The organism is Leeuwenhoekiella blandensis MED217, assembly GCF_000152985.1.
Classification (GTDB): Bacteria; Bacteroidota; Bacteroidia; order Flavobacteriales; family Flavobacteriaceae; genus Leeuwenhoekiella; species Leeuwenhoekiella blandensis.
In genome coordinates, this window is record NZ_CH672395.1 from 57,672 (window position 1) to 173,014 (window position 115,343).

Genomic DNA, 115,343 nt, shown 5'->3' on the forward strand with positions numbered 1-115,343 from the left:
CACAAGTCAATCAAATTTACTTCCGCGTTTTTCTGAGTTTTTAAGATAGTTAGAAAATTTACCCAACTGATCAATCAATTCTTGGGTTTCTTGATTGAGTTCATCAAATGTTTCCTCGCCTAAATACCCTCTGTCTAAACATCTTAACAATTGCGATTTTGTTTCGCAACAAGATCCTTTAGCAAAGCCCAAAAAATTAATAAACTCTTTATTTCCACCTCTGCCGAAGCCTTCAGCAATGTTATCCATTACAGAACCTGATGAAGCATTTATTTGATTTATAAGTTCAAAGTCTTGTTTCAAATTAGAAGTCTGAATTAGTTTCCAAACATTATTAGCAAGAACTCTAGCTTTCTTAAAAATTTCTAGTTCTTCAAATGAGTTGTAATGTGCCATCTTGCGGGTGAATAATAGTAATAACAATAAAAATAATAATTATTGCTTGTTCACCACCGTAGAAGAAGCTTGATCCACACTCATAACTACAAGGTCTGCAATGTTCACATGGTAAGGGCGAGTGACTACAAAATGAATAATATCTGCGATATCTTCAGCTTGTAAAGGTTTAAACCCTTGATACACTTTATCTGCTTTTTCTGAGTCGCCTTTAAAACGAACTTCGCTGAATTCGGTCTCAACCATTCCCGGATTAACCGCTCCCACACGTATGTTATAGCCATTCAAATCTATACGCATGCCTTGATTAATTGCATCCACGGCGTGTTTACTTGCGCAATACACATTACCTTTGGGGTACACCTCCTTACCGGCGGTTGAACCTATGTTGATAATGTGCCCACTATTTTGTGCGATCATTTTTGGGATGATCCTATCACTTACATAGAGCAAGCCTTTGACGTTGATGTCCAACATCGCATCCCAATCGTCTGTGCTTCCATCCTGAATAGGATCAAGACCGTGTGCGTTGCCCGCATTGTTGATAAGAATATCTATGTGCTGAAAAGCTTCAGGCAAGTCATTAATCGCATTTTCTACGTCTTTTTTATTTCGAACATCAAAAGTCAAAGTGTGCACTTCAACGAGTTGTTGTAATTCGTTTTTAAGCGCATCTAGGCGTTCTTGACGTCTTCCGCAGAGGATAAGATTAATGCCGTTTTTAGCAAAGTGTTTAGCAGTGGCTGCACCTATACCGCTTGTGGCACCGGTAATTAAAGCTGTTGGTCTAGACATAATTAAGTGTATTTGTTAAGTATTCTTAAGTCCTCCTAATAAAATTATAGCGGTTTATTAAAAGAAGATAAAAACACGTTAATTGTCGTTAATGATTTTTTGCAACGTAAGAATTTACTTCATTTTTGAGCAAATTAATGACTGAATTTAATTAGAATATTATGAAAAATATGTTGAAATATGGGCTGTTAGTAGCCGGAATACTAGGATTATCTTCTTGTAGTGATGATGATAGCAATGCAAGTGCCGAAGCCGGGACTTCTAATATGACCGTGCGCATGGTGGATGCACCAGGAGATTACGATAATGTTTTTATAGATGTAGAAGGAGTTGTTGTAAAGTATAACGACGATTTTAATGAAGAAGCTTATGACGATGATTACGTTTTTGTAGATGGTGAATTTGAGCTTGACACCGATGATGAGGTTTATGACCTGTTAGAACTTACAGGTGGTGCTTATGCAATTCTTGCAGATGAAGATATTCCTGCTGGTGCGATTAGTCAAGTGCGTTTAGTGCTTGGTGATGACAACACCGTAGTTGTAGATGGAGAAACCTACCCATTGCAAACGCCAAGTGCACAACAGTCTGGTTTAAAGGTTCAGTTTAATCAAACTTTAGAAGCCGGAGTGTTTTATACGGTAGTGCTTGACTTTAATGTTGAAGAATCTATTGTAGAGCAAGGTAATGGCGGTTATTTATTAAAACCTGTGATTAGAGCGAGTGCAATTGAAGCAACCGGTGTGATCGCTGGTTCATTATTGCCACTTAATGTGCCGGCAACCATTACTGCCGAAGGTGAAGGCGTTGTTGTGTCTACCAATGTGAGCAGCGATGGAGACTTTGCTCTTAACGGTTTGCCAGAAGGTGTTTATGATGTAACGATCGAGGCCGAACTTGTTGCAGATGTGATTACAACAGTAGTTGTAGAAGATGTAGCAGTTGTAAATGGTGAGAGTACAGCGCTAGGTGCTATTACCGTTGAATAAAACATAAAGAACACGTATCTTTGAAAAGCAATCTGAAAAGATTGCTTTTTTTTTGCAACATTTCTCACGAGATGTCGTCTTTAGAATTACCCCTAAAAGCTTTCCGCAAGCCGTGCTTACAGGGGATTTTAACCATTGCTTAACAAAATGGTTAGCAATAAAGTATAACCTTGTAGACCTCAGAGTCATATAAAACGTACATAAAACTAGAGTATGGAAGATAACGCATCTGTTGATATAGGAGCGATTAACGAAAAGATCGAAAAAGAGAGTGCTTTTGTAAAAGTACTTACGATGGAAATGAATAAAGTCATCGTAGGACAAAAGCATATGGTAGAACGTTTGCTCATAGGCCTTTTGGGGCGTGGGCATATTTTGCTGGAGGGAGTTCCCGGTCTGGCAAAAACATTAGCGATCAACACGCTTTCTCAAGCGGTTCACGGTAGCTTTAGCCGTATTCAGTTTACGCCAGATTTACTTCCGGCAGATGTTGTGGGTACCTTGATTTACAATATGAAACTGAATGATTTCAGCATAAAGAAAGGACCTATTTTTGCCAATTTCGTCCTCGCGGATGAGATTAACCGTGCCCCGGCTAAAGTACAGAGTGCATTGCTGGAAGCGATGCAGGAGAAGCAGGTGACCATTGGTGATGAGACCTTTAAGCTTGACAGACCGTTCTTGGTTATGGCAACTCAAAACCCGGTAGAGCAAGAAGGGACCTATCCACTTCCTGAAGCGCAAGTTGACCGTTTTATGCTTAAAACCGTTATCGATTATCCTAAGCAAGCCGAAGAACAGCTCATCATACGCGCCAATCTAAAAGGCTCTTTTGAAAAAGTAAATCCGGTTGTTTCTATCGAACAGATCTTGCGTGCGCAGGAAGCCGTAAAAGAGGTGTATATGGATGAGAAGATCGAGAAGTACATTCTTGATATCATCTTTGCGACGCGTTATCCGGAAAATTATAAGTTGGCAGATTTAAAACCTTTGATCAGTTTTGGGTCTTCGCCACGGGGTAGTATCAACCTGGCAACGGCTTCAAAATGTTATGCGTTTATCAAAGGTCGCGGTTATGTGATTCCAGAAGATGTGCGTGCAGTAGTACACGACGTATTGCGTCACCGTATAGGAATTACTTATGAAGCAGAAGCAGAAAACGTAACTACCGAAGAAATTATAAACAAGATCGTAAACGAGATCGAAGTACCATAAACTTAAAAGACAGAAATCAGTTCGCAGTTCTTGCTTGAAAAATAGCAACTACTGCCTGCTGATTTTCTTTTTGATTACATATTCATGGACACTAAAGAACTTCTAAAAAAAGTACGCAAAATTGAGATCAAGACCAGAAGACTGTCTGATCATATTTTTGGCGGGGAATATCACTCTACGTTCAAAGGGCGTGGTATGACCTTTAGTGAAGTACGTCAATACCAGTTTGGTGATGATGTGCGCAATATAGATTGGAATGTCACCGCACGCTACAATGAGCCTTTTGTAAAGGTTTTTGAAGAAGAGCGCGAGCTTACGATGATGCTGGTGGCCGATGTGAGTGGTTCAGAATTCTTTGGAACAGACCAGCAGTTGAAGTCTGAAGTGGTTACAGAAATTGCCGCAACCCTGGCATTTTCGGCATTGCAGAATAATGATAAAATCGGACTCATTTTATTTTCAGATGGTATCGAATTATACATTCCGCCTAAAAAAGGAAAATCACACGTACTGCGTATCATTCGCGAACTTTTAGAATTCAAACCGAAAAGTAAAAAGACCGATGTGGCACAGGCTTTGAAATTCCTTTCTGGAGTGATGAAGAAAAAAGCCATTGTCTTTGTCCTTTCAGATTTTATTGCAGACGACTATCAGGACACGATGAAGATCGCGGCCAAGCGTCACGATATTACAGGTATACGTATTTACGATCAGCGTGAGGAAGAAATCCCGAGTTTGGGAATTGTGCAAATGGAAGATGAAGAAACCGGCGAATTATTGCTGGTCAATACTACATCAAAAAAGGTGCGTAACAATTATGCGAAATATTACCGCGATCGCGTGGCGTATTATAAGGATAGTTTTACAAGAAGCGGTGCCGGCGTGATCGATGTGCGTACCGATGAAAGCTATGTCAAAAAATTACTAGGTTATTTTAAACGAAGAGGATAACACAACAATGAACAGTAACCTTAATAATCATATTCCTAAATCAAGTTTTTATAGCATAAGAGCGTTTGCTTTTGCAATGATTATTGCTTTTTTAAGCGCATTTAATGTGCAAGCGCAGCAGGTAAAAGGAGCAGTTGACACCACGTCAATTCGTATTGGCGAGCAAATCACTTATGAGTTTCAGGTAGAAGCAGATTCTACAGATCTTGTGATGTTTCCTGAAGGGCAAACCTTTCAGCCTTTAGAAATGATCGAAGCCTATCAGGTTGACACTTCGTACGCCGGTGCAAAGATGAACTTGATCAAACGCTATGGGCTAACTCAGTTTGATAGCGGATCGTATACGATTCCACGTCAGGTTGTGTCAATAAACCAACAACCCTTTTATACAGATTCGGTTGCGATCGAGGTGAACAATGTAGTGGTCGACACGACCAAACAAGGCCTTTACGATATTAAAGACATTGTTGCTGTAGAACGCGCAACCAGTAAATTCTGGGAATATTTACTGTACTTTTTATTGCTTGCTGCGATAATAGGTGGATTCTTATTTTTTATTATTCGACGCAGTCGTAAAAAAGCAGCAGCAGAGCAAAAGCTTCCGCCGTTTGAGCAGGCATTATTTTCATTAAAACAACTTGACGAAGAGTATAAAGAACCGGCGCGAGGTATTGATGAGCGCGATATGACCAAGGCGTACTATTCAAAACTTACAGACATTGTAAGAAGATATCTTGATGAAGAGGTTTATGACCGTTCGATGGAAAGTACTTCTTCAGAATTGATCGAGCGTTTAATGCTCGAAAAGCAGGAAGGCAAAATTGACTTGAGCAAAGAAACCATTCTTAAGTTAGACCAAATCCTAAAGCGTGCCGATCTTACCAAGTTTGCTCGTACGTCTCCGGGAACCGGCCAGGCTGAAGCAGATCGTCTGGTTGCTGAAGAGATCGTAAAAGAAACCAAAGAAGCGATCCCGCCGCCTACAGAAGAAGAATTGATGCGAGATGCGGCTTATCGTGAAGCCTTGGCAAAGCGTCGCAAGCGCAAGCTTATTTTAACTTCGGTACTTGGAGTTTTTGGAATTTTAGTGATCGCTACAGGAATTTTAATCGCTACCAAAGGTTTTGATTTTGTAAAAGATAATTTCATCGGGCATCCTTCAAAAGATTTGCTTGAAAGTGATTGGGTACGCAGTGAGTATGGTTATCCTCCGGTGATCATCAGTACGCCGCGTATTTTAGAGCGTGACGAGATCGCTTTGCCAGATTCGCTCAAGCAACAGATGGATATGAGCACCTTTACCTACGGAAGCTTGATTGACGACTTTTATGTGGTGGTAAATAATACCCGCTTTGGCGGAAAAAATGAAGCTAATTTAGAAGCTTCGGCGCAAGGATTCATCAGTACGATTGAAGCCAACGGTGCAAAAAACCTGATCGTTAAAACCGAAAAATACACCACGCCCGAAGGAACTGAAGGTTTACGCGTTTACGGAACAGGTGATTTCCCAGAAACCTTGAATAAAGACGAATTCAGTAAAGGAGCATATGAGATGCTTTTATTTACGGCTCCGGGTGTCTTGCAGCAAATTTTAGTAGCCCATCGTGAAGATGATACCTATGCAAAAGAGATGAGCGCGCGCATTATAAATTCAGTAGAACTTCAAAAATCTGTACCTACCGATGTTAAGTAATTTTGAATTTCAAAGTCCTGAATTTTTCTGGTTGTTCCTCCTGCTTCCGGTAGTTGCAGTGTGGTATTTCTTTAAACGAAATAAGCTCACGGCTCAGGTTAAACTTTCGAGTTTAAAGGGATTTAAAGCAGGCAGCGGTTTGCTGGCAAAATTCCGTCCCGTTTTATTCGTTTTACGTCTGTTGGCATTAGCCTGTTTGATCACAGCTTTGGCGCGGCCGCGCAACGTTGATGTTTCTACTCGAACAAACACCACACGCGGAATTGACATTGTGATCGCCATTGATGTTTCGGCGAGTATGTTGGCGCGTGACCTAAAACCTAATCGTCTTGAGGCGCTTAAAGAGGTGGCTTCACAGTTTATTGCAGATCGCCCTAGCGACCGAATTGGTCTCGTAGAATATGCGGGAGAGAGTTACACGAGAACGCCTATTACCAGCGATAAAAGTATTGTGTTGAGTTCGCTTAATGATATTCAATATAATAGCATTATCGAGGGTGGTACTGCGATAGGAATGGGATTGGCGACTTCGGTAAACCGCTTAAAAGACAGTAGGGCAAAAAGCAAGGTGATCATTTTGATGACTGATGGTGTGAATAACGCCGGATTTATAGAGCCGAGTACCGCGAGTGAATTGGCTCAGGAATTTGGGATCAAAGTCTACACCATAGGTCTGGGAACTAACGGTACAGCGCTTTCTCCTGTTGCTTTACGCCCTGACGGAAGTTTTCAATATGGAAGCATTCCTGTTGAAATTGATGAAGCCTTGCTGCAAGAGATCGCAGATAAAACCGGCGGACTTTATTTTAGAGCGACCGATAATGAATCTTTAGAGGAGATTTATGCCGAAATCAACAAGCTTGAAAAAACAGATGTTGAAGAGTTTAAGTATACCAATTATGAGGAGAAATTCAGACCGCTGGTTATTCTGGCAGGTTTGCTTTTGTTGTTTGAATTGCTGTTGAGGTATACGGTGTTTAGAAGTTTTGTTTAAAATATAGATTGAATACTAAATAGTTAATTTGTGTATTTACTAGAAGAAAAAATATGGTTTTGGGCGTTGCTGGCAATTCCGGTAGTGGTACTGCTTTACTTTGCAGTCACCCTTTGGAAACGCAGTGCGCAAAAACGCTTTGTGACCAACCGTGAATTGTTGGGAAAATTAACGCCGCAGCGTTCGGTTTTTAAACCGGTGTTGAAGCTTATCGTTTTATGTCTCTCTTTGGCCTGTATGGCCGTGGCTTTGGTAAATCCAAAGATCGGTACCAAATTAGAGACGGTAAAGCGGGAAGGTGTTGACGTAGTCTTTGCGGTTGATGTTTCCAAAAGTATGGATGCTGAAGATATCGCTCCCAGCCGAATTGATAAAGCAAAACAACTCGTTACACAGATCATCAACAATTTAGGCAGTGACCGTGTGGGGATTATTGCTTATGCAGGAAGTGCTTATCCACAATTGCCCATCACTACAGATTACAGCAGTGCCAAGATGTTCCTCAACGCGATGAATACCGATATGCTATCGAGCCAGGGAACAGCCATAAGAGATGCGATTGAGCTGGCAAAAACCTACTATAATGATGAGGAGCAGACCAATAGAGTTTTAGTGATTATTTCTGATGGAGAAGATCACGCTGGTGAAGTAGCTTCTATTGCAGAATCGGCTACAGAGCAAGGCATTCGCATTTTTACCATTGGTGTAGGTTCAGAAGCGGGAGATCGTATTCCTATTAAAAGAAATGGTGTTGTTCAGTCGTATAAAAAAGATCAGAATGGAGAGACGGTGATCACTAAGCTAGATCCGGCAACGCTTCAGGAGATCGCAGCTGAGGCTGATGGTGAATACATCAATGGGAACAGTACGCAAGAAGTCGTTGACAAAATGGCTTCCGCTTTAAATCAAATGGATAAAAAAGAATTTGAAGCCAAGCAATTTGCCGATTTTAAAGACCAGTTTCAGTGGTTTGTTGCTGCGGCACTATTCTTGCTAATTATAGATGTGTTCTTGCTGGAGCGTAAAACGGCCTGGGTGAGAAAACTGAATCTATTCAATGAAAATAAGTCTAAATCTTAATCTTTTTGAAGATGAAGAATTTTATAAATAACCTTTTAAGCTTGACCTTTATTTTGGTTACCGGTGTGGTGTTTGCGCAAAGCGAAAAACCCGATCCGGCTATTTTGGAGGCACAGGATTTTGTAGCAGAAGCTAACGATGAGTTTGCCTCAAATGAGTTTGCAGCGGCAGAATCTGCCTATCGAAAAGCGGTAGCCAAAGATCCTGCAAATGCGGCAGCCAAATACAATATGGGTAATAATTACTACCGAAACAAAAAATATGGTGAGGGAATGAATCGCTATATTCAGGCAGCTGAGGTAGCCCAAACAAAGGCTGAAAAACATAAGGCGTTTCACAATCTTGGGAATGCATTTTATCAACAAAAGGATTACAAAAAAGCAGTTGAAGCGTATAAAAATGCATTGCGCAACGATCCTACCGATGAAGAAACACGTTATAATCTAGCGCTTGCTAAAAAGGAAGAAGAGAAAAACGGCGGTGGCGGCGGTGATGATGAGAATGAAGATGAAAATCAAGACCAAAACGAAGATCAAAAAGATCAGGATGGTGAAGGTGATGATAAAGAAAGCGATGACGGCAAGCCTAAAGATCAAGACGATCAGGGAGATGAAAAGAAAGATCAGGGCGATGAAAATAAGGACGATAAAGGCAAGCCCGAAGACAAAGATGGTGATCAAAAAGATCAAGGTAAAGATGGCGATAAGGAGAAAGAACAACAACAGCCAAAACCCGGTCAAGGTCAGTTGTCTCCTCAGCAAGTAAAGAGTTTGCTGGAAGCGATGAAAAACGAAGAGAATAAAGTTCAGGATAAGATCAATGCTCAAAAAGTTAAAGGAGCAAAGGTGAAAACCGATAAGGACTGGTAATTTTAGAGACCAGTATCACGTAAAAAAAGCAGAAGTTACAATGAAGATGAAGCTAAAATTTTTGCTGATTGTTTTGTTTGCCGGGTTTAGCGCTTGGTCTCAGGTAGAATTTGATGCCGTTGTAAGCAAAGAAAAACTTGGCGTTAATGAGCGTTTACGTGTTGATTTTGAAATGAATCAAGACGGCGATAACTTTAGACCGCCCAGTTTTCAAGGGTTTACGGTAGTAGGTGGTCCTAACCAATCCATCAGTAAACAGTGGATTAACGGTAAAGCGAGTTTCTCTAAAACCTTCTCCTACTTTCTGCAGCCTAATGCTACAGGTACCTTAAAAATAGGCCAGGCCGAAATTGAGATCGACGGGACGGTGTATAAAACGATTCCTATAGAGATCACCGTGACCGGCGCGGTCGAAAAACCCAAAGATCCTAATGATCCTGTCGCCGCAGCAGAAGATAATGTGCATCTGGTTGCTGAGGTTTCTAAAAATGATCCTTATTTAAACGAGGCGTTTACGGTTGTTTATAAGCTGTATGTAAGTCGGGAAACTGCAGTAAATGGCTGGAACGAACTCGACGCACCTAAGTTTGCAGATTTCTGGAGTCAGAGTATAGATGAGAAACAATTTAAAGTGTATGATGGTTCGTATGACGGTAAACCCTATCGCTATGTGATCTTGAGAAGAACGCTGCTTTATCCTCAAAAAACAGGAGAGCTTACCATCGAGCCATTGGCGTTGAATATCAATGTGGAAGCGCCAACCAATCGCAGAGATATTTTTGGAATGCGCATCACAAGACCGGCAAAAATTACGGTTACCGCGCCCACCCGAAAAGTCAATGTAAAAGCCTTACCGGAAGACGGGAAGCCCGAGAATTTTAGCGGAGCGGTAGGAAACTTTGATTTTGATGTTGTAGCCAGTAAAACGAAACTCGACGCACAAGAGGCACTAGATCTTACATTAACTGCAAAAGGAAATGGGAATCTAAAACTCTTCACGCTACCAAAGCCTAAATTGCCAAGTGCACTTGAAGTATATGAGCCCGAAAACGAGCAGGACGTTCGTGTTTCACTTAATGGGATGGCAGGTTCTAACAGCGCACGTTATACGATAGTTCCGCAGCAAAAGGGAAGCTATCCTATTCCGCCTATTCGCTTTTCTTATTTTGATCCTGCGACAGAGCAGTATAAAACGCTTAGCAGCGACGAGATCGTGATTGATGTAGAAAATGGTCCTGCAACTCTAGCGACTTCAGATAAGGCTGATAAAATCCCTGTGGAAGAAACCAAGCAATTTGCCTACATCAAATCTGATGCGAAACTGAAGCCGATGAATCAAGATCGATTTTTTGGTTCTACCGCATTCTGGAGTTTGTTGGTTACACCGGTGGTGTTGATTCCGTTAGCGATTTTATTCGGTCGTAAACGCAGAGCTTATCAAAATGATGTGAAAGGAAATCGCTTACGCAAGGCCGATAAGTTGGCTCGAAAATACTTAGGCGATGCCAAAAAGAGTTTGGGCGATCAAACCGCTTTCTATTTAGCCTTAGAAAAGTGTTTGCATAATTATTTAAAAGCACGGTTGAATATTCAAACAAGTGAAATGAGTAAAGAGCGCATCAGCCAGTTGCTTCAGGATCGTGGTGTAACCGTAGAAACTACTGCGGCATTCCTGAAGCTCTTAGAAAGCTGCGAATTTGCGCGCTACACACCATCCAGCAGTGATGCTATGCAACACGATTATGAGCAGGCTTCTCGTGTAATTTCAGAAATAGATAAACAGTTATGAAAACAATGATAAGATCAAGCTATCGTTTTGTAATTCTTGTGCTGTTTATGGCTTCGCTGAGCTTAAATGCACAAACGCCACAGCAGCTTTTTGAAACCGGAAACTCGCAGTATGCGCAGAATAATTTTGAGGAAGCTATCAAGAATTACGAGAAAGTTCTCGATTCTGGTTACGAGTCGGCGGCTGTTTATTATAATTTGGCTAATGCCAATTATAAACTCAATCGTATTGCACCAAGCGTTTATAATTATGAAAAAGCGCTAGCACTCAAGCCTAATGATAAAGAGATCAAGAATAATCTGGAGTTTGCACAAAACATGACCATTGACGCCATAACGCCGTTGCCAGAAAATACTTTTAAAAGATGGTGGAATCAATTGCTTCATATTTTCTCTCTAGACGGTTGGGCGATCGTTACTGTGGTGTGCATGCTGCTTTTTGCCTTGAGTTTTATCATTTATTACTTCGGGAAAACTACGGCTTTAAAACGTGGCTTTTTTACTACGTCTTTTGTGGCTTTGGGGTTAGGATTGTTGAGTCTTGCTCTGGCGTTTCAGGCGCAGTCTAATGAAAAAAACAAACAGTTTGCTATTGTTTTTTCAGCAGAAGCTGAAATTAAAAGCGAGCCTAATTTAGCCAGCGAGGAGGCTTTCGTTTTACATGAAGGAACCAAAGTTCGCGTGCTGGAAACCGAAGGCGATTGGCAAATGATTCGGCTGGCAGATGGTAAAGAAGGTTGGATTCCTGCAACCGATATCAAAATCTTATAAAAGAGCGTAAAACGCTTGTTTTATTTGGGTTATGTTGATTCTGAAACACATCTGCCCAAGATATTCCTGTATCCAAATTGGATTTTTTAGTTTAAGAGAGCTACATAATTTCTATTTTTAGAATCTCTTTAAGAGATAAAGACCGATGTAAGGCTTAGTTTATATAATTTTAAGCGGGCTATGGTCTGACTTTTAACTGAAAACAATTACTATGGATATTAAAAAGATTTTTCAAAACAACAAAGAATGGGTTCAGGAGCGCTTAGGTACCGAACCTGATTATTTCAAAAAGCTTTCTGAGGGGCAATCTCCAGAGATCCTGTACATAGGCTGTAGTGACAGCCGTGTATCTTCTGAAGAGCTTATGGGAGTAGGACCCGGTGACGTTTTTGTACACCGTAATATTGCCAATATGGTACCGAATACTGACCTTAATTCTATGTCTGTAATCAACTATGCGGTAGAACACCTAAAGGTTAAACACGTAGTGGTTTGTGGTCATTATTACTGTGGAGGCGTGAAGGCGGCTATGCAGTCTTCAGATCTTGGTTTATTGAATCCCTGGTTAAGAAACATTAGAGATGTTTATAGAATTCATAAAGAGGAATTAAGCCTTATTCAAGACGAGGAAGAGCGTTACAAAAAGTTTGTTGAGCTCAATGTTCAAGAGCAGTGTGTGAACGTGATCAAGACGGCAGATGTGCAAAAGGCGATACGTAACCGCAATCTTACAGTGCACGGCTGGGTATTTGACATCCATTCTGGAAAGCTAATAGATCTAAAAATAGATTTTGATGCGATCCTAGAACATATAATGGAGATCTATAGATTAGACGATTAAAATTTATAAAGCGTAAACACTTAGTGTTTACGCTTTCTTTTTATTGAAAGGGTTAACCTAAAAACTAGAGCTATGTTTAAACATTTAAAAAGTGATTTACCCGCAAGTATAGTTGTGTTTTTTGTCGCATTACCTTTATGCTTAGGTATTGCTTTAGCTAGTGGCGCACCCTTATTTTCAGGACTTATCGCCGGTATCGTAGGTGGTATTGTCGTGGGTTCTTTAAGTGGATCGCACATTGGAGTTAGCGGTCCTGCTGCAGGATTATCTGCAATCGTTCTCGTTGCCATAACAACTTTGGGCGGGTATCAAAATTTATTGTTAGCAACAGTATTGGGCGGAGCTATTCAGCTTGTATTTGGATTGCTAAAAGCAGGAATTATAGGTTATTATTTTCCTTCTTCTGTAATAAAAGGAATGCTTACCGGGATAGGTATTATTATCATACTGAAACAGATTCCGCATTTTTTTGGTTACGATGCTGATCCGGAAGGCGATTGGGCTTTTTTTCAAGTTGATGGGGAGACCACCTTTTCTGAAATAGGTCGTGTCTTTAACGGGATAAGCCCCGGGGCCACGCTTATAGCCTGTACCGGTATGGCGGTTCTCATACTTTGGGATGCGGTTTTAAGCAAGAAAGGTCGTTTTTTTAAATTGGTACAAGGACCATTGGTTGCTGTGGTTTTGGGAATTGTATATTACCTCGCAACTCAGGATTCTGAAACGTGGGGCATATCAAAAGCGCATTTGGTTAAAGTTCCGGTTCCTGATGATTTTAGTTCGTTTATCGGTCAGTTTACCTTTCCTAATTTTAAGGTTATTGGAGAACCTCAGGTTTGGATCACTGCGTTTACAATTGCACTGGTAGCAAGCTTAGAAACCCTGCTTTGTGTTGAGGCAACAGATAAATTAGATCCTAAAAAACGTACTACGCCTACTAATCGCGAACTTTTTGCTCAGGGCGCGGGAAATATCGTTTCGGGAATGATAGGAGGTCTTCCGGTTACTCAGGTTATTGTGCGCAGTTCTGCAAATATGCAATCAGGTGGGCAAACCAAAATGGCTGCGATTATACACGGTTTTTTATTGTTAATCTCGATCATTCTTATTCCAAATATTTTAAACTTGATTCCCTTATCGGTATTGGCTGCAGTGCTTTTGCTTGTGGGGTATAAACTCGCAAAACCTGCTACCTTTAAGCGTATGTGGGTTTTAGGCTGGAAACAATTCATTCCCTTTATCATTACCGTTTTGGGTATAGTGTTTACCGATTTGTTGATTGGTATAAGCCTCGGGCTGGGCGTAGGCATTGTGGTGATCTTGATAAAAAGCTATCAGAATTCTCATTTTTTGCATTTGAGAAAAGAAGAGGAGACCGGAGTAGATGTGGTTAAAATGACCCTGGCTGAAGAAGTGACTTTTATAAATAAAGGAGCGATTATGAAAGAACTGAATAGGCTAGAGCCCAACACTTTTCTAGAAATAGATGTGCGAAAAACACAGTATCTAGATCAAGATATTATAGAGATCTTAGATGATTTTAGCTTTAGGGCCAAAGACAAAAATATCAATGTGGTTATCATTTCAGAGCGAGGTACTGTTGAGAACCCCGAGAGTTATGAAGAGTTTTTTAAGAGAGAAAAGCATTACAAGCCCGTGTCTTAGGCTAGGCCGACTCATAGTTAAGCTCCTCTTCATCCAGAGCATCCTCAAATTCTTCAACCTCTCTTAAAATGCTAGGTAAAAACGCCGGTCCCAGCGGTTGAATAGTGTTGTAGAGTACCGAGTTTTCTCTGGTTTCCTCATCAATAAGGCTGTTGGTCATTGCCGAGAAAAACATCATCAGCACGCTTAAGATAAAAGCAGATTTTAATAAACCGAATACCCCTCCCAGAATTCTATTTACGATACCCAACATGGCAAGAGAAGCAACCTTGGTAAGCAGTCTTCCCGCAAGCGTAATGACCACAACGATAATAATAAATGTCACAGCAAAAGCCGTCAGGTTTATCGCGTGCTCACTCCAGTCTACTTTTTCATTAAGAAAATCTACCGCATAGTACGAAAAGTGAATAGCGCCATAAACACCTAAAATCAAAGCGATTAATGATGCGATTTCAATAAGAAGTCCGTTTTTTAAACCTTTAAAAAGGCCTAATACGAGCACGATTCCTAAGATGATATCCAAGTAGTTCATAGGCTAAAGATACTGTATCGTGCTAAATAATCTTTTTGAGCTTGGCTATATGTTAGTATTTTGATTGTTTCTTCTTGATTATCTTTGCCGCATGGCAAGAGACGAACAACTTAAAGAACGCTGGGAGCAAGTAGTAAATAAACTATCTGCACGCTTTGCAGACGGAGAACCTTTAGACCTAGACGCGATCATCTATTTGATAGGTGTGCAAGAGCTGGGCAAACCGGGAAAGCGTTTTAAAAAAGATGATAAAATAAACCTGATGCATATTGCGATTTGCAGGTTGCTAGAGCCTTTTGGGTATTACCGTTTTGATTATCAAGATGAGGATGGCTGGCCGCATTATGAGATGATAGAGCAATTACCATCACTCAAAGCCGGAGAGCAATCATTGCTGATGAAAGAAGCTATTGTGCAGTATTTTCTTGAGAAAGAGCTTGTGCACTAAGTATTTGCTACATTCTTGTTATTTCCATATATGCTTATAAGCTTACTTCAAGAATACTTCCCTAATGATACGGGTCCAATTTACAAGGAAACCATTGCAGGTAGGTTTCCGGTAGAGCCATTCAATACGTATAGCAATCTCATTTTTTTATTTATAGTGATCTACTTTGGGATCAAGATTTATAGAAAGCCTAAAAACCAGTGGTTTTTGATGATTGCTTTACCTTTTATTTTTATCGGTTATGTAGGAGGCACGTTATACCACGGGTTGCGTAGTGACGAACTTTGGCTTTTATTAGATTGGGTGCCCATACGCGGTTTAAGCTTTGCGGCCATCTTGTATTTTATTTTTAAATGGAAAAAAACCTGGGGAAGGCGCATCATTTTTGTAGCCTGTATAGGGCTTGCTTTTGTGGGGTTGCGTTATCTGCCCATCCCGAGGCAGCTAGAGCATAGTATAGGTTATGTTATCAGCGCGCTTACCATTTTGATCCCAATTCTAGGCTACTTGATCAAAACCAAATGGCGTCACGCCAGACCGGCAATCATCGCATTTGTTGTTTTTGGATTTGCGGTGCTTTTTAGAGTTTTAGACAAGCGTTTGGACTTTGATTTTTTCTGGATGGGAACCCACTGGTTATGGCATCTTTTTGGCGGTACAGCGGTATTTTTTATCCTGCAATATATTTATAGAGACAATAAAGCCCAAGCCAGCGATATTTCATAAATTTGTGCCTCTAATTTTTCTGTTGTTTGAGTCATAACAGTAGAAATTTAGAAGGAATTTTGATCAGGCCGGTAGGCTGCATACAAAACCCAAAAGGGGAATCAAAGAGCATTATGTTAGATAAAATTAAAGAGCTTATTGGCGAAGCTGAAGCGTTTACTGGTAACTCGCTAGAAGAGGTAGAGGCTTTTAGAATTAAGTTTTTAGGAAAAAAAGGACTTTTTAATCAGTATTTCTCTGAGTTTAAGAATATTCCTAATGAGCAAAAGAAAGCTTTTGGTCAAACGATGAATCAGTTAAAAACGACGGTTCAAGATAAAGTAGATACGCTTAAAGCAAGTCTGGAGACTACAGAAGAAGAAGGTGTTTATGGAGACCTTACACGACCTGGAGATGCGATTCAGTTAGGATCGCGTCATCCTATTTCTGTAGTCAAAAATCAAATTATAGAGATCTTCTCGAGAATAGGTTTTGATGTTTCTGAAGGGCCTGAAATTGAAGATGACTGGCATAATTTTACGGCATTAAATTTACCTGAATATCATCCGGCACGAGACATGCAGGATACTTTTTTTATTCAAACCAATCCAGACGTTTTACTGCGTACGCATACTTCTTCGGTGCAGGTGCGCTATATGGAAGCAAATAAACCGCCAATTAGAACCATTTCTCCTGGACGTGTTTTTCGTAACGAGGCAATTTCAGCACGTTCTCATTGCTTTTTTCATCAGGTTGAAGGTTTGTATATAGATAAAGATGTTTCGTTTGCAGATCTTAAGCAAACGCTTCAGCACTTTACTACAGAAATGTTTGGGAAAAGTAAAATACGTCTTCGCCCTTCTTACTTTCCGTTTACAGAACCAAGTGCAGAGGTTGATGTATACTGGGGTCTTGAGACTGAAACCGATTATAGAATGACTAAAGGTACCGGGTGGTTAGAAATCATGGGCTGCGGAATGGTAGATCCTAATGTGCTTGAAAACTGCGGTATCGACTCTAAAGAATATAGCGGTTTTGCCTTTGGTATGGGGATCGATCGTATTGCACTATTGCTGCATCAAATCTCAGACATTCGCTTATTGAGCGAGAATGATTTGCGCTTCCTTAATCAGTTTAAGAGCGCTTTATAAAATATATAGCTATGAAAAAATATACCGTAATCAGTATTCTGGTTTTTATCGCAATAGTGGTTGCGGTATTAACATTTGCCATAGGCTTGATCAAAATAATGATCGGCACCGTTTTTCTGGTAATTATGGCAATCGCATTGCTTGCATTGTGGATTATGTGGAAGGTTAACGACGACGATTAGTCATGAAAAAAGACATTAACATACCAGAAGTCAAAGGTGTTTATGTGGCTGCGGTCAAAGAGTTTAACGAGACGCATCGCACTAACGATTGGAACGCGTATCTGGTCAACGATACCAACGAGCCCTTAGAAATGGTATTGATCGTTTCTAAAGGATATAACAGCAAGCAATCAACCAGCCAAATGCGGCATAAGCTGCAAAATCTTCCCGCAAAAGCGTATGCTAAGATCGAGTTTGTAGAAGATAGCGTGCTGAAGCTTACCAACGAATTTGCAGTCACGTATTTCTTAGACGGAAAAATGTATGATAAGAAATTCATTTTCCCGGCAAATAGCATCAAAGACGCCAATGCAGGTCCTGTACCGTCAATGCTAAAAGAAGGTGTTTTAGCTGAATAATTAATCGAGCTTTTCTGTAAGTTTTTTAAAGGTCATCTTAGGGTCTTTGCCTTTGTAGAGCACCTGATAAACCGCATTGATAATCGGAGTTTTGGCGCCTAATTCTTGATTGATTTTAAAAGCGCTTTCTGCAGCATAATATCCTTCAGCCACCATACTCATTTCCATTTGAGCACTTTTTACGGTGTACCCCTTACCTATCATATTGCCAAACATTCTATTTCGGCTAAAAACTGAATAGCCTGTCACCAATAAATCTCCCAAATATGCCGAGTCGTTGATGTTGCGCTTCATCTTGTGTACTTTCTTGATGAACTTTTTCATCTCTCTAATCGCATTGCTCATCAACACACTTTGAAAGTTATCTCCATAACCCAAACCGTGTGCGATTCCCGCAGCAATCGCGTAAATATTCTTAAGCATCGCGGCATATTCGGTACCAATGGTGTCATCGCTAATCGTGGTTTTGATGTACCAACTTTTAAGATGATCTGCAACGATCTGTGCGTGTTGCTCATCTGCACAAGCGATGGTAAGGTATGAAAGACGTTCTAGCGCAACTTCTTCAGCATGGCAAGGTCCTGTAATCACGCCAATATTTTCAAAAGGGATATCATACACATCGTGAAAGTGCGCACCTACGATTTGGCCGGTTTCGGGCACAATGCCTTTTATTGCGGAAAAAATAATTTTGTCCTTAAGGCTTGTGGTGACTTTTTCTAGCTCTTTGCCTACAAATGCAGAGGGAACAGCAAAAATGAGATAATCGGCATAATCAATGATCTCATTGATGTCATTGCTTAATTTTAAATGGGTGGTGTCAAATTCTACCGCACTTAAATAATTGGGGTTGTGCTTTTCTTTTTTAAGATGTTCTAAAGCATAGACACTGCGCATATACCAGCCTACTTCCTCTAAGTTTTCAGTAAGCATTTTTACGATTGCCGTTGCCCAGCTTCCGCCGCCGATAACACCAAATTTTAAAGACATATTCTTTTATTTTTTCTGCAGATGCAGAATTAATTGGCTACGAGGCCAAAGGATTTAATACTCCGTCCCGATAGCTATCGGGATACCTTATAATTGAAAAATCACTTTCAACCAATGCCTCATGGGGTTACGCTGAGGTAGTTTACTTTCAATTTAGGGTTGCTCTGCAAAGCCTTGTAAAATCTATGTTTTTAGACTTTTTTAGAGGATTCAAAGATACTCATTTTAGAGGGTATGTAAAATCCTGACTTTTACTTTAATACTTTTTTGGCACGCCGTTTGAATATGTTAAAACACAATTCATAAGCAACGACGTCAACGCTAAGAATTTTGATGGCACTGCCCAAGGGATAATGTCCCTGAGGCTTGCCCAAAGACAGGTTATTCTGAATTTTTCAGAAGTTATTCATCTTTAAAACCGAACGATTATGAGAACGATAAAATTACTTAGCAGTTTTTTACTAATGCTTACCGTATTTACCTCGTGCTATACCGATGTGTATATCGAAGATGAGGTTACCACTCCTGTAGTACCGCTATCGGCCGTACTTGAAGATTACGAACTTTGGTACGTAGATATCGATCAAACCCACGGAAATGGTTCGATCCCGTTTATGGAAAAAGCCTTTACCCTTTCCTTTCTAAATGGAACGATCATGGCAAACAACAACCTTGCAGGAATAGGTGATCAAGGTAATGGTTTTGGGATAGAAGTGGGTTATTATGATATTTTTGATTATGACCTTGATATTGGTCACGATATCGATGGGTTTTACTCCTTTGAAGTATCGGTGTTGTCTAATAACAGTATCGAACTTTATCACAGGTATTCTAACACCTCATTTGTATTAAAAGGATATCAGCGAAGCACTTTTGATTACGACCGTTTGTTCTATGATAACATTCATTATTTTCTACAAGAGTATGTGGCTTGGGAGAAAATTTATACCAGTTCAACCGGATGGTCCAATGAGTTTGACGCAGAGAATTATTTACAATTCTTACCGGCTACTTCTGGAGGAAATTTTCAAAGTTCGCAGGACGGTATAGGAAGTTCTACAAGCAATCTTTATTGGGATTATACAGGTATTTATGAAGTTCAGAACGTGAGCAATAACGCATGTTTAAAAACGCTTACGCTAGACTATGACTACTTTGCCGATGAGTTTTTTGAGCTTTCAATTATAGATGATGCGACCATAGCCTTATATCATCCTGCTTCAGGAAGTGAATACCGTTTTAGAGGTCGTGGGTATATTCAATACAAGACCCCTTCAGAAGGTAAAAGTCGATTAAAACAAAGTGAGATCGAGCAAAATATAAAAACGATTAAAGCGTTAGCTAAATAAGCAATAGAAGATTTTTTGGTTGGTTAGTTGAGATCGCCCCGTTGATTCATTCGCGGGGCGATCTTTTTTGAGTAAATGCCTCAAGGTGTCAAATCCTTTAATGGCGCTAAAACATTCACATAGTTTTAAAGATAGGAAGCCAAAGGGTTAAACGGGTATTTTGTAACTTGAATGCTCAAAAACTAAGACTAACTTAAGAACAAAAACATGGGATTATTTTCATTCATTAAAAATGCCGGAGCAAAAATAGGCATAGGTAAAAGTACCGCAGAAGAGGCTGCCGAGAAAAAGGCTGAAGCCGCTGCTGCCGTTGCTGCTGCAAATAAGAAAGCTGAGACTTCACTTAAAGAAACTGTAGTAGATTTAGGACTTGAGGTTGAAGGACTCGATATAAAAATTGAAGGAGAAACCGCTACCGTGACCGGGAAAGCAAAAGATCAAACTACTAGAGAGAAAGTTAGACTTGTCGTGGGTAATGTTGAAGGAATTGCGCAAGTAGATGATCAAATGGAAGTAGAGCACAAAGAGCCTGAGGCGCAGTTTCATACCGTCGTTTCCGGAGATACACTGAGTAAGATTGCTAAAAAATTCTACGGAAACGCTATGAAATACCCCGTGATTTTTGAAGCAAACAAACCAATGCTAAAAGATCCTGATAAGATTTATCCGGGTCAAGTGCTTAGAATTCCCAATGTAGACTAAGCAAAACTTCTGATAAAAAAAGCTTCAGTGACTACTGAAGCTTTTTTTATTGGCGCCGCCAAAGAAATATGATTCTAGGCTTTCGGTGTACGATTTACCTGTAAAAATTCATTTGATCAATATATACCCAAACTGAATGCGGTAATAAAGGACGGCAATTTTTGCCTTCCTTAATCGCTTTGCGAATGGCTGTAGATGAAATTTCTACAACAGGTGCGTCAATTACGTGAACGTGCTCGTGATTGAGCAGTTCTGGCTTGGCTTGTTTTTCACCAATACGTGGATATACATAGATCTCGTGACGCTCTAAAATAACCTCGTAGTTTTTCCACTTGTGTAACGTGCGCAGATTATCTTCACCCATAATAAGACAAAACTCGTGCTGCGGATATTTTTCCTGTAGATGCGCAAGCGTATTTGAGGTATAGTTGGGTTGAGGCAAATTGAATTCAATAGTACTTGCTTCTACCTTAGGGTAAGTTTCTACCGCTTCTAATACCAGTTGATACCTGTGATTATTATCTAAAAGCGTTTTTTTCTTCTTAAACGGGTTGTGCGGCGTAATGACCATCCAGATTTTGTCAAGATCACTGTATTCTGCAAAGTGATTTGCTATGATGAGGTGACCGATGTGCACCGGATTAAACGTGCCAAAATAAAGCCCGATTTTCATACTACGCGTTGATGTGCTTCGTTACAAGTTCGTAGGCTTCAGCCAAAGCGGTATCAAGATCATTGTTTTCTATGATGTAATCAAATTGCGGTGCCGTAGCGAGTTCAATACTAGCTTTTGCAACGCGCATATTGATGCGATCTTCACTTTCGGTCTTGCGCTTTTTTAGTCTGATCTTTAACTCTTCGATACTTGGAGGTTTTACAAAAACCGCTAAGGTGCGCTCGGGATACAGCTTTTTGATGTCTAAACCGCCCACAACATCAATATCAAAAATAACGTGCTTTCCTTCTTTCCAGATGCGTTCTACTTCACTTTTCAAGGTTCCGTAGAAGTTATCGCGATATACTTCTTCCCATTCTAAAAACTCATCTTCTTTAATGCGGCGTTTAAATTCTTTGAGCGACAGAAAGTAGTAGTCTACTCCATCTTTTTCAGTAGGTCTGGGTTCTCGCGAAGCCGCCGAAATACTAAACTCAAGATTGAGTTCTTTTTTCTCCAAAAGCCATCTCACAATAGTGGTTTTACCACTTCCGCTAGGTGCAGAAAAAACAATGAGTTTGCCGGTATCAGCCATTTTAAAGTACGTTTAAAAGTTGTTCTTTGATCTTCTCTAATTCGTCTTTCATACGTACCACAACTTGCTGCATGGGCGCGTAATTTGATTTTGAACCTATGGTGTTGATCTCCCGTCCCATTTCCTGACTAATGAAAGCCAATTTCTTACCGTTAGAGTCAGCCGAGTCCAAGGATTTTTGAAAATATTTTAAGTGATTACTTAAGCGCACTTTTTCTTCGGTGATATCATACTTCTCCAGGTAATAAGTAAGCTCTTGTTCAAAGCGATTTTCATCAACTTCAGTCTTTAGGTCACTTACCGCTTTGGTTAAACGCTGGCGTACACCGGTCATGCGCTCAGGATCTAATTTGATGACTTCTTCAAGGTTTGCGGCAATATTTTTTATACGTAATTCAAAATCTTTTTTGAGCGCTTTTCCTTCATCTTCTCTGTACGTGTCTATTGCATTGAGCGCTTCTTCTACACCTGCAAGAATAGATTGATACTCTTCTTCATCAATCTCATCGCGTTCGGTTTTAAGTGCGTCAGGAAGTCGTGTGGCAATTTTTAATAATTCGATATCAGCTGCATCTGGAGTGACTTCGCGCAACTGCTTCATGTATTGTTTCACCACGTCTGCATTGATCGAGCTGCTGGTTTCTTCACCATTGAGCTCCACATAAAGGCTAAAATCTATTTTACCACGCTCGAGTTTTTGCGCTACAAGATTACGCAGTTCAAGTTCCTTTTCTCTGTAGAAAGACGGAATTCTCGCATTGAGGTCCTGATTCTTACTGTTGAGAGACTTTATCTCGATCGTTATTTTTTTTGTAGGCAACTGGGTAACCGATTTCCCAAAGCCCGTCATAGATTTAATCATGCAATAAATTTAAAGGGGCAAAGATAGCAAATCATAGCGTGTATAAAGGCATTGTCGTTTTAAAGCTGAAAAGCAGATATCCTCGGCAAATGAAAAATATCTTAAAAAAATATTAAATTCTGTTAATTAATAATATATTACAAGCATAATAATCTAAAACACACATTATTTATGAAAAAAGTATCCCTAATTTTAGGTTTTGCACTATTGGCGGTCGTCTCCTGTGCTGAAAATTCTGAAGAATTAAACGATTCGCAAGTTTCGGAGAATCAGGAAGTTGCTGTAGATATGAGTGATTTTTATCTCTATACTGAAGATTTGACCAATGGTAAGGCCAGTGCCGGTAAAAATGCTAAAGTTTGTTACTCGATGGCCAACTTAAACAGGCAATTGTCTGAAGATGACAAGTTGTATGATAAGATGTACTCGATTGAAAAGAATGTAAGAAAATTCATAAACTCAAAGAAGCCTGATGGTGCCGGTAACGGAAATGGCAACGGCGGCGGAGGTGGAGATACCGGCGGAGGTACAGACCCTGTTGATGATGGTTTAGGAAGCATCAATATCCCGGTAGTAGTTCACGTAATTTATAGTAATTCACAAGAGAATATTAGTGATGCACAAATCGCTTCTCAAATTGCAGTGCTTAATGATGATTTTAATGCTACCAATAGCGATCTGAGCCAGGTGCCTTCAGAATTTGCAGGAGTAGTTGCAGACTCAGACATCAATTTTACCTTGAGCCAAACCATTCGTGTTGCTTCTACACGTACCTCTTGGGGAACACGTGACGAAATGAAGTTCTCTTCTAATGGGGGTTCTGATGTTGTAAGCCCAAGCACACACTTGAATATTTGGGTGTGTAATATTGGCGGTGGAATTTTAGGATATGCACAATTTCCTGGAGGTTCTTCAGCTACAGATGGCGTAGTTGTTGGCCCGCAATATTTTGGTAGCACAGGGTATTTGGCAGCTCCTTTTGACGAAGGAAGAACTACAACACACGAAGTTGGTCACTACTTAAATTTACGCCACATCTGGGGTGATGGTCGTTGTAAGCAAGATGATTTTGTTGCAGATACTCCATCTTCAGACGAGCCAAACTACGGTTGCCCATCATATCCAACAGTAAATTGCAGAAGCACAGATATGACCATGAACTATATGGATTATGTGAACGATGCTTGTATGTATATGTTTTCTGAAGGACAGAAGAGCCGTATGCGTGCACTTTTTGCATCTGGCGGACCAAGATCAAGTTTCTTGAACTAAATCGCACAAAAGCTAAAGGAATGATAAAGGCGCTCTCTCTCTAGGGCGCCTTTTTTGTATTTTAAGTATCTAAAAAAACACGTATGAATTATCTGTTAGGAATGCTTATGCTGGTTTTTGCAGCCAAAGGTTGTGAAGAACAATTGGCGTATACGAGTATAGACTATGAAGCCTCTTCTCGCGGAATTTATTATCACATTCATGTTGAAGGAGATCAACTGATGGTTGAAAATACACGCGATGGAAGTGATAAAATCACTAAAACCTTGACATCAGCTCAGGTTAATGAACTCAACAGGCTGGCTCAAGCTTACGTTGCTACAACTAGTGGAGATACAGAAAACACATCTGATGCTGCAGCTTACGATGCTGCAGTACCGGTTACTTTTGTACTAATGAGTGACAGCTATAGCAGAAGCGCCAAGTTTGATCGTGGTAGTCCGCCGGCACAATTGGCACCACTGGTCGGTAGGCTTTTATTGCTTGCAGAAACTGAATAAAATAAAACCCTCGTAAATGCTTACGAGGGTTTTTTAGTTTAAATGGTATTTAGGATTACAGCTTGCGCACCCAAATATTTCTAAAGCTCACAGGGTTGCCGTGATCTTGAAGCTTGATCGGGCCTTCACCGTGTGCAGGATTTTTTGGTTTACCTATATATTCGGTAGTACCTTTAATTTCTGTGTGATCTTGTACAAGAACACCGTTGTGTAAAACGGTTACTGTAGCGGCTTTGGTTTTGTTTCCGTCGGCGTCAAATTCCGGCTGATGGTAAATGATATCATAAGTTTGCCACTCTTCAGTTGGCTTAGTTGCATTAGCAAGCGGAATGCTTTGCTTATAAATTGCAGTTGCCTGACCGTTTGAGTAGGTGCGATTCTCATAACTGTTAAGTACTTGAATTTCGTATAAACCTTGCAGAAAGATTCCGCTATTTCCACGGCCTTGTCCTTCACCTTCTACAACTTGAGGCGCTTGCCATTCTACGTGCAATTGCATATCGCCAAAACTTTCTTTAGTCTGAATATCTCCTGTGCCGCCCACAACGGTCATAGAACCGTCTTTATTGATCTGCCAAGGCGCATTTACTACATCTTCTTTAGTGCTTTCCCAAGCATCTAGATTTTCTCCATTAAAAAGTACGACTGCGTCAGACGGCACATTGTTTTCATCAAAAGAAACCACTTCAGGTTCTGGTTCCCAGACCTCTGTGGCTTCTGGGTCTGTGATAGGAGCTTCTTCTTCTACGGTAGTTGTATCTTGAGCAGGAGCACTGATTTCTTCACTTTTTTTCTCTGAAGTATCACAAGAAAAGAGCAAGCCGGCTGCGATAAGCGGAACTATTATTTTTTTATTCATGGTTAGAGTTTTTTAATTTTTATGTTTTTGAAAGAAACTTGATGTCCGTGATCTTGCAATGCGATAAGACCGGTATCTGTCTTCGCAAAAGCTTCCCAGCTGGCAAACTTTGAGTTAGATACTAAATCTTCCCACGCTTCTCCTTTAACAGGAAAGGTCACCACTTCTTCACCATTCAATACGATAATGCCTTGATTGGTATTATAATCGATAGTGATCTCATAGCTGTTCCATTCTCCTGCGGGATTAACAACCCCTTCTGGTGCACCAATCATATCATACAAAGCACCCGATCTGTGACTAGGTCCGGCATTTGTATCCGGATGACGCTCATCATCCAGAATCTGAATTTCGGGACCTGTTGCATAAGGCTCGTGGTATTTAGGATCTTCTTCTACCGCCCACATTATCCCACTGTTGCCACCTTCAGAAATCATCCAATCCATTTTTAAAACAAAGCTGGTGTATGCTTCGTTTGTAACCAGATTTTCAGATCCATTTCTGTTTTCAGCAGGGGTAAAGACGAGTACGTCGTCTACGATTTCCCATTGGGTTGGATCACCGCCGTTGTAAGCGTGCCATTTGTCAATATTGGTTCCGTCAAAAAGCACTTCCCATTCATTATCTTCTGGCTGGGTTGTTTCGGTGGTAGCTACAGCTACCTCTTCGGTATTTGCTTCTTCAGCTTTCTCTTTACAAGAAGTGAAAAGGGCCATTGCAAAGGCTACCGATACTATTAATTGTTTCATTGTTTGTGGTTTACAGTCCTAAAATTCGTTTCAATTTAGCTTCGTCGGTTTGTGCTCCTGCAAAATCATCAAATGCTTTTTCTGTGGCTTCAATGATATGGCTGGCGATAAAAGGCGCGCCTTCACGAGCTCCTTGCTCCGGAGACTTGATGCAGCATTCCCATTCCATCACGGCCCAAACATCACAATTGTATTCGGTGAGTTTGGTGAAAATGGTTTTAAAATCGATCTGCCCATCTCCCAGTGAGCGATAGCGGCCTGCACGATCTCTCCAATCACCATAACCGCCAAAAGCACCTTTTTTACCGGTTGCATTAAATTCTGAATCTTTAACGTGGAACATCTTGATGTGCTCGTGATAAAAATCGATATACTGAAGATAGTCCAATTGCTGAAGCACAAAATGACTTGGATCGTAAAGAATATTTACGCGTTTATGATTACCTGTAGCTTCTAGAAAACGTTCAAAAGTCACTCCATCGTGAATATCTTCTCCCGGGTGCACTTCATAACACACATCTACTCCTTGCTCATCAAAAGCGTTTAGAATAGGAAGCCAGCGGTTTGCCAATTCTTTAAAACCCATTTCTACCAATCCCGGTGGGCGTTGTGGCCACGGGTGAAAAGTGTGCCAAAGCAAGGCACCGCTAAACGTACCGTGCACGTCTATTCCTAAATTTCTACTTGCCTTAGCAGCGCTCATCAATTGATCAACCGCCCACGCCTGACGTTTTTTAGGATTGTTCTTATACCCATCCGGTGCAAAATTGTCAAACATCTCATCATAAGCAGGATGCACGGCAACTAGTTGCCCTTGAAGATGCGTACACAGTTCGGTGATCTCGAGGCCGTAACTTTGCACTTTTCCTTTTAATTCATCGCAATAGGTCTTGCTTTCTGCAGCTTTTTTCAAATCGATCAAGCGGCTTTCCCAAGTGGGTATTTGAATGCCCTTGTAGCCTAGATCGCTTGCCCATTTACATAACCCATCAAGCGAATTGAAAGGTTCTTTATCATCCATAAATTGCGCAAGAAAGACAGCGGGGCCTTTAATGGTTTTCATAGTAGTAGATTTATATTGTAAAAATCAAGCGCCTCCTAAGAGACGCTTTTTTTAAGATTATTCTTTTAGACTTACCCAAGCCGAATTGTTGTCGTTTGACGCCACTGCGGCATAGATAAATTGCATTCCTCTTAACCCGTCATCAATAGTTGGGAAATCGGGTCGCTCGCTAAATGCTGCCCCGTCTTTAACCGACTGTACTTCTTTTGCGAAGCTTCGGTAAATGGTCGCAAAACCTTCTAGATAACCCTCAGGATGCCCCGAAGGAACACGGGTGTATTTTGTAGAATCTTCATACGTGCCGTTTCCGCCAGGTGTATAGATCTGTTTTGGTTTATCAAGCCAGTATGCCGTAAGTTCGTTAGGGTTTTCCTGTCCCCATGCGATGCTTCCTTTGGTTCCATAAACGCGAATAGCCAGGTTGTTTTCTTCTCCTGTTGCGATTTGCGAAATGCTCAAGGTTCCTTTTGCATTGTCTTCAAGACGCAAAAGAATATTACCATCATCATCCAGCACGCGACCGGCACCAAAACTGGTAAGATCTGCCGCGAGTTCTACGATTTTCTTTCCGGTGATGTATTCGGTTAAATTTTCTGCGTGGGTACCAATGTCGCCAAGCGCACCGCCTATACCTGATTTACTAGGGTCTACACGCCAAGAAGCCCCTTTATGTTCGGTTTCTTCCACCGCGGTCGACATCCAGCCTTGTAGGTACTGCACCACCACCTTTCTAATATCGCCAAGCTCTCCGTTTTGAATCATCAAACGCGCTTGCTTTACCATAGGATAACCGGTGTAGTTGTGCGTAAGTGCAAATACTTTACCGCTTTCTTTTACTACTTTCTGAAGATCAAAAGCTTCTTCAAGGCTTAGGGTAACCGGTTTATCGCAAATCACGTGAAAGCCATATTCTAAGGCCATTTTTGCCGGTGGAAAGTGCATATGATTTGGCGTTACGATCGAAACAAAATCCATACGCTCATCCTCAGGAAGTTCGGCTTCCTTTTTAATCATATCTTCAAAGCTTTTATAAGCGCGCTCAGGAGCAACGCCTAAAGCTTCGGCAGACTTTAAACTGCGTTCAGGGTTGCTGCTAAAAGCACCACAAACCAAGTCAATCATTCCGTCTATGCGTGACGCACGTCTGTGTACATCACCTATAAAAGAGCCTTGGCCGCCACCGACCATTCCCATTTTTAATTTTTTCATTTTATAAATGTTTTTCTTCAACTTTTTCGTTCTTAAAGAATATAGCAAAAAGAACCATAACTGCTACCGCAAATAGGACCGGAAACGTCCAGATTCCGTTCCAGTCGTGAACACCTTCACTAATGAGGTTACTGTCAGTCACTTTACCTGCTACAAAAAACCCTATAAGCATTCCCACGCCGTAGGTGGCTAATGTAATTAAGCCTTGCGCTGAACTTTTAAATTTTTCGCCTGCTTTACTATCGGTATATATTTGTCCCGAAACGAAGAAGAAATCATAACAAACACCGTGAAGGGCAATCCCTATAAAGAGCATAAAAACGAGTTCGTCTGCATTACCGTATGCAAATAATAAATAGCGTACAGCCCAGGCAGCCATACCTAATAGTAGCGTGTATTTTACGCCGAATTTTTTAAAGAAAAGCGGAAGCAAAAGCATAAATAATACTTCTGAAACCTGACCGATAGCTGCTTTTGCAGTGGAGCCTTCCATACCGATTTCAGTCAAAAACGGACTCAAATTCTGGTAGTAAAATGCTAGAGGAATACAGATCATGATCGAAGACGCGAAGAAAACGAGAAAGTTTCGGTCTTTTAAAAGTGATAAGGCATCTAAGCCTAATATATCGCGTAAACCTACTTTCTCACCTTTGGCAACCACAGGAGGTGTTTTAGGTAAGGTAAAACTAAAAATACCCAATACTGCTGAAGCTATTGCGGTCATTAAAAAAGTGTTTTTTAGAGCACCTGCAGCTAAGGCTTCGGTAGTGTCCCAGAAGAAAACATAGCTAATAACCAATCCGGCGATAATCCACCCTATCGTACCAAATACGCGAATGAATGAAAACTCTTTTGCAGGGTCTTTAAGTTGTCTAAATGATACCGAATTAACTAGAGCCAGTGTTGGCATAAAGGCGATCATATAACCCAATACATAAGGATAAAATTCTGTAAAATCTTCAGAATAAGCCATTTGATACATCAAGAAAGCTCCTATAAGATGTAAGACAGCGAGAATACGCTCTGCATTAAAATAGCGGTCTGCAATTAAACCGATTATGAATGGAGCGATGATCGCTCCCCAAGATTGAGTTGAGAATGCAGCTCCTATTTCACCGGCAGTAGCATTAAGGTTTTGTCCCATAAAGGTCCCTAATGTAACAAACCAGCCTCCCCAGATAAAAAATTCTAGGAACATCATTACAGATAGTTGTACGCGAATAAGTGATTTCATAAAAAAGATTAATTAAGTTTTTGAGCTGTGCTTAGCAATAATTCTTTGGTTAATAGGATTCCTTCTTCTGGAGTGTGATTTTCGCCTTCATATTCTACGCCTATAAAACCGGTGTAGCCTGCATCTTTCACGGTTTGAAGAATTCTTTGAAAATCCATTGAGGTTTCTTGACCGGCATCATTAAAATCATAGGTTTTTGCACTTACAGCAAGCGCTTTAGGCATCATTTCTTCTATACCTTTATACTTGTCATATTCTTTAACACAAGGAGCGCCCCACATTTGACCGTTTTCACGTTCAAGGCAGAAGTTTCCAAAATCAGGGAGTGTACCGCAATTTTCCATATCGATAGCATTGATGACTTCCATCACCAGTGCTGCGTCAGAAGAATAACCTCCGTGATTTTCAACTACGACTTCAATGTCTTGAGTAGCGCCATATTCGGCTAACTTTTTTAAACCATCGATCGCGCTGGTTTTCCATACGTCACGATCAGCAGCGCCAATAAGATTTACACGAATGGCATGACAGCCTAGATATTTTGCAGCATCAACCCATTTTTTATGGTCTTCTACGGCTTGATTGCGTTCCGATTCGCTTTCGGCAGCTAAGTTTCCTTCTCCGTCTACCATTATAAGTACATTTTGCACATCAAACTGGGTGCTTTTGGCTTTCATTTTTGGAAGGATAGAATCGAGAGCGATGGTATCATTATCGTAAGTTTCCATCATTGGAGTGTATAGTTGACTTACATATTCTACACCTTCAAAACCCATTTCATGAGCTTTTTCAGCAAAATCAAGAGGGTTCATTTCGCCGCTTCGTATCGCCTCGTTGAGTGACCATTGTGCAAGTGAAATTTTAAAAAACGGCTGTTTTTGGGCTACTACAACGCTTTCATTAGAATTTTTTTCAGTTTTTTTTTCGCTTTTACACGATAAGACAGCTACTGAAAAAATAGCTGCCAATGCGAGTTTAACGTTCATTGAATAAGCAATTTAGGTTGTTTTGGAAGGCTTGTAAATTTAGCTTGCCCCCCAATAAATATATAAGTTCTCTAAATTATACTTTTTTTGGTTTATCTAAAAAATAACTTAAAATTTATATATTTGATAGCATAGGCTAGATTATTTTATTAAAAACTGAATTAAAAGTGAGTAGTATTAAACCTGAAGACATGTACGACGCCATTGTGGTGGGTACAGGAATTAGTGGTGGCTGGGCTGCCAAAGAATTATGTGAGAACGGGCTTAAAACCCTTGTTCTTGAACGTGGTCGTATGGTAAAACATATCGAAGATTACCCTACCATGAATATGGACCCGTGGGACTTTAAATTTAAGGGACAACCTACCAAAGAGGAGGAAGCCAAACAATTTAAACAGGCGCGTACCGGATATACTACAAATAAGGCACATAGCCATTTCTTTGTAAATGACTTAGAACATCCTTATAATGAAACCAAACGTTTTGACTGGATGCGTGGGTATCACGTAGGAGGTCGCTCAATTATGTGGGGCCGTCAGAGTTATCGTTTGAGTGATATTGATTTTGAAGCAAACAAGAAAGAAGGTATCGCTGTTGACTGGCCAGTACGTTATAAAGACATCTCGCCTTGGTATGACAAGGTTGAAGAATATATTGGAGTGAGTGGAGAAAACTTAGGTTTACCACAACTTCCTGATGGTCACTTTGGCCCGCCAATGGAGCTTAACTGTGTTGAAGAGCACCTTAAGAAAAACATGGCGCAAAATTATAAAGATCGTTTGCTTACGATAGGACGTACAGCGCATATTACCAGTACAGAAAAGACTTTTGAAGGTCGTTCTGCATGTCAATACAGAAACCGTTGTATGCGTGGGTGTCCGTTTGGGGCATATTTTAGCTCAAACTCATCAACTTTGCCTGCCGCTGAACGTACCGGGAATATGACCCTGAGACCTTTTAGTATCGTAAGTGAAGTGATCTATGATGACAATACAAAATTGGCTACCGGAGTAAAAGTGATCGATACAGAGACTAAAGAAGAAATGACGTTTAACGCAAAAGTGATTTTCTTATGTGCTTCTGCGATTGCTTCAGCTTCTATCTTGATGCAATCTAAGTCAGATCGTTTCCCTAATGGTTTAGGAAATGACAGTGGCGAACTAGGTCACAATATTATGGATCACCACTTTAATGTAGGTGCTTCAGGAAAATTTGACGGTTTTGAAGATCAATATTACAAAGGGCGTCGTGCAAATGGATTGTATATTCCACGTTTTAGAAACGTAGGAGGTGATTCTGACCAGAAAAACTTTAAGCGTGGTTATGGTTACCAAGGTGGAGCAAGCCGTGGTGATTGGACCGAAGCGATTTCAGAAATGAAATACGGAGAAGATCTTAAGAAAGCAATTTCTGAACCAGGAGGCTGGACGATAGGAATCAATGCCTTTGGAGAGTGTCTTCCGTATCACGAGAATAAGATGACGCTTGACTATGATAAATTAGACCAGTGGGGATTACCTACCATTACGTTTGATGCTGAGTGGAAAGAGAACGAATGGGAGATGCGTAAGGATATGAAGCAGCAGGCAGCAGAAATGCTTACCAATGCTGGCTTTAAAGATGTACAAACCTATGATAGCCCGGGAGCTCCCGGTCTAGGAATCCACGAGATGGGAACTGCACGTATGGGACGCGATCCTAAAACCTCTGTGCTTAACGGAAATAACCAAGTACACACCGTACCTAACGTATATGTGACAGATGGTTCATTTATGACTTCTGCAAGTTGTGTAAATCCATCGTTAACGTATATGGCTTTTACTGCACGCGCTGCAAACCACGCAGCAGAACAATTTAAAAACGGAAAATTCGCTTAATTATGAAAAGGAGACAGGTATTAAAAAATTTAGGTCTGGGTGCTGGTTATGTGATAGCGGCTCCGGCAGTATTTAATATTTTACAGAGTTGTAAAAGCGATCCCAAAAGCGACTGGCAACCGGTATTTATGAATGCATCTAATGGATATGCCTTAACGCAAGTTCTCGATGTTATTTTACCAAAAACCGATACGCCCGGTGCTTCAGAATTGAATATTGCGCAGTTTATTGACAGCTATATGGACGAAGTTGCCGGTGACAAACAGCGCGAAGAATTTAAAGCCGGTGCAAATGCCTTTGCATTGAGCTTTAAGGAGAATTTTGATAAAGAGCTTGAAGATGGTGAAGCCAAAGATTTTGAGAAAGCTGTAGCCAAGTATCTTGGTGCAGATGAAGAAACACGCAATGCATATTTAAAGCGTATTTCAGAAACACAGGATCCCGAAGCGCCTGAAGCTGATTTTGATGCACACGCAGGTTCTTATGCGTATCTCAATGCGGTACGAGACCTAGGTATTTGGGCTTGGAAGAACTCTGAGGCCGTTGGTGAAAACGTACTTTGGTACGATCCGATCCCAGGGGCGTATTTGGGATGTATCTCTACGGAAGAAGCCGGTGGCGGAAAAACGATGTCACTCTAATGAAAAGAAGAAGTTTTATACAAAAAGGAGCCCTAAGTGGTTCCTTTTTGGCTTTAGGCGGGGCCGAACTATTTGCGATGCAAAATAGGCTCGCAACTTTGCCTAAGCACCAATTCAATTTAAACTATGCGCCGCATCTGGGGATGTTCAAACATCTTGCAGGTGAAGATCCTATCGCCCAGCTTGATTTTATGGCTGAGCAAGGCTTTACTGCATTTGAAGATAATGATATGCGCAATAGGCCTGTTGAATTGCAAAATAAAATAGGTGCTGCGTTGCAAAAGCATAACATGCACATGGGCGTGTTTGTGGCGCACAAGATTTACTGGACCGCTCCAAACCTCACCAGCGGAAAGCAGGATCTAAGAGAGGAGTTTTTAGCCGATATCAAAGCCTCTATTGAAGTGGCTAAGCGCGTAAATGCCAAATGGATGACCGTAGTGCCGGGTTATGTTGATATGACCCAGGATATCAATTATCAAACCGCACACGTGGTTGAAAGTTTAAAGCAAGCTTCAGCTTTGTTAGAACCACACGGACTAACCATGGTTCTAGAACCGCTTAACTTTTTTAATCATCCCGGTTTATTTCTAAAGGAAAGTCCGCAGGCGTATCAAATTTGCAAAGCAGTGGATAGCCCGGCTTGTAAAATCTTATTTGATGTGTATCATCAGCAAATTCAGGAAGGAAACTTGATTCCTAATATTGATGCGTGTTGGGAGGAAATCGGCTATTTTCAGATGGGAGACAACCCGGGAAGAAAAGAGCCTACAACAGGAGAGATCAATTATAAGAACATCTTCAAACACATTTATCAAAAAGGCTATAAAGGCGTTTTAGGAATGGAACATGGTAACTCGATGCCCGGAGCAAAAGGAGAACAGGCTGTGATTGATGCTTATGTGAGTTGCGACGATTTCCTTTAGATCAAGGATAGAGCGTTATAAACTGTTCACATACAATAAGCATTTCCTCATCAAATGAGTCGGGTGAATTTTGCATTTCCCGAGTGTAAAACGCTCGGTGAACTTTTTTCCAATAGGCTAGAGAACCATCACCTTCCCCTTCAATCTTGGCAAATTCTAAGGTTACTTGATTAAAAAGAACCAGGTCGATTTGTGTGGTTTTAATTACCGCAACTGCGTTTCCGTCCCAATCGGTAACAATGTTGAGATCATTTATTTCAGGAAGAGATTCCTTATGGGTTTCAAACCACCACAGCGAAGTAGCCGTGGCTTGTTTGATTCTTTTCAATACTAAATGGGCACAAGTATTTGCATCCTTTTCATTGTCGCAGAAGTAAAAGGAAGGCGGAATATTCTTGTCGCGATACTCTGGATGGTCATTTATAAATGCATTCCAAAGCTGTTTAATTGAAGATTGAATCTTTCCCATAAATTCTAAAGATAAAAGGCTTCCGGAAACGGAAGCCTTTCAGATTATTTCTTCAAGTCAAGATAGACTCCGTTAGTCCACCCGAAGCCATCTTGAGTAGGATATTCCCCACCTCCGGCGACGAGGGTGGTATCTATCACATTATATTTTTCTAGCATTTTGCCGGTGCGTTTGTAAACGCTTTCATTAAGGTGTAGCCAGCGTTCACTTATGTCACTAGCAAGATCATTAATGCCGTAGGTTTGTAAACCGCGTACCGCAAGCCACTGGTGAGGAGGCCAGCCGTTGGGGCTGTCCCATTGCTGTTTGTTGTTTACCAAAGAAGTCACAAGGCCTCCCGGTTTTAAAAACTGAGATGCTAAAGTTTTAGAAACATCCTCGGCTTGTTGCGGAGAGGCGACTTTAAAATAAAGCGGGTACACCATCGCAAGAGAAAGCGTTGGCGATGCAGCTTCTGTTTTTAGATTGTAATCTACATACGTAGCTTTTGAATCATCCCACAACCAAGCGTCGATTGCGTCTTTACGAGTAGTAGCCGCAGCTTCAAGCGCTCTTGCCCCTTCCATATCTTCAGCAAATCTACGGGCGTTTGCAAGCGTTTGCTCTAAGTTATACATCAATGCATTTAGATCTATGGGAATGATCTCGGTGGTTTGAATCGTGGTCATCTTATTAGGATCGGCAAACCATCTGCTACTAAAATCCCATCCACTCTCACAAGCTGCCGAGATGTTCAAATACAGTTCTTCGGGATTTCTGCCAGATTCTTCTGCGGTGGTTATGTCTTCCAGATAGCTCTCTGCCCGTGGTGTTTGCGTATTGCTATAATAGCGGTTTAAGAGATGACCGTCAGGCATTTTTACAACGCGTGCGTGAGCATTGGATTCCTTCAAACCTTCAGCGCCTTGCATCCAAAAAGCATATTCTTTTTCAAGTGCATCGTGGTATTTCAGATAAACGCTTTTATCATCTTTAATACCGGCAAGAAGGTTTACCATTTCAGCAAAAAATGGTGGTTGAGATCGGCCTAAATAATAGGTGCGATTTCCGTTAGGAATAAAGCCAATAGTGTCAATTTGGTAGGCAAAATTATCTAAGATATTTTCAATCAATTCTATTTCTCCGGCTTCTTTCAGTCCTAAAAGAATAAAATAGCTGTCCCAGTAATACACTTCCTGAAAGCGTCCTCCGGGAACGATATATGCGTTGGGCAAAGCGATTCGCGACCCATTTTCAACAGCATCTGCATCACGTTTAAGATAGGGCCAAAGCGCATTAATATGGGCTGCGGTGGTGCGTGAAGTGTCTGCTTCAAAATTTGAGGTGGGCGTTTCGGGTAATGCGAAATGTTCTAAAACAAAGGCTTTGAGATCAAAATCGGGCTGATCTTTTTGCATTTTGTAGGCTTCGAGAATTTCTTCTGAAGGCATTTTTGGTTCACAGTCTACAAAGGTTTTTCCGTCGGGGAAAACATGATTGGTTTGCACCGCTACAAGCAACTCGCCATAGCGGTCTATGGGGTTGAGGTTTTTATTGGGAAATGTCGCAGTGTCTGCGGTTTGCTCGTTTTTACAGGAGGAGACAAAAAGTATCAATAGAAGTGCAAAAAAATTGAAGTAAGACTTTATCATAATGTGTGCTTTTAAAAACAAAACGCCCAAAAAGTAATCACAGAGAATAACTTTTGGGCGTTAGGTTGTACTGAAGTAACTGCGTTTATTGGCACCGCCAAAGGGTTTAATACTCTGAGGCTTGCCTCGAAATTGAAAATTCGTTTCCAAGCAATGCCCCATGAGCTTGACCAAAGGTAGCTTACTCTACAATAAACTTCCCTTTCATTACACTGTAATGACCAGGAAAACTACAGATGAAATCGTAAGTCCCAGGCTCTGGAGCTTCAAACTCGATCGTGTCTGACTGGCCGCCACCTAGCATTTTTGTGTGTACGATAACCGCATCTGTATCTTCTGGGATATAGCCGTTATCTCTTGCTGCAGAAGCTTTTGCTCCAAATGCAGGAATCTCAGTTCCTTGCGTTAAAAGCACAAAGTTGTGCCCCATAACTTCGACCGGTTGTTTACCCGTATGACGTAGGGTGAGTTTGACTTTTTTACCGGCAGCAACACGAATTTCCTTTTTATCAAATTGCATCATGTCTGTTGCAAGAAGTACCACCTCGGTAACATTCTCGTCAGCTTTTTTTGTGGTAGAAGAAGTGTTGTTGGCACCAATCTTTACCGACTCTTTTTCTTCTTTCTTTTTATCGTCTCCGCAGTTTACTAAAATTAACGAAAGCGCAAAAAGAAGTGTGAATTTTAAAGTTTTCATTAGAAATTGTTTAGATAAATGCTAATATACACAAGTTCTACCCGCACTGCAACAGTAATATGGCGCTTTTTAGTCTAAATAATCTTGAAAGAATTGCAGGGTGCGTTGTTCGCAATAAGTATGCGCTTGATTTTCAATAAATCCTACGTGTCCGCCAAATGCCGGCATTTCTAAAAAGAGGTTTTTGCTTTGTGCTGCCTCTTCTTTAGGGTAGCATTTTTCGTTAAGAAAAGAATCGTCTAAAGCATTGATAATAAGTGTAGGAATCTTGATGTTGGGTAGAAATTGCCTGCTGCTGCTTTTTGTATAATAGTCAAGTGCATTTTTAAAACCGTTTGCCGGTGCGGTGTAGAGCTCATCAAAAAGCATTAAGGATTTGATCTTGCGATAATTTTCTTTGCTGAGTTCTTTTGGAAAAACCTTCAGTTTGGCGTGATATTTTTTGCGGAGGTCTTTTAAAAAGGACCAGCGATAGACCCAATTTTTGCGTTGCTCCAACGCACCAAGAGAGTCGTATAAATCTACCGGAGTAGAAACTGCCACAGCAGCTACGATGTTGTTGGGACGACTACGCGTTTCGCCCAAATATTTCAAAATAAGATTTCCGCCAAGGCTAAAACCGCATAAAAACAGGTTTTTGTATTTGTTTTTTGAAAGAATATAGTTGACCACATCACTCAAATCTTCTGAAGCTCCCGAGTGATATGAACGAATTTTTGCATTGTCTTCCCCGCTGCAACCACGCAAATTGATCGAGGCGCAGTCAAACCCTTGTTTATTAAGCAAGCTTGCTGTCCCTTGCATATACGGTCGCTTTGCGTGACCTTCTAAACCGTGAACAATAATGGCGATAGTAGAATTAGATTTACTTTGAGCAAAGCTAAAGTCGATATCTAAGAAGTCGCCATCGCTTAAATCAATACGTTCGCGGTGATAGGAGAGCCCTTTTACTTTCCTGATTTTTGCTGCATATATGGTGTTGAGGTGTCCGTTAGTAAACGGCCTTTTTGGTTTATATGTAGATGGGATAAGCGGCACTAGTATAAAATTTCTCCTTTAGGTTTTATGGGGTTAGGTAAATCTTCTTCATCAAGCATGTCGCGAAGATCAATTTCGATGGTTCTACATAACGCTGTCATAGGCACATCGTTTGCTTTTCCTTCAAAAGGATCTTCACTATTGTCTCCTACATATTCCATCGTGGTGAAAATCCACATGATGAGTATGGTAAATGGAATCATTTGCAAAAACATAGTTGAAATTTGTTGCGAAGGATGCACGGTATCGGTCACGTGATTTTCAAAAATATTGAGCAGCCCCAGCGGAAGCAACAGCACAAAAATCCAGGTAAATACTTTAGAGAAATAACCGTATTGTCTGGGAAACGGGGTGTTTTTTATGCGTTCGCACATGCCTTGAAAATCATAGAATTTACCCAAAGCCTCTTGCAGTTGCATTTCCTGAAAACCATCAATCACCCCTTCTTTTCTAAGTCTTTGTACGATGATGCCCTGGTTTTTGATCAAATGCGTTGCAGGATTTGCTCTTAGTTTGATCGCTTCATATTCATCGTGCCCTACAAATTGGTAGGCTTGGTTACTTTCAATATTGCGCTCGTTATGGCGATCAAATAAACGTTCAACCAGTTTGCCTTCTTGCAGCGTCCACGATCTAGGCTGACGCAGTTGCACGCGTAATGCGTTAAGCCATGCAATATGACGATACAGAAGTTCGCGTTTAAGTTCTTTATCTGCTATAGGATCATCAAGTTGAATGAGGCTTAAGGTTCTAATGCCCCACGTACGACTCCAGTTTACGATCATTCCCCAAATTTTTCTGCCCTCCCAGAAGCGGTCGTAACTCTGGCTGTTTTTAAAACCGAGATAAAAAGATACTGCAATACCAATTACGGTGAGCGGCTCAAAAGGAATGTCTATATCTTCAAAACCTAAATCATGGTACGCATAGAAAATAATAAGTGAATACACGAGAAAGAACACCAGATTACGCCACGTGTAACGCAGGATGAGTTTCCAACTTATATTCCTTTTAATGAGCATAGCATAGATGTTTAGAATTTAAAGATAAATGTAAACTGTAGAACAGCTTGAAGTATTAAGGGAAATTTAAAATATTATGCACGCATAAGGCTTTTAGGTATCTTTGCTCAAAATTTATTGGCGCGGTTAAAGGGTTTTATACTCTAAGGCTTGCCTCAAAATTGAAAAATTGTTTCCAACTAGTGCCTCACGGGCCTGTCTTTGTCGGTAGACAAGCTTGCCTTGAGGTAGATTATTTTTAAAATTATGTACACCAAAGAATTTGAGATACGCTGGAGTGATATTGATGCCAACAGGCATTTGGCAAATAGCGCATACATCAATTTTATGAGTCATACGCGTATGGCTTTTTTGATGGAAAACGGTTTTGGGCAGCAAGAGATGGCCAAGCATAATATTGGCCCGGTGGTGTTTTATGAGCATATGTATTATTTTAAAGAAGTGTTTGCCGGGAAGCCGGTAAAGGTGACGCTTCAATTAAAAGGGCTTTCTGAAGACGGGATGTATTTTGAATTCATTCATAATTTTTATGATCATAAAGGCCGAAATTTTGCAAGTTGTGAGATGATGGGCGCGTGGATCGATCTTAAAGAACGCAAACTTATAGGCTTGCCAGAAGTGCTTTTTGAAAACCTTTCTTCGCTAAGTAAAACCGATGATTTTAAAGTGCTTACTAAGGAGGATACACGTAAATTCGGTAAAAAACCAAAAGATTTAGTCTAGGCGGTTTTCTTTGTTCGAGTAGATAAATAGACTCCCAGAAAAATAAGTGCTGCGGCACCTGCGCGAACCCAACTCAAATGATCTGCTCCTACCAGAACTGCAAATAGAATGGCAATAACCGGTTGCAAATAAATAAACGCGCCAATGGTTGAAGCCTTCAGCGTTTTGAGCGCATACAAGTTGAGCAAGTAGGTTGAGAAGGTGGTGCCCACCACGACAAAAACCATAACCCAAACGGCGTGTGGCGGTAAATGGAGCCAGTCTACCGAAGTGAATTCAGTAAACGTAAAGGGTAAATTCAAGAACACACCTAAGAGAAAAAGCCACTTCATCAGCGTGATGGTGCTGTATTTATTACTGATGGGTTTTACTAAAATTAAATACACTGCATAGGTTGCACCATTTACAAAAAACAACACATTTCCTAACGGAATATTGGGTGCATTAGGTTGTTCTGCTGCGCCAAAAAGTACCAAAACCAGCGCTCCCAGCATACCGATTAGAATCCCAAGAATCTTAATAAACCCGATGCGCTCTTTCAAAAATAATGCGGAGAGAATAAGCAAGATCACCGGACTCAACGTAATAATCACCGAACTGTTGATAGGTGTAGACAGGCTTAACCCTTTAAAGAAGGAAAGCATGTTTACAAACATTCCAAAAACGGCACAGCCTAAAAACCGCCAATAATCGGCACGATCAATTTTTTCTGACTTTGTAAAAATACTAAGCAGCCAGAAAAGTAGTGAAGCTCCCAAAACGCGCAGCAAAATAAATCCGTAAGCGCCGATGTATGTTGGCATCACACCTTTTGCCAATGTGTGATTTATGCCATAAATGGTACTGGCGCCAGTGGCAGCTGCAAGTGCGAGCACGCGTTTATTGGCACCGCCTAAGGGTTTAATATTTTGAGGCTTGCCCTGAGGTAGTTTACTCATCAAAGTCTAGTGAGCGTGAATCGCCTCCTTGGCGGCAGCAACGGTTTTTTTGCTGTTGCCAATAAAGATCTTGTCGTTGTTTACGATCACCGGACGCTTTAAAAACGTGTAATGTTCTAAAATCAGTTCTGCAAAATCGTCTTCACTCAAATCCTCATTGTTCAAGCCACGCTCACGATAGAGTCTGGCACGCTTGTTAAAAAGTGCTTCGTAGCTTTCGCTTAGATTGTACAATTCTTCAAGTTGTTCTTCGGTCACAGGATCAGATTTTACATCCTGTTTTAAAAATGAAGAAGGTAATTCGATTTCATCCATAATACGCTTACACGTATCGCAGGTAGAGAGGTAATATATTTTTCTCAAAACAAAAAGATTTAAAAATTAATAGGTAATACCTGAGCTAGTTTGCTTGTGCAAAGTAATCGCTTTTCGGTTTAAAAAGGTATTTTTGACTCGATAATCGAGGTTAAAAACATTGAGGCTTGCCTCGAACGATAACAATAAATTTCTAATAAATGCTTCGAGACTTAACTCGAAGTGATTGACTAAAAGTATACCATGGACGCTTCAGTAGCTTACACCTTAAAAATCACCTATAAAACACGTGTGATCCTCAAGAATTATCTTGAAACCATTTCGTTAGAAGATCTAAACAAAATCCCTGAAGGATACAACAACAATATTTTTTGGAATATCGCACATTTGGTGGCGACCCAACAGATTTTAGTTTACAAATTTTCAGAAGTGCCTGCTCTGGTTTCTGATGAGCTCATCAATAAATATCGAAAAGGAACCAAGCCCGAAGCAGATGCTACTCAAGCCGAAGTTGATGAGATCAAAGCATTGCTTTTTAGCACGCTCGATCAGACTGAAGAAGACTACAAAGCCGGAAAATTCAAAACCTACAACAGCATTACAACTTCAATGGATAGTACCTTAACTAACGTTGATGAAGCAATTGCCTACAATAATTTTCACGAGGGAATTCATTTAGGTTCTGTACTTGCGTTGCGTCACGCTATAGGCTTAGTTTAAGATATTCTTGCACTTCACTGAATTTAAATTTTAAAATGGTTTGCCCATCTACGTAAGAGGCGATCTCATACGGGTTGTAGACCAATACCATTTCATTTGCGGTGAACCCGATTACATTAGGCAAAGCAAATACATCATTCTCAAATAAAAAGCCAGTGCTGTTGATGTTTCCATCAGCACTTAGCTTTTTTTGGTTTCTGAATTTTGTTTCAGCAAGCTTTAAAAAACCTTCATAATCCTTAAACAATTCTTTGTTGCTAAGCTGGGTCTGAGCATCTTTATCAAAATTAAGATAGGTAGTGCTTCCGTAGCCGTGCGCACCACCCCAATAGGTGTAGTTCTCAAATTTGATGCTTAAAAGCTGTGCGCCGTCGTAGCTCACTTGAGATGCGCTGTTAATTTCATATTCGGCTCCGGCATCTGGAAAGTCACTTTTATAAATGCGATAGCTTGAAACAAAATGTGCTAGTGCCTGATCAAAAGTTTCAACCTCAGATTCTTCGTCGGGATCGATCACCAAGTTGTTTATCAGCACTTGGTTTATGGCTGCGTTTATCGTGTCGGCAAAGTTTTTATTACCTGAAGCCGTGACTTTTTCAATATCAATAATTGGACAAATACCTTCCTTACAAAGTTCTAATCCATCGGTCTGAATGCTTTTTGATTCAAAAACCAAAGGAGCTGCTCTTTTTTGACAACTGGTAATAAAAAGAAGTGTGACCAGTATTAAAGCGATATTTTTCAAAACAATTTGGGTTTCGTGTTAAACAAAGAATAAAGGTACACGCAATTTTGGGAAAAGGTCTTTGGCTTGCTACATTTACTTATAGATTTAATGAAAGATTAAGAAAATGAAATTCAATACCAAAACCATTCACGGCGGTCAACACAATACAGATCCTGCATACGGAAGCGTGATGCCGCCTATCTATCAGACGTCTACCTACGCGCAATCAACGCCGGGAGGGCACAAAGGCTTTGAATATTCACGCAGTGGAAATCCAACGCGTAAAGCACTTGAAGATGCTTTGGCCAGTTTAGAGAATGGTCAGTTTGGTTTGGCTTTTGGCTCTGGTTTGGCAGCTATTGATGCGGTTTTAAAATTGTTTAAACCGGGAGATGAGATCATTTCAACTAATGATCTTTACGGCGGGTCGTACCGATTATTTACCAAGATTTTTGAAGATTTTGGATTGAAGTTTCATTTTGTGAGTATGCAGGACACTTCGGCAATTGAAGCTGCAATTAACGAGAAAACCAAAATGATCTGGGTTGAAACGCCTACCAACCCAATGATGAATATTATTGATATTGAAGCGGTAGCTCAAGTAGCCACAAAGCATAAGATTTTATTGGCTGTAGATAATACGTTTGCAACGCCCTATTTGCAACAGCCTTTAGATTTGGGCGCTGATCTTGTGATGCACAGCGTCACCAAATACTTGGGTGGACATAGCGATTTGGTTATGGGTGGCTTGATCGTGAAAGATAAAGAACTGGCCGATAAATTATATTTTATTCAAAATGCAAGCGGTGCTGTTTGTGGACCTCAGGATAGCTTTCTTGCGTTACGCGGAATCAAAACCTTGCACGTGCGTATGCAGCGACACTGTGAAAACGGTAAAGCTGTTGCGCAGTTCTTAAAAGAGCACCCAAAAGTTGATGAGGTGTATTGGCCCGGTTTTGAAGAACATCCCAATCACGAGATTGCCAAGAAGCAAATGAAAGACTTCGGCGGAATGGTTTCGTTTACGACAAAAAAAGACAGCCTTGAAGGTGCTGTTGAGGTGGTAGAAAAATTAAAGGTATTTACTCTTGCCGAAAGTCTGGGAGGTGTAGAAAGCTTAGCGGGGCATCCTGCGAGTATGACACATGCAAGCATACCCAAAGAAGAGCGTCAAAAAACAGGAATCAAAGATTCTTTAATACGTTTAAGTGTTGGTATCGAAGATGCAGACGATCTTTTAGCAGATTTAGAGCAGGCTTTGGCTTAAGCGAGCGCGTTTAAAAATTCAGGTAATAGATATAACCTATTGTTAGCCATACGATAGAATCGTCGTATTTGTTAGGTGGGTAAAATTCAGGATCAGGATTTAGACCATCTACCCAGTTGGAGTGGTATTTATGATATTTCAATTCTAGGTTGATATCGCTAAGTATCGTTAGTTTATATCTAATGCCTACACTTCCGGTTAATGCCCACGTTGTTCCTGCAGCATCGCTTATTCCGCCTAGTTCACCACCATCTCCTATCAAAAACCGGTCAAAGTAGATGTCTTCGGGTGATGCGCCCGGTACATCCTGCACCGAAGAATACTCAGGTTTAAAAGAGACAAAATGTGCTCCCAAACTTATATATGGTGCAATTTTAAAGGCTCCTGCTTGAAAATCTCTAATACTCAACGGGAAATATTCAAGTTGCATTCCCAATTCAAAAACAAGAGAGCTTCCTTTATGGTCTCTTAAATCTTGACCTTCTGGAGAATCTTTTTGAGACTCATATCCTTCGTGAGTTAAATTTGTGTAGTGGAGATCTGCTTCAGAACGCAGTTTGAAATGATCGTTAAAATAGCGGTCTCTCGTATAACAGTTACAGTCTGCACGATACGCGAAGTTGAAATAATGAACAAGGCCTATCCCGAGACCTTGGTTATTTATATTGGTGTCATAATTATTTCTAAGTCCAAAATCGGATTGAAAAAGTAGGGGACCAGCAATCACACCAATTTCATTAGAAAAAGCGAACTGTGATCTGGCTGCTGAAGGTATTGCCAGAAAGAGTATTAATACCGCAACTAAAATTTTGGTATTCATTAGGTTTGGGGACTTAAGATGCAACAAAGATAGTAAAAATGCAGTTTTAACCTAAGATTGTATTTCTGTTGTAAATTATATAATAGATATAATAAAAATGAGGTATGTATATTAAGAATTTCTAAAATTTAGATACTAATTTTTATCAATATCATATATTTGCACCGCCTTAGAGCATTTAAAATTATAAATTCAAAAAAACATTATAATGACAGATAGCATTAAAAATTTTGTTGATTCTGTTGAGAAAGCTAATCCTAACGAGCCAGAGTTTATTCAGGCAGTGCAGGAGGTGGCAGAAACTGTTATTCCTTTTATAGAAAATAACCCAAAATACCAAGGCAAAAAATTACTAGAGCGTATGGTTGAGCCAGAACGCGCTATTTTGTTCAGAGTACCGTGGGTAGATGATAAAGGAGAAACGCAAATAAATAAAGGGTATCGCATAGAATTTAATTCTGCGATAGGACCTTATAAAGGTGGACTTCGCTTTCACCCTTCGGTAAACCTGAGTATCCTAAAATTCTTAGGTTTTGAGCAGGTGTTTAAAAACAGCCTTACTTCATTACCTATGGGTGGTGGTAAAGGAGGTTCTGATTTTAACCCTCGCGGAAAAAGCGATGCCGAAGTTATGCGTTTTTGCCAAAGCTTTATGACCGAATTGTACCGTCATATTGGCCCTAATACTGATGTGCCTGCAGGTGACATTGGAGTTGGTGGTCGTGAGATTGGTTATATGTTTGGGCAGTATAAGCGCATCAAAAATGAATTTACGGGTATTCTTACCGGAAAAGGGTTGTCTTATGGCGGTTCTAAAATTCGTCCCGAAGCGACGGGTTATGGTAACGTGTATTTCACGAAATATATGTTGAATAACATCGGCGAGAAACTGGCAGGAAAAACTGTAGTTATCTCTGGCTCTGGTAACGTTGCTCAGTATGCGGCAGAAAAAGCAACACAGCTTGATGCAAAGGTAGTGACGCTTTCTGATTCTGATGGTTTTATTTATGATGAGGCCGGTATAGGAAAAGAGAAACTCGCTTATATTATGGAAATTAAGAATGAGCGTCGCGGTCGTATTAAAGAATATCTGGATAAATATCCTGAAGCAGAATTTCACGAAGGAAAAGCACCTTGGGGAATCAAATGTGATATCGCATTGCCTTGTGCTACTCAAAATGAATTAGATCAGGAGGATGCTCAATTGCTGGTAAAGAATGGTGTAATGGCAGTAGGTGAAGGGGCAAATATGCCGTGTACGCCAGATGCAGTTTCTGTATTCTTAGAAAATAAGATTTTATTCTCTCCGGGTAAAGCTTCTAATGCAGGAGGAGTAGCGACTTCTGGTCTTGAGATGTCTCAAAACAGTATGCGCTACAACTGGTCTGCAGAGCAAGTAGATAAAAAGCTTCACGAGATTATGTACGATATACACAATGCGTGTGTGGAGTATGGTAAGCAGGAAGACGGGTTTGTAGACTATGTAAAAGGAGCGAATATCGCTGGTTTTGTTAAGGTTGCAGATGCTATGCTTGCTCAGGGAATCGTATAAAACTTTAGATTTCATAAAAGATTTAGCCAAAGGCTTCGGGAGTTAACCGAAGCCTTTTTTTATAAACTTACTCTGGGTTATATTGTATTTTTAACCTGTGGCTAATGCATCGTTGATGATTAAAAAAAACTTATATCTGTTTATTTTGCTGCTGAATAGTTGCTGTGCTTTTGCTCAGGAATATTCAGAAGCGTGGACGGCATATTTTTCTTACAATCGCATTACTGCCCTTGCTGAAGCCGATACCCAAATCTATGCGGCAGCACAAAATTCAGTGTTTAGTTATGATTTGCAAACCAATGAAACGCGTCTTTTTTCTACAGTGCAAGGCCTCGCGGGCGAAGCGATAAGCGCCATTCATTATAGTGACGCTACAGGTATTTTATTTGTAGGCTACGCCTCCGGACTCATAGATGTAGTGCAACCCGATGCTACAGTGACAACTTTGGTAGCTATTCGCGATAAGCCGGCGATTCTTCCTTCAGAAAAAAGCATCAACAGTTTTGATGAGCAGGACAACACGCTGTATATCGCTACAGGTTTTGGCATTTCTCTATTTGATCTCTCGCGTCTGGAGTTTGACGATTCTTATTTTATAGGAAATAACGGAGCGCGTCTCAATATCAAACAAACGGCAATCTTTGGCGATTATATCTATGCGGCTTCACCTGATGGCGGGCTGCGTCGCGCATTGGTGGCCGATGATAACCTGATCGATTTTCAAAATTGGGAAACTTTAGATCCTACGGGTTGGGAAGGTATTCAAACTTTTGCTGATGCGCTTTGGGGTGTAAAAAGCGATCAAAGCTTACAGCGTTTTGACGGAAACAGCTTTACCCTGGCAGCTAATTTAGCGCAACTTCCGGTTTCTTTTTCAGCTTCAGAAGATGTGCTCTCCATAAGTTTAGGTAGCCAAGTTTTGATCTATGATCTTACCGGAAGTTTGACAACAACGATAAATACTATTGCAGAATATCCAGACACCTACAATGTTGCATTAACTTCTCAAGGTCAAATCTATTTAGGTACTGAAGCTAATGGGCTTTTGATTTCTTCAACATCAAATGCAACGGCAGCGCTTCAGGTGTTGCCCGATGGTCCACTGCGCAATGATCCGTTTAGTATTGAAGCCGCGCCGGGCCAACTTTGGGTGGCCTATGGTGATTATTCAGATACTTATAATCCATTTCCATTAAAACAGCGCGGACTGAGTCATTTTGTGGTGGATTCCGGTTGGTATAATCTTCCGTTTGATGACTTGTTAGAAACCAACAGCATCACCAACATCACTTACAATTCTGAAGACCAGACTCAGGTTTTTATGAGTTCGTTTAACGCCGGTCTCCTTGAAATTGTAGAAGAAGTGCCTTTGCAGCTGTATGACGAAACCAACAGTGGCTTAAGTGATATCCCTTTTGCGCCGTCTGATGTGCGTATAAACGGAGCTGCTTTTGACCGAAATGGTGTTTTATGGTTAACCAACAGCTTGGTCGAAAATGCACTCGCACGCAAAACAGGAAATCAGATTGAAGGTATCTCGATCGCTTCCATTTTGCCTGACTTTGATGCTGTAAATGGCTATTCTGAATTGGTGGTTGGCAGATTAGGAAATATCTATTTTGGTTCTTCAAACCGAGGCCTCATCGGTTACGATCCGGATGCCAATAGCTTTAGGCTGCTCAATGCTGAACGGTCTAATTTACCGTCAGATAATGTGCAGTCGCTTGCTGTAGATAATAATGGCGCGTTATGGATTGGTACCAGTTTAGGGCTCCGGCGGCTTTTTAACCCGGCGCAGATGTTTGAAAATGCCGAAATTCAAACGCAGCCTATAATTATTGAAGAATCAGGAAGCGCTGTAGAATTGCTTAATGACCAAGTTATTCGAGCCATCGCTGTAGACGGAAACAATAATAAATGGGTAGGAACCGTGTCTAGCGGTGTGTTTTACTTCAGTGCCAATGGTCAGGAAACCTTACAACAATTTAATACTACAAATTCGCCGCTTCCTTCAAATAATATTCAAGATATAAGCATTGATGAAGATTCTGGAGAAGTTTATTTTGCAACTCCTCTGGGCTTGGTTTCTTTTTTGGGTACTGCAGTTGCACCGCAAGAAACTTTGGAAAATGCGCGGGTTTTTCCTAATCCTGTGCGCCCCTCATTTACCGGCAGTGTTACCATCGATGGACTAACTGAAAACGCCAATGTGAAAATCACCGATCTAAACGGAAATTTGGTTTATGAAGAAGTTTCAGAAGGTGGAAGCATTCAATGGGATACAACTGCTTTTGGAAGATACCGTGTCGCTTCCGGGATTTATTTTATAATGATCACTGCCGAGGATGCCGTGGAGACCAAAATCGTCAAACTTATGATCATTCGCTAATGCTGGTAACTACAAAAGCTATAGTCATTTCGGCAATTAAGTATGGGGAAGCAGACCTTATTGTACGCTGCTTTACAGAAGAAGCCGGACTCAAATCGTACATTTTACAGCGTATTTTAAAATCTAAAAAGGGTAAACTGCGCACGGCGATGTTTCAGCCTGCTAGTCAGTTAGAGTTGGTTGCAGTGCATAAAGACAAAGGAACCCTCGAGAGTATACGCGAGGCTAAAGTGATTCAACCCTACGTGAGTTTACACACCGATGTGTTGAAGTCAAGCGTGGTGCTTTTCCTTTCAGAAATGCTGCGCAATGCGATTCAGGAAGAAGAAGAGAACCGAGCACTATATGCGTTTCTGGAGCACGCGTTTTTATGGTTTGATCTACACGAGCAGACGGCAAATTTTCACCTTTTGTTTTTATTAGAATTGACAAAATATTTAGGTTTTTATCCGGATACTTCAGAGCTGCATCAGCCTCATTTTAATCTGGAAACCGGAATTTTTGAACCGGTTGAACATTTTTACAGCATTTCCGAAGAAAATTTAAATACGCTCAAACTGCTATTGGGTATAAATTTTGATGCACTTTTTACCATAAAACTGAATCAAAAAAGGCGCGCAGACTTTATAAATATGCTTTTGGCGTACTATGAATTACATTTACACGGGTTTAAAAAACCAAAGTCACTGGCTGTGTTAAGCTCCCTTTTTAACTAACCGTATTTTATGAGATTACCCCTTATTTTTCTCCTTTTTACTTTTTGCTCTGTCGCTGTACAAGCGCAAACTATAAAGCTGCTTGACAAGCAGACCAAATCCCCGGTGACTAATGCTGCTTTGTATAACAGTGCACGATCTACCTACGTGGTAAGTGATGAAGAAGGAAACGCTGACGTGTCTGCCTTCACAAAATCTGAAACTATTTTTATCACCCATGTCTCCCACATCACGCTAAAAACCACAAAGGCGGCAATCGTTTCTGAAGGAAATGTGGTTTATTTGGAAGATAACGAGAACCAACTTAACGAGGTGGTGCTTTCGGTGTCAAAATTTGAGCAGGAGTCTAAAGATATCGCCCAAAAAATAGTAAGTCTGGATGCTGAAGATATTGAGATGAAAAATCCGCAAACAGCTGCAGATTTTCTAAGTCAGAGCGGGCAGGTTTTTGTTCAAAAAAGTCAGTTGGGTGGTGGTAGCCCGATGATACGTGGTTTTTCAACAAACCGATTGCTGTTGACGGTAGACGGTGTACGTATGAACACGGCTATTTTTCGCTCAGGAAACCTTCAGAATGTGATCAATATCGATCCCTTTACGATAGATCAAACTGAAGTTATTTTAGGTCCGGGATCTGTGGTGTATGGTAGTGATGCAATAGGAGGTGTGATGAATTTTTATACTAAAAAACCGGCCTTTTCTTTTGAAGAAGGTACTGCATTTTCAGGAATGGCGCTTACCCGATATGCGACTGCCAATAATGAAAAAACCGGTCACATCGACTTCAATATCGGTGCTAAGAAGTGGGCGTTTTTAACTAGCGTAAGCTATTCTGATTTTGACGATCTGCGTATGGGAAGTCACGGCCCTGAAGATTATTTGCGTCCCGAATATGTGGTGACTGAAAACGGTGTGGATACGGTGGTAGAAAATGACGACCCAAATGTGCAAACGCCCACCGGTTTTGATATGATCAACCTTACCCAAAAAGTGCGCTATATGCCCAACAGTATTTGGGATTTTAATCTTGGGTTGCATTACAGCGCTACTTCAGACTATGCGCGTTACGACAGGCTCACGCGAACCAGAAACGGGCAGCTGCGTTCTGCAGAATGGTATTACGGTCCGCAGTTGTGGTTTATGGGAAATCTTCAAATCGATAAAAAAGGAAACGGCGATTTTTATGACGATGCCAAGCTTACTGCGGCAATTCAATATTTTGAAGAGAGTAGAAACGATCGTGATTTTGGCGATTCAATACTATTTACCACGCAAGAGCAGGTGAACGCCTATTCTTTAGCTCTTGATTTTACTAAGAAAATGGGCTCAAATCAGTTATTTTATGGGCTGGAATATGTGTATAACAAAATTGGCTCCTACGGAAAGCAAATCGATATCAACACCGGCGACCAGGCAGCAACCGCAACCCGCTATCCAGATGATTCCAGCTGGCAATCACTGGCAGCCTATTTAAGTGGGCAGTTCAATTTGGCTGAAAGTTTAACCTTGCAAACAGGCGTGCGGTACAATCATATATTGATCGATGCTACGTTTGACGATACTTTTTATGATTTTCCATTTGAAAAGGCAGATGTAAGCTTCGGAAATTTTACCGGAAATGCCGGCCTGAATTGGCAAACGGCAGAAAATTTCAATCTTAAACTGAATTTGGGCACAGCATTTAGAGCGCCTAATATTGATGATATCGGGAAAATCTTTGATAGTGAACCCGGGTCTGTGGTGGTGCCTAATCCTGATCTCAAGGCAGAATATGCCTATAATGCCGAGTTGGGTGCGGCGTGGCGTATTGATGAAAAATTACGTCTGGATGTCGCAACCTATTACACGCATTTGAACAATGCGCTTGTGCGTCGTGATTTTAGTCTAAACGGAGCGACAACCGTAGATTATCAAGGTGAGCCAAGTAATGTACAAGCAATTCAAAATGCTGCAAGTGCTGAGGTTTATGGTGTTGAAGCCGGTTTAGAATATTTGTTTAACAAGAATATAAAACTCACTTCTCAGATCGCTGTTACCGAAGGAAGTCAGGAAGAAGAGGACGGCAGCGAAGCGCCGTTGCGACACGCGGCACCACTCTTTGGAAATACGCACCTTATTTATCGTATGAAGCGCTGGAAGTTTGACGCGTCTGCAGAATATAACGGGCAGTTTGAGTATGACGAACTCGCGCCATCGCAACAGGGCAATGCCTATTTGTACGCGCTGGATGCTGATGGTAATCCGTACTCACCGCGCTGGTACACGTTGAATGTATACAGTGAATACCAGATCGCACAAAACTGGAAAGCGACCGCCGCTTTAGAAAATATCACAGATCAACGGTATCGCCCGTATTCTTCAGGCATTTCAGCTCCCGGACGTAATTTAATTATGGCGTTGAAGTATACGTTTTAGAGAGTTAAAATTTATTGAATAATGTGTCAAATAGAATTGAAATATCTCCAATACTTAGTTAATATCTGTTCTTGTGAGTTTGAATTCATTTACCATTTTACACAAAACGTAAAAGAATGTTATCCTAAAGCATCAGAGCAAGAAGTTAAGAGTATATCCTTAATTTTAATGGGTTTGCTCTTGGAAAAAAAGTTTTTACAAGTTTATGATTTCTATTCTCAAGAACCATTGGGTTCAACCACTGAGGATAGTTTGGAAACAATTGACAATTTATGGTTTGAGGGAGCTTCATATATTGATTTTATAAGCCTCGTAAATTTTACCCTTCAGGAATGGTTTGTAAATCTGCTAAAAGAAAAGGGATATAATTTCCAAGATAATTGGCTAGAGTATATAAGTGAACACCTGTGGCTTCAAGATCTTTTAAGGATATCCCAGTCTGATATTCAAAAGGTAGAAGCAATGCTATGATTTAGATTAAGGCGAAATATAAGACCCGTAGGTAATGTTTAATTTCATCTAAAATATAGTTTTTCAGTTTTTTGTCTAAATGATAAACATTACCGACCAGCGCTAACGCCCTTATTCTTTTGGGATATCAGCACCGGGACGTAATCTGATTATGGCGTTGAAGTATACGTTTTAGGGTTTTATCAATCGATTATAAATGAAATTTGAAACATTACTTGGGAACTCTATTGCTTTTGCAGCATCTTGTATCGGGGAAGAGTTTATAAATAAACCTTTTCAAAATGGCACATATTTTTTAGAAAAGGATTCAAGTTACAAGTTGTTTTATGATTCAAGATATAACTGTCTAAGCATTCATGAAAATGATAGAAAGGTTGTTCATTCAATAACGGTTCATTTGCTTGAAGTTTTAAATTTTAAAAGTTTCAATTCATTAGTAGCACAGTATGGCGCACCAGATCATATCTGGGTGGCAACTAATACTTCTATGATTAGCGAAACGATCGATGATTCTAATCCTGAATTTAAGCAACGTCTAACAAAATCAGAACACGATCTTCGTGAGGGTACTTTTGAAGAAAAGCCGCTCGTTATCATCTGGAATAAGGGAGATTTTGAGATCAAAGTACTTTTCAGGTACGAACAAAATCAGAGTAAAATTACTTACAGATCTTTAGAGTAAACCTTCATTTTAAACCGGCTTTTGCAATGCCTGCTTGATCACCTCACTCCAGATGATGTAACCTTTTTTGTTGAGGTGCAAGCCGTCTGACATATAGAGTTCGGGATTGGGTTTGTCGTCTAGCGAAATCATTTGTGAGAATACGTTAATGAATTGTGCATCCAACCCGGTAATCACATATTCTGAAAGCAGTTCGTTAAGCTCCATAAATTGCGGGATGAGATGGGCGCGTTCTACACTTGGTTTTAAGCTGATGACCGCCAGCGGAACTTTAGGATATTTTGCTTTTACCGCTTTGATAAGCTCTTTAAAATCGGCTAGAACTTCAAGTGGTGTGCGGCCTTGGGTAATGTCGTTTTCTCCGGCATATAAAATTAGCTTCGACGGATTCACATCTTGAAAGATTTCCTCAAAATAGTGCAAACACCAGGCATACGTAGAGCCACCAAATCCCAGGTTTAAAGTGTGCATGGGCGCAAGATCTTCTTGCATATGCACCCACAACCGCACCGAAGAACTTCCGTAGAAAACGTATAAATCTTCTTGATTTTTCAGTTTTTCAACACGACGACGCAGGCGTTTGATCTCGTTAGCCCACATTACCGGTGGTTCTTCTTCCGGCACCGCCGAAAAAGTACTGGTCATCAACCTTTTTACTTTTTCGCGAGCTTCGGCCACATAATCGATATACTTTTTTTGATAGTCTTCCACAAATGCTTTGACCACAACAGGATCGTTTTTAGCTACGTGATCACTCATTTTAAAAGGCTTCAGGATATTGCAGTAAAACAAGGTGTCGTTGATGCGTTTATCAAAATTTACCAAAACGATCGGGATGATGAGTGGTTCGGTTTTGAGATTTAGAGCGAGGTTAAAGGCGCCTGTTTTAAAAGCGCCGGGAGATTCTTCAGAAGTGTATGAAGTACCTTCCGGACTGATGATGAGATTCTTTTTGTTTTTTAAAAATTCGCTTGCCGCTGTATAAAAAATACTGCGGTTGCTGGTTTTGGCAGCGGCTTCAGGCAGTTCAGATTCTTTGGTGTATACGTTGATGTAGCCTAGATTTTCATAATAATTTTGATGTCCGTATTCCTGACCTTGCGCGATGCGCACCGTGCGTATGCCGGGCTCACCGTATTTATCATCAAGCAAAACGCTGATAAAATGTGAGTCTAATGTGATCTGAAATTGATTATTCAGCGTGTAAAATGGATGATTCAATAAGTGGTTGTAAATAAAAATATGCCCTGAATCCTCAGGTAGATTCTCTAAACCTTCAACGTGTACCATTACCTGTTTTAACGCTTCGCGTGTAGCTTGCGCACAAGCTTTGCGTTTGTGTTGTGGAGTAGTTTCAGGATTGTTTTCGGCGACAGCCTCATAAATAGAGCGCAACGCATTTTTAAACTGATGTTCGCGCCGATCGTGTTTTAAAAACTCGAGACTCAGTGATGCGATGTGTCGCTCTAGGCTTGAGCCCTGCGTTACTAAATTCTGCAAGGTTTCATACGCAAGCGCTTTGGTGGTTTGATCTTTTAACAAATGAAATACCGAATGCAGCCCCGAATTTACAGTAAGCCGAGAGCGGTTGTTTTCGATCAATTGATATACGGCATCAATGCTGTGCTTACCTAAAAGCGAAGTATATCGAATAAACGCGGCGTTGATTTGATTGCCAATAAGCCAGATGAGGCGGTGGTAAAAGCGTTTTTTGAGTGAGTCATCTTCTTCCAGAAGTTGGTGCAAATCCAGATGATTGATAAAATATACCGCTGTTTTTTCAGTGGTGATGGCGTTGCAAATGTCAGGAAGGTTGAGGAGGGAAGACCAGCCAAAAATAAATCCGGAATTAGAAATACTGCGCTGGCTGATGTCTATTTTGCCTTCCATACGCTTGATGGCCACCTCGCCGTGAATTAAAATGTATAAACCCTCTGAAGCGCTGTCTTGCGCATAAATGATTTCGTTAGGCTCATAATCACGGCGTTGAACAAGCTTTGCGAGTTTGTTTAATTGAGGTTCAGAAAACTGATCAAGAAATGGTGATCGCCGCATCAAGTGAATGATCTCTGACTTTTCAATGGAAGGATTCAGGTAAAAGTGTTCGTCTTTAGGAATTTGAAAACTTTGCGGCCGTAACAAAGAAGCCTGCTTGCTCAATGCATTTTTAAGCAGTTGGTAGTTGGTTTGACAAACCGCGAGAAGCAGCGTGTTCACTTCTGCAATAGTTGCTTTAAAATCGGTGATCGGCACTTTGTAAAAAGTGGCTTCTTCACTGGCAATTTTTGCGCTAAAGGTATAGCGCTCCGGTGCAAAAAAACCATTCCAACCTATTGTGGTAAAAACGGTGTCGCTATGTGCGACCTGCACTTCTTGTTCTGCGTTTTGATGTTGCGTGTAAAAGTCAAGACTGCCTTCAATAAGCCAATAGAGGTGTTTTACTTTTTTATGAATGGTGCAAAGTGTGGCGCCTTTGTGTTGAGAAATCAACTGACCGGTAGGCAACAGCTCTTGTAATAATTCAAGCGAAATTTTAGTAGCAGTAAGTGTTTTCAATAGATAGCAGGTTTTAAGTCCTTTACAAATTATCGCTTTGTGCTCAAAAAACGGCTTCAGTTACTGCTTCACGCTGCATTTTTATGAATATTGAAATTTGTCATCTTTGTTTTTTGTGATTTGGCAATAAAACACGGCAATGCGTCACTTTGGATAACGCACGCGCTGCTTTTTCGGAAATCTAAATGGGCATTTTGAATACGCATCTTCACAACAGCTTGCTACTATGTTAAGGCATTCTTTTTATAGGTTTTTTTCTAATCTAAATTCCGTAATTTTGCACACTTATTAGAAAACGCATATCATGAGCACAAAGTTCCCTGAATATAAAGGACTTGACCTGCCCAAAGTGGCTGAGGAAATTTTAGCCTATTGGAAGGAAAACGACATATTTGAAAAAAGTATTTCTACGCGTGAAGGCAACGAACCTTACATCTTTTTTGAAGGTCCGCCATCTGCAAACGGAATGCCTGGTATTCACCATGTTATGGCACGTGCGATCAAGGATATTTTTTGCCGTTTTCAAACCCAGAAAGGAAAGCAGGTAAAACGTAAGGCCGGTTGGGATACCCACGGACTTCCTGTAGAGCTTGGTGTGGAGAAAGAATTGGGCATTACCAAAGAAGATATTGGTACTAAGATCAGCGTTTCAGAATACAACGAAGCCTGTAAAAATGCGGTAATGCGCTACACCGATGTGTGGAACAACCTTACCGAGCAGATGGGTTATTGGGTAGATATGGAAGATCCCTACATCACCTACAAGCCAAAATACATGGAAACCGTATGGTGGCTGCTTAAGAATATTTACAACCAAGGCCTTATTTACAAAGGCTACACGATACAACCCTATTCACCAAAAGCGGGTACCGGTTTAAGTTCGCACGAACTTAACCAACCCGGGACGTATCAAGATGTTACGGATACGACGGTAACCGCACAGTTTAAGGTGATAGAAGACGAGACCTATAAAGCTTCTCCTCTTGCAGCTTTTGATGGAACAAAATATTTGATGGCGTGGACGACCACTCCGTGGACGTTGCCTTCAAACACAGCCTTGACGGTTGGTAAGAAAATAGACTATGTTTTAGTAAAGACTTTCAACCAATATACGTTTGAACCTATTCAGGTGGTGATCGCGAAAGCTTTGGTTGGAAAACAATTCAGTAAGAAATTCTTTGCTGCAGAAAGTGAGGAGGATTTCGCAAAATTCAGTGAAGAAGATAAAAAGATTCCTTATCAAATCCTTTCTGAATTTAAAGGAAGCGAATTGCTAGAATTGCGATATGAGCCGGTGATCGATTATGTGCAGCCGCACGACAATCCACAGGATGCGTATCGCGTGATCGCGGGAGACTTCGTAACTACCGAAGACGGTACCGGTATCGTACACACCTCACCAACTTTTGGTGCAGATGATGCGATGGTGGCTAAACAAGCCGAGCCTCAAATTCCGCCGATGTTGGTGAAAGATGAGAATGGTAATTTGGTGCCGCTTGTAGACTTGCAAGGGCGTTTCCGTCCTGAACTGAAAGAGTTTGGCGGCAAGTATGTGAAAAACGAATATTACGACGACGGCGAAGCACCAGAGAAGAGTGTAGATGTTGAGATCGCAATTAAACTCAAAGAAGAAAATAAAGCCTTTAAAGTTGAAAAGTATGTGCACAGTTATCCAAACTGCTGGCGTACCGATAAGCCTATTTTATATTATCCGTTAGATTCCTGGTTCATCAAAGTAACTGATGTGCGTGATCGTATGCACGAGTTGAATCTGGGCATAAACTGGAAACCAAAAGCAACCGGTGAAGGCCGTTTTGGAAACTGGCTGGCCAATGCTAACGATTGGAATTTATCGCGCTCGCGTTATTGGGGAATTCCATTGCCAATCTGGAGAACTGAGGATGGAAAAGAGGAAATCATTATTGGTTCGGTTTCCGAACTAAAAGAAAAAATTGCTAAAGCTGTAAAAGCCGGTGTGATGGACAGCGATCCATTTGCAGATTTTGTTCCGGGTGATATGAGCGAAGCAAATTATGATTTGATAGACCTGCATAAAAATGTGGTTGATGAGATCAAACTGGTTTCGCCAAGCGGAAAAGCTATGCGTCGTGAAGCAGATTTGATTGACGTATGGTTTGATAGCGGAAGTATGCCGTATGCGCAATGGCACTACCCTTTTGAGAATAAAGAAATGGTTGAAGAAACCTGGCGTAAAGCCGACTTTATCGCAGAAGGTGTTGACCAAACGCGTGGTTGGTTCTATACACTTCACGCCATCGCAACGATGACTTTTGACGACGTTGCGTATAAAAATGTAGTTTCAAACGGACTCGTTTTAGACAAGAACGGTCAGAAGATGTCTAAGCGTTTGGGTAATGCGGTAGATCCGTTTACGACGCTCAACACTTTTGGTCCTGATGCAACGCGCTGGTATATGATCAGTAACGCGAATCCTTGGGATAACCTTAAGTTTGATCTGGACGGAATTACAGAGATTCAGCGTAAGTTCTTCGGAACCTTGTATAACACCTATTCGTTCTTTTCGTTGTACGCGAATCTGGATAATTTCACTTATGCCGAAGCTGATATTGAATGGAAAGATAGACCGGAAATCGACCGTTGGATTCTTTCAGAATTACACACGTTGATCGCGCAGGTAGAGAAATTCTATTCAGAATACGAGCCTACTAAAGCTACACGTGCAATTTCAGACTTTGTACAAGAAAATCTAAGTAACTGGTTTGTACGTTTAAGCCGCCGCCGTTATTGGAAAGGCGAGTATGCACACGATAAGATTTCAGCCTATCAAACGCTTTATCAATGTCTGGTAACCGTTGCAAAATTAGGAGCGCCGGTAGCTCCATTCTTTATGGATCGTTTGTATAAAGATCTGAATGGATTAACCAACAAGGAAGCTGCAGAAAGTGTACACCTCTCAGATTTCCCTGAAAGCAATACCGCGTTTATAGACACGAGCTTAGAGCATAAAATGCAAAAGGCACAAACGATCTCATCGTTAACCCTTTCGCTTCGCGCTAAAGAAAAAATCAAAGTGCGTCAGCCTTTGCAGCGCATTATGATTCCGGTGCTTGATGAAGCACAACGCGAAGAAATTATGGCTGTGCAAGACCTGATCAAGTCAGAAGTAAATGTGAAAGCGATCGAGCTGATCGATGATGCTTCGGGTATTTTGGTAAAAAATATCAAGCCTAACTTTAAGGTTTTAGGTCCGCGTTTTGGTCGAGATATGAAAGTGGTAGCTAATGCAATTAATGCGATGACCGCCAAGGATATCTCAACAATTGAAAATGAGGGGGAAATCACTGTGGACATTAATGGAAAAAGTGTTACTTTGGCGCCCGAAGACGTAGAAATCACTTCACAAGATATTGAGGGGTGGTTAGTTGCAAGCAGTGGATCACTTACAGTGGCACTCGATGTTACTTTGACAGACGAATTGAAGAACGAAGGTATCGCAAGAGAATTGGTGAACAGAATTCAGAATTTGAGAAAAGATTCAGGATTTGAGGTGACCGATAAAATTGAAGTACAATTACAACGTGACGGTAAGGTCGAGCAAGCCGTTAACGACAACTTAGAATACATTAAAATGGAAACGCTCACCGCAAAACTCGACGTTGCAGAGCAAGTTACTAACGGTATAGCTATAGCATTTGACGATGTAGAAACAAAGCTGGCTATAAAAAAACAGTAAACAACACATGGCGACAGACACTAAAGAACGTTACAGTGATGCGGAATTAGAAGAATTTCGCGTGATCATTCAGCAGAAAATTGATAAGGCTCAGAACGACCTTGACCTTATTAAAAGTGCGTATATGAATGACGGTAACAATGGTACTGACGATACTTCTCCTACGTTTAAAGCCTTTGAAGAAGGAAGTGAGACTATGAGTAAAGAGGCAAATTCTGCACTCGCCATTCGTCAAGAAAAGTTTATACGTGACTTAAGAAATGCACTAAACCGTATTCAAAACAAAACTTATGGTATTTGCCGTGTAACCGGTAAACTTATCAATAAGGAGCGTTTAAAGTTAGTTCCTCATGCTACGTTGAGTATTGAAGCAAAGAACATGCAGAAATAAGACACGTCATTATTGTTTACAAAAACGCTTCAGGAATATTCTGGAGCGTTTTTTGTTTCTAGCAGCTTATGAAGTACTTAAAAACATTGAATTTGTTTGTGGTTTTGTTTTGCGCAATGAGCGCAGCATTTGCCCAAAAGCAAATGGTCTTGACAGAATCTGCAGGGCAACTCAAAGGCATTTTTATTGAGTCTGACCAGGTTTTTCAGATCTATGTGAAAACCACAAATTCTGACCAACTTGTCATCAGTACTGAAGTTGAAGGAGAAACCTTTGAAACGCTTGAGATCGATACTCGGCTTCAGAATGAATTGTTATATGTAACCACCGGAAGATCGGTAGGTTTTAAGGCGTTTGACGATAAATTGGCAGCACATAAAGTGCTTTCTGTGGTTTTGCATATTGAATTGCCCAAAAACAAGGAATTGTGGGTAAATTCCTCACTGGCTTCTGTTGAAGCGCAGGGAGCGTTCAGTTATGTAAACTTAAATCTTTCCGGCGGAAGGGTAGACCTTTTAGATTTTAGTGGAAACGGTGTGGTTAATACCCTTCGAGGTGCAATTGAAATTGAGACGCAAAATACAGAAGTGAAAGCTTCTAGCCGCAACGGAACGGTGGACGTAGCCTCAAGCCCAGTTCAGCTTTATGAACTTGTTTTAAAAACCGTTGATGGCGATATAAGCGTAAGCCAGTCTGAATAAATTAAGTATTTTTACCGCTCTTAAATACAGCACATGTCATTAAAAAAGGCCGTAGGCATTATCGTTCTTGTTTTGCTTGTAGATCAAATAAGCAAGATTTATATAAAAACCCATTTTCAGTTACAGGAGCAGGTTGTTGTTTTTGAATGGTTTAAAATTCTTTTTGTTGAGAATGAAGGAATGGCCTGGGGTGCTAAAATTCCCGGGAACTACGGTAAAATTATTCTTACGCTTTTTAGAATAGGGATTCTTCCGCTTATAGGGTATTGGTTATACGACAGTGTAAAAAAACACAGTTCGCGTATTCTTATCGTTGGGATCGCACTCATTTTTGCCGGTGCCTTTGGCAACATTATCGATTCTATTTTCTACGGAATTATATTCGACAGCAGTGCAGGCCAGCTTGCAACGTTTATGCCTGAGGATGGCGGTTACAGCAGCATCTTTTACGGTCGTGTGGTAGATATGCTCTATTTCCCGATTTGGGAAGGTTACTTACCCGAATGGTTACCTATTTGGGGCGGAGATTACTTTACGTTTTTTAATGCGGTTTTTAATATTGCAGATATGGCGATTAGTACCGGAGTAGGTTTATTGCTGGTATTTAACAAGCGTGCTTTTTCAAAAGACTTAGAATAATCTCGCTTAAAGGGTGATGGTAAATTTAGTTCCGTAGCCTGGCTTACTGGTTACTTCGATCTTTCCGCCTAGGGCTTCCACTTCATTTTTTACAATAAACAAGCCAACAGATTCACTATTGTTTGTGTTGTCTGAACTGCGTGTCATATGAAAAAGTTGATCCTTATTAGGGCCTAAGTCATAACCCTTGCCGTTATCTTCTACAATTAGCGAAAGTTTCTTTTTATTTTCAAGGCAGTAGGCTTTGATCTCGGGTTTGCGTGACCCACTTTTATTGAGGATCCCGTTTTTGATGAGCGTGTATAAAATGTTGTTCAAAAATTCCGGATTATACTCAATTACCGGGATTTCAGAAAAATCTGAATATAAATAAGCTTCTTCTTTCTCGATCAGCGGGCGCAGTTTGCTCTTTATGCGTTCAAAAGCTTCTTCTAAATTCACCTTTTTAAGCGGTTCTGAAGCTCTGTTTTGTATAGAAACCACTTCATTTAAACGTGCAACGGTACCGTTAAGACTTTCTGCAATTTCTTTATAATTATTAAAAAGCTCTTTTTGATCTTGTGGAAGCTTGGTAACATCAACCAACTGACTGGTAAGCTCCAGGTTGTTAACGTGCGATTTGATGTTGTGCGACACATAATCTGCAAAGGTAAACAGGCGTGAGTTGTTGGCTTCTACCGTTTCGATAGCTTTTTCCAGCATAAGTTCGCGTTCTTTCTCTTTGTCAACATTCACAACAACACCTTTAAGACCAATAACTTTTCCTTTTGCGTCAAGCGCGGGTCTTGATATGGCGTGTGCCCAAAAGGATTTGTTAGTATAGGTCATCATTTTAATCACCTTGTCAAACACCGGAGTTCCGTTAGAAAGATCGTTAAAACTTTTGATCACGTCGTCATGATAGTCCATATCAAAAAAATGCAGCGCGTGCTTCAAAGAAGGTTTATAGGTGTCTGGAGCTTCAAGAATGCTACGCATTTGCTTATCTATAAAACTCTTTTTGTTTACAAAGTCGATGCGCCAACTTCCGGCACCAACCATCGCAGCGATTTGCTCGTAAAAAAAGTTTTCCTCCTGGTCCTTAGGTTCTGGATTGGGCGTTTTATCAAAAAAGGAAAAAAATCTATTTTGAGCTTTTTTAGACATGGGTTAAATCGTGTTTGAAAAGGGGGTTGAATATAATGAAAAAAATCCTGTTGGTTTAAAACGTGTAGATTTTATCTGGTGTAATACAGTGGGTTAGGGCAATGTCATCAATGTTAGTTGGGAGTTCTTCTTCGGCTTCAAAAAACGAAAGACCGATCTTCAGACAAGATGGCTTACAGTTTTTTAAAAACCGATCATAAAAGCCTTTTCCGTAGCCTAATCGATTTCCTCTTTTGTCAAATGCTAAAAGCGGAATAAAAACAACATCTAATTGTTCAGGCTGCATTTGAATGCCGTTTTGCGGCTCAGGAATTCCCCAGGCATTGGTTTTGAGCAGCGTGCTGTCTGTAAGTAGATAATGCGTCATGGATGCAGACTTAAAATCGCTTTTTGAAAGCACAATGTTTTTGTCCTTTCCGCTTAAGATATTCAATATGTATTCGGTGTTGATTTCTTTCAGCTTTTCAATACTTAAGAAAAGATGATAAAATTCAAAATCCCAAATGTCGAGTTGAAGCAAGTTATTGGCGATGGCAAGGCTTTTGTCGTCACAGTTTTCCGCAGAAAGCGTCGCCCGCAAGTCTTTATATTTTGCTCGATAATCAGATTTATTCATCAGTCGACTAAAGCTGTTGAAATATGAAAAATTGCATCACCTTGATAGACAAGCGAAGCTTCATTGGTGTTGATGATATAGCCATCATTTGAGGCTTTTACCTTGTGTCTAAAGGTTCCGTAGGGATCTGTAATTGTCGCGATCACTTCGTTTTTTTCTACAAAATCTCCACAGGTGCTCTTTAAATGTAAGAGTCCGCTGTACTTCGCGCGCAGCCAGGTGCTGCTTTGAATTATGATGGAATCTTTGGTCTGCTCAGGTACTACAAAATCTTTATCAAGCATTTTAAGATGATCTAAAATGCGCATAACGCCATGAACGCCGGCACGAGCGATGTCTTTATCGCTTATTTGAGATTTTCCGCCTTCAAACAGCAAAACAGGAGTACCCATTTTTGCGCACGTAGAGCGGTAGGATTTTGTGATGTTCTTAGAATACACGATAAATGGAGCTCCAAAAATTTGAGCGTACGGCATCAGCTCTTTTTTGTCAGGATCTACGCGTATTTGAGCCACATTAAAGCGGCTTCCGCCACCGGTGTGAAAGTCTAAGCAGAAATCGGCCAAAGGCAAAATCTTGTTAGTAAACTGATAGGCAAATCTACTGGCTAGCGAGCCATTTTGCGTTCCCGGAAAAACCCGATTTAAATCCCTTCCGTCAGGAAAAGCGCGTTCCATATTGAGGAAACCAAACACATTGATCACAGGAATACAGATAATAGTACCCCGAGCAGGCTTATTGATCTTTTTTGAAATCACCTGTCTTACGATCTCAACACCGTTGATCTCATCACCGTGAATCCCGGCAGTGATCAACACACAAGGACCGGGCTTTTTTGAACGTTGTATGATGATAGGCACTTCTACCGAAGTGGTGGTGTACAGTTTTGCTAAGTTGAAGTTTAAGGTGCGTTTTTGCCCGGGCGCGATTTTCTCACCCAAAATGTGCAGCACATTCTTGTCATCAAAACCAGTCATAACTATATTCCGCGTTCAATATATCGAATGATGCTTTTGGCGATATCTTTTCCTGTAGCCTTCTCGATACCTTCCAGTCCTGGGGAAGAATTTACTTCAAGAATAAGCGGCCCACGTGCACTTTGTAGCATATCTACACCGGCAACACCAAGCCCCATGGCTTTGGCAGCTTTAATCGCTGCATTTTCTTCTTCGTCAGACAAGGTGATCACTTCTGCCGTACCGCCACGGTGTAAGTTAGAACGGAATTCTCCTTCCTTACCTTGACGCTTCATCGCGCCTACAACCTGACCGTCAATCACAAAAGCTCTGATGTCTGCACCTTTAGCTTCTTTAATAAACTCTTGAACGATAACACGAGCTTGCAAGCCATTAAAAGCTTCAATAACCGACTCTGCTGCATTTTTAGTTTCTGCTAAAACCACACCCAGACCCTGAGTTCCCTCAAGCAATTTGATGATTAATGGAGCGCCGCCTACGTGATCGATGATCTCTTCAACATCACGGCTGTAGTTTGTAAATACGGTTTTAGGGAGACCCAATCGCGCACGTGAAAGTATTTGTAAACTGCGCAATTTATCGCGACTGCGCACCAGTGCTTGAGATTCGGTTGTGGTAAAACAGCCCATCATCTCAAACTGACGTACCACAGCAGTACCATAATAGGTGATCGAAGCGCCAATGCGTGGGATTATCGCTTCGGTATCAGAAAGGTATCTGCCTTTATAGTAAACCGAAGGTTTTTTCTTTTCTATAATTAAGTCGCATTTAAGCGGATCTATAACTTCTACGTTATGCTTGCGCTTTTTTGCAGCTTCAATAAGGCGTGCTGTAGAGTAAAGATTAGAGTTTCTAGATAATATCTTTAGATTCATAAGGCTTTTTGAGCGTGAGACACATCGGTCAATTCGGTGTCAACAATAAATTTTTTGGTGAGAAATTTACGACCGATCAACACCGGGAACCGCATATCTTCACGAGAACTTAGGGTAAGCGAAATTTTATATACTTTTTGAAATAAGCGAATATTACTTTGTACCACATAACGGTATTGAATCTCTCCATTACTGCTTTTAACAGCGGTAATATCATACGACTCAAATCTCATTTCTTTTCCATTATATTCCGGATGCTTGGGATCTAGAAAAGTACAAAGCAACACATTTTCTTCTTCACGTATATGGTTGCAATGAATAGACGAGGTGTAGGCGCCGGTGTCGATCTTAATATCGATATCTGCTATGCCCAGTGCAGGAAAGTCTGCGCGGTCTGTACGGCCTATTACTACTTTTTCCATATTCTGCAATTTACTAAAAGCATATTTCTTTTTTTGCAGTACCTTATTTAAAACTAGGTTAAACAATTTATCATTCAGTAATAAAGAGCTACAATTGGTCTGTAAATATACTATGTTCTTGGCAGCGCCAAAGGGTTTAATATGCTGAGGCCTAACCTGAAATAAAAATTTGTTCTTTACTGAAGCCTTAATCGCTTGATTTGAGATGATTGCCTAAGGCTTTACTTAGGTTCTGTAAAGGCAGGTTAATAAATTTTTTTAGCGCGGGATAAGCCGTAAATTTGGTTGGTATGGAAACCCCTGATTTAGAAATACAGCTTAAAACCTTGCCCAGCAGCCCCGGCGTTTATCAATATTATGATAAAAAGGGAAAACTGCTCTATGTAGGTAAAGCAAAGAATTTGAAGAAGCGTGTTTCTTCTTATTTCAATAAAAAGCACGACAACGCCCGCACACATATGCTGGTCAAGAAGATCGTTACCATAAAGCATATTGTGGTCAACAGTGAGACTGATGCACTCTTGCTGGAAAATAATATGATAAAAAATTATCAGCCTAAGTATAATGTGATGCTTAAGGATGATAAAAGTTATCCTTGGATTTGTATCAAAAATGAACGTTTTCCTAGGGTTTTTCCCACACGCCGACTTATAAAAGACGGTAGTGAGTACTACGGGCCTTACACGAGTATGAAAACGGTGCACACCTTACTCGATTTGATCAAAGGCCTTTACCCGTTGCGCACCTGCAATTACGATTTATCTAAAGAAAAGATAGAATCTGGCAAGTACAAGGTGTGTTTAGAGTATCATTTGGGCAATTGTCTGGGACCTTGCGAGGATAAAATTTCAGCAAAAACCTATCACGACAATATAGATGCGATTCGGGATATTGTAAAGGGAAATTTTAAAGATTCTTTGCATCGCTTCAGATCACAAATGAAAGCGCACGCCGAAGCGATGGAGTTTGAAGATGCGCAGCGTATCAAAGAAAAGATCGAGGTGCTTGAAGGCTACCAAGCCAAAAGTACGGTGGTGAATCCGTCGATCAATAATGTAGATGTATTTAGTATCGTTTCTGATGAGGGCTATGGCTATGTCAACTTTTTACAGCTATCGCACGGGGCGATCATTAGATCACATACGCTAGAACTGAAAAAGAAATTAGACGAGTCTGATGCAGAACTTTTGGCTATAGGAATCATCGAGATCAGGCAGCGCTTTAACTCGCAGTCTTCAGAAATTTATGTGCCTTTTGATCTTGATTTGGGAGATGGAATACGGGTAACGGTGCCTAAGCTTGGAGACAAAAAACGCATTGTAGAACTCTCTGAGCGTAACGCAAAGTACTTCAGAATGGAGCGTTTTAAACAGACAAAAATCGTAGATCCTGACCGCCACGTCAACCGCCTTATGGCACAGATGAAGTCAGATTTGCGCCTTTCGGTTGAGCCGCGGCATATCGAATGTTTTGACAACTCTAATATTCAAGGGACAAATCCCGTTGCGGCCTGTGTGGTCTTCAAAGACGGAAAACCCAGCAAAAAAGATTATCGTAAATTTAATATCAAGACTGTAACAGGCCCTGATGATTTTGCGTCTATGGAAGAGGTGGTTTTTAGAAGATACCGAAGATTATTGAATGAAGATGAACCTCTGCCACAATTGATCATCGTTGATGGTGGTAAAGGGCAATTGTCGTCTGGAGTAAAAGCTTTAGAAGCCCTAGGCTTACGCGGAAAGATCGCGATCATCGGGATTGCAAAGCGTCTCGAAGAATTGTTTTATCCGGGAGATTCAATACCGCTGTATCTTGATAAGAAAAGTGAAACCTTAAAAGTAATACAGCAATTGCGTAATGAAGCGCACCGCTTTGGGATCACATTTCATAGAAATCAACGCAGTAAAGCGGCAATAAATACCGAACTTGAGACTATTCCCGGAATAGGAGAAAAAACGGTTATTGAATTGTTGCGACATTTTAGATCGGTGAGTAAGGTAAAAAAAGCTTCAGCAGCGGCTTTAAGCGAAGTCATCGGGCCGGCAAAGGCAAAAATTATAATCAATCATTATCAGCAATCTGCAAATGAAAATTAACTACAGTCTTCTACTCATTTTTCTGTTGCATTGGGCGGTTCAAGCTCAAGACAGCACGGCTGTAGATTTTTCAAAGATTCCGCAAGGCGAAAATTTAAAAGTAGGTCTTGTGCTTAGTGGAGGCGGAGCAAAGGGTCTGGCGCATATAGGCGTGCTTAAAGAAATTGAAGCCGCCGGAATCAAAATAGATTACATAGGCGGCACCAGTATGGGAGCTATTATTGGAGGCTTGTATGCCGCCGGTTACAACGCGCACCAATTAGATTCGATCTTTGAATCTGTAGATTTTGAAAAGCTTATTCAAGACGATTTGCCGCGTAGTGCACAATCTTTTCACGAGCGTGCAGATCGTGAGCGTTATGCGATCGCGCTTCCTTTTGAAAAATTCAAGATCTCTTTTCCTTCAGCATTATCAAAAGGTCAAAACATCTATAATCTGTTTACACAACTTACGCATCACGTTCAGGAAACCGATGATTTCACAAAATTGTCTATTCCGTTTTTTTGTGTCGCAACAGATGCAGAGAAAGGACAGGCGATTGTATTAGATAAAGGCTGCTTGCCCGAAGCAATAACCGCTAGTGGTGCGCTGCCATCACTGTTCAGTCCTGTTGTTTTAGATGATAAAATTCTCATTGATGGGGGTGTGGTTAATAATTACCCGGTTGAAGAACTGAGAAAGCGAGGCGCTAATTTTATAATTGGTGTAGACGTTCAAGATGGGCTGCGCGATAAAGACGAGTTGAAGAGCGCTCCAGAAATGCTGCTTCAAATCAATAACTACCGCACGATCGAAGCGATGCGTGATAAGGTTGAACAAACAGATATTTACATCAAGCCTAACATCGACGGGTATACCGTGGTTGATTTTGACCGTGGGGCAGAAATCATTCAGGGCGGCCAGGATAAAGCCGAAGAATATGATTCAGCATTTAAAAAATTAGCCCATTTACAAGGTTCGGCGTATAAAAAACCAAATCTTAAACTGAAAACTCAAGATACGCTCCGCATTAAAAGTGTGGCGATCAATGGGAATAGATACTACACCCGCTCTTATATTTTAGGGAAATTGAAGATCAAGACTCCGGCAAAAATGACGTACACGCAGCTTTTTGACGGAATCAACAATCTGGCGGCGACTAACAACTTTCAGCGTATCAATCATCGTTTAGAACAGTACGATGATGGTCAAAGTCATCTAGTGCTCGATTTAACCGAAAGTGAGGCGACTACTTATTTGAAAGCCGGGATACATTATGATGATATTTATAAAAGTGCAGCGCTAATTAATGTTACCAAGAAGCGCTTGCTCTTTAAAAATGATATTGTCTCTTTTGATCTGGCGCTTGGGGATAACATTCGCTATAATTTTGATTATTATAGTGATAACGGTTTTTATATCGGGTTTGGGTTGCGTTCTCGCTACAATAGTTTTGACAGTCGCGTTGATGCGCGATTTGTTGAGGAGTTGAATAATCTCCCTTTAGAAAACTTCAATACTCTCGCAGTAGATTATACCGACTTTACCAATCAGGTGTATTTACAAACTTTATTTCAAAAGCAGTTTTCGCTTAGCTTAGGACTTGAGCATAAATTTTTAAAAATCGATACTGAAAGTATCCGGTTGGAGAATGATAATACGGGTAAGATCTATTTTGATAATAGTCATTATTACAGCACCTACGGTAGTTTGTTGTTAGATTCGTTTGACAATAAATACTTCCCGACTTCAGGTTGGTATTTTAACGGAGATTTTCATTTATATCTCTTTTCTTCAGACTACAACGACAATTTTGATGAGTTCTCTATTGGTAAAGCAGAGCTGAAATACGCCAAAACATTAGCGCCTAAACTCACTATGCTTTTAAGTGCCGAAGGAGGTTTTAGAATTGGTGCGACAGAAAGCACGACTTTAAACTTTGTTCTGGGCGGTTGGGGTAATGATTTTGTAAACAACATTATTCCGTTTTACGGCTACGATTTGATAAGTAGAACCGGAGACGGACTTGTAAAGTCTGAGATCACTTTTGATTATAATTTTTACCGAAAGAACCACTTAAACTTTGGTGGGAACTTTGCTAACTTGGGTCAGGATCTTTTCACTTCGGGAGATTGGTTAACTGCACCTGATTTTACAGGCTATTACGTAGGCTACGGTCTTGAGACTTTAGTTGGTCCCTTACAGACTAAGATTTCCTATTCTCCAGAAATTGATGAAGTGTTCTGGAACTTCAGTTTAGGATTGTGGTTTTAAGAAAATATTAGTCACATTGGCTGTTGGTTTTACGATATTTGTGAAAAACTATATCGTTTTCGAAGAATGATTAAAAAAAGATCATTTACTTAAACTAAAAAATTAAGAGCTATGCCTTTCTATCACAAGCTGGGTAAAATTCCACATAAACGACATACGCAATTTAGAAAGCCAGACGGAAGCTTGTATTATGAGCAGCTTTTTGGGACCATCGGTTTTGATGGGATGTACAGCAATATGTACCACGAGCAGCGACCTACTCAAGTTAAAGAAATCAAAGGGAGCAAAAATATTAAGCCAAAGGTTGCCAAAGCCAATCACATTCAATCGTATCGCTTCAGAGGTTTTGAGATCCAGCCCGAAGGTGATTATCTCGAGAGCCGCAAACCGGTTTTAACCAATAGCGATTGCACGATTATTTTGGCTGCGCCAAAGAACAAAACACAAGATTATTTTTATAAAAATAGCGATGCAGACGAGCTTATTTTTGTGCATCGCGGTAGTGGGAAATTCCGCAGTCATTTAGGGAATCTCGATTTTAAATATGGCGATTACCTCTTGATTCCTCGAGGAACTATATATAAATTAGATTTTGATACTGAAGACAACAGGCTCTTTATTGTTGAGTCAAGAAGGCCAATTTATACGCCTAAACGCTACCGAAACTGGTTTGGTCAATTGCTCGAGCATTCTCCTTTTTGCGAGCGGGATCTGCGCCGACCGTACGAATTGGAAACCAACAACGAGTCGGGTGAATTCTTAATGAAGATCAAAAAGCAAGATGAGCTTTTTGATATGGTGTATGCTTCGCATCCCTTTGATGTAGTTGGTTATGACGGGTACAATTATCCGTATGCGTTTTCGATTCACGATTTTGAGCCTATTACGGGCCGCATACATCAACCGCCACCGGTGCATCAGACTTTTGAGACCGATGCTTTTGTGGTGTGCAGTTTTTGTCCGCGTAAATACGACTATCATCCGCAGAGTATTCCGGCGCCCTACAATCATAGCAACATCGACAGCGATGAGGTGTTGTATTATGTTGACGGTGATTTTATGAGCCGAAACGATATTGAAGCAGGGCATATTTCGTTGCATCCGGCAGGCATTCCGCACGGGCCGCATCCGGGAGCCACAGAGCGCAGCATCGGCAAAACAGAGACCGAAGAACTTGCAGTTATGGTAGACACTTTTAAACCCTTACAGATCTGTGAAGATGCGATGCCTATTGCAGATGAAACCTATTACAAATCGTGGCTAGAGCATTAATTTTTAAATGAGTATTAGGAGCTATTTCCTGCTTTCCGCTGTATCTTTTTAATGCTTTCGCCTTTAGGCTCAACCATTAAAAAGGATGCCGCTGCAATCAGGGCTAAAACATAAAACAATGAGTAAAGAATTGAAATCAGTCGACTACGGACTGGAAAAAATATTTGACGGAGCGCAAGACTTTTTGCCGCTTTTAGGAACCGATTATGTAGAATTCTATGTGGGTAATGCCAAGCAGGCTGCTCATTTTTATAAAACCGCTTTTGGTTTTCAATCTGAAGCTTACAGCGGTCTCGAAACCGGAAAAAAAGATCGGGTAAGCTATGTGCTGCGCCAAGACAAAATACGCTTGGTGCTTACTTCTCCTTTAGGAAGTGCGTCACCTATAAATGAGCATATTGTAAAGCACGGCGATGGGGTAAAAGTAGTTGCGCTTTGGGTAGAAGATGCGCGCAGTGCCTTTGAAGAAACCACAAAACGTGGCGCAAAACCGTTTATGGAGCCAGAAGTAGAAAAAGATGAACACGGCGAAGTTGTACGTTCTGGGATTTATACCTATGGTGAGACCGTACATATGTTTGTTGAGCGTAAAAACTATAACGGACAGTTTCTGCCGGGCTATCGCAAATGGGAATCAGATTATAATCCGGAGCCTACCGGTTTGAAATATATTGACCATATGGTGGGCAATGTTGGTTGGGGCGAGATGAACACCTGGGTAAAATGGTATGAGGATGTGATGGGATTTGTAAACTTCCTGACCTTTGACGACAAGCAAATCACTACCGAATATTCAGCATTGATGAGTAAGGTGATGAGCAACGGTAACGGAAGAATAAAATTCCCGATCAATGAGCCGGCAGAAGGGATTAAAAAATCACAGATCGAGGAGTATCTCGATTTTTACGAAGGTCCGGGAGTGCAGCATTTGGCTGTTGCTACCGATGATATTGTAAAAACTGTGGCTGCTTTAAAAGCCCGTGGTGTAGAGTTTCTTCCACCACCTCCGCAAGCCTATTATGATGATATTCCGCGTCGTTTGGGGGCACATATGGACACAATGAAAGAAGATCTTAATAAACTTCAAGAACTTTCAATTCTGGTAGACGCAGATGAAGAAGGTTATTTGCTTCAGATTTTCACTAAGCCGCTTCAAGATCGTCCCACACTGTTTTTTGAGATCATTCAACGTATGGGCGCAAAAGGTTTTGGTGCCGGTAACTTTAAAGCACTTTTTGAATCTATTGAACGGGAGCAAGCACAGCGCGGTACGCTTTAACTTTTGGAGAATAAATAGTGTGAGGAGCATCAGGGCAATCCTGTCAGGCATCCCCAAAGCGATCGAGATAAATCCTTAGATGCTGCCAATAAAATTTCAAAATCCCTGTTTGTATTCAAGCAGGGATTTTTAGCTTTTGCTACTTTTGGAACAACTCTTGTAAAAGCATGATATACAACGTTTTTGTTGTGCTTTAAACTAATGTCGCTATGAAAAATAAATACTTGATATTGTTAATGCTTTTAATCGCAGGATCAGCTTTTGCGCAGGAAGCTGCTTTTAAAGATGGAGAGTGGTTTCGCTTTCGCATAAGCTACAGCGGCTGGTGGAAAGCCGGTGAAGCTACACTTTCTGTCAACAATGAGACGCTGAAGGGTAAGCCGGTTTACCATGTAAAAGGCAAGGGAGTGACCACGGGAATGACCAAGCTCTTTTTTGGAGTTGAAGATTATTACGAGACCTATATCGACAAGCAAACCACCTTGCCGTATCGGTTTATCAGGAAGATTGATGAAGGTGGGCATACAAAAGATAAGATCATTGATTTTGACCAGCAGGCTCGTGTCGCTACGGTTAATGATAAAAAGCATAATGAAATAAAAACCTTTCAGACAGAACCCAACATTCACGATATGGTTTCTAGCTTCTATTATTTAAGAAATGCAATAGATGCAAGCACCTTAAAAGAAGGAGACGAGACCGTGATCAACATGTTCTTTGATCAGGAAAATTTCAAGTTCAAGCTCAAGTTTTTAGGCCGCGAGGTGGTGAAGACCAAATTTGGTAAAGTAAAAGCACTTATTTTTAGACCGTATGTGCAAGCAGGACGTGTATTTAAAGAGAAAGAAAGTCTCACGGTTTGGATTAGCGACGACCAAAATAAAATACCTTTGCAAATCAAAGCAGATTTAGCGGTAGGCTCTTTAAAAGCAGATATTGACGCTTATAAAGGTTTAAAGCATCCATTCTATATTATACAAGATTAATGTCGTTTAAAAGCAATCCTGAAATCAATTTACAACTAGAAGCGCTTAAAGATAAATTTGATGCCATGGGACAAAACCTGGAGCATCAACTAGAAGGCTTTGCTCACAGTAAACCTATCAATTATTGGGATTATATTCAGGTTGATTCGCTGTTGAGTTTACAAAATCAGCGCACCTTACTTCCTGATGAGATGGTGTTTATTATGTATCACCAGATCAATGAGTTGCTGTTTAAAATGATCTTATGGGAGCTAGAACAAGTGGCTTATGAGCAAGAGCTCACCACAGCATTCTTTTCAGAAAAACTAAACCGCATCAGCAGATATTTTGATATGCTCACCTCTTCGTTCAACATCATGCGCGAAGGGATGAATATGGAGCAGTATCTCAAATTTAGAAGAACCTTGAGCCCGGCAAGTGGCTTTCAAAGCGCGCAATATCGCTATATCGAGTTTGCCTCTACAGAGCTCCCCAATCTTATCGATGCCCGCTTTCGCGAAAGCTTTACAGCTACCAAAGCATCAACGATCGATTATGACGAGGTTTTTGAACATCTATACTGGCAAGCTGCCGGCAAAGACTTCAAAACAGGAGAAAAAACCTATACGTTAAAAGCGTTCGAATTAAAATATAAGGAGGACTTCATTCGTTTTCTAAAACAATACAAAACCCTAAATTTGTGGACCAGATTTAAATCCTTACCACTTTCTGATCAAAAGGATGCAACATTGCTTGAAGCGATGCGTCACTACGATTATACGGTAAATATTAAATGGGTTCTGTCGCATTACCGCACGGCTTTGCATTATTTAAATCAAGGTGAAGAACCCTTAGAAGCCACAGGAGGAAGTGATTGGGTGAAATATATGCACCCCAAATATCAGAAACGCATTTTCTTTCCAGAGCTATGGTCTGAAAAAGAGCGTGCCGAATGGGGACAAAATGAATAAACAGAAATCATAAATTTTCAACATACCCTAAATTGAAAAAACTAAGTATCGTACTCGTTGCCTTGCTCACATTGATGAGTTGTGCAGATGATGAAACTAAAGAAAAGGAACCGGTTAAAGAGAAGGTAGTAAAGCCAGTGAATAAACGCTTTGGCTATGTGCTTGATGATTATGAGGTAGTTTCAGACACGGTTCAATCTGGAGATAGTTTTGGTCAGATCCTTTTTGAAAATGGGATTGATTACGGGACGATTCAACAAATAACAGATTCGGTTAAAAATACGTTTGATACCCGTAAAATTGTCGTGGGTAAACCTTATACACTTTTAAAAAGTAAAGATTCTACAAACCAAGCTCAGGTCTTTATTTATGAGCAAAACAAGATCGATTATGTGGTGCTCGATTTTGCAGATGAGGTGGTAAAAGCAGCAGCAAAAAAACGTCCTGTAACGATTAAAGAACGTGTAGCACACGGTGTGATCAACGATAACTTATCTACCACTTTTGATGATTTGGGTGTTAATATTCTGGTAGCCTACGGGATGGCAGATATTTATGCCTGGACCATTGATTTCTTTAGGCTGCAACCCGGAGATAAATTTAAAGTGGTTTATACTGAAAAGTATATTAATGACACGATTCCGGCAGGTTTTGGAGAGATCAAAGCAAGTTGGTTTGAACATAAGGGAAAACCTATTTATGCCTTTGCTTTTCAAAACGATTCGATAAGCGGTGGGCAGCGTGATTATTACGATCAGGATGCAGATAACTTGCGTCGTGCTTTTTTAAAGAGTCCGTTAAAGTTTGGTCGTATTTCTTCTCGTTATAATTTAAGACGTCGTATTGCCTATTACGGTAACCGAATCCGCCCTCATAAAGGAACCGATTTTGCCGCGCCTGTAGGAACACCAATTATGGCTACTTCAGACGGTACCATAATCGCATCAGAATATAGAGGAGGTAATGGTAATTATGTTAAGATCAGGCATAACGGAACCTACGATACGCAATACCTGCATATGAGTAAACGAGCAGTAAGTAGAGGTGACTTTGTAAGACAAGGAGATGTGATAGGTTATATTGGGATGACGGGTAATACCAGTGGTCCGCACGTATGCTATCGCTTTTGGAAAAACGGGAAACAAGTAGATCCGTTTGCTATAGACTTGCCTACATCAGCACCTTTAGAAGAGCAATATCAGCCACAATATTTTGAATACATTGCGCCTATTAAAGCGCAATTAGATGCAATAACCTTCCAAAAATCAACATAAAATGCAAAAAGTAAATCCTACTCAGACTAAAGCCTGGAAAGCACTTCAGGCACATTTTGAAGACATCAAAGATGTCAAGATGAAAAAGCTCTTTGAAGATGAATCAAGGGCAGAAGCTTTCACGTTAAAGTGGGAGGATTTTTATGTTGACTATAGTAAAAACAGAATCACAGAAGAGACCAAGTCGTTGTTGCTAGACTTGGCTAAAGAGATGAATCTTGAAGAAGCGAAAGCTGCTTATTTTGGCGGAGCCGAAATAAACGAGACCGAAGGTCGTGCGGTAATGCATACTGCATTGCGTCAACCGACTGATGCAAGTGTTGAGATAGACGGAGAAGATGTGATTCCTGAGGTCAACGAAGTAAAAGAAAAAATTAAAGGCTTTTGTGATACTGTTATCAGTGGTACGCATAAAGGCTACACAGGCAAAGCAATTACCGATGTAGTCAATATAGGTATTGGTGGTTCAGATCTTGGGCCTGTGATGGTTGCTGAAGCTCTAGCCTATTACCACAATCACCTTAAGGTGCATTTTATCTCTAATGTAGATGGTGATCACGTTCACGAATCTCTAAAAGATCTCAATCCCGAAACCACACTTTTTGTAATCGTTTCAAAAACGTTCACTACTCAAGAAACGCTTTCTAATGCGACTACTGCAAGAAAATGGTTTTTAAGTAAAGTTGCTGGAGCTGTCGAAGATGGTGAGGCAGTAGCAAAACACTTTGTGGCCGTTTCAACAAACGAAACTGCTGTTAAGGATTTTGGTATCGATCCTAACAACGTGTTCACAATGTGGGACTGGGTTGGTGGTCGTTTCTCATTATGGAGTTCGGTAGGGCTTTCTATTGCCCTGGCTGTTGGGTACAACAACTTTGAAAGTATGCTTGCCGGAGCACACAAAGCAGATGAGCATTTTAAAAACACCCCACTAGATGAGAATATTTCTGTGATGATGGCGCTTGTTACGGTGTGGTACAATAATTTCTTTGGTGCCGAAAGTGAAGCGATTATTCCGTACACGCAATACTTACACCGTTTCCCAGCATATTTGCAACAAGCGATAATGGAGAGTAACGGTAAAAGTGTTGACCGTGACGGAAATCACGTAGACTATCAAACCGGTCAGATCGTTTGGGGTGAACCGGGAACCAATTCGCAACACGCATTTTTCCAATTAATTCATCAGGGAACTAAAATTATCCCGACACATTTTATTGGTTATAAAGAATCATTGCATGGTGATAAAGACCATCATAACAAATTGATGGCCAACTTTTTTGCACAAACTGAAGCATTGATGAATGGTAAAACCGAAGCAGAAGCCAAGGCCGAATTGGACGCTTCAGGTATGGATGCAGCTGCTATTGAAAAGCTTGTCCCGTTCAAAGTTTTTGACGGAAATAAGCCTACAACAACCATTCTTATTGATAAGCTAACACCAGAAAGTTTAGGTACATTGATCGCGTTATATGAGCATAAAATCTTCACTGAAGGAATCCTTTGGAATATTTTTAGCTACGATCAATGGGGTGTTGAGTTGGGTAAACAATTAGCAAAAAATGTGCTAAGTGATTTAAATTCAGATAGTATCGCTTCTCATGATGCATCAACAACCGCTTTGATTCAAGCCTTCAAAAAATAAATTCGGCTGCTTATTTAGATTTAGTTTTTTAACTGTTAAAAGTTAAAATAGAATAGTTAAGGGTTAAATTTTGACATTTCATGTCGAGATCTAATCCTTAACATTGCGTTAATATTTAATTAGGTCTTTATTAAGACTTTTGCGCAAAATCTAAATTTAAACAAGCACAATGAAAAAAATTACAAGTTCACTAACACTTGTGTTTCTTTTGCTTACAGCTTTCATGCAAGCTCAAGGAACTATTCGTGGTACTGTAGTAGACGGTGAAAACGGAACGCCGCTACCTGGAGTAAACGTTGTTGTTGAAGGAACAACTAACGGAGTATCAACAGACTTTGATGGAGTTTTTGAGATCCAGGTTGTTGAGAACACAGGTTCACTGCGTGTTTCTTACGTAGGTTTTAAGCCGTCAACACTGGCTTTTGATTTATCTGGTAAAAAAGTTATTGATTTAGGGACCATCAATCTAGAGATGGATTCTGATGCTCTTGACGAGGTAATCGTTAAGGCATACTCTTTAGCTATCGACCGTAAAACTCCTGTTGCGGTTTCTACTATTAAAGCTGAGACTATTCAGAATGAATTAGGAAGTCAGGAATTTCCTGAGATCCTTAAAACTACTCCTGGTGTTTATGTAACCAGAGGTGGTGGTGGTTTTGGAGATGCAGAACTTCGTATACGTGGTTTCAACTCAGAAAACGTTGCGGTAATGATCAACGGTATTCCGGTAAACGATATGGAAAACGGTCGTGTATACTGGAGTAACTGGGCTGGTCTTTCTGATGTAGCGAGCTCTATGCAGGTGCAAAGAGGTCTTGGTGCAGCGATGATAGGTCTTCCTTCTATTGGGGGAACTGTCAACATCGTAACAAAATCTACCGATATCGAAAAAGGTGGAAACGTAATGATGGCTACTGGTAACGATGGTTATACTAAGTACGGTTTTAAACTTTCTACCGGTTTATTAGAAAATGATTGGGCTGCTACTGTAAGTCTTTCAAGAACTACTGGAGAGCAATTTGTAGATGCAACTACCATTGACGCATACTCTTACTTCTTAAACGTTGCTAAGAAAATTGGTGAGAATCACGAATTGTCTTTTACAGCTTTTGGTGCTCCACAGCGTCACGGACAGCGTCAAAATAGATTGTTAATTGATGATTTTAGAAGAAGTGATCGTGGTATTCGTACTAACACAGACTATGGTTATAAAAATGGTCAGTTAGTAAATATTGAAGATAACTTCTATCACAAGCCTCAAATGTCATTAAATCACTATTGGACCATTAATGATATTTCCTCACTTACAACAGCGGTTTACTATTCATTTGGTACCGGTGGTGGTGGTGGTACTGCAGGAACTAACAAATTTGGTAAGTATGATACAGACTATCGTACTCAAGAGTTTGGTCCTGTAAACCTTGATAAGATCATTGCAGAGAATAAAGCTTTAGGTCAGGCAACAAGTGCTGAGACTTTCTTGAGAGCTTCTAGAAACAATCACCAATGGTATGGTGCGCTTTCTACTTACAATACCGAATTAACAGAATATATTGATTTAACTGCTGGTATTGATTTACGTTTTTACCAGGGAGATCACTACACAGAGTTAACAGATCTATTAGGTGGTGCATTCTATGTAGATGATAATGATGTTAATAATCCTAACAAAGTAGTACGTGTTGGAGATAAGTACAACTACAATGACACAGGTTATACTAACTGGCAAGGTTTATTTGCTCAGGCAGAGTATAACAAGGATGCGATTTCTGCAGTAATTTCTGTTGCGGGTAACAACACTTCTTATAAAAGAGAGGATTACTTTAAGTATACTCCAGACGATCCGCTTAGAGAGACTGACTGGGTAAACTTCGCAGCTTTCAGTACAAAAGGTGGTGTAAACTACCGACTTGATGAAAAGCACAATGTTTTTGGTAATGTAGGTTACTTTGAGCGTGCTCCATTTAGTAATGCTGTATTCTTAAACAATACAAACGTAACCAATGAAGAGGCTGTAAATCAAAAGATTTTTAGTGCAGAATTAGGATACGGATTCAGAGGCGATAATTTTAGAGCTGACTTGAACGTGTATCGTACACAATGGATGGATAGAACCTATACGATCTCAAGAACTGCAAACAACATTCAGTACACTGCAAACATTTTAGGTATAGACGCATTGCACCAAGGTGTTGAATTAGAATTACAGTACCGTCCTACCGAAACTTTAACCTTAACAGGTATGGCTTCTTTAGGTGACTGGCAATGGGCTAATGATGTTAATGATGTTCAGGTGTTTGACGATCAGCAAAACCCAATTGGAGACCCAATCGATATTTATCTTGATGGTGTAAAAGTGGGTAACTCTGCACAAACTACCTTTGCTGTTGGTGCTGATTATGCTGTGCTTGCTTCTACAACTTTAAGAGCTTCTTTTAACTATGCTGCTGATTATTATGCAGATTATGATGTTACAGGTCGTAGTGTACAAGGACTTCCTCAAACTTGGAAAATGCCTGACTATGGAGTGTTTGATTTAGGTATTAATCATAGATTCAACTTTGGTGGTTTTAATACACAAATCAATGCTAACGTATTTAACGTATTAGGAACTGAGTATATTTCTGATGCTCAAGACGGAGACGGTTCTGTTGCAGAAACTGCTTTAGTATATTATGGTCCTGGTAGAACATATACCATTGGAGCAACAATTAATTTCTAAAAAAAATTGAGATGAAAAAAATAAATTATTTATTTACCGCAATTGCAATGGCTTTTTTAGCCATTGGTTGTGATCCTGTAGAGGATATCAACGAGCGCTTGGAGGCAAACGAGCCAGGTATAAACACTGTTCTTGATTACACATTGACTGACGATGATTATGCAGATCTAGAGCTTAACTTTGGTAACTTCAGCAGTATGGATGATGCCCGTGCATTAATCCCGCAAGTATTGAATAACAACTTTCCTGTATTAGGAGAAGGTTCTTTAGCTAATGTAACTTTTGCTATTTACGATCCTATTCGAGTTGAGGACTACACTGTTGTAGCAGCAGATTATGAAGCTGTTGGTCTTTCTAATACTTATTTTTCTGGCTTAGGTGAAATTCAAGATTTTCTTGATTACCAATATCCTCAAGCAGAGAACGGTGACTACGTTAGTTTAACCTATCAAGTACTTGCTGACGAAATTCAGTATACTATAAATGCAGATGATTTTGATCTTATTGGAGAAGAATTAGCTGCTGCTTATCCAGATCCAGCGTCTAGTGCAGCTCAGTACAGCAACTTCGATCGTAGAGAAGAGCGTGATGCTTATTGGGATAACGATATGATTCTTGAAGCAATTAATTTTGTTTTAGCTGATAATTTTGACAATGTTACTGGTCAAAAATACAATGTTTCTTATGCGATTTATGACGGTAGTGCTGGCACAGAAAGTATGACTGTACAGTTTGACGGTAATGCATATGTAGCTGTTGGTGGTGTTTCTTATGAGTTTATTGATGATGATTACACTCTAGTGGGTACAGAATTAGCTGAGACTTATCCTGGTCCAGCAGGTAATTTAGCTCAATACGGAAGTTTTGATGTACGTGAAACTAGTTCTAATTACTGGAATCCTTCAATGCTTCTAGAAGCTTATAATATTGTTCTTGATGCTCGATTCCCAGATGCGGAAGAAGGAGATAAATACGAGTTAACATATCAGATTTATAATGGAAGTGTAAGTTCTTCAGTTGCTTCTGTTGTTAAAGAAGGTGATACGTTTGTAATTGATGAAACTGCATCTGTTTCTACTATTGAAGCTACTACAGTTTATGCGTTCGCAAATAATTCTTGGAATGAGCCCTTTATGTTAGAGTCTGAGGACTATACAGAAATGGGACAATCATATCCAAACTTTGATGATGAGGACGAAGCGATCTATAAGTTAGAGATTTTCTTAGGAAGAGAATTTCCTTATGCCGAGGAAGGTGACTTTGTAGCGGTAGCTTACGCATTCTATGACGGTTCTACTTCAACTGAATATGCAAACTTCATTTTTGAAAATGGTGTTTTTGTAAACATTCCAAGTGTTATTGAAACTTCATTACAATTTGGTAATGACGGTACAACTTGGGTTCCAGATAACACCATTGCTTACACTTTAACTCCTGCAGATTATGACTTGATAGTTGAAGAATTAGGTGCTACTTATCCTGCTCAAACGTCAAGTATGGCACAATACGGTAACTTAGACCGCCGTAGTGGTAATGCTGCTTTCTGGAGTGACGATATGATTCTTGAGGCAATGAACATATTGCTTGATGATATCGATCCTTCTGCAGAAGAAGGTCAGAAGTACGCTGTTACCTTTGACATTTATAACGGTTCTAACACAACCGAAACCTTCTTGTTAATCAAAACAGACGGAGTTTGGGTTTTACAATAACCTATAATAGATAATAAGTTAAACCTCCTACCCAAAGTAGGAGGTTTTCTTTTCTATACCTATATTGAAATACAATAAAATAGAATTATGAAAAAGAATGTTACCCCTAAATTTCCATGGAGATTTTTAAGTCTTTTATCGCTGATTCTTGTTTTAGGATGTAGCGGAGGAGATGATACTTCTGTAACTCCTGAGCCAGAACCAGAACCAGAGGTAAATAAGCCAGTCGCTGCTGACGACGCCTATACTACTGGAGAAAATGAAGCATTAACCATTGCTGATCTTTTAGAGAATGATACCATTTTTGATTTTGGTCGTGTTTCAGAAATTGATGCTGAGTCTTCAGAAGGTGGAAGCATTGTAGACAATAGAGATGGCACTTTTACCTATACACCGCTATCAGGTTTTAATGGGGAAGATACCTTCAGTTATACACTATGTGATTCTGAAACACCTGTGAATTGTTCTTCTGCAACTGTGACAATCACTGTTACTGGAGCAGATCCCGTTGCTGTTGACGATAGCTATGAGGTGACCGAAAATACTACCTTTAGAATCAATAATTATCTCGAAAATGATGAGCTCCCTTATAATGCTGAAGTGACTGAGCTTGACTTAACAAATACCCTAGGGACAGCTGTGATTAATGAGAATGGCTCGATCTCGTATACTGCCCCTAATGCATATGCAGGAGAAGATGCGTTTACCTATACTATTTGCGATGATGATGAAACCCCGGTTTGTTCAACCGCTACTATTACCATCACTGTTATAGACGAAGGAACGCCGGTAGCTGTAGACGATGAATTTGTGTTTAGACAAGAAAATCAAACATTAACCTTAGAAGGTTTTACTGAAAATGACGATTTGATTGATGACGCCGTAGTAACCGAAATCAGTTATTCGGGATCTGGCGCTGCAACGCTTAATGAAGATGGTGCGATCACCTATACTTCAACTACAGATTTTATAGGGGAGGATACCATTACCTACACGTTGTGCGATGATGATGAGACACCGTCTTGTGTAACTGCAACAATAACTATTAAGCTTGTAGATGGTCTTGACGTTAATATTCCTGCGGCGCTAGAATATTATTATGGAGATTTGGCGCTTACTACAGATGAAGACTTGAATTTCACTGTGCTGCGTACGCTTACGCAGGATATGCATACCACAATTCTTACGTATTTTGAGCGTCATGAATATTTGTATGATGCAGATGAAGATTTAGATAATCCTGCAAATGTGATCTTGATGTACTCGGGCGAAAGCAGAGATCGTAGAGAATATACTTCGGGAAGTAATCCTCATACCCCGCAAACCTTCAATACTGAACATATTTTTCCGCAGTCGCGTTTAGATAGTGAAGATGCAGTGACCGATTTACATCATTTACGATCGGCAGACGATGCTATAAATTCGCTTCGTTTGAATTATCCATATACAGATGGTAGTGGTCAATACGAGCTTGTAAACGGAAATTCTTGGTTCCCAGGAGATGAATGGAAAGGAGATGTAGCACGTATGGTGTTGTATCTCAATGTGCGTTATGGAGAAGATTATACTAAAGTGGGGACGTTAGATCTATTCCTGAAATGGAATCGTGAAGATCCGGTTTCTGACTTTGAGCGTCAGCGTAATGAAGTGATTGAAGGTGCTCAGGGTGTTCGTAATCCATTTATAGATAACCCATATCTTGCGACCTTGATCTGGGGAGGAACTCCTGCCGAAAATACTTGGGAGTAGTTGAATAATATCTTATAATTTTAAAACCCTTTTCAGCTTTGAAAAGGGTTTTTGCTTTTAACGCTTAAGATTTGAATGGCTTTTAATGCAAAAAGTTATCTTTGAGATTCAAAAATCAGACTATGTATAATACCATTCAATTTGTACACTCGTATTGGGCTTATTTAGTGCTCGCAGTACTTACCATAACTACCATCAACTCTTTAGTTTCTTACTTCGGAAATAAAGAGTTTAGCGCACGTGATTTTCGATTAGCCTTATTTACGTTGATCGTAACACATATTCAACTGCTTATTGGTATCGTGCTTTATTTTGTGTCTCCTTTAGGAGCAAAAGCGATAGCTTCTCAAGGAATGAGCGCAGCGATGAGCGATCCTAATTTACGTTTGTATGTTGTAGAGCATCCGCTGGCAATGATCATCACGATTGTTTTTGTAACGGTAGGTTACAGCAAGCATAAAAAGAAATTGACCTCAAAGCCTAAGTTTAAACTCTTAGCTATATTCTATACGCTAGGACTTCTTGTAATGCTTACCAGAATTCCTTGGTCAAACTGGTTTTAAATTAGATTCAAGACCTAAGTATTTAGACAAAATAAAAATCCCTTGATTAGTCGGCTAATCAAGGGATTTTTATTTTGTCCAACGTCTACCTAGCGATTCATCCAGTCTTCGATCTCTTCAACTTCTAAAGGAATGTTACGCATTAAGTTGAAAGGTTCACCATTTTCCTGAATAACCACATCGTCTTCCAGGCGAATTCCAAATCCTTCTTCAGGAATATAAATTCCCGGTTCTACTGTAAATACGTTATTTGCTTGCATAGGTTCGTGAAGCAATCCATAATCGTGTGTGTCTAGACCGATATGGTGTGACGTGCCGTGCATAAAATATTTTTTATAAGCCGGCCAGTCTTTGTTTTCATTTTGAACATCAACTTTGTCTAGTAAGCCAAGCCCTAACAATTCTGAAGTCATTAATTTTCCCACCTCTTCGTGATAAGGTCCCCAAAGTGTTCCCGGAGTGAGCATTTTTGTAGCTTCCTTTTTAACGCGTAAAACCGCATTGTAGACTTCCTTTTGACGATCGGTAAATCTTCCTGATACAGGAATAGTACGTGTCATATCACTGCTGTAATTCGCATATTCAGCACCAATATCGAGCAGGATCAAGTCTCCCGCTTTACATTCGGCATTATTTACCACATAATGCAACACATTTGCGTTATTTCCTGAGGCTACAATTGGAGTGTATGCAAAACCTTTGGAGCGATTGCGCAGGAATTCGTGCATGAATTCAGCTTCGATCTCATATTCCATAACCCCTGGTTTTGTGAACTGCAACACGCGTTTAAAACCTTTTTCGGTAATGTTGCAGGCTTGCTGCATAATGTCGAGCTCGATCGGATCTTTTACCGAGCGTAAACGCTGTAAAATAGGGTTGCTCTTTGCTACACTATGCGCAGGATATTGCTCTTTTATTTTTTTATTGAAACGAGCTTCTCGTGTTTCGGTCTCAACATTAGCGCGATAGTGCTCGTTGGTGTTAATGTAAATAGTTTCAGCTTGAGTCATAAGTTCGTAAAAAACCTTGTTCCATTCCTGAAGCCAGTACACTGTTTCTACGCCGCTTACTTCTAATGCTTTTTCTTTAGTTAATTTTTCGCCTTCCCAGACTGCAATATGCTCATTCGTTTCTTTCAGGAATAAAATTTCGCGGTGCTTTGCTTTTGGGCAATCCGGAAAAAGAACCAGTATGCTCTCCTCTTGATCAACGCCGCTCAGGTAGAATAAATCTCTATTTTGTTGAAAAGGCATTGTGCTGTCTGCGCCTATCGGATAAATGTCGTTGCTGTTAAAAACGGCAAGGCTGTTTGGCTTCATAGCATCCATAAAACCTTTGCGGTTTTTAATAAACAGTTGGCGATCTATAAGGTCGTATTTCATATCTAAATTGAGTTTTTTCAAAGGTAAAAGAAATTAAACCGATGCTGAAATAAACTGAAGCACATCCCCTCCAAACCTCCCCTTCGAAGGGGAGGCAAGACAAAGGTTTGTGTACAGACTAATTTGTTTTTGAAGGTTTTGTTAATTTTAGAAATGGCTAATAAGATTATTCCATATCGAAAAGACCTGAAACCTTTAGCAAGGCTTCTAAGAAAAAATCAAACAGAGGCTGAAAAGCATTTATGGGGTGTGTTGCGTCGAAAGGTATTAGGTGTTGAATTCCATCGGCAAGTTCCTATCCTTGATTACATAGTAGATTTTTATTGTCACGATATAGGGTTAGCTATTGAAGTTGATGGGAGCATACACAACACTCAGTTTCTGGAAGATTCCAAAAGAGCTGAGGAAATAGAGTCTTATGGGGTTGTATTCGTGCGATTTACAAATGAGGAAGTTCTCAGTAACGTAAAAAATGTTTCTAATACAATAAGGAATGAAATAGAGCAATTACGTTGATAATGTTAAGCTGTATTTCCCTCCCTTTGAAGGGAGGGGCAGGGAGGGATGTTTTCATTTAATTTACTTAGCAATTCTTTAACTAAATGGTTATTTTTAGAAGCATAAAATCTTTCTCTATGCAAACACGATTATTTTTCTCCATTTTTCTTTTCAGTATTTGTTTGTCTTACGCGCAGAAGCCTGCAACAGGAGCGCAACAGGTAGAAGCCTCTCTTGAGACCAAAGATCAAATGCTGGCAAATTCCATTGTAAAAAATGTTCCGTTTACTAACGTTGGCCCAACAATTATGAGTGGTCGCGTGGTTGATATTGAAGTGAATCCAGAAAACAGCACCGAGTTTTATGTAGCGTACGCTACGGGCGGTGTGTGGCACACTTCTAATAACGGAAATACATTCGACTCTGTTTTTGATACTGCTCCTACACAAAATGTGGGTGACATTGCGGTAAACTGGTCGGCAAATATTATCTGGGTAGGAACAGGAGAAACCATTTCGTCTCGCTCTTCTTATGCCGGTATCGGAATTTTAAAAAGTACCGACGGCGGAAAAACCTGGGAACAAAAAGGGCTATTAGATTCACATCATATCAGTGACATCGTTCTTGATGCGAGCAATCCTGATGTTGCAGTCGTAGGTGCTTTAGGGCATTTGTATTCTGATAACGCAGAACGCGGAATTTTCAAAACCACAGATGGTGGTGATACTTGGGAGAAAACCCTTTTCATAAACGAAAAAACAGGAATTATAAGTCTGGCTGAAGCTCCAGATAATCCTTCAGTGATGTATGCGACTGCTTGGGAGCGTGAGCGTATGGCCTGGGATTTTGTAGGTTCAGGAGAGAACTCAGGAATTTACAAATCTACCGATGCCGGAGCTACTTGGGAGTTGGTGACCACAGGTAATGGTTTTCCGCAAGGGAAAGGCGTTGGTCGTATTGGTGTTGCCGTGGTTGATGCCAATACCGTTTATGCTGTTCACGATAATCAAGATATACGAGAAGAATCTAAAGAGGAAGGGCAAGAGCAGGATGATAAAGCATTAAAGCCTGAACAATTTAAATCTATGTCTAAGTCAGGTTTCTTGGCTTTAGAGAATGAAAGCCTCGCAGATTATTTGCGTTCTAACCGTTTTCCGAGACAATATGATGTGGCTAAAGTAAAAGCTATGGTTAAAAGCGACGAACTAAAACCATCTGATTTGCATTTGTATACGTATGATAAGAATGCTGCAGATACTGAAGGTGAAGTCATTGGAGCCGAAATTTATTTAACCGAAGATGGTGGAAAAACCTGGAAGCGTACGCACGATGGTTATATCGATGATTTCTTCTTTTCATACGGATATGTTTTCGCAGAGATGGATGTAAATCCTCAGGATCGAGATGAGATTTATCTCGTGGGTGTTCCTTTGATCAAATCTACAGATGGTGGAAAAACCTTTACCTATATCGATGAGCCTAATGTGCACGTTGATCATCACGTGATCTGGGTAGATCCTGATATGCCTAATCATTTGATTAATGGAAATGATGGTGGACTGAACATGTCTTACGATGCCGGGAAAAGCTGGAATAAACTTAACTCGATAGCTTTAGGACAATTCTATGCGATAAACGTTGATTATGAAAAACCGTACAATGTTTACGGAGGTTTACAAGATAATGGGACTTGGAAAGGTCCGCACACGTATTCTTATTCTAAAGACTATGAGGCCGAAGGACAATACCCGTACAAATCTATTGGAGGTGGTGATGGGATGCAGGTGCAAATAGACCGCCGCAATAGTAATATTGTTTACGCAGGTTCGCAGTTTGGGTATTATAATCGTATGAATTTAGAGACCGGCGAGCGTAAGTATATCAAGCCAAGTCACGGTTTAGGAGAAGCGCCTTATCGTTTCAACTGGGAGACTCCTATTTTACTTTCTCCGCACAATCAGGATATTCTGTATATGGGAGGAAATAAATTGATGCGCTCTATGAATCAGGGTGATGATTGGACGCCTATTTCGCCAGATTTAACAGCAGGCGGTAAAAAAGGAAATGTACCTTTTGGAACGCTGACCAATGTTACTGAGTCGCCTTTTCAGTTTGGACTCCTTTATACCGGAAGTGATGATGGGGTAATTCAAGTTACTCAAGATGCCGGCGGTAGTTGGGCAATTATTTCAGAAGAGTTACCTCAGGATTTATGGGTGAGTAAAGTACTTGCTTCTTCTCATAAAAAGGGCCGTGTTTATGCCACGCTCAACGGGTATCGTTACGATGATTTCAAGCCTTACGTGTATGTAAGTGATGATTTTGGAGCTTCGTGGAAAGATATCAGCAGCAATCTTCCATTATCTCCTGTGAATGTGATTATCGAAGATCCGGTAAAAGAAAATATTCTGTATTTAGGTACAGATGATGCGAGTTATATCAGCTTTGATCAGGGATCAAGTTGGGAGCTTTTAGATGGAAGTATGCCCAATGTTGCGGTTCATGATATGGTGGTTCAAACCGAAGCAAATGATCTTGTAATAGGAACTCACGGAAGATCGATCTATATCACAAACCTTGATGAGATTCAGAAATTTGATGCTGGTAAAGCTTCAGATTTACAGCTTTTTGAGTTGGATGCTGTTGACTATTCAACCAACTGGGGACGTTCTTGGAGTGCTTGGCGCGCAGCAAATGCACCAGAAATTAAAATTGCCTTCTACGCTCCGCAAAGCGGAAAAGCAACACTTGAAATATTGAGCGCTGCAGAAAAAACGGTGAAGTCTTGGGAAGTAGCTGTTGAGAAAGGCTTTAACTACATTCCTTATGATTTAACTATTTCTGAAGCCGGAAAGAAACAGCTTGAGAAAGAAACTAAAGATCTTAAGATCGCTAAAGCGCAAAGCGATGTATACTACATCCCTCCGGGAAGTTATCAAGTTCAGGTTAAGGTTGCAGGAAAAACAGCTTCTACAAAGCTTAAAGTAGATGAAGGAAGCCGTCGTCGTGACTGGGCAGAGGCTGCAGCCAATGCTCCTGAAGAAGATTAAGGTTCATGGAGTTAAATTTGAGTATTCCGGCGTTATTGTTTCCGGCGATTTCCTTGACGATGCTAGCGTATAACGCAAGGTATTTAGCCATTGCAGCTTTGATTAGAGAATTACATAAGCGTTATCAAAACCAATCTTCAAGTCCTGTAAAACGGCAAATAAAGCAACTGCGCAGGCGACTTGGAATTATAAAAGCGATGCAAGCCATGGCTATCATCAGTTTTTTGCTGGCTGTGATCACGATGTTCTTTATTTACATCGAGAAAATGGTCTGGGCAAATATTGCTTTTGGGGTTAGTCTTGTGGCCTTAATGATCTCGCTGTCACTTTCTTTTCTTGAAGTGCAATTGAGCACCCAAGCTTTAGAGATTCAGTTGAATGATATGGATGATTTATAAGGAAGATTTCTCGAGGTGCAAACGATTGGCACGAGATCAAAAATATCGCCTTTTAGGTTGAAATTAACTCAAAATCATTCGTTGGTGTTCAAAAAAGTGTTTAAAGAAAACCCTAGGTTTCAAAGGTTTTCGGTCGAATTGTTGAACATTTTTGTGCGCTATTTAAAACGATTCCAAAAGCTGTAGGAATGTTTGTGAAACAATCTGCTGGACTGTATTTTTGTAGTACTAAATTAAAAACGTAATTAAATGGGAATCATTTCCTCTTCTATCGCCAGAAAAGTTGCTATGGCACTTTCTGGTTTGTTCCTTGTATTGTTTTTAGGTCAGCATTTTACAATTAACCTCACGTCGACCTTCAGTCCTGAAACATTTAATGAGTTTTCTCATTTTATGGGAACCAATTTTTTGGTACAGGCAATTCTTCAACCTGTATTGATTTTTGGGGTTGTTTTTCACTTTGTAATGGGTTTCATTCTAGAAGCGCGCAACCGTTCTGCTAGAAAAGTAAGCTATGTGAGTTATAAAGGAAATGCCAATTCTAGCTGGGTAAGTCGTAATATGATTTATACCGGTATCGTGGTTTTGGCCTTTTTAGGTCTTCACTTTTACGATTTCTGGTTTCCTGAAATCGCTTATAAGTATATCGAAGCAAACCCAAGTGACGCTACCCGTTATTATGGTGAGTTGGTAGAAAAATTCCATAGCCCTGTAAGAACCGGATTGTACGTGCTTTCATTTGTATTCTTGGCGTTGCACTTGTATCACGGTTTTGCGTCTTCTTTTCAATCGGTAGGCTTTAACAATAAATACGCGAGAGGACTTAAGAAATTTGCTAAGGTTTATGCAATTGCAATTCCGGCCGGATTTATTTTCATCGCGTTGTTTCATCATTTTAATCACTAGACGATGTCAGAATTAAAATCAAATATTCCAGAAGGTCCTCTTAAAGATAAGTGGACAAAACATAAAAACGATATAAACCTAGTTAACCCTGCTAACAAACGTAACATTGATGTTATCGTGGTAGGAACAGGTCTTGCCGGTGGTAGTGCTGCCGCAACACTTGCAGAGCTAGGGTATAATGTAAAGACATTTTGTTATCAGGATTCTCCACGTCGTGCGCACTCTATTGCAGCGCAAGGAGGGATCAATGCAGCAAAAAACTATCAAGGTGACGGGGATTCTAACTATCGTCTTTTTTATGATACTGTAAAAGGAGGAGATTATCGTTCGCGTGAAGCTAACGTATACCGCCTTGCTGAAGTATCTGCAAATATTATCGACCAGTGCGTAGCGCAAGGGGTTCCTTTTGCTCGTGAATATGGTGGGTTGTTAGACAACCGTTCTTTTGGTGGAGTTTTAGTTTCCAGAACCTTTTATGCTAAAGGACAAACTGGGCAGCAGTTGCTTTTAGGAGCATACTCTGCGATGAACCGCCAGATCAACCGGGGTAAAATAGAGGCTTTTAACCGCCACGAGATGTTAGATCTAGTTCTTGTAGACGGTAAAGCACGTGGAATTATAGCAAGAGACTTAGTGACCGGTGAGATCGAAAGACACTCGGCACACGCAGTAGTATTGGCGAGTGGAGGTTACGGAAACGTATTCTTTTTGTCTACTAACGCGATGGGAAGTAATGTGATGGCCGCTTGGCGTGCACACCGTCGCGGTGCTTATTTTGCAAATCCTTGCTACACGCAAATTCACCCAACGTGTATTCCTGTTTCTGGAGATCATCAATCTAAACTGACCTTGATGTCAGAGTCTTTGCGTAATGATGGTCGTATTTGGGTGCCAAAGAAAAAAGAGGATGCAGAAGCGATACGTGCAGGTAAATTAAAACCAACCGATCTTAAAGAAGAGGATAGAGATTACTATCTAGAACGTCGTTATCCTGCCTTTGGTAACTTGGTGCCACGTGATGTAGCTTCTAGAGCAGCAAAAGAACGTTGTGATGCCGGTTTTGGAGTAAATAAAACAGGAGAGGCCGTTTATCTTGACTTTAAGAGCGCGATTATGCGTTATGGTAAAGAGGAAGCCTTGATTCACGGAAATCACAATCCTTCAGATAAAGAGATTTACGACTACGGTAAAAAGGTAGTTGAGAATAAATACGGAAACTTATTTCAGATGTACGAGAAGATCGTTGATGAAGATCCGTATACCACACCAATGATGATTTATCCTGCGGTACATTATACTATGGGAGGTCTTTGGGTGGATTACAACTTACAAACCACAATCCCGGGTTGTTATGCGGCCGGTGAGGCAAACTTCTCAGATCACGGGGCAAACCGTTTAGGGGCTTCGGCATTGATGCAAGGTCTTGCGGATGGATATTTTGTACTTCCATATACGATTGGAGATTATCTTTCAAAAGATATCCGTACCGGAAAAATACCTACAGATTCGCCGGAATTTGATCAGGCAGAGAAAGACGTTCGCGACCGTATGACCAAATTGATGAATGGTAGCGGTAAGCATTCTGTAGATTATTACCACAAGAAATTAGGTAAGATTATGTGGAATAAATGTGGAATGGCACGTAACGCAAAAGAACTTCAGGAAGCTATGGATGAGATTGCTGAATTGCGTGCAGATTTCTGGGAAAATGTAAAAGTACCGGGAAGTTTAGACTCTAAAAATGCTGAATTAGAAAAGGCCGGAAGAGTGGCAGATTTCTTAGAATTGGGAGAGCTTTTTGCAAAAGATGCCTTAACAAGAAATGAATCTTGTGGTGGACATTTTAGAGAAGAGTATCAGACTCCTGAAGGAGAAGCATTGAGAGATGATGAGAATTTTAGTTTTGTTTCTGCTTGGGAATACAATGACAATCCAAGAGAGGCAAAATTGCATAAAGAACAATTAACCTTTGAAAACATCGAGGTTAAAACACGTTCTTATAAATAACATTTAACAACTAAAGTTTATGAAACTTACGTTAAAAATATGGCGTCAGGAAAACGCTAAAGCTAAAGGAGCAATGAAAACCTACCAGATTGATGGTATTGAAGGTGACATGTCTTTTTTAGAAATGCTAGACGTTTTAAATGAAGATTTAATTAATAAAGGAGAGGTGCCTGTAGAATTTGATCACGATTGTCGTGAGGGGATTTGCGGTAGCTGCTCATTACAAATTAACGGAGAGCCACACGGGCCAGATCGTTTAGTAACGACTTGCCAGTTGCATATGCGTAAATTTAACGATGGTGATACTATTACTATAGAACCGTTTAGAGCAACAGCTTTTCCTGTAATTACTGATTTAATTGTAGATCGTACTGCTTTTGATCGTATTCAGCAAGCAGGTGGTTATATCTCTGTGAATACCTCAGGAAACACGATTGATGCAAACAGTATTCCTGTAAACAAGCATGATGCAGACGATGCTTTTAGTGCCGCTACGTGTATTGGTTGTGGAGCTTGCGTTGCTGCTTGTAAAAACGCAAGCGCGATGCTTTTCACTTCCGCTAAAGTTTCTCAGTATGCGTTATTGCCGCAAGGTCAGGTTGAAGCTGTAGAGCGTGTAGAGAATATGGTACGTCAAATGGATCTAGAAGGTTTTGGTAACTGTACCAATACCGGAGCTTGCGAGATAGAATGCCCAAAAGGAATTTCTCTGGAAAATATCGCGCGTATGAACCGTGAGTATCTAAGTGCTACTACAAAAGGATAAAAGTGTATTGGCACCGTCAAAGGATTTAATACTGCGAGGGGTGCCTCGAAATTGAAAATTCGTTCGCAAGCAGTCTCGTGGTCTTGCCCAGAGCTAGTTTACTTTTAAACATAAAAAAGAGCTTGTGAATTCACAGGCTCTTTTTTTATGCGCAATATTCGAGCTATCCAAATAACCATTCTACCACATCGTTCATTTTAGCAACGCGTACGATGGTGATGCCGTAATTATTCTTCGGCACTTTACAGTATTTAGAGATCATTATGGTACCGAAGCCTAACTTTTCTGCTTCAAGAATGCGTTGTTCTACACGTGTTACCGGTCGTATTTCTCCCGCGAGACCTACTTCGGCGGCAAAACAAATGTCTTTGGCTACCGAAATATCTTCGTTACTCGATAAAATAGCGGCAACCACGGCGAGATCTATAGCAGTATCATCTACTGAAATTCCACCGGTGATGTTTAAAAAAACATCTTTTGCACCTAGTCTAAAGCCTGCACGCTTCTCTAAAACGGCAAGAATCATATTCAGGCGTTTGGCATTGTAGCCGGTAGCGCTGCGTTGTGGTGTTCCGTATACTGCTGTGCTCACAAGCGCTTGAATTTCTATCATAAGCGGGCGCATACCTTCAAGTGTCGCAGCGATCGCAGTTCCGCTTAAGTCTTCATCATTTTTAGAAATCAATATTTCTGAAGGGTTAGAAACCTCTCGTAATCCACTGCCTTGCATTTCGTAAATCCCGAGTTCGCTGGTAGAACCAAAACGATTCTTATGTGCGCGAAGAATTCGATACACATGGTTTCGGTCTCCTTCAAACTGAAGCACGGTATCTACCATATGTTCCAGAATTTTGGGACCGGCGATATTTCCATCTTTGGTGATGTGGCCGATTAAAATTACCGGTGTTGCGGTCTCTTTAGCAAATTTGATGAGTTCTGTAGTCGTTTCTCGTATTTGTGATATACTTCCCGCACCGCTTTCAATATAATCGCTGTGCAGCGTTTGAATGGAATCGATGATCACGATATCCGGATTCACCTCTTCAACTTGCTTAAAAATATTTTGCGTTTTGGTTTCGGTTAAAATCAAACAATTTTCTGCCGTGGGATTGATGCGTTCTGCACGCATTTTAATCTGCTGTGCGCTTTCTTCTCCCGAGACGTAAAGCGTGGTGTAGGGCAGGGTTAATGCAATTTGAAGCATCAATGTACTTTTACCAATCCCAGGTTCTCCGCCTAATAAAGTAAGTGAGCCCGGAACAAGGCCACCTCCTAAAACGCGGTTGAGTTCATTATTTTCAGTATTTAAACGTGCATCTTTTGTGGTGTCAATTTCCTTGATGCGTTGTGGTTTTGCAACACGTTTTGTGGTTTGTGTTTCGGTTTTCCAGCCGGTTTTTTCAGCTTTTTGTACCACTTCTTCTGCGATGGTATTCCATTCTTTACACGAGGTGCATTGCCCTTGCCATTTGGCAAATTGAGCGCCACAGTTTTGACAGAAAAAGGTTGTTTTAACTTTTGCCATTAATATCCAAAATCATCTTTAATTTGTTGCGCACGGGCAACAAGTATGTCTTTATTAATATCGCCAATTTCTTGTAAAACGAGTGCGCCTTCATACGTACGCATCGCCTTTTTAGGCTGTCCGTTTCCTTCATAAGAACGTCCTAAATAGTAAGGACCTAAAATCGTTTCGGGATATTCTTTGCTGGCTAATTTGCCTAAATTTTCAAAACCATCCCAGTCTGATTTTCGCTCGAGCGCCGCGGCAATTGCAATAAAATCATTAATTCTGATTTTATCATCTAAGCCGAAAAGATTTTGCATCGTATCATATTTTTCGATCAGATAATCATAAGGCGCGTCTACTTTGAGAATTTTTTCTGTGAATTCTTTTTTACTGATGGGCCTGTATACTGCAAAAACTTTTTCTAAAGCGCTGGGAATGGCACGCCCTACAAGGGAATAATGTGTGGCATCTTGAAAATCATCAAAATAATAATGAAAATTTTCATTTTCAATTCCATTTAAAGCTTGATGCAAAGCGAGTATTTCTTCTCTTAGTGAAGGAATATCTTCGGTGCTTGTAGCTTGGTAATAAAAGATCTGTTGTTCAGTCTGAGTTAGAATAGTAGTGAGACGATCACTCATTTGCGGAGCTAAATCCGGACTCAGCGATATGTAGGCTTGAAACAGAGGTGGATTTTTCATCAAATAATAATTCGCAAAACCCGCGGTTGCATCGTGGCCTACAACTACATTAAAAGGAGCGAGACGGTATTGTTTGTTGAGCCACGGAAGAAGTTCCATTCCTAAAAACTCAAAGAAATCTGCTCCTTGGTCTGTGGGGAAATAATTTGAATCATCATAAACAGTGTCATCCATTCGGTTGGGTTGCATCACACCCACAATAATGGCTTGTGGCATATCTTCCCAATAGCTGTAATAGTCGGAATTTCCGGCTACGGGCTCAAAAAGATAATCGCCGTCAAGCACAAGAATTACCGGATAATTCTTGTCTTCGTTAGCTTCGTAGTTACGGGGTAGCTGAATTTTGACATTTCGGGGTTCGTCAAATTTTGAAGAAGGAACCGACTCATAGATAACTTGAGCCTGAATGCTGCTGTAAAAAAGCAACATAAGGAATAGTGTTTTTTTCATAGAAAGGTAGATTAAGGCAGTGTGAATTTAAGGATTATTCACAAGCTAATCACAAGGCTTTTCCTAAAGTGATGTTTCTATTTTTTACGATTCAGAATAGGTAGGAATAAAAAAGAAAGCGCTCCAAGTACCAAAACAAGTAGGGTTTGCGATCCCCAAACGATCCAGCCAAAGGCCTCGCCTCCTTCTTTGCTGTAGCCAAAAAAGACAAACAGCGCTCCAATGCTAATTGGGTAAACGCCAATACCGCCATTGGTGACCGAGATGGCAAAAGAACCGATCACAAAAGCAGCGAGAATCACTGCAGTGGAAGCATAAGAAATTTCTGGAATAGTAAATTTAATAACCCAGAACATCAGGACATACATGACCCAAATAAAAAGCGTGTGACCAATAAAGGCCCATTTGTTACGCATATTTAGAATGCTCTGCATTCCTTCGATAAGGCCGTTCATGAAGTTTTTAAGCTTCACTAAAATACCTGCTTGCGCCCGTTGAATAATTTTGAAGCCGATGACGATTCCGCCTACGGCGAAAATAAGAAAGGCAACGGTGTAAAGCGGATTTATGTTTTGCTCTTTAAGGTAGGTCAGAAGCATATCGGTTTGCAAAGTGATGGCAAAACCCACCACCAGGAGCAGCATTATAAAATCTGCAATACGCTCTGAAATTATAGTGCCAAAAGCTTTCTCAAAAGGTACCTCTTCATAAGTGGTTAGTAGAGCTCCGCGCAGGAATTCGCCGCTTCGCGGAATTCCCAAATTGGCAAGATATGCAGCCATAACCGCCATAAACCTATTGCTTAGTTTTGGGTGATACCCCATAGGTTGTAAAAGATACTGCCAGCGGTAAGCTCTTGACAAATGACTCAATGTGCCAAAAACTAAAGAAGCAGCGATATAGACGGGGTTGGCGCCTTTAATGTTTTTCCAAAGGGTTGCGCGTTCTTCAGGGGTGGCAGCACTTAGTGAATAGTAAATCACCAGAATACCAATACCTAACGGAATCGCAATCTTTAAAAATTTTATGAAGGATTTTTTGCTCAATTTAGTTGAGCAAATTAGTTTCTTCGTTTGGGAAAACCAGAGAAGGCTTAAATGCTTTAGCTTCGTCTAGCTCCATAAAAGCATAGGTGATTAGAATGAGAATGTCGCCTTTAGCCACTTTACGAGCCGCAGCGCCGTTTAGGGTGACTTCACCGCTCTTGCGAGGTCCCGGTATCGCATAGGTTTCTAAGCGTTCACCATTGGTGACATTTACGATTTGTACACGTTCACCTTCGATCACACCGGCGGCATCCATAAGATCTTCGTCTATGGTAATGCTACCAATATAATGCAATTCGGCGCCGGTAACTTTTACTCGGTGTATTTTAGATTTTACAACGTTAACTAACATGGTGTAAAAATAAGGTTTTTAATTTAGGGCAATATTGTCGATGAGTCGCACCTCACCTGCAAAAACAGCTATAAATGCGCGGTACTTTTCATCCGGGTTTTTTTCGGTTGTATGCGCAAGTGTTGCTGCGTGAGCGATCTCAAAATATTCGAGTTCGAGCTGCTCTTTATCTGCAAATTCCTGTTCAACAAAATGTACAACATCTTCAACGCTTTGGTCGTTAAAATGTTCTTTAGCTTGCATTAAGGTTTTGTAAATAAAGGGAGAGGCTTCACGCTGTTTTATCGTAAGTCTGGTGTTTCTTGAGCTTTCGGCAAGACCGTCTTCATGTCGGCTAATGGGGCAGCCAATGATTTTTACAGATAGCTTTTCGATCTCAACCAACTTGTTAATGATTTGAAGCTGTTGATAGTCTTTTTCTCCAAAGAACGCCATGTCTGGGTTTACGATTTCAAAAAGATATTTCAATACGGTTGCGACTCCTTCAAAATGACCCGGTCTAAATGCGCCTTCCATCACTTGATTGAGTCCTTCAAAATCAAAATCTAACGCTTTGACGTTGTTACCATAAATCGTTGTCGTGCTTGGTGCAAAAACGAGCAATTCTGGGTTAATGCTTTCTAAAAACTCCAGATCTTTCTGCAAATCTCTAGGATAGGTCTCCAGATCTTGTGGATTGTTAAATTGGGTTGGGTTTACAAAGATGCTCACCACTACCACATCACAATTTTTGAGCGCGAAGTTAAATAGACTGGCATGGCCTCTGTGCAAAGCGCCCATAGTAGGTACAAAACCTATTTTTAAGCCATTTTCTTTGTGTTTTGCAACAGCGCTAGAAATTTCTGGTCTATTGGTGTATACGTGCATCCCGATTAATTTAACAGGCGGCAAAATTACTATATTACTGGCAATCTGCATAAAATTTAGTAATTTTGCGTGTTTTTTAGCCTTAACAGAAACTTAGAAGCACATTTATGAAAAATAAGAGGATATTGTACGTATCATCTGAAGTTATACCGTATTTGCCAGAGACAGAGATCGCATCTATGTCGTTTGAGGTTCCTCAAATGGTAAATAGTAAAGGAGGTCAAATTCGCATTTTTATGCCTAGATATGGTAATATTAATGAGAGAAGACACCAGCTTCACGAAGTGATACGGCTTTCCGGAATGAATTTGGTCATAAATGACTTTGATATGCCGCTTATTATTAAAGTAGCCTCTATACCTAAAGAGCGTATACAGGTTTATTTTATTGATAACGAGGAGTATTTTAAGAGAAAAGCTACGTTTACTGATGAGGATGGAAACTTATTTGCAGACAATGATGAGCGTGCGATATTTTTTGCAAAGGGTGTGGTTGAGACCGTAAAAAAACTCAATTGGGCTCCAGATATCATACATGTTCACGGTTGGTTAGCTTCATTACTTCCTTTATATCTAAAGCAGTTTTATGCGAGCGAGCCGCTTTTTAAGCAAAGCAAAATTGTGACTTCTGTTTATAATACAGGATTTGAAGACACGTTAAATGAGCAATTAATTGATAAAATAGCTTTTGACGGAATAGAAAAAGATTCAATTGCTGAGCTTGAAAAGCCTTCTTATGAGAATTTGATGAAAGTGGCGATCAAAAATTCTGATGCTGCGATCATTGGTTCTACAGACCTAAATGAAGAGCTTGCTCAATACCTGAATACTACTAAAATCCCTGTGCTTCCTTACAAAAAACGCGAGGAGTTTGCGCAGGCGTATGAAGAGTTCTATACCACCAAAGTGCTGGATTAAAAAAACAAAAAAACGAATGAAATTGAATACGGTGTTGACAAGAACATTAGGATTACTAATGCTTCTTTTTGTTTTCTTTTCTTGTGAGGATGATTTTCTTGAAGTAGGTAGTGGTATTGTAGATGATAGTAATTTTACATCTGGTAACGAGAATTATCCTGTTGTAGCTTATAGTGAGCGTTTTTTTGACTCTGTAGGTGTTCAAACAAATGGCTTGAGTGCAGGTGCGCTTGGTTTTTATCAAGATTCTATTTATGGTACGACTACGGCTTCAACACTTAGTCAGGTAGATTTAGGTACTTATAATTCTACTTATGGTACAGATCCTGTTATCGACTCTGTGGTTTTTGAAATGCCTTATTACAGCACAGCAAGTTTAAACAGCGATAATGAGACGGTTTATGAATTAGATTCGGTTTATGGTACCGCGCCTATTCGCTTGACCGCATTTCGATCTAACTATTTTCTGAATAGCAACAGCGCGCCAGATTTTGAATCTGGGGCGGTATATTATTCAAATGAATTGACCGAATTGAATGGTGTTGAGGGAGATACCTTGTTTCAAGAAACTTTTGCGCCATCAAATGAGCCGGTTGTTACTGTAATCGAAGCGGCATCAGAGGCTGAAGATGATGAAATAACAACTTCATCGCCGCGTTTACGTCTACGCTTAGATCAGACCACTTACGGGGAGACTTATTGGAAAGAAGTCATTGTTGATCGTTCTGGAGACGATGTATTGTTTAACTCAAACTCTTTTAGAAATTATTTTAGAGGAGTTTATTTAAAAGCTGAAGCTGTAGATAATACAGGTTCATTCTTCTTGTTTGACAAGGCAAATACTACAATAGCGATTTATTATACCTCAGGAGCAGAAGATTCTAGAAGACAATCTAGTATTACTTTAACTTTTGGAGGAAATTCTGTCGTAGGTTATGAGAATGACTTCAAAGAAGCCATCAAAACCGAACTTACCGGGATCGACAAAGAGAACGGGGAAGAAAACCTATTTTTAAAAGGAGGCCAGGGTAGTATGGCTGTGATCGAACTTTTTGAAGATGTAGATGATGACAACAATGGTATTCCTGATGATCTTGATGCGATGCGAGCGCAACAGCGTCTTATAAGAGAGGCGAATCTTGAATTTTTTGTTGATCAAGATAAGATCGCGGCATATGCAGGAAATGCTGTTTCAGAGCCACAACGTGTTTATATTTATAATTTAGAAACGAATCAGCCTTTAGTCGATCTTACAGCAGATGCAACAATCAGTTCTTCTGGAGCTATTACTTCAGTAGGTACAACGCATTTAGGTCCTTTAGAATTAGATGATAATGGTCAGGGTGTTAGTTATAAAATAAGAATTACCGAGTTTTTAAAGGATTTACTAGATCCTGAGAATGATGATCCGGCGACAAAGTTAGGATTGGTGATTACTCAAAATGTGCTTTCAACTTCTACGGGAGCTATTGAGGGAAGAACCGATACAGACACGCCCAATCGAGTGCCTTACGCATCGATTATAGCGAATAGAGGAACCATTCTTTACGGAAGTAATGTAAATGTTCCTGAAGCAAAACGACTGAAGCTAAAAGTTTTTTATACCGAAGCTTCTAATTAAATTTGTTTTATGTGCGGAATTGTAGGTTATATTGGTCATAGACAAGCGTATCCTATTGTTATTAAAGGATTGCAACGTCTTGAGTATCGTGGTTATGACAGTGCCGGTGTGGCCATTTATGACGGAGACGAAATTCAACTTTGTAAAACAAAAGGTAAGGTTGATGACCTTAAAGCAAAAGTTGATGCTACAATTAACGCCGAAGGAACTTTAGGAATTGGTCATACCCGTTGGGCAACGCACGGTGTTCCTAACGATGTCAATTCACACCCGCACTATTCTAACTCTGGCGATTTGGTGATCATTCACAATGGAATCATTGAGAATTACGACGCCATAAAACAAGAACTTACCAAACGCGGATACACTTTTAAATCTGATACCGATACTGAAGTATTGGTGAATCTCATAGAAGATGTACAGCGTAATCAAGATGTTAAATTAGGAAAAGCGGTTCAGATCGCTTTAAATGAAACGGTAGGAGCTTATGCTATTGCTGTTTTTGATAAGAAAAAACCTAACGAAATTGTTGTGGCTCGTTTAGGAAGTCCGCTAGCAATTGGGATTGGTGAAGATGAATATTTTATCGCTTCAGATGCGTCGCCGTTTATTGAATACACAAACAATGCTCTTTATTTAGAAGATGGAGAGATGGCTGTGGTGCGCAGAGGAAAGGAAATCAAAGTCTTCAATATTCAGGATGATAAGATAATCAGTCAGCCGTACATTCAAGAATTAAAATTAAACCTTGAGCAGATCGAAAAAGGAGGTTATCCTCATTTCATGCTTAAGGAAATTTACGAGCAGCCTCAGGCGATACGCGATACGTTTAGAGGGCGTATGCGCGAGAACAAAGGCATGATAAAAATGGCCGGGGTTGATGATCATATCGATAAATTTATCAATGCAAAACGTCTGGTGATTTTAGCCTGCGGAACTTCTTGGCATGCCGGTCTAGTTGCCGAATATATTATCGAAGAACTCGTGCGCGTGCCTGTTGAGGTAGAATATGCTTCTGAGTTTAGGTATCGCAATCCGGTGATCGATAAGGATGATGTGGTAATCGCTATTTCTCAGAGTGGTGAAACTGCAGATACGATGGCGGCGATGAAGTTGGCCAAAGAAAAAGGAGCTTTTGTATTTGGTGTTTGCAATGTGGTAGGTTCTTCGATCTCTCGAGAGGCACACGCCGGTGCGTATACACACGCCGGTCCTGAAATTGGCGTTGCTTCAACAAAAGCATTCACTACGCAAATCACTGTACTCACTTTATTAGGATTGAAAGTGGCTAAAGCCAAAGGGCGTATTTCAACTTCAGATTTGCATATGCATCTTGAAGAATTGCGCTTAATTCCTGAAAAGGTAGAAGAGGCTTTAAAAAGCAATGACCACGTAAAGGAGATTGCAGAAGTTTATAAAAATGCTTCCAATTGCCTGTATTTAGGTCGCGGATTTAACTTCCCGGTTGCTCTGGAAGGTGCTTTAAAACTAAAAGAGATTTCATATATCCACGCAGAAGGTTATCCTGCTGCTGAGATGAAGCACGGTCCTATCGCGCTTATCGACGAGCATATGCCGGTGATAGTTATCGCTACACGCCGCGGTCATTATGATAAAGTGGTAAGTAACATTCAGGAGATCAAAAGCCGAAAAGGTAAGATCATCGCTATTGTTACTCAAGGAGATGTTACCGTAAAAGAACTTGCAGACCATGTGATCGAAGTTCCAGAAGTGATGGATTCGATGTCTCCTCTGTTAACTACGATTCCGCTGCAGTTATTATCTTATCACATTGCAGTGATGCTCGGGAAAAATGTAGATCAGCCGCGTAATTTGGCTAAAAGCGTTACCGTAGAATAGCGATTTTCAGCTTTGTTGCGACTTCTTTTTAGTTGGCTGTATTCCTGTGCGTTATCACTTCTCATTATACTTTTGTTAACGCTAAAGAAATTCAATAAAAGTCTTTTAGGTTTTTAAATATTAAAAACTATCTTTGCACGACGAAAAAAATCGGGGATAATTAGGTTTGAATTGATTTTTTCGGCTACATATTTTGCTAAACATTAAATAGTTAAGAATGTCAAAAGTTACAGGTAAAGTTGCCCAAATTATCGGCCCTGTTGTAGATGTTGAATTTGCAAACAATGCAGATCTTCCTAAAATTTATGATTCGCTAGAAATTACTAAAGCAGACGGAAGCCTTTTAGTACTTGAAGTGCAGTCTCACGTTGGTGAAAACACTGTAAGAACAATCGCGATGGATTCTGCTGATGGTTTGAGCAGAGGTGCTGAGGTAGTTGCTACCGGTGCTCCTATTCAAATGCCTATTGGTGATGATGTATACGGGCGTTTATTTAATGTGATTGGTGATGCTATCGATGGTATCGGAGATCTTCCTAAAGCAGGAAAAGATGGTCTTCCAATTCACCGCGAAGCACCAAAATTTGAAGATTTATCAACTTCAACTGAAGTTTTATTCACAGGTATTAAAGTAATCGACTTGATTGAGCCTTACGCAAAAGGAGGTAAAATTGGTCTTTTCGGTGGTGCAGGTGTTGGTAAAACCGTATTGATTCAAGAGTTGATTAACAATATTGCAAAAGGTCACGGTGGTCTTTCTGTATTTGCCGGAGTAGGTGAGCGTACGCGTGAGGGTAACGATTTACTTCGTGAGATGCTTGAGTCTGGTATTATTAAATACGGTGAAGACTTTATGCACTCTATGGAAGAAGGCGGTTGGGATCTTACTAAAGTTGACAAGGCTGCAATGAAGGAGTCTAAAGCAACTTTCGTATTCGGTCAGATGAACGAACCACCAGGAGCACGTGCTCGTGTAGCGCTTTCTGGTCTTACCATCGCTGAATATTTCCGTGATGGAGCAGGAGACGGTCAAGGTAAAGACGTTCTTTTCTTCGTTGATAACATTTTCCGTTTTACGCAAGCAGGTTCAGAGGTATCGGCACTTTTAGGTCGTATGCCATCTGCGGTAGGTTATCAGCCTACATTAGCAACCGAAATGGGTGCGATGCAAGAGCGTATTACTTCAACTAAAAAAGGTTCTATTACATCTGTACAGGCGGTTTACGTTCCTGCGGATGACCTTACTGACCCGGCACCGGCTACAACCTTTGCCCACCTTGATGCAACAACCGTACTTTCTCGTAAGATTGCTGAGCTTGGTATTTATCCTGCGGTTGACCCGCTAGATTCTACTTCTCGAATCTTAACAAAAGAGATTTTAGGTGCAGATCATTATAACTGTGCTCAAAACGTAAAAGAGCTTTTACAGCGCTATAAAGAATTACAAGATATCATCGCGATTCTTGGTATGGAAGAACTTTCTGAAGAAGATAAGCTTGCAGTAAGCCGTGCACGTCGTGTACAGCGTTTCTTATCGCAGCCATTCCACGTAGCAGAGCAGTTTACCGGTATTCCTGGTGTATTGGTTGATATTAAAGAAACCATCAAAGGTTTCAACATGATTATGGATGGTGAGTTAGATCATCTTCCAGAAGCAGCATTCAACCTTAAGGGTACTATTGAAGAAGCGATCGAAGCTGGAGAGAAAATGCTTGCGGAAGCGTAAAAATTGATTTCATTTCCACGAAGGTGGAAATCTTATCGTATTGATTTGAATAGTTTTCCGCCTACGCGGAAAAGATAAATGAAAATTTTATGCATTTAGAAATAGTAAGCCCTGAAGCAACCTTATATAGCGGAGAAGCTACTTCGGTTATTTTACCGGGAACTGACGGAGCGTTTCAGTTGTTAGACAATCACGCAGCTATCGTTTCTCTTTTAGAAGAAGGTGTTGTGAAAGTTAAAGGAGCTACGCTTTCAGATAAGGCAAAAAAGCATTTCACTGCCGGTAAAGAAGCTGGTGAGTTTGTACTCGCTATCAAATCGGGAACGGTTGAAATGAATGATAATAAAGTAATTGTTTTGGCAGATTAAGCTGAAATAATTTAAGAATAGAAAAGCGCTTAATTCTACTGAATTAAGCGCTTTTTTTATTGACACTGCTTAACGTACTTTAGCATCTATGAAGTCTGCACATACACTGGTTTTGAATCAAATGAACCGATCCTTGCTCGTTAGGGTTTTTGCAGCCTTGTTATTCACTTTTGCCTGCTTTTTGATTTTCCTCATCTATTTTGTCACCTTTAAAACCGGTTATGATTTAAGCAAGGAAAGCGATTTTGTAATTTGGGCAAAAGACCTCAAATCAGTATTGGTTCTTCTAATCCTTTCCATAGGCTTAGGTTGTTATTTAGCAAAGCGAAAGCGAATCCTTTTCAATACAATAACCCGTAAATACAAAGAAGAATACTACATAGGTCCATTTTACTGGGGAAATTGGTCAAGCTACGAAGGCTTGAAAATGGTTGGAATTTTTAAAAATTCAAAGAATGTTTACGAGGTGAATATTTGGTTTACCAATTCTAGACACTTAAAATTTGAAAAATTTCACAAGGAAGAAGATGCGCTAGCCGAAGCAAAATACTTGGCTAGAACCCTTTCTTTAAGCGTCTGGAATGCTTCAGATCCCAAAAATGGGCACTACCTTGACTAATCTATTATTTCTTTGCTAACCAGGCTTCGCGAGCTTTTACAGCCTCTTTCTTAGCATTGTTGTCAATAGCTATCGTAAAAGTTGGATCAGCGGTAAGTCTGACTTTGGTTTTATGTTCTTCACCAAAGCGCTCAAAGGTAACCTGAAGCACGTCATCAATATTCTTATTGCTAAGCAATTCTTTAAATGCGTCGTTTGAAGTCATCGCAATCCCATCTATGCTTGTGATAAGGTCGCCTTTATCTAAGTCAGCTTGATAAGCCGGACTGCCTTTAAACGTATTTCTCGAGATTTCTAGTCCGTTGCTGGTTTCACTAAATGAAGCTCCAAAGTAAGGCTTTGCTGTAGCGCGATTCAGTTGTAGACCTACCTGCTCAAAAAGGTTTTTGTAATCAGGCATGTTACTTTTGTAGATGTATTTTCCGAAGAAATCCTGAGCAAATTCAGCACCTGCATAATCTGCTAGTGTTGCTTCGATATTTTCAACGGTGTAGGCTACTTCGGTTTTACCGAAACGTTTCCACATCAATTGCATAAAATCGTCCAGATTCAAATCCTTTTCACGTAAGCTCAGATCTAAAGCCAGGCCTAAAACGCTTCCGTAAGAATAGTAGGAGATAAACATATTCTCACGGTTCACCGGGTCGACCGAAGTCGCTGCATCTACAAAAGGCGCTTGATTGCTCATCTCTATCGGATTGAAATACTGCAAAGCAGGCGAGTTCCAAACATAATTAAAAGTGCCGTTCAATCCTTTTACATAATCTTCTGCGCTAATAACTCCTGCGCGTTCTAGAATCAAATTGGTGTAATAGCTGGTAAAGCCTTCAGCAAACCAAAGCGAGTTACTCATATTGGCCTGATCAAATTGAAAAGGCTCAAGGTCTGCTGGCCGTATGCGCTCTACATTCCAGCTGTGGAAAAATTCGTGAGAAACGGTTCCGATATTCCACTCCAAGCCACCTTCAGCTAAGGTTTCTGTATCGGTAAGAATGGTACTGTTGCGGTGTTCCATCCCATCTCCCGAAACGTTGGGTGCGTAACACGCAAGAAAGGTGTACTCGCCAAAATCATAGGTTGGTAATTCGCCAAAAACCGCTTTTTCTTGAAGCACAATCGCTTTTACTCTTTCCCAATAAGTATCAAAATCACTATCAGGATTAGGGTCGTGAAGTACAAATTTAACGGTCTGCCCGTCTACTTGAAATTCGCGCTCTTGATAATCGCTTATTTCCGTAGGGCTGTCCATAAAATAATACAGATTAGGAGCGGAAAAGGTATTGCCTACTTCGTGTTTTAATTGTGTCGCAACTTTCCAGCTGAGATCTTCTCGAGCGTTGAAAATGATCTCAATGGGGCGTTCCTGTAAAGCTCCAGCATACATGAAGGTTGCCGGCATATTGAGGTGTGCGTGTGTAAGATCTACTTGAGAATAGGTTCCGCCGCCACGATTGGCAAAGAGAATATATTCAATATTGATCGTTCCGTCAGTGTTGGTGATGATCCAGCTGTACGGGTCATCACGTTTGATCTCGAGTGCTTCACCTGCTCCGTTTGTCGCTTTAAAACCGTACACATTCTTAGCAAACTCGTGAATCGCATAGCGACCAGGAGAAGATCTGCTCATCTGTACGCGCAGTGTTTTTGACTTCACCTCAGGAAACGTGGCTTTAACCACAGCCTCGTGGTGCACGGCGTTGTCAAAAGAAATGGTGTAAGAGTTGGTTTGTGCCTGAAGCGAAAGACCAATAAATAGGAAAGCAATCCAAAGTTTCATTTAAAGCGATTTAATAATGAGCTTTAAAAGTACTCAAACTGCGGCAAAACTATTCCTCGGTATAGGCCAAAATATCACCCGGCTGGCAATCCAACGCTTTGCAAATTGCTTCTAGTGTGGTGAAACGAACCGCCTTTGCTTTCCCTGATTTTAAGATGGAAAGATTGGCTTCGGTTATGCCTACGATTTCTGCCAGCTCTTTGCTCTTCATATTCCTATCAGCCAATACCTGATCTAAGTTGATGATGATGGGCATAGCTAGACGGTTAAATCGTTTTCTTCTTTGAGTCGTTCACCGGACCTTAATATTTCAGAAAAACTATATATTCCAAAACCTACAATTACTATAAAAATACTTGTGATGCTATTCGTAAAGATTCTGTAGGCATCAGCAGTATTTATGAAGTTCAATTGAAAAATTAGATATGCCATCCCATAACTGCCAATAGCAATACCAGAATACTTGAAGTTCGTTGTGCTTTTAGAATTAAAACCTCCTAATTGAATCATAGCCCTCAATCCTAATAAAATGAAAATTAATCCCAGAATCAAAATAGTATATAGGGCGGGGTAGACGAATTGAGTTAAATATCCGAGGATTGTATTTTGGTTGGCCTCCTCAAATGTAGATTTCATGTATAACGAAAATATAAAATCCGTTAATATAGATATTGAAAGGATAATGATGATTACACATAAAATGAAATACAAGATTTTAATTTTCTTCATAATGAGCGTTTTAAACAGTTAGATCATTTTCTTCTTTGAAGGTTAAAGCTTTTTTAAATCCATCGCTAAGCAAGAGAAAAAATATACCAACAATAAAAAAAGGTATAACGTAAACAATGAGTATTGGAATTGACTGAGCCAATGCTTGAAAAAAATTAGTTTTATTAATTGTTGAAATTATTTTTATGAGTACAAATGTTGAGCCCATGATTATAAAGAGGGTACCAATATATTTACTTATTAAAATAGATTCATTTGAAAAAAGTTTATTTGCTCTTATAACATTGGCAAACTTGCGGAATTGATAAAGCATGAAAGTGATAAAAATTAAAAAAGCATAGATGGAGACATTTTTAAGAATTGGATAGTGCCCTTCGGTTTCCAATATTCCGGGAAATGTATCAGGGAAAAGTGCCATTATAGGGTGTGCTATTATTGCACCTAAAAAAGTACAATAAAGTATATTGATTAAGATTTTAAATAATTTACCGAGATTCATAAGGTTAAGAGATTAAGGTTGATTAAACAGTTAAATCATTTTCTTCTTTCAGCTTTAGCGCTCTTGCAAAAGCATCACTAAGCAATAAAAATAATACGCCTAGGACAAGCAGAAATAAAAGCAGGCTGAAGTTGGAGATGCCAAATGTGATGCTGATCGTTCCTTCATTAGTTAATAGCGAATTTATTCCTACAAAAACGAACGAGCCCAGTCCGCAAGCTGTAAAAAATTGACCGACTTTCTTTGTGCTTTTGATAACTTCTGATGAGAACAGCTTCTTTTTTAGGAGTTGACCTGCGAATTTTCGCAATTGAAAGAAACCGGCAAAAAACAACAGGAAAAGTATAAAGAAACAAATCGTAAAAAGTAGGGCTCCGCTTCCAAAACCTTGTTCGGTATAGGGTATGTTCACGTTAACAATGCTCTGCTGTGGGAAAATCAAAATATACAGGATGGTCCCCGGGAAGAACACCACAACGGGCACCATCAGGTAAAACGCCAGGTCGATGAGCCCTTTAAAAATAGAATTTAGTTTCATTTATTATTGTTTTTCGATAACAAATATAAGATAATTATTGAAAAACAATAATTTTATTGCCGCCGTCAAAGGGTTAATACTCCGAGGCTTGCCCTGAGATAGTTTTCCTTCATTTTTTGTTTCTCTCAAGCTGTATCTTTGTCCAATGCTACACAAGAAATTACAGGATAAACTCAATCAACGTCGTGAAGCAAATGCCTTGCGCCAACTGAAAGTACCCAAAGCTGAATGCGTTGATTTTTCCTCTAATGATTATCTGGGGTTTTCTAAAAATCCGGTTATTTTTTCTCGAGCAAGCGAAATTTTAAAAGAGCAAAATCTAGAGTGGAACGGTGCTGCCGGTTCGCGGTTACTTTCGGGAAATCATAAGCTTTATGAGCTGACTGAACGTTTTATTGCTAAAATACATCAGGTAGAAGCAGCGCTGATCTTTAACTCGGGTTATGATGCCAATGTGGGGTTTTTTGGATCTGTGCCACAGCGCGGTGACGTGATCTTGTATGATGAATTTATTCACGCCAGCATTCGTGATGGCATCCAAATGAGTCACGCAAAAGCCTATAAATTCAAGCACAACGATCTAAAAGATCTTGAGCGGCTTTTGGCTAAGCAGGATGAGATGCTGAAACAAGTTCAGCATGACGCCTGTGCTATTTACGTGGTCACGGAGTCGGTTTTTTCTATGGATGGGGACAGTCCCGATCTTTTAAAGTTGGTAGAGCTATGCGAGCAATTTTCAGCTCAAGTTTTTATTGATGAGGCACACGCCATTGGAGTTTTTGGTACAGGGATCATCGATGACCTCGGGTTGGGGAATCGTGTTAGCCGACTCGTAACTTTTGGTAAGGCGATGGGGTGTCACGGCGCAGCGATTTTAGGTTTTGAAATCTTAAAAAGCTATCTCGTTAATTTTGCCCGCAGCTTAATTTACACCACTGCATTGCCACCACATAGTGTGGCGACTATTTTGGCTTCCTATCAACACGCGGCGTCTGATGCAAAAAAGCCAAATTCCGCTTTCAAAAAGATGCGCGAAAACATTCAATATTTCCAGAAAGAGCTCAAAAAGCAACAGCTTGAGGAGTTTTTTATCAAGAGTGATTCGGCGATACACTGTGCAATTCTTCCGGGTAACGCGCGCGTAAAGCAAATTTCAGCAGCATTATTAGATGCAGGTTTTGATGTCAAGGCCATTCTTTCGCCTACAGTTCCGGCAGGTCAGGAGCGCTTACGAATTTGTTTACACAGCTACAATTCGCAAAGCGAAATACAAACTGTGCTTTCGCTTCTGGTAAAATCTTTAGAATGATTTTCTGTAGATAAAGTTCGCCGCAGTACCTTTGCAGCACTATGGAAAAACAAACGTTCTTTATCACAGGAATTTCTACCGAAGTTGGAAAAACAGTAGCCTCTGCAATTGTAACCGAAGCTTTGGAGGCCGATTATTGGAAACCCATTCAGGCAGGCGATTTAGACTATTCGGATACGCATAAAGTCAAAGAATTTGTTGGGAATGACAAAACCGTTTTCCACGATAACGCCTTTAAGATGCGTACGCCTATGAGTCCGCACGCGGCGGCAGAGATCGATGGCGTTTCCATAAAAGCTTCAGAAATCAAAAGACCGGAAACCGAAAATAATTTGGTTATCGAAGGAGCCGGTGGATTGCTTGTGCCGATTAGTGAAACCGAAACGATTCTCGATTTGATTCAGCCGGAAGATAAAGTGATTGTGGTTTCCAGACATTATCTGGGAAGCATCAACCATACGTTGCTTACGATTGATAAACTGAAACAAGCCGGTAAAACTATTCACGGAATCCTGTTTAGCGGTGAAGAACATCCCACAACCGAATCGGTCATTGCAAAAATGAGTGGTGTAGCCATTTTAGGTCGAATAGATGAAGAACCTTATTTTGATAAAATGGTGGTCAAAGAATATGCAGAGCTTTTGAAAGCAAGGCTTCAGTAGGTTGTTGTTTTTTTGGTCACCCTGAACTTGTTTCAGGGTCTCACAAGCAAATGTTGTTAAGTATGAAACAGAGCTATGTTTATATTCTAACCAATACCTACAGAACAACTTTTTATATAGGTGTTACTTCAAATTTGCAGCAGCGGATTGTGGATCACAAGGAGAAAAAAGGTTCCGCTTTTACATCAAAGTATAATGTTTGTGATTTAATTTACTTCGAAGAGTTTTCAGATATTATTCAGGCTATTTCTAGAGAGAAACAATTGAAAAACTGGAAGAAAGATTGGAAATTGAACTTGATCAAGGAGAAAAACCCAAAACTTCAAACATTGAATATTTTTAGTTAAAATAAATTACATGATGGGATGCTGAAACAAGTTCAGCATGACGTCTTCATTAAATATATCCTAGAATTTTGAATCTAACAGAACGCGATAAACAACATATTTGGCATCCTTTAACGCAGCATAAACTGCATCCTGAAGCAAAACCTATTGTGAAAGCAAAGGGCGCATTGTTGTTTGATGAGGAAGGTAAAACCTATGTAGATGCTGTTTCTTCCTGGTATACGGCAATGTATGGGCATTGTAATGATTATATCGTCGAGCGGGTGCATCGTCAAATGCAGCAGTTGGATCAAATCATTTTCAGCGGATTTACCCACGAGCCGGCGATAGAACTCTCTGAAAAATTGATGGCCATTTTGCCTGATAATCAGCAGAAGTTGATGTTTAACGATAACGGTTCTACCTCTACCGAAATCGGGATCAAAATGGCCTTGCAATATCATCACAATAAAGGTCAAACCCGCAAAACGCTTCTGGCTTTTGAAGAAGGTTTTCACGGAGATACGTTTGGAGCGATGTCTGTGAGTGGTTTGTCGGTGTATAATGGTCCGTTTGAGGAGTTTTTCATTGATGTAAAACGCATTCCGCTGCCTACCGCAGCTAATCAGGAAGAACTCATAAAAGCTATTGAAGCATTTCACGCAGAAACTCCGCTTGCAGGATTTATCTACGAACCATTAGTACAAGGTGCAGCAGGGATGAAAATGTATCAGGCAGCGCATCTGGAGCCAATTTTACAGAAATGTAAAGAACTTGGTATTATTTTGATCGCTGATGAGGTGATGACCGGGTTTGGCAAAACCGGAAGCTTTTTCGCTTCAGATTTTATTGAAGTGAAGCCAGATGTCATTTGTCTTTCAAAAGCGCTGACAGCCGGTTTGGTGCCTATGGGCGTCACCACGTGTACACAGGCTATTTTTGATGCGTTTTATGATGATGATATAGGCAAAGGCTTGTTTCACGCGCATACCTATTCGGCAAATCCTATTGCTTGTGCTACTGCGATCGCTGCGCTCGACTTGCTTCAGTCTGAAGAAATTCAGCAGAATATAAAACAGATTCAAAGCTGGCACGCTGCTTTTGCTTCAGAGATTGTAGAGCATCTCAAAGTGCATTCAACGCGACAACAGGGAACCATTTTTGCCCTAGAGCTTGATGTGCCGATGGAGCGCTACGGAAACTTGCGTTATCAAATTTATGAGCGCTGTATGGCAGAAGGTGTGTATTTGCGACCGCTGGGATCAACTATTTATATTTTGGCGCCTTTTGTGACTACTCAAGAGCAAATGCAGAAAGTTTACGCGGCTATTAAAAAGGTTTTAGACAGCTTCTAATGTAAAAGGTACAGATTGACTTTTTTATGGCATAAATCGTGATTGGCAATTAGTCTAAATCTCATTTATGAAAAAACTTCTACTCTTAAGTATCTTCATCCTAAGCATTTATTCCTGTCAAAACGATCAGAAAGCAATCGAACTCACCAGTCTGCTCAGTGAATTGGGGGATGAGACGCAGAATTTTACTGTTTCTTCAGATTCCGTTTCTGAAATTATAGGCAAGTATGGTACTAGAATAGTGGTAAATTCGGGTGATTTGGTTCATGAAAATGAGCGTTCTGCTATTGGTGAAATTAGATTGGAGCTTACCGAATTAACAACTAAAGAAGCTTTAGTAAGACACAATGCACAGACCCGTTCTGGTGATGAATGGCTCATATCTGGAGGCGCTTATAATATTCAATTTTTTGATGAGTCTGGTGCTCAGCTTAGGCTGCGTGATGGTAAAAGTCTGGAGGTTCAATTTCCAAAATTAGTTGATGAACCGATGCAACTTTTTTCAGGTTTAAGAAATGATGAAAGTGTGATGAACTGGCAGTTGTAGGATATTGATTTTGAAGAAAAACGATACCAAAGCTTTTTAGTAACTGACACCGTGGTTCTAGATTGTGAATTAACAAGGCGTTATCGGGTGGATACTTATAAGGCAGTTAAAATGGTTGAGAATTTAGGATTGCGAACATTCCGTGAATTGAAAACATTAAAGAATGATATTGATTCGCCAAAAGGTGATTCTTTATATTTCTCAAATGATACCTTGGTGCGTTATAGATATATTGATTATTCCGATGACTTTGGCGTAATTGATGAAGAAGTTCTTTCTAAAAAAAATATTGATAAAATTGTAATTGAGAAAGTGAGACTTGATTCAGTAATGTTCTCAATTAGAAATCCAATAGATTTTATAGCTTCTGAATCTCCTTGTGACCTTATTGCTAATTCTGGCAGTTTAGGAATTAGCCAAAAATATAAATTTGAATCAGTTTTGTATAAAAGCATTCAATTAGCTAAACTAGGTTGGATCAATGTAGATAGATTTTATCCCGATATCGAAGAACGTCTTGAACTGCAGATCAGTAATGGCGATCAACTTACATTATTATATATCATTGACGAATCAAACAATACGGTTTTGAATGTGTACGCGGATGAGAGTAAAAAAATTTTACTACCTCAAGGCAAGCAATTTAAAGTATTAGGTTTTTTTCTGGATGGCGAGCAACTATTTACTGCTATGAAGCGTATTCGCCTTGTAGAAGATCGTAAAATAGAATTAAAGATGAAGCCTGTTGATTTTAATGAAGTTGGAGGTTATTTAAAATAACTTCTAATAATCCCCCTGATCCAACTGGTTTTGGTTTAAATTGATAAGTTCTCCGGTTTTATCAACTTGAACCTCGAAGATCTCGTAGATCAACGCATCATCACTTCCTGAGGTTTTTACGTGTAAGGTAGCGGTGCCGTTAGGCCCTTCAATAGGAATGGTCGCTTCGCTGGTTTTGTGTCCGTTTTTGTAGTTTACCGAGTAACTGCCCATTCCGTCTTTGGTTATGGGTTCGCCGAGGACTTCTATTACTTGCGGGTTGCTTTTTGCAATTTCCAGAGCATCATTGCCGCCACTGTCATTTTGAACACTTTTCACAAATCCAAAAATGGCACCTCCAAGAGCCAAAACACCTATAATGATAAAGGTGAAACAACCGCCTACGGGCACGACCCATTTCCAATTTCTTGACCACCAGCTGCGTTCTTCCGTTACGAGTTCGTTCATTTTAAGTTCTTTTTGATTGATGTTACTAAACTAAGCGTTTTTGATCATTCTCGATATTTGATGCCTTATTTTTGCAGCAGATTAAATGGATTTCTGTCTTCCTTTTAGGAAACAGTAATAGAATAATATCTGCGGTGCAGATAAAGATTGAAGATGTGAAGCATGTGATCGCAATTACCGGAATGGCTGCAATTTCTGCAGCAGATACCACTGAAAACCAGCTTGGAAAACACGCCCTGTCCTACGACGGCCAACTTGAGGCTTGGGTAGGCAAACTTCCGTCAGCACTCAAAACTAAGGTTGAAGCCATTCGCACAGAAAACCGAAATTACCAGGCTTTGGATGCTTCAGTATTGTATGCGATGTATGTCTCAAGATTGGCGACGCAACAAGCCGGTTGGCAACAAGGAAGTGATTTTGGGATCAACATGGGTTCGTCTCGCGGTGCAACGCAGCTTTTTGAGCAGTATTTTGAGCATTTCCTTCAGCATCATAAAAGCGAACCATTAGCTTCTCCAACAACAACATTAGGAAATCTTTCTTCTTGGGTTGCGCAGGATTTACAAAATAACGGTCCTGACATTTCGCATTCCATTACCTGCTCAACGGCTTTGCATGCGATGCTCAACGGCGTAGCCTGGTTGCAAGCCGGGATGTGCGATAAATTTTTAGTAGGAGGTAGTGAGGCGGCATTGACGCCGTTCACCATCGCACAGATGAAAGCCATAAAAACGTACTCAAGAGCTTCAGCAGATGCGCAGTTCCCGTGTTTGGCTTCAAATCTTGATAAAACTGAAAATACAATGGTTTTGGGCGAAGGTGCTGCTGCAGTTTGTCTTGAAAAGGGGCGAAATGAAAATGCATTGGCGTATATCACCGGAGTAGGTTATGCGACTGAAAAGCTCAAACACGCGGTATCCATTTCTGCGGAAGGATTATGCTTTCAAAAGTCGATGCGTATGGCGATTGAAGCTGCTTTTGGAACTGATCAAGACGGTCAGATTTTGACCTTTGCAGAAATGACCAAGAAAGTAGATGCAATTGTGATGCACGCGCCGGGTACGATTGCCGGTGATAAAACCGAATATCTGGCTATCAAAAAAATATTTGGAGAACGTCTTCCGTTATTAACAACCAATAAGTGGAAGATTGGTCACACCTTTGGAGCGAGTGGTTTGCTAAGTTTTGAAACGGCGATGCGCATGCTGCAACATAACGAATATGAGGAAGTTCCTTTTATTTCGGCTCAAGAGTCACCTCAAAACATAAAAAATATCCTGGTGAATGCAGTTGGTTTTGGCGGTAACGCTGTGAGTATTTTAATAAGCAAGGCATAGTTTGCCCTAGTTATAAACAACATATTTAGTATTTTTGAAACCGCTTCCAGAACTTAAACTTCATAAATTCTGATTTTGAAGATTTGGGTTTTTAAGTATAAAAATGATTTACATGAGACACAATTGGACCCGCGAAGAAATTCTAGAGATTTATAATAAACCCTTGATGGAATTGCTTTATGAAGCTGCCACTGTACATCGTGAGTTTCACGATCCCAATACGGTACAGGTTTCAACCCTACTTTCAATAAAAACAGGTGGATGTCCCGAAGACTGTGGGTACTGCCCTCAGGCAGCGCGCTATCATACAGATATCGAAGGGAATGATCTTATGGGAGTGCAGCAGGTTAAAGCGCAGGCTTTGCGCGCCAAAGCAGCCGGAAGCTCACGTGTTTGTATGGGAGCTGCCTGGAGAAATGTAAAAGACGGTGAAGAGTTTGATCAGGTTTTAGAAATGGTGCGTACCATTAATAAACTGGATATGGAAGTATGCTGTACGCTAGGGATGATCACCGAAAATCAGGCGCAGCGTCTGGCAGAGGCTGGTTTATATGCATACAATCATAACTTAGATACTTCTGAAGATTATTATAAAGATGTGATCTCTACTCGTGCCTTTCAGGATCGCTTAGATACTATAGGCAATGTACGTAAGACCAATGTTACGGTATGTAGCGGTGGAATCATAGGAATGGGAGAAAAAGTAGAAGACCGTGCAGGAATGCTGGTGGCGCTGGCTACTTTAGATCCGCAGCCCGAGAGTGTGCCTATCAATGCGCTTGTAGCAGTTGAAGGAACTCCGATGGAAGATATAGAACCTATTTCTATTTGGGAAATGGTGCGTATGGTTGCCACTACCCGTATTGTAATGCCGCAAACTCAAGTGCGACTAAGTGCAGGACGTACACAGATGAGTAGAGAAGGGCAGG

The 115,343-nt window shown here is 40.4% G+C and carries 108 protein-coding genes (1 of these 108 only partly in view); 68 read left to right on the plus strand and 40 right to left on the minus strand.

Annotated elements, in window-relative coordinates:
• Positions 1-6 precede the first annotated feature (6 nt).
• Together MED217_RS00225 and MED217_RS00230 are read right to left on the minus strand one after the other, a co-directional pair.
• A complete protein-coding gene (locus MED217_RS00225; protein ID WP_009778441.1) occupies positions 7-396 on the minus strand; it encodes a four helix bundle protein in 390 nt (129 codons plus the stop codon).
• A 39-nt stretch (positions 397-435) separates the two neighbouring features.
• Positions 436-1,191 carry an SDR family NAD(P)-dependent oxidoreductase gene (locus tag MED217_RS00230; protein WP_009778442.1) on the minus strand — a complete coding sequence of 252 codons (756 nt, stop codon included), beginning with the start codon at positions 1,189-1,191 and terminating at the stop codon, positions 436-438.
• Positions 1,192-1,352: 161 nt separating this feature from the next.
• Here MED217_RS00230 and MED217_RS00235 point away from each other — a divergent pair, with 161 nt between their 5' ends.
• The 11 genes from MED217_RS00235 (at position 1,353) to MED217_RS00285 (ending at position 14,047) form a co-directional block, all read left to right on the plus strand.
• Positions 1,353-2,180 (plus strand): DUF4382 domain-containing protein, encoded by an 828-nt coding sequence (locus MED217_RS00235; RefSeq protein WP_154648881.1) that lies wholly within the window; start codon positions 1,353-1,355, stop codon positions 2,178-2,180.
• Positions 2,181-2,393: 213 nt separating this feature from the next.
• Positions 2,394-3,395 (plus strand): AAA family ATPase, encoded by a 1,002-nt coding sequence (locus MED217_RS00240; protein ID WP_009778444.1) that lies wholly within the window; start codon positions 2,394-2,396, stop codon positions 3,393-3,395.
• A gap of 84 nt (positions 3,396-3,479) precedes the next feature.
• Entirely contained in the window at positions 3,480-4,346 is an 867-nt protein-coding gene (locus tag MED217_RS00245) for a DUF58 domain-containing protein (RefSeq protein ID WP_009778445.1), read from the plus strand.
• 7 nt (positions 4,347-4,353) lie between these two features.
• Positions 4,354-6,039 (plus strand): hypothetical protein, encoded by a 1,686-nt coding sequence (locus MED217_RS00250; RefSeq protein ID WP_009778446.1) that lies wholly within the window; start codon positions 4,354-4,356, stop codon positions 6,037-6,039.
• Entirely contained in the window at positions 6,029-7,033 is a 1,005-nt protein-coding gene (locus MED217_RS00255; protein ID WP_009778447.1) for a vWA domain-containing protein, read from the plus strand. Before MED217_RS00250 ends, MED217_RS00255 begins: the two co-directional genes overlap by 11 nt.
• A 30-nt stretch (positions 7,034-7,063) precedes the next feature.
• Entirely contained in the window at positions 7,064-8,113 is a 1,050-nt protein-coding gene (locus tag MED217_RS00260) for a vWA domain-containing protein (RefSeq protein WP_009778448.1), read from the plus strand.
• An 11-nt stretch (positions 8,114-8,124) separates the two neighbouring features.
• A complete protein-coding gene (locus MED217_RS00265; protein ID WP_009778449.1) occupies positions 8,125-8,982 on the plus strand; it encodes a tetratricopeptide repeat protein in 858 nt (285 codons plus the stop codon).
• A 40-nt stretch (positions 8,983-9,022) separates the two neighbouring features.
• On the plus strand, positions 9,023-10,771 hold the full coding sequence (locus MED217_RS00270) for a BatD family protein (RefSeq protein ID WP_009778450.1): 1,749 nt from the start codon (positions 9,023-9,025) through the stop codon (positions 10,769-10,771).
• Positions 10,768-11,541 (plus strand): SH3 domain-containing protein, encoded by a 774-nt coding sequence (locus MED217_RS00275; protein WP_009778451.1) that lies wholly within the window; start codon positions 10,768-10,770, stop codon positions 11,539-11,541. Before MED217_RS00270 ends, MED217_RS00275 begins: the two co-directional genes overlap by 4 nt.
• A 211-nt stretch (positions 11,542-11,752) precedes the next feature.
• The gene (locus MED217_RS00280; protein WP_009778452.1) at positions 11,753-12,382 is read left to right on the plus strand and encodes a carbonic anhydrase; all 630 of its coding nucleotides are present in this window, start codon (positions 11,753-11,755) and stop codon (positions 12,380-12,382) included.
• A 72-nt stretch (positions 12,383-12,454) separates the two neighbouring features.
• Positions 12,455-14,047 (plus strand): SulP family inorganic anion transporter, encoded by a 1,593-nt coding sequence (locus MED217_RS00285; RefSeq protein ID WP_009778453.1) that lies wholly within the window; start codon positions 12,455-12,457, stop codon positions 14,045-14,047.
• A 1-nt stretch (position 14,048) separates the two neighbouring features.
• On the opposite strand, the gene MED217_RS00290 is transcribed toward MED217_RS00285, so the two are convergent.
• On the minus strand, positions 14,049-14,579 hold the full coding sequence (locus tag MED217_RS00290; protein ID WP_009778454.1) for a CvpA family protein: 531 nt from the start codon (positions 14,577-14,579) through the stop codon (positions 14,049-14,051).
• A gap of 91 nt (positions 14,580-14,670) precedes the next feature.
• Between MED217_RS00290 and MED217_RS00295 the strand changes: the two genes are divergently transcribed.
• The 5 genes from MED217_RS00295 (at position 14,671) to MED217_RS00310 (ending at position 17,463) form a co-directional block, all read left to right on the plus strand.
• Positions 14,671-15,027: a hypothetical protein gene (locus MED217_RS00295; protein ID WP_040532443.1), complete on the plus strand. Its 357-nt coding sequence runs from the start codon at positions 14,671-14,673 to the stop codon at positions 15,025-15,027.
• A gap of 30 nt (positions 15,028-15,057) precedes the next feature.
• A complete protein-coding gene (locus MED217_RS00300; protein WP_009778456.1) occupies positions 15,058-15,753 on the plus strand; it encodes a membrane protein in 696 nt (231 codons plus the stop codon).
• Positions 15,754-15,866: 113 nt separating this feature from the next.
• Positions 15,867-16,883, plus strand: a complete 1,017-nt coding sequence (gene pheS, locus MED217_RS00305) for a phenylalanine--tRNA ligase subunit alpha (protein WP_009778457.1) — start codon at positions 15,867-15,869, stop codon at positions 16,881-16,883.
• Between the two features lie 11 nt (positions 16,884-16,894).
• A complete protein-coding gene (locus tag MED217_RS19080; protein ID WP_009778458.1) occupies positions 16,895-17,065 on the plus strand; it encodes a hypothetical protein in 171 nt (56 codons plus the stop codon).
• A gap of 2 nt (positions 17,066-17,067) precedes the next feature.
• Complete coding sequence (locus tag MED217_RS00310; RefSeq protein WP_009778459.1) at positions 17,068-17,463, plus strand: hypothetical protein; 396 nt, start codon at positions 17,068-17,070, stop codon at positions 17,461-17,463.
• On the opposite strand, the gene MED217_RS00315 is transcribed toward MED217_RS00310, so the two are convergent.
• Entirely contained in the window at positions 17,464-18,453 is a 990-nt protein-coding gene (locus MED217_RS00315) for an NAD(P)H-dependent glycerol-3-phosphate dehydrogenase (protein WP_009778460.1), read from the minus strand. It abuts the gene before it with no gap.
• A 428-nt stretch (positions 18,454-18,881) separates the two neighbouring features.
• Here MED217_RS00315 and MED217_RS00320 point away from each other — a divergent pair, with 428 nt between their 5' ends.
• Together MED217_RS00320 and lysM are read left to right on the plus strand one after the other, a co-directional pair.
• Positions 18,882-19,802, plus strand: a complete 921-nt coding sequence (locus MED217_RS00320) for a hypothetical protein (RefSeq protein WP_009778461.1) — start codon at positions 18,882-18,884, stop codon at positions 19,800-19,802.
• A gap of 207 nt (positions 19,803-20,009) precedes the next feature.
• On the plus strand, positions 20,010-20,504 hold the full coding sequence (gene lysM / locus MED217_RS00325) for a peptidoglycan-binding protein LysM (protein WP_009778462.1): 495 nt from the start codon (positions 20,010-20,012) through the stop codon (positions 20,502-20,504).
• Positions 20,505-20,598: 94 nt separating this feature from the next.
• Here lysM and nadD read toward each other — a convergent pair whose 3' ends face one another.
• Genes nadD through MED217_RS00340 form a run of 3 tightly spaced genes read right to left on the minus strand, consistent with a single transcriptional unit; the run spans position 20,599 to position 22,616 of the window.
• Positions 20,599-21,177, minus strand: a complete 579-nt coding sequence (nadD, locus tag MED217_RS00330; protein WP_009778463.1) for a nicotinate (nicotinamide) nucleotide adenylyltransferase — start codon at positions 21,175-21,177, stop codon at positions 20,599-20,601.
• 1 nt (position 21,178) lies between these two features.
• Positions 21,179-21,754 carry a guanylate kinase gene (gene gmk, locus MED217_RS00335; protein ID WP_009778464.1) on the minus strand — a complete coding sequence of 192 codons (576 nt, stop codon included), beginning with the start codon at positions 21,752-21,754 and terminating at the stop codon, positions 21,179-21,181.
• 1 nt (position 21,755) lies between these two features.
• Positions 21,756-22,616 carry a YicC/YloC family endoribonuclease gene (locus MED217_RS00340; RefSeq protein ID WP_040532445.1) on the minus strand — a complete coding sequence of 287 codons (861 nt, stop codon included), beginning with the start codon at positions 22,614-22,616 and terminating at the stop codon, positions 21,756-21,758.
• Positions 22,617-22,787: 171 nt separating this feature from the next.
• Between MED217_RS00340 and MED217_RS00345 the strand changes: the two genes are divergently transcribed.
• Both MED217_RS00345 and MED217_RS00350 read left to right on the plus strand, forming a co-directional pair.
• On the plus strand, positions 22,788-23,888 hold the full coding sequence (locus MED217_RS00345) for a zinc metalloprotease (protein WP_009778466.1): 1,101 nt from the start codon (positions 22,788-22,790) through the stop codon (positions 23,886-23,888).
• Positions 23,889-23,971: 83 nt separating this feature from the next.
• Positions 23,972-24,388 carry a hypothetical protein gene (locus tag MED217_RS00350; protein WP_009778467.1) on the plus strand — a complete coding sequence of 139 codons (417 nt, stop codon included), beginning with the start codon at positions 23,972-23,974 and terminating at the stop codon, positions 24,386-24,388.
• Positions 24,389-24,443: 55 nt separating this feature from the next.
• On the opposite strand, the gene MED217_RS00355 is transcribed toward MED217_RS00350, so the two are convergent.
• The 6 genes from MED217_RS00355 to MED217_RS00380 are packed head-to-tail and all read right to left on the minus strand — an operon-like array spanning position 24,444 to position 30,488.
• The gene (locus MED217_RS00355) at positions 24,444-25,247 is read right to left on the minus strand and encodes a 3-keto-disaccharide hydrolase (RefSeq protein ID WP_009778468.1); all 804 of its coding nucleotides are present in this window, start codon (positions 25,245-25,247) and stop codon (positions 24,444-24,446) included.
• A gap of 2 nt (positions 25,248-25,249) precedes the next feature.
• Positions 25,250-25,996 carry a DUF1080 domain-containing protein gene (locus MED217_RS00360; protein WP_009778469.1) on the minus strand — a complete coding sequence of 249 codons (747 nt, stop codon included), beginning with the start codon at positions 25,994-25,996 and terminating at the stop codon, positions 25,250-25,252.
• Between the two features lie 10 nt (positions 25,997-26,006).
• Positions 26,007-27,059, minus strand: a complete 1,053-nt coding sequence (locus tag MED217_RS00365) for a sugar phosphate isomerase/epimerase family protein (RefSeq protein WP_009778470.1) — start codon at positions 27,057-27,059, stop codon at positions 26,007-26,009.
• 57 nt (positions 27,060-27,116) lie between these two features.
• Positions 27,117-28,268 carry a Gfo/Idh/MocA family protein gene (locus MED217_RS00370; protein WP_009778471.1) on the minus strand — a complete coding sequence of 384 codons (1,152 nt, stop codon included), beginning with the start codon at positions 28,266-28,268 and terminating at the stop codon, positions 27,117-27,119.
• A gap of 1 nt (position 28,269) precedes the next feature.
• Positions 28,270-29,502, minus strand: a complete 1,233-nt coding sequence (locus MED217_RS00375) for a nucleoside permease (protein ID WP_009778472.1) — start codon at positions 29,500-29,502, stop codon at positions 28,270-28,272.
• 8 nt (positions 29,503-29,510) lie between these two features.
• Complete coding sequence (locus MED217_RS00380) at positions 29,511-30,488, minus strand: sugar phosphate isomerase/epimerase family protein (RefSeq protein WP_009778473.1); 978 nt, start codon at positions 30,486-30,488, stop codon at positions 29,511-29,513.
• Between the two features lie 191 nt (positions 30,489-30,679).
• Between MED217_RS00380 and MED217_RS00385 the strand changes: the two genes are divergently transcribed.
• The 3 genes from MED217_RS00385 to MED217_RS00395 are packed head-to-tail and all read left to right on the plus strand — an operon-like array spanning position 30,680 to position 33,932.
• Positions 30,680-32,365: a GMC oxidoreductase gene (locus MED217_RS00385; RefSeq protein ID WP_009778474.1), complete on the plus strand. Its 1,686-nt coding sequence runs from the start codon at positions 30,680-30,682 to the stop codon at positions 32,363-32,365.
• A gap of 2 nt (positions 32,366-32,367) precedes the next feature.
• Positions 32,368-33,006, plus strand: coding sequence for a gluconate 2-dehydrogenase subunit 3 family protein (locus tag MED217_RS00390; RefSeq protein ID WP_009778475.1), 639 nt, complete (start codon positions 32,368-32,370; stop codon positions 33,004-33,006).
• Positions 33,006-33,932, plus strand: a complete 927-nt coding sequence (locus MED217_RS00395; RefSeq protein WP_009778476.1) for a hydroxypyruvate isomerase family protein — start codon at positions 33,006-33,008, stop codon at positions 33,930-33,932. Before MED217_RS00390 ends, MED217_RS00395 begins: the two co-directional genes overlap by 1 nt.
• A 1-nt stretch (position 33,933) precedes the next feature.
• Here the strand turns inward: MED217_RS00395 and MED217_RS00400 are convergent, their stop codons facing one another.
• From MED217_RS00400 to MED217_RS00420, 5 genes are all read right to left on the minus strand, one after another.
• Positions 33,934-34,401 (minus strand): ASCH domain-containing protein, encoded by a 468-nt coding sequence (locus MED217_RS00400; protein WP_009778477.1) that lies wholly within the window; start codon positions 34,399-34,401, stop codon positions 33,934-33,936.
• A 44-nt stretch (positions 34,402-34,445) separates the two neighbouring features.
• Positions 34,446-36,032, minus strand: coding sequence for an alpha,alpha-trehalase TreF (treF, locus tag MED217_RS00405; RefSeq protein ID WP_009778478.1), 1,587 nt, complete (start codon positions 36,030-36,032; stop codon positions 34,446-34,448).
• A 181-nt stretch (positions 36,033-36,213) separates the two neighbouring features.
• Positions 36,214-36,729, minus strand: a complete 516-nt coding sequence (locus MED217_RS00410; RefSeq protein WP_009778479.1) for a plastocyanin/azurin family copper-binding protein — start codon at positions 36,727-36,729, stop codon at positions 36,214-36,216.
• 69 nt (positions 36,730-36,798) lie between these two features.
• Entirely contained in the window at positions 36,799-37,767 is a 969-nt protein-coding gene (locus MED217_RS00415; protein ID WP_009778480.1) for a YheT family hydrolase, read from the minus strand.
• A complete protein-coding gene (locus MED217_RS00420; RefSeq protein ID WP_009778481.1) occupies positions 37,767-38,789 on the minus strand; it encodes a bestrophin family protein in 1,023 nt (340 codons plus the stop codon). The genes MED217_RS00415 and MED217_RS00420 overlap by 1 nt, the downstream gene beginning before the upstream one ends.
• A 246-nt stretch (positions 38,790-39,035) precedes the next feature.
• On the opposite strand from MED217_RS00420, the gene MED217_RS00425 reads away from it, so the two are divergent.
• Positions 39,036-39,512, plus strand: coding sequence for an acyl-CoA thioesterase (locus MED217_RS00425; protein ID WP_009778482.1), 477 nt, complete (start codon positions 39,036-39,038; stop codon positions 39,510-39,512).
• On the opposite strand, the gene MED217_RS00430 is transcribed toward MED217_RS00425, so the two are convergent.
• Positions 39,509-40,450, minus strand: a complete 942-nt coding sequence (locus MED217_RS00430) for a DMT family transporter (RefSeq protein ID WP_009778483.1) — start codon at positions 40,448-40,450, stop codon at positions 39,509-39,511. The two genes, MED217_RS00425 and MED217_RS00430, sit on opposite strands and share 4 nt — an antisense overlap.
• Before the next feature lie 6 nt (positions 40,451-40,456).
• The gene (locus MED217_RS00435) at positions 40,457-40,813 is read right to left on the minus strand and encodes an arsenate reductase family protein (RefSeq protein ID WP_040532450.1); all 357 of its coding nucleotides are present in this window, start codon (positions 40,811-40,813) and stop codon (positions 40,457-40,459) included.
• Between the two features lie 195 nt (positions 40,814-41,008).
• On the opposite strand from MED217_RS00435, the gene MED217_RS00440 reads away from it, so the two are divergent.
• Entirely contained in the window at positions 41,009-41,485 is a 477-nt protein-coding gene (locus MED217_RS00440) for a DinB family protein (protein WP_009778485.1), read from the plus strand.
• Here the strand turns inward: MED217_RS00440 and MED217_RS00445 are convergent.
• Positions 41,469-42,230 carry a DUF3298 and DUF4163 domain-containing protein gene (locus MED217_RS00445; protein WP_009778486.1) on the minus strand — a complete coding sequence of 254 codons (762 nt, stop codon included), beginning with the start codon at positions 42,228-42,230 and terminating at the stop codon, positions 41,469-41,471. The two genes, MED217_RS00440 and MED217_RS00445, sit on opposite strands and share 17 nt — an antisense overlap.
• A 106-nt stretch (positions 42,231-42,336) precedes the next feature.
• On the opposite strand from MED217_RS00445, the gene MED217_RS00450 reads away from it, so the two are divergent.
• Complete coding sequence (locus tag MED217_RS00450) at positions 42,337-43,479, plus strand: cystathionine gamma-synthase (protein WP_009778487.1); 1,143 nt, start codon at positions 42,337-42,339, stop codon at positions 43,477-43,479.
• Between the two features lie 10 nt (positions 43,480-43,489).
• Here MED217_RS00450 and MED217_RS00455 read toward each other — a convergent pair whose 3' ends face one another.
• Positions 43,490-44,299: a THC0290_0291 family protein gene (locus MED217_RS00455; RefSeq protein ID WP_009778488.1), complete on the minus strand. Its 810-nt coding sequence runs from the start codon at positions 44,297-44,299 to the stop codon at positions 43,490-43,492.
• Between the two features lie 208 nt (positions 44,300-44,507).
• Between MED217_RS00455 and gdhA the strand changes: the two genes are divergently transcribed.
• From gdhA to MED217_RS00485, 6 genes are all read left to right on the plus strand, one after another.
• The gene (gene gdhA, locus MED217_RS00460; protein ID WP_009778489.1) at positions 44,508-45,851 is read left to right on the plus strand and encodes an NADP-specific glutamate dehydrogenase; all 1,344 of its coding nucleotides are present in this window, start codon (positions 44,508-44,510) and stop codon (positions 45,849-45,851) included.
• A gap of 115 nt (positions 45,852-45,966) precedes the next feature.
• Positions 45,967-48,240, plus strand: a complete 2,274-nt coding sequence (gene porZ / locus MED217_RS00465) for a type IX secretion system anionic LPS delivery protein PorZ (protein ID WP_009778490.1) — start codon at positions 45,967-45,969, stop codon at positions 48,238-48,240.
• A complete protein-coding gene (gene recO, locus MED217_RS00470) occupies positions 48,240-48,956 on the plus strand; it encodes a DNA repair protein RecO (RefSeq protein ID WP_009778491.1) in 717 nt (238 codons plus the stop codon). The genes porZ and recO overlap by 1 nt, the downstream gene beginning before the upstream one ends.
• 9 nt (positions 48,957-48,965) lie before the next feature.
• Entirely contained in the window at positions 48,966-51,371 is a 2,406-nt protein-coding gene (locus tag MED217_RS00475; RefSeq protein WP_009778492.1) for a TonB-dependent receptor plug domain-containing protein, read from the plus strand.
• 21 nt (positions 51,372-51,392) lie between these two features.
• Positions 51,393-51,842, plus strand: coding sequence for a hypothetical protein (locus tag MED217_RS00480; RefSeq protein ID WP_009778493.1), 450 nt, complete (start codon positions 51,393-51,395; stop codon positions 51,840-51,842).
• A 196-nt stretch (positions 51,843-52,038) separates the two neighbouring features.
• Positions 52,039-52,524: a hypothetical protein gene (locus MED217_RS00485; protein WP_009778494.1), complete on the plus strand. Its 486-nt coding sequence runs from the start codon at positions 52,039-52,041 to the stop codon at positions 52,522-52,524.
• Between the two features lie 9 nt (positions 52,525-52,533).
• Here MED217_RS00485 and MED217_RS00490 read toward each other — a convergent pair whose 3' ends face one another.
• A complete protein-coding gene (locus MED217_RS00490; RefSeq protein WP_009778495.1) occupies positions 52,534-55,080 on the minus strand; it encodes a cyclic nucleotide-binding domain-containing protein in 2,547 nt (848 codons plus the stop codon).
• A 304-nt stretch (positions 55,081-55,384) separates the two neighbouring features.
• On the opposite strand from MED217_RS00490, the gene ileS reads away from it, so the two are divergent.
• The 4 genes from ileS to MED217_RS00510 all read left to right on the plus strand — a co-directional run bounded on the left by ileS (position 55,385) and on the right by MED217_RS00510 (position 60,526).
• On the plus strand, positions 55,385-58,795 hold the full coding sequence (gene ileS, locus MED217_RS00495; RefSeq protein WP_009778496.1) for an isoleucine--tRNA ligase: 3,411 nt from the start codon (positions 55,385-55,387) through the stop codon (positions 58,793-58,795).
• Positions 58,796-58,802: 7 nt separating this feature from the next.
• A complete protein-coding gene (locus MED217_RS00500) occupies positions 58,803-59,186 on the plus strand; it encodes a TraR/DksA family transcriptional regulator (protein ID WP_009778497.1) in 384 nt (127 codons plus the stop codon).
• 68 nt (positions 59,187-59,254) lie between these two features.
• Positions 59,255-59,887, plus strand: coding sequence for a DUF4097 family beta strand repeat-containing protein (locus MED217_RS00505; RefSeq protein ID WP_009778498.1), 633 nt, complete (start codon positions 59,255-59,257; stop codon positions 59,885-59,887).
• A 33-nt stretch (positions 59,888-59,920) separates the two neighbouring features.
• On the plus strand, positions 59,921-60,526 hold the full coding sequence (locus MED217_RS00510; RefSeq protein ID WP_009778499.1) for a lipoprotein signal peptidase: 606 nt from the start codon (positions 59,921-59,923) through the stop codon (positions 60,524-60,526).
• 6 nt (positions 60,527-60,532) lie between these two features.
• On the opposite strand, the gene MED217_RS00515 is transcribed toward MED217_RS00510, so the two are convergent.
• Genes MED217_RS00515 through MED217_RS00535 form a run of 5 tightly spaced genes read right to left on the minus strand, consistent with a single transcriptional unit; the run spans position 60,533 to position 64,562 of the window.
• A complete protein-coding gene (locus MED217_RS00515; RefSeq protein WP_009778500.1) occupies positions 60,533-61,672 on the minus strand; it encodes a sensor histidine kinase in 1,140 nt (379 codons plus the stop codon).
• 55 nt (positions 61,673-61,727) lie between these two features.
• The gene (locus MED217_RS00520; RefSeq protein WP_009778501.1) at positions 61,728-62,288 is read right to left on the minus strand and encodes a 5-formyltetrahydrofolate cyclo-ligase; all 561 of its coding nucleotides are present in this window, start codon (positions 62,286-62,288) and stop codon (positions 61,728-61,730) included.
• Positions 62,288-63,265 (minus strand): succinylglutamate desuccinylase/aspartoacylase family protein, encoded by a 978-nt coding sequence (locus MED217_RS00525; protein ID WP_009778502.1) that lies wholly within the window; start codon positions 63,263-63,265, stop codon positions 62,288-62,290. Before MED217_RS00525 ends, MED217_RS00520 begins: the two co-directional genes overlap by 1 nt.
• A 2-nt stretch (positions 63,266-63,267) precedes the next feature.
• On the minus strand, positions 63,268-64,140 hold the full coding sequence (gene rimK / locus MED217_RS00530) for a 30S ribosomal protein S6--L-glutamate ligase (RefSeq protein WP_009778503.1): 873 nt from the start codon (positions 64,138-64,140) through the stop codon (positions 63,268-63,270).
• A complete protein-coding gene (locus MED217_RS00535) occupies positions 64,137-64,562 on the minus strand; it encodes an ATP-dependent zinc protease family protein (RefSeq protein ID WP_009778504.1) in 426 nt (141 codons plus the stop codon). Before MED217_RS00535 ends, rimK begins: the two co-directional genes overlap by 4 nt.
• Positions 64,563-64,852: 290 nt before the next feature.
• Here MED217_RS00535 and uvrC point away from each other — a divergent pair, with 290 nt between their 5' ends.
• From uvrC to MED217_RS00595, 12 genes are all read left to right on the plus strand, one after another.
• Positions 64,853-66,658, plus strand: coding sequence for an excinuclease ABC subunit UvrC (uvrC, locus tag MED217_RS00540; RefSeq protein ID WP_009778505.1), 1,806 nt, complete (start codon positions 64,853-64,855; stop codon positions 66,656-66,658).
• Positions 66,648-68,912 carry a patatin-like phospholipase family protein gene (locus MED217_RS00545; protein ID WP_009778506.1) on the plus strand — a complete coding sequence of 755 codons (2,265 nt, stop codon included), beginning with the start codon at positions 66,648-66,650 and terminating at the stop codon, positions 68,910-68,912. The genes uvrC and MED217_RS00545 overlap by 11 nt, the downstream gene beginning before the upstream one ends.
• Before the next feature lie 111 nt (positions 68,913-69,023).
• Positions 69,024-70,184 (plus strand): homogentisate 1,2-dioxygenase, encoded by a 1,161-nt coding sequence (locus MED217_RS00550; protein WP_009778507.1) that lies wholly within the window; start codon positions 69,024-69,026, stop codon positions 70,182-70,184.
• 118 nt (positions 70,185-70,302) lie between these two features.
• Entirely contained in the window at positions 70,303-71,463 is a 1,161-nt protein-coding gene (gene hppD, locus MED217_RS00555) for a 4-hydroxyphenylpyruvate dioxygenase (protein ID WP_009778508.1), read from the plus strand.
• 209 nt (positions 71,464-71,672) lie between these two features.
• On the plus strand, positions 71,673-72,449 hold the full coding sequence (locus MED217_RS00560; RefSeq protein ID WP_009778509.1) for a DUF3108 domain-containing protein: 777 nt from the start codon (positions 71,673-71,675) through the stop codon (positions 72,447-72,449).
• Entirely contained in the window at positions 72,449-73,399 is a 951-nt protein-coding gene (locus tag MED217_RS00565; protein ID WP_009778510.1) for a tryptophan 2,3-dioxygenase family protein, read from the plus strand. The genes MED217_RS00560 and MED217_RS00565 overlap by 1 nt, the downstream gene beginning before the upstream one ends.
• Positions 73,400-73,431: 32 nt before the next feature.
• Positions 73,432-74,673: a M23 family metallopeptidase gene (locus MED217_RS00570; RefSeq protein ID WP_040532457.1), complete on the plus strand. Its 1,242-nt coding sequence runs from the start codon at positions 73,432-73,434 to the stop codon at positions 74,671-74,673.
• A gap of 1 nt (position 74,674) precedes the next feature.
• Entirely contained in the window at positions 74,675-76,318 is a 1,644-nt protein-coding gene (pgi, locus tag MED217_RS00575) for a glucose-6-phosphate isomerase (protein ID WP_009778512.1), read from the plus strand.
• A 169-nt stretch (positions 76,319-76,487) separates the two neighbouring features.
• On the plus strand, positions 76,488-79,040 hold the full coding sequence (locus MED217_RS00580; protein ID WP_009778513.1) for a TonB-dependent receptor: 2,553 nt from the start codon (positions 76,488-76,490) through the stop codon (positions 79,038-79,040).
• Positions 79,041-79,051: 11 nt separating this feature from the next.
• Complete coding sequence (locus tag MED217_RS00585) at positions 79,052-80,752, plus strand: nuclear transport factor 2 family protein (RefSeq protein ID WP_009778514.1); 1,701 nt, start codon at positions 79,052-79,054, stop codon at positions 80,750-80,752.
• A gap of 87 nt (positions 80,753-80,839) precedes the next feature.
• The gene (locus MED217_RS00590) at positions 80,840-82,501 is read left to right on the plus strand and encodes an Ig-like domain-containing protein (protein ID WP_009778515.1); all 1,662 of its coding nucleotides are present in this window, start codon (positions 80,840-80,842) and stop codon (positions 82,499-82,501) included.
• A gap of 122 nt (positions 82,502-82,623) precedes the next feature.
• Positions 82,624-83,064, plus strand: a complete 441-nt coding sequence (locus MED217_RS00595) for a hypothetical protein (protein ID WP_009778516.1) — start codon at positions 82,624-82,626, stop codon at positions 83,062-83,064.
• An 89-nt stretch (positions 83,065-83,153) separates the two neighbouring features.
• Here MED217_RS00595 and MED217_RS00600 read toward each other — a convergent pair whose 3' ends face one another.
• On the minus strand, positions 83,154-84,446 hold the full coding sequence (locus MED217_RS00600; protein WP_009778517.1) for an aminopeptidase P family protein: 1,293 nt from the start codon (positions 84,444-84,446) through the stop codon (positions 83,154-83,156).
• 153 nt (positions 84,447-84,599) lie between these two features.
• Here MED217_RS00600 and MED217_RS00605 point away from each other — a divergent pair, with 153 nt between their 5' ends.
• The 6 genes from MED217_RS00605 to MED217_RS00630 all read left to right on the plus strand — a co-directional run bounded on the left by MED217_RS00605 (position 84,600) and on the right by MED217_RS00630 (position 92,071).
• Positions 84,600-84,962, plus strand: coding sequence for an endonuclease domain-containing protein (locus MED217_RS00605; RefSeq protein ID WP_040532458.1), 363 nt, complete (start codon positions 84,600-84,602; stop codon positions 84,960-84,962).
• A 119-nt stretch (positions 84,963-85,081) separates the two neighbouring features.
• Positions 85,082-87,994, plus strand: a complete 2,913-nt coding sequence (locus tag MED217_RS00610; RefSeq protein WP_009778519.1) for a sialidase family protein — start codon at positions 85,082-85,084, stop codon at positions 87,992-87,994.
• A gap of 5 nt (positions 87,995-87,999) precedes the next feature.
• Positions 88,000-88,392 (plus strand): DUF2721 domain-containing protein, encoded by a 393-nt coding sequence (locus MED217_RS00615; protein ID WP_009778520.1) that lies wholly within the window; start codon positions 88,000-88,002, stop codon positions 88,390-88,392.
• Between the two features lie 249 nt (positions 88,393-88,641).
• Positions 88,642-89,298, plus strand: coding sequence for a succinate dehydrogenase cytochrome b subunit (locus MED217_RS00620; protein ID WP_009778521.1), 657 nt, complete (start codon positions 88,642-88,644; stop codon positions 89,296-89,298).
• Between the two features lie 3 nt (positions 89,299-89,301).
• Positions 89,302-91,305 (plus strand): fumarate reductase/succinate dehydrogenase flavoprotein subunit, encoded by a 2,004-nt coding sequence (locus MED217_RS00625; protein ID WP_009778522.1) that lies wholly within the window; start codon positions 89,302-89,304, stop codon positions 91,303-91,305.
• Positions 91,306-91,324: 19 nt separating this feature from the next.
• Positions 91,325-92,071 (plus strand): succinate dehydrogenase/fumarate reductase iron-sulfur subunit, encoded by a 747-nt coding sequence (locus MED217_RS00630; protein WP_009778523.1) that lies wholly within the window; start codon positions 91,325-91,327, stop codon positions 92,069-92,071.
• 163 nt (positions 92,072-92,234) lie between these two features.
• Here the strand turns inward: MED217_RS00630 and radA are convergent, their stop codons facing one another.
• The 5 genes from radA to panC all read right to left on the minus strand — a co-directional run bounded on the left by radA (position 92,235) and on the right by panC (position 96,997).
• Positions 92,235-93,596: a DNA repair protein RadA gene (radA, locus tag MED217_RS00635; RefSeq protein WP_009778524.1), complete on the minus strand. Its 1,362-nt coding sequence runs from the start codon at positions 93,594-93,596 to the stop codon at positions 92,235-92,237.
• Positions 93,596-94,732 (minus strand): alpha/beta hydrolase, encoded by a 1,137-nt coding sequence (locus MED217_RS00640; RefSeq protein WP_040532459.1) that lies wholly within the window; start codon positions 94,730-94,732, stop codon positions 93,596-93,598. Before MED217_RS00640 ends, radA begins: the two co-directional genes overlap by 1 nt.
• Before the next feature lie 77 nt (positions 94,733-94,809).
• The gene (locus MED217_RS00645) at positions 94,810-95,778 is read right to left on the minus strand and encodes a lysylphosphatidylglycerol synthase transmembrane domain-containing protein (protein WP_009778526.1); all 969 of its coding nucleotides are present in this window, start codon (positions 95,776-95,778) and stop codon (positions 94,810-94,812) included.
• A gap of 1 nt (position 95,779) precedes the next feature.
• Complete coding sequence (gene panD / locus MED217_RS00650; RefSeq protein ID WP_009778527.1) at positions 95,780-96,130, minus strand: aspartate 1-decarboxylase; 351 nt, start codon at positions 96,128-96,130, stop codon at positions 95,780-95,782.
• Positions 96,131-96,148: 18 nt separating this feature from the next.
• Positions 96,149-96,997, minus strand: coding sequence for a pantoate--beta-alanine ligase (gene panC / locus MED217_RS00655; protein WP_040533084.1), 849 nt, complete (start codon positions 96,995-96,997; stop codon positions 96,149-96,151).
• Between the two features lie 107 nt (positions 96,998-97,104).
• On the opposite strand from panC, the gene MED217_RS00660 reads away from it, so the two are divergent.
• The 6 genes from MED217_RS00660 to MED217_RS00685 all read left to right on the plus strand — a co-directional run bounded on the left by MED217_RS00660 (position 97,105) and on the right by MED217_RS00685 (position 104,108).
• Positions 97,105-97,914: a glycogen/starch synthase gene (locus MED217_RS00660; RefSeq protein WP_040532462.1), complete on the plus strand. Its 810-nt coding sequence runs from the start codon at positions 97,105-97,107 to the stop codon at positions 97,912-97,914.
• Between the two features lie 16 nt (positions 97,915-97,930).
• Positions 97,931-99,535 carry a BamH family beta-barrel-assembly machinery protein gene (locus tag MED217_RS00665; protein WP_009778530.1) on the plus strand — a complete coding sequence of 535 codons (1,605 nt, stop codon included), beginning with the start codon at positions 97,931-97,933 and terminating at the stop codon, positions 99,533-99,535.
• A 9-nt stretch (positions 99,536-99,544) separates the two neighbouring features.
• On the plus strand, positions 99,545-101,395 hold the full coding sequence (glmS, locus tag MED217_RS00670) for a glutamine--fructose-6-phosphate transaminase (isomerizing) (protein ID WP_009778531.1): 1,851 nt from the start codon (positions 99,545-99,547) through the stop codon (positions 101,393-101,395).
• A 217-nt stretch (positions 101,396-101,612) separates the two neighbouring features.
• On the plus strand, positions 101,613-103,121 hold the full coding sequence (atpD, locus tag MED217_RS00675; protein ID WP_009778532.1) for a F0F1 ATP synthase subunit beta: 1,509 nt from the start codon (positions 101,613-101,615) through the stop codon (positions 103,119-103,121).
• 89 nt (positions 103,122-103,210) lie between these two features.
• Positions 103,211-103,489, plus strand: coding sequence for a F0F1 ATP synthase subunit delta/epsilon (locus MED217_RS00680; RefSeq protein WP_009778533.1), 279 nt, complete (start codon positions 103,211-103,213; stop codon positions 103,487-103,489).
• A gap of 88 nt (positions 103,490-103,577) precedes the next feature.
• Positions 103,578-104,108, plus strand: coding sequence for a hypothetical protein (locus MED217_RS00685; protein ID WP_009778534.1), 531 nt, complete (start codon positions 103,578-103,580; stop codon positions 104,106-104,108).
• 4 nt (positions 104,109-104,112) lie between these two features.
• Here the strand turns inward: MED217_RS00685 and MED217_RS00690 are convergent, their stop codons facing one another.
• From MED217_RS00690 to MED217_RS00710, 5 genes are read right to left on the minus strand one after another with little or no spacing between them, the layout of a single operon-like run.
• Positions 104,113-105,885, minus strand: a complete 1,773-nt coding sequence (locus MED217_RS00690; RefSeq protein WP_009778535.1) for a M61 family metallopeptidase — start codon at positions 105,883-105,885, stop codon at positions 104,113-104,115.
• A 49-nt stretch (positions 105,886-105,934) separates the two neighbouring features.
• Positions 105,935-106,141 carry a helix-turn-helix domain-containing protein gene (locus MED217_RS00695; protein ID WP_009778536.1) on the minus strand — a complete coding sequence of 69 codons (207 nt, stop codon included), beginning with the start codon at positions 106,139-106,141 and terminating at the stop codon, positions 105,935-105,937.
• Between the two features lie 2 nt (positions 106,142-106,143).
• Positions 106,144-106,614, minus strand: a complete 471-nt coding sequence (locus MED217_RS00700) for a DUF2975 domain-containing protein (protein WP_009778537.1) — start codon at positions 106,612-106,614, stop codon at positions 106,144-106,146.
• Positions 106,615-106,624: 10 nt separating this feature from the next.
• A complete protein-coding gene (locus MED217_RS00705; protein WP_009778538.1) occupies positions 106,625-107,113 on the minus strand; it encodes a DUF2975 domain-containing protein in 489 nt (162 codons plus the stop codon).
• A 22-nt stretch (positions 107,114-107,135) separates the two neighbouring features.
• The gene (locus MED217_RS00710) at positions 107,136-107,651 is read right to left on the minus strand and encodes a DUF2975 domain-containing protein (RefSeq protein ID WP_009778539.1); all 516 of its coding nucleotides are present in this window, start codon (positions 107,649-107,651) and stop codon (positions 107,136-107,138) included.
• Positions 107,652-107,796: 145 nt separating this feature from the next.
• Here MED217_RS00710 and MED217_RS00715 point away from each other — a divergent pair, with 145 nt between their 5' ends.
• From MED217_RS00715 to MED217_RS00740, 6 genes are all read left to right on the plus strand, one after another.
• Positions 107,797-108,960 (plus strand): aminotransferase class I/II-fold pyridoxal phosphate-dependent enzyme, encoded by a 1,164-nt coding sequence (locus MED217_RS00715; RefSeq protein ID WP_009778540.1) that lies wholly within the window; start codon positions 107,797-107,799, stop codon positions 108,958-108,960.
• Between the two features lie 41 nt (positions 108,961-109,001).
• Positions 109,002-109,622 carry a dethiobiotin synthase gene (bioD, locus tag MED217_RS00720; RefSeq protein ID WP_009778541.1) on the plus strand — a complete coding sequence of 207 codons (621 nt, stop codon included), beginning with the start codon at positions 109,002-109,004 and terminating at the stop codon, positions 109,620-109,622.
• Between the two features lie 62 nt (positions 109,623-109,684).
• Positions 109,685-109,969, plus strand: a complete 285-nt coding sequence (locus MED217_RS00725; protein WP_009778542.1) for a GIY-YIG nuclease family protein — start codon at positions 109,685-109,687, stop codon at positions 109,967-109,969.
• A 68-nt stretch (positions 109,970-110,037) separates the two neighbouring features.
• Positions 110,038-111,303, plus strand: a complete 1,266-nt coding sequence (gene bioA, locus MED217_RS00730; protein ID WP_009778543.1) for an adenosylmethionine--8-amino-7-oxononanoate transaminase — start codon at positions 110,038-110,040, stop codon at positions 111,301-111,303.
• A gap of 67 nt (positions 111,304-111,370) precedes the next feature.
• Positions 111,371-111,850, plus strand: a complete 480-nt coding sequence (locus tag MED217_RS00735) for a hypothetical protein (RefSeq protein WP_009778544.1) — start codon at positions 111,371-111,373, stop codon at positions 111,848-111,850.
• An 87-nt stretch (positions 111,851-111,937) separates the two neighbouring features.
• A complete protein-coding gene (locus MED217_RS00740; protein ID WP_154648882.1) occupies positions 111,938-112,630 on the plus strand; it encodes a hypothetical protein in 693 nt (230 codons plus the stop codon).
• Between the two features lie 3 nt (positions 112,631-112,633).
• Here the strand turns inward: MED217_RS00740 and MED217_RS00745 are convergent, their stop codons facing one another.
• The gene (locus tag MED217_RS00745; protein WP_009778546.1) at positions 112,634-113,077 is read right to left on the minus strand and encodes a cytochrome c oxidase assembly factor Coa1 family protein; all 444 of its coding nucleotides are present in this window, start codon (positions 113,075-113,077) and stop codon (positions 112,634-112,636) included.
• 71 nt (positions 113,078-113,148) lie between these two features.
• On the opposite strand from MED217_RS00745, the gene MED217_RS00750 reads away from it, so the two are divergent.
• Positions 113,149-114,414, plus strand: a complete 1,266-nt coding sequence (locus tag MED217_RS00750) for a beta-ketoacyl synthase N-terminal-like domain-containing protein (protein ID WP_009778547.1) — start codon at positions 113,149-113,151, stop codon at positions 114,412-114,414.
• A gap of 103 nt (positions 114,415-114,517) precedes the next feature.
• Positions 114,518-115,343 carry the 5' portion of a biotin synthase BioB gene (gene bioB / locus MED217_RS00755; protein ID WP_040532466.1) on the plus strand. Its footprint extends 263 nt past the window's final position, so the window shows 826 of its 1,089 coding nt (coding positions 1-826); the start codon lies at positions 114,518-114,520; the stop codon falls past the right edge of the window.

What these genes read in the sequence shown, in the direction of transcription:
- MED217_RS00355 (WP_009778468.1), bottom strand. Translation starts at nt 25,247, where the DNA reads ATGAATAAAAAAATAATAGTTCCGCTTATCGCAGCCGGCTTGCTCTTT.
- MED217_RS00385 (WP_009778474.1), top strand. Translation starts at nt 30,680, where the DNA reads ATGTACGACGCCATTGTGGTGGGTACAGGAATTAGTGGTGGCTGGGCT.
- treF (WP_009778478.1), bottom strand. Translation starts at nt 36,032, where the DNA reads ATGATAAAGTCTTACTTCAATTTTTTTGCACTTCTATTGATACTTTTT.
- MED217_RS00600 (WP_009778517.1), bottom strand. Translation starts at nt 84,446, where the DNA reads ATGAAATACGACCTTATAGATCGCCAACTGTTTATTAAAAACCGCAAA.
- MED217_RS00285 (WP_009778453.1), top strand. Translation starts at nt 12,455, where the DNA reads ATGTTTAAACATTTAAAAAGTGATTTACCCGCAAGTATAGTTGTGTTT.
- MED217_RS00605 (WP_040532458.1), top strand. Translation starts at nt 84,600, where the DNA reads ATGGCTAATAAGATTATTCCATATCGAAAAGACCTGAAACCTTTAGCA.
- panD (WP_009778527.1), bottom strand. Translation starts at nt 96,130, where the DNA reads ATGTTAGTTAACGTTGTAAAATCTAAAATACACCGAGTAAAAGTTACC.
- pgi (WP_009778512.1), top strand. Translation starts at nt 74,675, where the DNA reads ATGCAAAAAGTAAATCCTACTCAGACTAAAGCCTGGAAAGCACTTCAG.
- MED217_RS00525 (WP_009778502.1), bottom strand. Translation starts at nt 63,265, where the DNA reads ATGACTGGTTTTGATGACAAGAATGTGCTGCACATTTTGGGTGAGAAA.
- radA (WP_009778524.1), bottom strand. Translation starts at nt 93,596, where the DNA reads ATGGCAAAAGTTAAAACAACCTTTTTCTGTCAAAACTGTGGCGCTCAA.
- gdhA (WP_009778489.1), top strand. Translation starts at nt 44,508, where the DNA reads ATGACAGATAGCATTAAAAATTTTGTTGATTCTGTTGAGAAAGCTAAT.
- MED217_RS00310 (WP_009778459.1), top strand. Translation starts at nt 17,068, where the DNA reads ATGAAAAAAGACATTAACATACCAGAAGTCAAAGGTGTTTATGTGGCT.
- gmk (WP_009778464.1), bottom strand. Translation starts at nt 21,754, where the DNA reads ATGGCTGATACCGGCAAACTCATTGTTTTTTCTGCACCTAGCGGAAGT.
- MED217_RS00475 (WP_009778492.1), top strand. Translation starts at nt 48,966, where the DNA reads ATGAGATTACCCCTTATTTTTCTCCTTTTTACTTTTTGCTCTGTCGCT.
- MED217_RS00560 (WP_009778509.1), top strand. Translation starts at nt 71,673, where the DNA reads ATGAAAAATAAATACTTGATATTGTTAATGCTTTTAATCGCAGGATCA.
- MED217_RS00455 (WP_009778488.1), bottom strand. Translation starts at nt 44,299, where the DNA reads ATGAATACCAAAATTTTAGTTGCGGTATTAATACTCTTTCTGGCAATA.
- MED217_RS19080 (WP_009778458.1), top strand. Translation starts at nt 16,895, where the DNA reads ATGAAAAAATATACCGTAATCAGTATTCTGGTTTTTATCGCAATAGTG.
- MED217_RS00660 (WP_040532462.1), top strand. Translation starts at nt 97,105, where the DNA reads ATGAAAAATAAGAGGATATTGTACGTATCATCTGAAGTTATACCGTAT.
- MED217_RS00735 (WP_009778544.1), top strand. Translation starts at nt 111,371, where the DNA reads ATGAAAAAACTTCTACTCTTAAGTATCTTCATCCTAAGCATTTATTCC.
- MED217_RS00255 (WP_009778447.1), top strand. Translation starts at nt 6,029, where the DNA reads ATGTTAAGTAATTTTGAATTTCAAAGTCCTGAATTTTTCTGGTTGTTC.
- MED217_RS00450 (WP_009778487.1), top strand. Translation starts at nt 42,337, where the DNA reads ATGAAATTCAATACCAAAACCATTCACGGCGGTCAACACAATACAGAT.
- MED217_RS00485 (WP_009778494.1), top strand. Translation starts at nt 52,039, where the DNA reads ATGAAATTTGAAACATTACTTGGGAACTCTATTGCTTTTGCAGCATCT.
- MED217_RS00585 (WP_009778514.1), top strand. Translation starts at nt 79,052, where the DNA reads ATGAAAAAAATAAATTATTTATTTACCGCAATTGCAATGGCTTTTTTA.
- MED217_RS00350 (WP_009778467.1), top strand. Translation starts at nt 23,972, where the DNA reads ATGAATTATCTGTTAGGAATGCTTATGCTGGTTTTTGCAGCCAAAGGT.
- MED217_RS00340 (WP_040532445.1), bottom strand. Translation starts at nt 22,616, where the DNA reads ATGATTAAATCTATGACGGGCTTTGGGAAATCGGTTACCCAGTTGCCT.
- MED217_RS00715 (WP_009778540.1), top strand. Translation starts at nt 107,797, where the DNA reads ATGCTACACAAGAAATTACAGGATAAACTCAATCAACGTCGTGAAGCA.
- MED217_RS00480 (WP_009778493.1), top strand. Translation starts at nt 51,393, where the DNA reads ATGTGTCAAATAGAATTGAAATATCTCCAATACTTAGTTAATATCTGT.
- MED217_RS00375 (WP_009778472.1), bottom strand. Translation starts at nt 29,502, where the DNA reads ATGAAATCACTTATTCGCGTACAACTATCTGTAATGATGTTCCTAGAA.
- MED217_RS00280 (WP_009778452.1), top strand. Translation starts at nt 11,753, where the DNA reads ATGGATATTAAAAAGATTTTTCAAAACAACAAAGAATGGGTTCAGGAG.
- MED217_RS00680 (WP_009778533.1), top strand. Translation starts at nt 103,211, where the DNA reads ATGCATTTAGAAATAGTAAGCCCTGAAGCAACCTTATATAGCGGAGAA.
- MED217_RS00400 (WP_009778477.1), bottom strand. Translation starts at nt 34,401, where the DNA reads ATGGGAAAGATTCAATCTTCAATTAAACAGCTTTGGAATGCATTTATA.
- uvrC (WP_009778505.1), top strand. Translation starts at nt 64,853, where the DNA reads ATGGAAACCCCTGATTTAGAAATACAGCTTAAAACCTTGCCCAGCAGC.
- recO (WP_009778491.1), top strand. Translation starts at nt 48,240, where the DNA reads ATGCTGGTAACTACAAAAGCTATAGTCATTTCGGCAATTAAGTATGGG.
- MED217_RS00430 (WP_009778483.1), bottom strand. Translation starts at nt 40,450, where the DNA reads ATGAGTAAACTACCTCAGGGCAAGCCTCAAAATATTAAACCCTTAGGC.
- MED217_RS00240 (WP_009778444.1), top strand. Translation starts at nt 2,394, where the DNA reads ATGGAAGATAACGCATCTGTTGATATAGGAGCGATTAACGAAAAGATC.
- MED217_RS00685 (WP_009778534.1), top strand. Translation starts at nt 103,578, where the DNA reads ATGAAGTCTGCACATACACTGGTTTTGAATCAAATGAACCGATCCTTG.
- MED217_RS00440 (WP_009778485.1), top strand. Translation starts at nt 41,009, where the DNA reads ATGGACGCTTCAGTAGCTTACACCTTAAAAATCACCTATAAAACACGT.
- MED217_RS00295 (WP_040532443.1), top strand. Translation starts at nt 14,671, where the DNA reads ATGGCAAGAGACGAACAACTTAAAGAACGCTGGGAGCAAGTAGTAAAT.
- MED217_RS00315 (WP_009778460.1), bottom strand. Translation starts at nt 18,453, where the DNA reads ATGTCTTTAAAATTTGGTGTTATCGGCGGCGGAAGCTGGGCAACGGCA.
- MED217_RS00410 (WP_009778479.1), bottom strand. Translation starts at nt 36,729, where the DNA reads ATGAAAACTTTAAAATTCACACTTCTTTTTGCGCTTTCGTTAATTTTA.
- MED217_RS00300 (WP_009778456.1), top strand. Translation starts at nt 15,058, where the DNA reads ATGCTTATAAGCTTACTTCAAGAATACTTCCCTAATGATACGGGTCCA.
- MED217_RS00420 (WP_009778481.1), bottom strand. Translation starts at nt 38,789, where the DNA reads ATGCTCATTAAAAGGAATATAAGTTGGAAACTCATCCTGCGTTACACG.
- MED217_RS00500 (WP_009778497.1), top strand. Translation starts at nt 58,803, where the DNA reads ATGGCGACAGACACTAAAGAACGTTACAGTGATGCGGAATTAGAAGAA.
- MED217_RS00610 (WP_009778519.1), top strand. Translation starts at nt 85,082, where the DNA reads ATGCAAACACGATTATTTTTCTCCATTTTTCTTTTCAGTATTTGTTTG.
- MED217_RS00270 (WP_009778450.1), top strand. Translation starts at nt 9,023, where the DNA reads ATGAAGATGAAGCTAAAATTTTTGCTGATTGTTTTGTTTGCCGGGTTT.
- MED217_RS00290 (WP_009778454.1), bottom strand. Translation starts at nt 14,579, where the DNA reads ATGAACTACTTGGATATCATCTTAGGAATCGTGCTCGTATTAGGCCTT.
- MED217_RS00705 (WP_009778538.1), bottom strand. Translation starts at nt 107,113, where the DNA reads ATGAATCTCGGTAAATTATTTAAAATCTTAATCAATATACTTTATTGT.
- MED217_RS00230 (WP_009778442.1), bottom strand. Translation starts at nt 1,191, where the DNA reads ATGTCTAGACCAACAGCTTTAATTACCGGTGCCACAAGCGGTATAGGT.
- MED217_RS00505 (WP_009778498.1), top strand. Translation starts at nt 59,255, where the DNA reads ATGAAGTACTTAAAAACATTGAATTTGTTTGTGGTTTTGTTTTGCGCA.
- MED217_RS00625 (WP_009778522.1), top strand. Translation starts at nt 89,302, where the DNA reads ATGTCAGAATTAAAATCAAATATTCCAGAAGGTCCTCTTAAAGATAAG.
- MED217_RS00425 (WP_009778482.1), top strand. Translation starts at nt 39,036, where the DNA reads ATGTACACCAAAGAATTTGAGATACGCTGGAGTGATATTGATGCCAAC.
- MED217_RS00710 (WP_009778539.1), bottom strand. Translation starts at nt 107,651, where the DNA reads ATGAAACTAAATTCTATTTTTAAAGGGCTCATCGACCTGGCGTTTTAC.
- MED217_RS00695 (WP_009778536.1), bottom strand. Translation starts at nt 106,141, where the DNA reads ATGCCCATCATCATCAACTTAGATCAGGTATTGGCTGATAGGAATATG.
- MED217_RS00370 (WP_009778471.1), bottom strand. Translation starts at nt 28,268, where the DNA reads ATGAAAAAATTAAAAATGGGAATGGTCGGTGGCGGCCAAGGCTCTTTT.
- hppD (WP_009778508.1), top strand. Translation starts at nt 70,303, where the DNA reads ATGAGTAAAGAATTGAAATCAGTCGACTACGGACTGGAAAAAATATTT.
- MED217_RS00225 (WP_009778441.1), bottom strand. Translation starts at nt 396, where the DNA reads ATGGCACATTACAACTCATTTGAAGAACTAGAAATTTTTAAGAAAGCT.
- MED217_RS00745 (WP_009778546.1), bottom strand. Translation starts at nt 113,077, where the DNA reads ATGAACGAACTCGTAACGGAAGAACGCAGCTGGTGGTCAAGAAATTGG.
- bioD (WP_009778541.1), top strand. Translation starts at nt 109,002, where the DNA reads ATGGAAAAACAAACGTTCTTTATCACAGGAATTTCTACCGAAGTTGGA.
- MED217_RS00615 (WP_009778520.1), top strand. Translation starts at nt 88,000, where the DNA reads ATGGAGTTAAATTTGAGTATTCCGGCGTTATTGTTTCCGGCGATTTCC.
- MED217_RS00620 (WP_009778521.1), top strand. Translation starts at nt 88,642, where the DNA reads ATGGGAATCATTTCCTCTTCTATCGCCAGAAAAGTTGCTATGGCACTT.
- MED217_RS00320 (WP_009778461.1), top strand. Translation starts at nt 18,882, where the DNA reads ATGAGAACGATAAAATTACTTAGCAGTTTTTTACTAATGCTTACCGTA.
- MED217_RS00365 (WP_009778470.1), bottom strand. Translation starts at nt 27,059, where the DNA reads ATGAAAACCATTAAAGGCCCCGCTGTCTTTCTTGCGCAATTTATGGAT.
- MED217_RS00630 (WP_009778523.1), top strand. Translation starts at nt 91,325, where the DNA reads ATGAAACTTACGTTAAAAATATGGCGTCAGGAAAACGCTAAAGCTAAA.
- MED217_RS00690 (WP_009778535.1), bottom strand. Translation starts at nt 105,885, where the DNA reads ATGAAACTTTGGATTGCTTTCCTATTTATTGGTCTTTCGCTTCAGGCA.
- MED217_RS00565 (WP_009778510.1), top strand. Translation starts at nt 72,449, where the DNA reads ATGTCGTTTAAAAGCAATCCTGAAATCAATTTACAACTAGAAGCGCTT.
- pheS (WP_009778457.1), top strand. Translation starts at nt 15,867, where the DNA reads ATGTTAGATAAAATTAAAGAGCTTATTGGCGAAGCTGAAGCGTTTACT.
- MED217_RS00510 (WP_009778499.1), top strand. Translation starts at nt 59,921, where the DNA reads ATGTCATTAAAAAAGGCCGTAGGCATTATCGTTCTTGTTTTGCTTGTA.
- MED217_RS00235 (WP_154648881.1), top strand. Translation starts at nt 1,353, where the DNA reads ATGAAAAATATGTTGAAATATGGGCTGTTAGTAGCCGGAATACTAGGA.
- lysM (WP_009778462.1), top strand. Translation starts at nt 20,010, where the DNA reads ATGGGATTATTTTCATTCATTAAAAATGCCGGAGCAAAAATAGGCATA.
- MED217_RS00535 (WP_009778504.1), bottom strand. Translation starts at nt 64,562, where the DNA reads ATGGAAAAAGTAGTAATAGGCCGTACAGACCGCGCAGACTTTCCTGCA.
- MED217_RS00595 (WP_009778516.1), top strand. Translation starts at nt 82,624, where the DNA reads ATGTATAATACCATTCAATTTGTACACTCGTATTGGGCTTATTTAGTG.
- MED217_RS00590 (WP_009778515.1), top strand. Translation starts at nt 80,840, where the DNA reads ATGAAAAAGAATGTTACCCCTAAATTTCCATGGAGATTTTTAAGTCTT.
- MED217_RS00390 (WP_009778475.1), top strand. Translation starts at nt 32,368, where the DNA reads ATGAAAAGGAGACAGGTATTAAAAAATTTAGGTCTGGGTGCTGGTTAT.
- MED217_RS00275 (WP_009778451.1), top strand. Translation starts at nt 10,768, where the DNA reads ATGAAAACAATGATAAGATCAAGCTATCGTTTTGTAATTCTTGTGCTG.
- MED217_RS00665 (WP_009778530.1), top strand. Translation starts at nt 97,931, where the DNA reads ATGAAATTGAATACGGTGTTGACAAGAACATTAGGATTACTAATGCTT.
- atpD (WP_009778532.1), top strand. Translation starts at nt 101,613, where the DNA reads ATGTCAAAAGTTACAGGTAAAGTTGCCCAAATTATCGGCCCTGTTGTA.
- rimK (WP_009778503.1), bottom strand. Translation starts at nt 64,140, where the DNA reads ATGAATCTAAAGATATTATCTAGAAACTCTAATCTTTACTCTACAGCA.
- MED217_RS00345 (WP_009778466.1), top strand. Translation starts at nt 22,788, where the DNA reads ATGAAAAAAGTATCCCTAATTTTAGGTTTTGCACTATTGGCGGTCGTC.
- MED217_RS00550 (WP_009778507.1), top strand. Translation starts at nt 69,024, where the DNA reads ATGCCTTTCTATCACAAGCTGGGTAAAATTCCACATAAACGACATACG.
- MED217_RS00245 (WP_009778445.1), top strand. Translation starts at nt 3,480, where the DNA reads ATGGACACTAAAGAACTTCTAAAAAAAGTACGCAAAATTGAGATCAAG.
- MED217_RS00265 (WP_009778449.1), top strand. Translation starts at nt 8,125, where the DNA reads ATGAAGAATTTTATAAATAACCTTTTAAGCTTGACCTTTATTTTGGTT.
- MED217_RS00580 (WP_009778513.1), top strand. Translation starts at nt 76,488, where the DNA reads ATGAAAAAAATTACAAGTTCACTAACACTTGTGTTTCTTTTGCTTACA.
- panC (WP_040533084.1), bottom strand. Translation starts at nt 96,997, where the DNA reads ATGCACGTATACACCAATAGACCAGAAATTTCTAGCGCTGTTGCAAAA.
- MED217_RS00545 (WP_009778506.1), top strand. Translation starts at nt 66,648, where the DNA reads ATGAAAATTAACTACAGTCTTCTACTCATTTTTCTGTTGCATTGGGCG.
- MED217_RS00380 (WP_009778473.1), bottom strand. Translation starts at nt 30,488, where the DNA reads ATGAACGTTAAACTCGCATTGGCAGCTATTTTTTCAGTAGCTGTCTTA.
- ileS (WP_009778496.1), top strand. Translation starts at nt 55,385, where the DNA reads ATGAGCACAAAGTTCCCTGAATATAAAGGACTTGACCTGCCCAAAGTG.
- MED217_RS00640 (WP_040532459.1), bottom strand. Translation starts at nt 94,732, where the DNA reads ATGAAAAAAACACTATTCCTTATGTTGCTTTTTTACAGCAGCATTCAG.
- nadD (WP_009778463.1), bottom strand. Translation starts at nt 21,177, where the DNA reads ATGAAAATCGGGCTTTATTTTGGCACGTTTAATCCGGTGCACATCGGT.
- MED217_RS00520 (WP_009778501.1), bottom strand. Translation starts at nt 62,288, where the DNA reads ATGAATAAATCTGATTATCGAGCAAAATATAAAGACTTGCGGGCGACG.
- MED217_RS00700 (WP_009778537.1), bottom strand. Translation starts at nt 106,614, where the DNA reads ATGAAGAAAATTAAAATCTTGTATTTCATTTTATGTGTAATCATCATT.
- MED217_RS00250 (WP_009778446.1), top strand. Translation starts at nt 4,354, where the DNA reads ATGAACAGTAACCTTAATAATCATATTCCTAAATCAAGTTTTTATAGC.
- MED217_RS00515 (WP_009778500.1), bottom strand. Translation starts at nt 61,672, where the DNA reads ATGTCTAAAAAAGCTCAAAATAGATTTTTTTCCTTTTTTGATAAAACG.
- MED217_RS00725 (WP_009778542.1), top strand. Translation starts at nt 109,685, where the DNA reads ATGAAACAGAGCTATGTTTATATTCTAACCAATACCTACAGAACAACT.
- MED217_RS00395 (WP_009778476.1), top strand. Translation starts at nt 33,006, where the DNA reads ATGAAAAGAAGAAGTTTTATACAAAAAGGAGCCCTAAGTGGTTCCTTT.
- MED217_RS00360 (WP_009778469.1), bottom strand. Translation starts at nt 25,996, where the DNA reads ATGAAACAATTAATAGTATCGGTAGCCTTTGCAATGGCCCTTTTCACT.
- porZ (WP_009778490.1), top strand. Translation starts at nt 45,967, where the DNA reads ATGATTAAAAAAAACTTATATCTGTTTATTTTGCTGCTGAATAGTTGC.
- glmS (WP_009778531.1), top strand. Translation starts at nt 99,545, where the DNA reads ATGTGCGGAATTGTAGGTTATATTGGTCATAGACAAGCGTATCCTATT.